The 115,343-nt window shown below is 69.3% G+C and carries 73 protein-coding genes (2 of these 73 running past the window's edge); 42 read left to right on the top strand and 31 right to left on the bottom strand.

Features of this window, described 5'->3' with window-relative positions; all coding sequences use genetic code 11:
• From WAE60_RS00655 to WAE60_RS00635, 5 genes are all read right to left on the bottom strand, one after another.
• Window positions 1-637, bottom strand: the 5' portion of a protein-coding gene (locus tag WAE60_RS00655; protein ID WP_337684378.1) for an amidohydrolase family protein. 386 nt of this gene lie to the left of the window's left edge; only the first 637 of its 1,023 coding nucleotides appear in the window; it begins with the start codon at window positions 635-637; the stop codon falls past the left edge of the window.
• Between the two features lie 97 nt (window positions 638-734).
• The gene (locus tag WAE60_RS00650) at window positions 735-1,679 is read right to left on the bottom strand and encodes a LysR substrate-binding domain-containing protein (protein WP_337684377.1); all 945 of its coding nucleotides are present in this window, start codon (window positions 1,677-1,679) and stop codon (window positions 735-737) included.
• Window positions 1,679-2,569, bottom strand: a complete 891-nt coding sequence (locus WAE60_RS00645; RefSeq protein ID WP_337684374.1) for a DUF1932 domain-containing protein — start codon at window positions 2,567-2,569, stop codon at window positions 1,679-1,681. Before WAE60_RS00645 ends, WAE60_RS00650 begins: the two co-directional genes overlap by 1 nt.
• The gene (locus WAE60_RS00640; protein ID WP_337684372.1) at window positions 2,566-3,651 is read right to left on the bottom strand and encodes a 4-oxalomesaconate tautomerase; all 1,086 of its coding nucleotides are present in this window, start codon (window positions 3,649-3,651) and stop codon (window positions 2,566-2,568) included. The genes WAE60_RS00645 and WAE60_RS00640 overlap by 4 nt, the downstream gene beginning before the upstream one ends.
• 3 nt (window positions 3,652-3,654) lie before the next feature.
• The gene (locus tag WAE60_RS00635) at window positions 3,655-4,341 is read right to left on the bottom strand and encodes a 4-carboxy-4-hydroxy-2-oxoadipate aldolase/oxaloacetate decarboxylase (RefSeq protein WP_337684370.1); all 687 of its coding nucleotides are present in this window, start codon (window positions 4,339-4,341) and stop codon (window positions 3,655-3,657) included.
• Between the two features lie 293 nt (window positions 4,342-4,634).
• Between WAE60_RS00635 and WAE60_RS00630 the strand changes: the two genes are divergently transcribed.
• Window positions 4,635-6,905: a TonB-dependent receptor gene (locus tag WAE60_RS00630; protein ID WP_337684369.1), complete on the top strand. Its 2,271-nt coding sequence runs from the start codon at window positions 4,635-4,637 to the stop codon at window positions 6,903-6,905.
• A gap of 88 nt (window positions 6,906-6,993) precedes the next feature.
• On the top strand, window positions 6,994-8,250 hold the full coding sequence (locus WAE60_RS00625; protein WP_337684368.1) for a gallate dioxygenase: 1,257 nt from the start codon (window positions 6,994-6,996) through the stop codon (window positions 8,248-8,250).
• Window positions 8,251-8,262: 12 nt separating this feature from the next.
• Here the strand turns inward: WAE60_RS00625 and WAE60_RS00620 are convergent, their stop codons facing one another.
• Window positions 8,263-9,951, bottom strand: coding sequence for a thiamine pyrophosphate-binding protein (locus tag WAE60_RS00620; RefSeq protein WP_337684366.1), 1,689 nt, complete (start codon window positions 9,949-9,951; stop codon window positions 8,263-8,265).
• Between the two features lie 148 nt (window positions 9,952-10,099).
• Here WAE60_RS00620 and WAE60_RS00615 point away from each other — a divergent pair, with 148 nt between their 5' ends.
• The 3 genes from WAE60_RS00615 (at window position 10,100) to WAE60_RS00605 (ending at window position 15,661) form a co-directional block, all read left to right on the top strand.
• Window positions 10,100-11,347 carry an MFS transporter gene (locus WAE60_RS00615; RefSeq protein WP_029915041.1) on the top strand — a complete coding sequence of 416 codons (1,248 nt, stop codon included), beginning with the start codon at window positions 10,100-10,102 and terminating at the stop codon, window positions 11,345-11,347.
• A 125-nt stretch (window positions 11,348-11,472) separates the two neighbouring features.
• Window positions 11,473-13,329: a hypothetical protein gene (locus WAE60_RS00610; protein ID WP_337684365.1), complete on the top strand. Its 1,857-nt coding sequence runs from the start codon at window positions 11,473-11,475 to the stop codon at window positions 13,327-13,329.
• Window positions 13,330-13,540: 211 nt separating this feature from the next.
• The gene (locus tag WAE60_RS00605) at window positions 13,541-15,661 is read left to right on the top strand and encodes a TonB-dependent receptor (protein ID WP_337684364.1); all 2,121 of its coding nucleotides are present in this window, start codon (window positions 13,541-13,543) and stop codon (window positions 15,659-15,661) included.
• A gap of 116 nt (window positions 15,662-15,777) precedes the next feature.
• Here the strand turns inward: WAE60_RS00605 and WAE60_RS00600 are convergent, their stop codons facing one another.
• A complete protein-coding gene (locus WAE60_RS00600) occupies window positions 15,778-16,920 on the bottom strand; it encodes a lactonase family protein (RefSeq protein ID WP_337684363.1) in 1,143 nt (380 codons plus the stop codon).
• An 82-nt stretch (window positions 16,921-17,002) separates the two neighbouring features.
• Window positions 17,003-18,241: a LysR family transcriptional regulator gene (locus tag WAE60_RS00595; RefSeq protein ID WP_337684361.1), complete on the bottom strand. Its 1,239-nt coding sequence runs from the start codon at window positions 18,239-18,241 to the stop codon at window positions 17,003-17,005.
• A 410-nt stretch (window positions 18,242-18,651) separates the two neighbouring features.
• Between WAE60_RS00595 and WAE60_RS00590 the strand changes: the two genes are divergently transcribed.
• The 16 genes from WAE60_RS00590 to WAE60_RS00515 all read left to right on the top strand — a co-directional run bounded on the left by WAE60_RS00590 (window position 18,652) and on the right by WAE60_RS00515 (window position 41,931).
• On the top strand, window positions 18,652-20,217 hold the full coding sequence (locus WAE60_RS00590; RefSeq protein WP_337684360.1) for an aldehyde dehydrogenase (NADP(+)): 1,566 nt from the start codon (window positions 18,652-18,654) through the stop codon (window positions 20,215-20,217).
• A 147-nt stretch (window positions 20,218-20,364) separates the two neighbouring features.
• A complete protein-coding gene (locus WAE60_RS00585; RefSeq protein ID WP_337684358.1) occupies window positions 20,365-21,333 on the top strand; it encodes an ABC transporter substrate-binding protein in 969 nt (322 codons plus the stop codon).
• 17 nt (window positions 21,334-21,350) lie between these two features.
• Window positions 21,351-22,376, top strand: a complete 1,026-nt coding sequence (locus tag WAE60_RS00580; RefSeq protein WP_029915033.1) for an amidohydrolase family protein — start codon at window positions 21,351-21,353, stop codon at window positions 22,374-22,376.
• 246 nt (window positions 22,377-22,622) lie between these two features.
• Window positions 22,623-23,477: an amidohydrolase family protein gene (locus WAE60_RS00575; protein WP_337684356.1), complete on the top strand. Its 855-nt coding sequence runs from the start codon at window positions 22,623-22,625 to the stop codon at window positions 23,475-23,477.
• Window positions 23,478-23,503: 26 nt separating this feature from the next.
• Window positions 23,504-24,805: an MFS transporter gene (locus WAE60_RS00570; protein WP_337684354.1), complete on the top strand. Its 1,302-nt coding sequence runs from the start codon at window positions 23,504-23,506 to the stop codon at window positions 24,803-24,805.
• A 39-nt stretch (window positions 24,806-24,844) separates the two neighbouring features.
• Window positions 24,845-25,882: a hypothetical protein gene (locus tag WAE60_RS00565; protein ID WP_337684352.1), complete on the top strand. Its 1,038-nt coding sequence runs from the start codon at window positions 24,845-24,847 to the stop codon at window positions 25,880-25,882.
• 21 nt (window positions 25,883-25,903) lie between these two features.
• The gene (locus WAE60_RS00560) at window positions 25,904-26,761 is read left to right on the top strand and encodes an aldolase/citrate lyase family protein (protein ID WP_337684351.1); all 858 of its coding nucleotides are present in this window, start codon (window positions 25,904-25,906) and stop codon (window positions 26,759-26,761) included.
• A gap of 214 nt (window positions 26,762-26,975) precedes the next feature.
• Window positions 26,976-28,520, top strand: coding sequence for an acetolactate synthase large subunit (locus WAE60_RS00555; RefSeq protein ID WP_337684349.1), 1,545 nt, complete (start codon window positions 26,976-26,978; stop codon window positions 28,518-28,520).
• A gap of 18 nt (window positions 28,521-28,538) precedes the next feature.
• Window positions 28,539-29,438 (top strand): hypothetical protein, encoded by a 900-nt coding sequence (locus WAE60_RS00550; protein WP_337684348.1) that lies wholly within the window; start codon window positions 28,539-28,541, stop codon window positions 29,436-29,438.
• Between the two features lie 263 nt (window positions 29,439-29,701).
• A complete protein-coding gene (locus WAE60_RS00545; protein WP_337684347.1) occupies window positions 29,702-32,521 on the top strand; it encodes a TonB-dependent receptor in 2,820 nt (939 codons plus the stop codon).
• 695 nt (window positions 32,522-33,216) lie between these two features.
• Window positions 33,217-33,597, top strand: a complete 381-nt coding sequence (locus tag WAE60_RS00540; protein WP_337684346.1) for a response regulator — start codon at window positions 33,217-33,219, stop codon at window positions 33,595-33,597.
• Window positions 33,597-34,676 carry a YaiO family outer membrane beta-barrel protein gene (locus tag WAE60_RS00535; RefSeq protein ID WP_337684345.1) on the top strand — a complete coding sequence of 360 codons (1,080 nt, stop codon included), beginning with the start codon at window positions 33,597-33,599 and terminating at the stop codon, window positions 34,674-34,676. Before WAE60_RS00540 ends, WAE60_RS00535 begins: the two co-directional genes overlap by 1 nt.
• Window positions 34,676-35,722 (top strand): HEAT repeat domain-containing protein, encoded by a 1,047-nt coding sequence (locus WAE60_RS00530; RefSeq protein WP_337684344.1) that lies wholly within the window; start codon window positions 34,676-34,678, stop codon window positions 35,720-35,722. The genes WAE60_RS00535 and WAE60_RS00530 overlap by 1 nt, the downstream gene beginning before the upstream one ends.
• The gene (locus tag WAE60_RS00525) at window positions 35,719-37,149 is read left to right on the top strand and encodes a glycosyltransferase family 2 protein (RefSeq protein WP_337684343.1); all 1,431 of its coding nucleotides are present in this window, start codon (window positions 35,719-35,721) and stop codon (window positions 37,147-37,149) included. Before WAE60_RS00530 ends, WAE60_RS00525 begins: the two co-directional genes overlap by 4 nt.
• Window positions 37,150-37,243: 94 nt before the next feature.
• Window positions 37,244-40,822 (top strand): PAS domain S-box protein, encoded by a 3,579-nt coding sequence (locus WAE60_RS00520; protein ID WP_337684341.1) that lies wholly within the window; start codon window positions 37,244-37,246, stop codon window positions 40,820-40,822.
• A gap of 122 nt (window positions 40,823-40,944) precedes the next feature.
• The gene (locus WAE60_RS00515) at window positions 40,945-41,931 is read left to right on the top strand and encodes a P1 family peptidase (protein ID WP_337684340.1); all 987 of its coding nucleotides are present in this window, start codon (window positions 40,945-40,947) and stop codon (window positions 41,929-41,931) included.
• On the opposite strand, the gene WAE60_RS00510 is transcribed toward WAE60_RS00515, so the two are convergent.
• From WAE60_RS00510 to WAE60_RS00485, 6 genes are read right to left on the bottom strand one after another with little or no spacing between them, the layout of a single operon-like run.
• The gene (locus WAE60_RS00510) at window positions 41,928-43,511 is read right to left on the bottom strand and encodes an ABC transporter ATP-binding protein (protein ID WP_337684339.1); all 1,584 of its coding nucleotides are present in this window, start codon (window positions 43,509-43,511) and stop codon (window positions 41,928-41,930) included. The two genes, WAE60_RS00515 and WAE60_RS00510, sit on opposite strands and share 4 nt — an antisense overlap.
• 1 nt (window position 43,512) lies before the next feature.
• Window positions 43,513-44,337: an ABC transporter permease gene (locus WAE60_RS00505; RefSeq protein ID WP_337684338.1), complete on the bottom strand. Its 825-nt coding sequence runs from the start codon at window positions 44,335-44,337 to the stop codon at window positions 43,513-43,515.
• Window positions 44,334-46,883 carry an ABC transporter substrate-binding protein gene (locus WAE60_RS00500; RefSeq protein ID WP_337684336.1) on the bottom strand — a complete coding sequence of 850 codons (2,550 nt, stop codon included), beginning with the start codon at window positions 46,881-46,883 and terminating at the stop codon, window positions 44,334-44,336. The genes WAE60_RS00505 and WAE60_RS00500 overlap by 4 nt, the downstream gene beginning before the upstream one ends.
• On the bottom strand, window positions 46,880-48,253 hold the full coding sequence (locus tag WAE60_RS00495; RefSeq protein WP_337684334.1) for a tetratricopeptide repeat protein: 1,374 nt from the start codon (window positions 48,251-48,253) through the stop codon (window positions 46,880-46,882). Before WAE60_RS00495 ends, WAE60_RS00500 begins: the two co-directional genes overlap by 4 nt.
• Window positions 48,254-48,284: 31 nt before the next feature.
• Window positions 48,285-49,250 carry an alpha/beta hydrolase gene (locus WAE60_RS00490; protein WP_337684333.1) on the bottom strand — a complete coding sequence of 322 codons (966 nt, stop codon included), beginning with the start codon at window positions 49,248-49,250 and terminating at the stop codon, window positions 48,285-48,287.
• A gap of 55 nt (window positions 49,251-49,305) precedes the next feature.
• Entirely contained in the window at window positions 49,306-51,522 is a 2,217-nt protein-coding gene (locus WAE60_RS00485; RefSeq protein ID WP_337684331.1) for a TonB-dependent receptor, read from the bottom strand.
• Window positions 51,523-51,767: 245 nt separating this feature from the next.
• Between WAE60_RS00485 and WAE60_RS00480 the strand changes: the two genes are divergently transcribed.
• Complete coding sequence (locus WAE60_RS00480) at window positions 51,768-53,093, top strand: aspartate aminotransferase family protein (protein WP_337684329.1); 1,326 nt, start codon at window positions 51,768-51,770, stop codon at window positions 53,091-53,093.
• Here WAE60_RS00480 and WAE60_RS00475 read toward each other — a convergent pair.
• The 11 genes from WAE60_RS00475 to ccoN all read right to left on the bottom strand — a co-directional run bounded on the left by WAE60_RS00475 (window position 53,080) and on the right by ccoN (window position 65,207).
• Window positions 53,080-55,011 carry an ATP-binding protein gene (locus tag WAE60_RS00475; RefSeq protein ID WP_337684327.1) on the bottom strand — a complete coding sequence of 644 codons (1,932 nt, stop codon included), beginning with the start codon at window positions 55,009-55,011 and terminating at the stop codon, window positions 53,080-53,082. The two genes, WAE60_RS00480 and WAE60_RS00475, sit on opposite strands and share 14 nt — an antisense overlap.
• A gap of 161 nt (window positions 55,012-55,172) precedes the next feature.
• Window positions 55,173-56,525: an oxygen-independent coproporphyrinogen III oxidase gene (gene hemN / locus WAE60_RS00470; protein WP_337684325.1), complete on the bottom strand. Its 1,353-nt coding sequence runs from the start codon at window positions 56,523-56,525 to the stop codon at window positions 55,173-55,175.
• 152 nt (window positions 56,526-56,677) lie between these two features.
• Window positions 56,678-57,322 carry an OmpW family outer membrane protein gene (locus WAE60_RS00465; protein WP_337684323.1) on the bottom strand — a complete coding sequence of 215 codons (645 nt, stop codon included), beginning with the start codon at window positions 57,320-57,322 and terminating at the stop codon, window positions 56,678-56,680.
• 113 nt (window positions 57,323-57,435) lie between these two features.
• Window positions 57,436-57,627, bottom strand: coding sequence for a cbb3-type cytochrome oxidase assembly protein CcoS (gene ccoS / locus WAE60_RS00460; protein ID WP_029914996.1), 192 nt, complete (start codon window positions 57,625-57,627; stop codon window positions 57,436-57,438).
• Entirely contained in the window at window positions 57,624-59,798 is a 2,175-nt protein-coding gene (locus WAE60_RS00455; RefSeq protein WP_337684321.1) for a heavy metal translocating P-type ATPase, read from the bottom strand. The genes ccoS and WAE60_RS00455 overlap by 4 nt, the downstream gene beginning before the upstream one ends.
• On the bottom strand, window positions 59,795-60,280 hold the full coding sequence (locus WAE60_RS00450) for a FixH family protein (RefSeq protein ID WP_337684320.1): 486 nt from the start codon (window positions 60,278-60,280) through the stop codon (window positions 59,795-59,797). Before WAE60_RS00450 ends, WAE60_RS00455 begins: the two co-directional genes overlap by 4 nt.
• A complete protein-coding gene (gene ccoG, locus WAE60_RS00445) occupies window positions 60,277-61,770 on the bottom strand; it encodes a cytochrome c oxidase accessory protein CcoG (protein ID WP_337684319.1) in 1,494 nt (497 codons plus the stop codon). Before ccoG ends, WAE60_RS00450 begins: the two co-directional genes overlap by 4 nt.
• Before the next feature lie 5 nt (window positions 61,771-61,775).
• On the bottom strand, window positions 61,776-62,645 hold the full coding sequence (ccoP, locus tag WAE60_RS00440) for a cytochrome-c oxidase, cbb3-type subunit III (protein ID WP_337684317.1): 870 nt from the start codon (window positions 62,643-62,645) through the stop codon (window positions 61,776-61,778).
• Window positions 62,645-62,812 carry a cbb3-type cytochrome c oxidase subunit 3 gene (locus WAE60_RS00435; RefSeq protein ID WP_029914979.1) on the bottom strand — a complete coding sequence of 56 codons (168 nt, stop codon included), beginning with the start codon at window positions 62,810-62,812 and terminating at the stop codon, window positions 62,645-62,647. Before WAE60_RS00435 ends, ccoP begins: the two co-directional genes overlap by 1 nt.
• Window positions 62,809-63,552 carry a cytochrome-c oxidase, cbb3-type subunit II gene (gene ccoO, locus WAE60_RS00430; protein WP_029914977.1) on the bottom strand — a complete coding sequence of 248 codons (744 nt, stop codon included), beginning with the start codon at window positions 63,550-63,552 and terminating at the stop codon, window positions 62,809-62,811. Before ccoO ends, WAE60_RS00435 begins: the two co-directional genes overlap by 4 nt.
• A gap of 8 nt (window positions 63,553-63,560) precedes the next feature.
• Complete coding sequence (ccoN, locus tag WAE60_RS00425) at window positions 63,561-65,207, bottom strand: cytochrome-c oxidase, cbb3-type subunit I (RefSeq protein ID WP_337684315.1); 1,647 nt, start codon at window positions 65,205-65,207, stop codon at window positions 63,561-63,563.
• 122 nt (window positions 65,208-65,329) lie between these two features.
• On the opposite strand from ccoN, the gene WAE60_RS00420 reads away from it, so the two are divergent.
• Window positions 65,330-65,602: a hypothetical protein gene (locus WAE60_RS00420; RefSeq protein WP_337684313.1), complete on the top strand. Its 273-nt coding sequence runs from the start codon at window positions 65,330-65,332 to the stop codon at window positions 65,600-65,602.
• On the opposite strand, the gene WAE60_RS00415 is transcribed toward WAE60_RS00420, so the two are convergent.
• Both WAE60_RS00415 and WAE60_RS00410 read right to left on the bottom strand, forming a co-directional pair.
• A complete protein-coding gene (locus WAE60_RS00415; protein ID WP_337684311.1) occupies window positions 65,599-66,900 on the bottom strand; it encodes a hypothetical protein in 1,302 nt (433 codons plus the stop codon). The genes WAE60_RS00420 and WAE60_RS00415 overlap by 4 nt on opposite strands.
• Before the next feature lie 44 nt (window positions 66,901-66,944).
• Window positions 66,945-68,237 carry an MFS transporter gene (locus WAE60_RS00410; RefSeq protein ID WP_337684310.1) on the bottom strand — a complete coding sequence of 431 codons (1,293 nt, stop codon included), beginning with the start codon at window positions 68,235-68,237 and terminating at the stop codon, window positions 66,945-66,947.
• Window positions 68,238-68,725: 488 nt separating this feature from the next.
• On the opposite strand from WAE60_RS00410, the gene WAE60_RS00405 reads away from it, so the two are divergent.
• Complete coding sequence (locus WAE60_RS00405) at window positions 68,726-71,080, top strand: TonB-dependent receptor (protein WP_029914971.1); 2,355 nt, start codon at window positions 68,726-68,728, stop codon at window positions 71,078-71,080.
• Window positions 71,081-71,193: 113 nt separating this feature from the next.
• On the opposite strand, the gene WAE60_RS00400 is transcribed toward WAE60_RS00405, so the two are convergent.
• A complete protein-coding gene (locus WAE60_RS00400; RefSeq protein WP_337684309.1) occupies window positions 71,194-72,429 on the bottom strand; it encodes a serine hydrolase domain-containing protein in 1,236 nt (411 codons plus the stop codon).
• Between the two features lie 229 nt (window positions 72,430-72,658).
• Between WAE60_RS00400 and WAE60_RS00395 the strand changes: the two genes are divergently transcribed.
• Together WAE60_RS00395 and WAE60_RS00390 are read left to right on the top strand one after the other, a co-directional pair.
• Entirely contained in the window at window positions 72,659-73,279 is a 621-nt protein-coding gene (locus WAE60_RS00395; RefSeq protein WP_337684306.1) for a glutathione S-transferase family protein, read from the top strand.
• Window positions 73,280-73,316: 37 nt separating this feature from the next.
• Window positions 73,317-74,588, top strand: coding sequence for an MFS transporter (locus WAE60_RS00390; RefSeq protein WP_337684305.1), 1,272 nt, complete (start codon window positions 73,317-73,319; stop codon window positions 74,586-74,588).
• 25 nt (window positions 74,589-74,613) lie between these two features.
• Here the strand turns inward: WAE60_RS00390 and WAE60_RS00385 are convergent, their stop codons facing one another.
• The 3 genes from WAE60_RS00385 to WAE60_RS00375 all read right to left on the bottom strand — a co-directional run bounded on the left by WAE60_RS00385 (window position 74,614) and on the right by WAE60_RS00375 (window position 78,124).
• The gene (locus tag WAE60_RS00385; protein WP_337684304.1) at window positions 74,614-76,194 is read right to left on the bottom strand and encodes an AMP-binding protein; all 1,581 of its coding nucleotides are present in this window, start codon (window positions 76,192-76,194) and stop codon (window positions 74,614-74,616) included.
• A 98-nt stretch (window positions 76,195-76,292) separates the two neighbouring features.
• Window positions 76,293-77,342, bottom strand: coding sequence for a serine hydrolase domain-containing protein (locus WAE60_RS00380; protein WP_337684303.1), 1,050 nt, complete (start codon window positions 77,340-77,342; stop codon window positions 76,293-76,295).
• Window positions 77,342-78,124, bottom strand: coding sequence for a GntR family transcriptional regulator (locus WAE60_RS00375; protein ID WP_081916894.1), 783 nt, complete (start codon window positions 78,122-78,124; stop codon window positions 77,342-77,344). The genes WAE60_RS00380 and WAE60_RS00375 overlap by 1 nt, the downstream gene beginning before the upstream one ends.
• A 548-nt stretch (window positions 78,125-78,672) precedes the next feature.
• Between WAE60_RS00375 and WAE60_RS00370 the strand changes: the two genes are divergently transcribed.
• The 16 genes from WAE60_RS00370 to WAE60_RS00295 form a co-directional block, all read left to right on the top strand.
• Complete coding sequence (locus WAE60_RS00370; RefSeq protein WP_029914958.1) at window positions 78,673-79,023, top strand: hypothetical protein; 351 nt, start codon at window positions 78,673-78,675, stop codon at window positions 79,021-79,023.
• Between the two features lie 8 nt (window positions 79,024-79,031).
• Complete coding sequence (locus WAE60_RS00365) at window positions 79,032-79,913, top strand: hypothetical protein (RefSeq protein ID WP_029914957.1); 882 nt, start codon at window positions 79,032-79,034, stop codon at window positions 79,911-79,913.
• On the top strand, window positions 79,864-83,319 hold the full coding sequence (locus WAE60_RS00360; protein WP_337684301.1) for a hypothetical protein: 3,456 nt from the start codon (window positions 79,864-79,866) through the stop codon (window positions 83,317-83,319). Before WAE60_RS00365 ends, WAE60_RS00360 begins: the two co-directional genes overlap by 50 nt.
• Window positions 83,316-84,620 (top strand): hypothetical protein, encoded by a 1,305-nt coding sequence (locus WAE60_RS00355; RefSeq protein ID WP_337684300.1) that lies wholly within the window; start codon window positions 83,316-83,318, stop codon window positions 84,618-84,620. Before WAE60_RS00360 ends, WAE60_RS00355 begins: the two co-directional genes overlap by 4 nt.
• Window positions 84,621-84,629: 9 nt before the next feature.
• Window positions 84,630-95,036 (top strand): LysM peptidoglycan-binding domain-containing protein, encoded by a 10,407-nt coding sequence (locus tag WAE60_RS00350; RefSeq protein ID WP_337684297.1) that lies wholly within the window; start codon window positions 84,630-84,632, stop codon window positions 95,034-95,036.
• A gap of 311 nt (window positions 95,037-95,347) precedes the next feature.
• Window positions 95,348-97,057, top strand: coding sequence for a potassium-transporting ATPase subunit KdpA (kdpA, locus tag WAE60_RS00345; RefSeq protein WP_337684295.1), 1,710 nt, complete (start codon window positions 95,348-95,350; stop codon window positions 97,055-97,057).
• An 11-nt stretch (window positions 97,058-97,068) separates the two neighbouring features.
• Window positions 97,069-99,153, top strand: a complete 2,085-nt coding sequence (kdpB, locus tag WAE60_RS00340) for a potassium-transporting ATPase subunit KdpB (protein WP_337684293.1) — start codon at window positions 97,069-97,071, stop codon at window positions 99,151-99,153.
• Between the two features lie 138 nt (window positions 99,154-99,291).
• A complete protein-coding gene (locus tag WAE60_RS00335; RefSeq protein ID WP_337684292.1) occupies window positions 99,292-99,984 on the top strand; it encodes a TorF family putative porin in 693 nt (230 codons plus the stop codon).
• Between the two features lie 14 nt (window positions 99,985-99,998).
• Window positions 99,999-100,577, top strand: coding sequence for a potassium-transporting ATPase subunit KdpC (gene kdpC, locus WAE60_RS00330; RefSeq protein WP_337684291.1), 579 nt, complete (start codon window positions 99,999-100,001; stop codon window positions 100,575-100,577).
• 24 nt (window positions 100,578-100,601) lie between these two features.
• Window positions 100,602-100,955: a PilZ domain-containing protein gene (locus WAE60_RS00325; RefSeq protein WP_029914948.1), complete on the top strand. Its 354-nt coding sequence runs from the start codon at window positions 100,602-100,604 to the stop codon at window positions 100,953-100,955.
• Window positions 100,956-101,172: 217 nt separating this feature from the next.
• The gene (locus tag WAE60_RS00320) at window positions 101,173-102,498 is read left to right on the top strand and encodes an efflux RND transporter periplasmic adaptor subunit (protein ID WP_337684289.1); all 1,326 of its coding nucleotides are present in this window, start codon (window positions 101,173-101,175) and stop codon (window positions 102,496-102,498) included.
• A 9-nt stretch (window positions 102,499-102,507) separates the two neighbouring features.
• Entirely contained in the window at window positions 102,508-105,645 is a 3,138-nt protein-coding gene (locus WAE60_RS00315) for a multidrug efflux RND transporter permease subunit (RefSeq protein WP_337684287.1), read from the top strand.
• Complete coding sequence (locus WAE60_RS00310) at window positions 105,642-108,851, top strand: efflux RND transporter permease subunit (protein WP_337684286.1); 3,210 nt, start codon at window positions 105,642-105,644, stop codon at window positions 108,849-108,851. The genes WAE60_RS00315 and WAE60_RS00310 overlap by 4 nt, the downstream gene beginning before the upstream one ends.
• Window positions 108,851-110,293: an efflux transporter outer membrane subunit gene (locus WAE60_RS00305; protein ID WP_337684285.1), complete on the top strand. Its 1,443-nt coding sequence runs from the start codon at window positions 108,851-108,853 to the stop codon at window positions 110,291-110,293. Before WAE60_RS00310 ends, WAE60_RS00305 begins: the two co-directional genes overlap by 1 nt.
• A gap of 133 nt (window positions 110,294-110,426) precedes the next feature.
• Window positions 110,427-112,427 carry a hypothetical protein gene (locus tag WAE60_RS00300; RefSeq protein WP_337684283.1) on the top strand — a complete coding sequence of 667 codons (2,001 nt, stop codon included), beginning with the start codon at window positions 110,427-110,429 and terminating at the stop codon, window positions 112,425-112,427.
• A 294-nt stretch (window positions 112,428-112,721) separates the two neighbouring features.
• A protein-coding gene (locus tag WAE60_RS00295; RefSeq protein ID WP_337684281.1) for a TonB-dependent receptor crosses the window boundary here: on the top strand, window positions 112,722-115,343 show its 5' portion. Its footprint extends 465 nt past the window's final position; only the first 2,622 of its 3,087 coding nucleotides appear in the window; the start codon lies at window positions 112,722-112,724; the stop codon falls past the right edge of the window.

The following is a 115,343-nucleotide window of genomic DNA, read 5'->3' as shown; positions in this document are numbered from 1 at the left end:
AGTCGCTGAAGAGGTCGCCTTGCAAGAACTGCATGAAGGCCGTGGTGTCGGCGTTGATGTAATGCGCGCCGGTGGCGTGGAAGGCGTGGTTGCACGAGCCGGAGACGTGGACCATGGCCGGGACGTCCAGCTCGACCATCTTCTCGAAGAACGGATACCAGGACCGGTCGGTCAGCGGCGGGGCGGTCCAGTGGCCGCCCGAGGGGTCGGGATTGAGGTTGCAGCCGACGAAGCCCAGTTCCTCGACGCAACGCTCCAGCTCGCCGATCGAGCGCTCGATCGACGCGCCGGGCGACTGCGGCAGCTGGCAGACCCCGACGAAGGTCTCGGGAAAAAGATCGACCACGCGCTTGATCAGGTCGTTGCAGCGGCGGGTCCAGGCCCGGCTGACGGCCTCGTCGCCCACGTGGTGGGCCATGGTCGAGGCGCGGGGCGAGAAGACCGTCATGTCGGCGCCGCGCTCGCGGATCAGGCGCAGCTGGTTGTTCTCGATGGTCTCGCGGATCTCGTCGTCGGAAATGCGCGGATAGGCCGGATCGATGTCGCCGCCGACCTTGAAGGCCGAGGTCTGCGCCTCGCGCCAGGCGTCGTGGGCGGTCGGCGCCGTCGTGTAGTGGCCGTGGCAGTCGATGATCACCGCTCAAACCTCGAGATGTCGTGCAAGCGCCTTAGCGGCGGTCGTCCTCGGAGATATCAAGCAACGCCCGGCGGCCGTTATAACTTATGCCGGGCGCCTATAACCGGTTCGCGAGGCGGTTCTCGATCTCGCCCACATAGCCGCGCGCGGCGTCGACGAAGGCCTGGGCGTTGCGCAGCAGCTGGGTGTCGCCGCGCCGGATCAGGCCTGCGGGACGGGGGCGCTGGGGGATGTCCAGGGGCAGGAGGCGGACCGCGCCGCGCAGCAGGTCGCCCGCCAGCAGCATGTGCGGCATGACCGCGACATTGTCGGTGGCGTAGAGGATCTCGCGGATCATCGCCGCCGAACTGGAGCGCAGCGGCTGGCGCGGCTCGACGGCCATCTCGGCCAGGAGGCCGTCGATCTCCCGGCCCACGCGCTGGGACACCGTGGGCAGGACGAGCGGGTAGCGGGTCAGGGCCGTGGCGGTGTCGAGCCCTTCGGCGAAGATCGGATGGTCGCTGCGGGCCAGCACCGAGATCGGCTCGGAATAGAACGGCGTGCGGATCAGGCCGTCGTCCTCGGGCATGGGGTAAAGCTGGCCGATGATCAGGTCGATCTCGCGCAGGGTCAGCAGCGAGATCAGCTCCTCGGTCCGGCCTTGGGTGACCCGCACCTCGATGTCGGGACGGGCGATCTTCAGGCGCGCCAGGGCGCCGGGGAGCACGCCGGCGGCCGCCACGGGCAGGGCGCCGACGATCACCGGACCGCCGTCGCCGCCCTCCAGCGCGTCCAGGTCGTCCTCCAGGCGACTGATCTCGGACAGCAGCCGGCGGGCCGAGGCCGCGACCGTCAGGCCGAACGGCGTGGGATCGACGCCGCGCGCGTGGCGGTCGAACAGGCGCGCGCCGACGATCTCCTCGATCTCCTGCAGGCTCTTGGTCAGGGCCGGTTGGGACAGGCCCAGGGCCTTGGCGGCCTGCAGGATGCTCTCGTGCGTGATGATCGCATCGATCACCCGCAGGTGGCGGAACTTCAGGCGCTGTTGGAGATAGCGTCGCACTAGGACTTCCGGCAGCTGGACAAGGCTGTTGTCCGCTCGGCGATGGAGTCGAGCAAGTCCTCCAGGCGACCGAAGGGTTCGCCGGTCAGCCCCAGCGCGCCTTGGCGGGCCTGGACCTCGACGGTTCCGCGGGTCATCGGGGCGTCGAGGCCGGCGGCGGCCAGCATCCCCGCGGCCTCGGCCATCTCTTCGCTGCGGCGCTTGCCGTGCACCAGCGGACGGGTCAGCAGGTAGCGCGCCAGGGCCGGCCAGTCGGGATGGGGCAGGGTGTTGCCCAGCGAAGCCAGCACCTCGGCCTCCACGCCGTAGTGGCGCGCGCTGGCCAGGCTTTCGGTGACGATCGCCTCCAGTCCCTTCACGAAGATGCTGCGGGAGAGCTTGATCGCCGAGGCGCGGCCGATCTCCTCGCCGGCCGGGGAGACCGAGAAGCCGAGCGCGTCCAGCAAGGGCGCGACGGCGGCGGCGTGGGGGCCGCCCAGGAGGATCGGGGTCTGCAGGCGCTTGGGGCCGATCGGCGCCATGACCGCGCCCTCGACATAGCGGGCCTTGCTCCCGGCCAAAGCGTCGGCCTCGGCCTTACGGGTCTGCGGTGAGACCGAATTGAGGTCCAGGAACCAGGCCTGGTCGAGGTGCGGCCTTGCGGCGCGGGCGACGTTCAAGGCCTCGCCGGCCGTCACGGCGCTGATGACGAGGTCGCGCCCCGCGCAGGCCTCGGCGAGACCGGACGCGACCCGCGCCTGGTCTTCGGCGGCGGCGCGGGAGGGCGGGGAGGCGGGATCGGCGAACAGGCGGTCGTGGACGACGATGTCCGAGACGCCGCGGGCGACGAGGTCGGCGTGCAGGATGCGGCCGACCTCGCCGTACCCGATCAAGGCCTGGCGCAGGCTCATCGGTGGCCGTCCCAAACGGACGCCGGCACGAACACCTGGCCGGCCATCAGCAGGCGCGCCGTGCGCAGCAGGGCGGCCGAGACGACCTCGCCGTCGGGCGACAGGCTCAGCAGGGCCGCGAACTCGCCGGTCGGGTGTTCGACACTGACGGCGACCTCGCCCGACAGCGTGGGCAGGACCGCGACCGACGCCGCGACCGAGCCGGGCAGGCAGGCGGCGGTGGCGACGCTGACCGCGCCGAACACGCCGATGGCCTTGTGCACGGTGTGCGGGATGAAGCTGCGGGTCGACAGCGCGCCGCCGGCGAGGGGCGGCGAGACCAGGGCGACCTTCGGCACCGTCGTGCCGGAGACGTCGCCCAGGTTCATGCGGCGACCGGCCTCCAGCCGGATGGCCTCGACCTTGGCGCGGAGAGCGGCATCGGCTTCCAGGATGGCCGGCGCCTCGTCGCCCCGCACGCCCAGGTCGGCGGCGCGGACGATCACCACGGGCATGCCGTTGTCGATGCAGGTGACCGCCACGCCCTCGATCGTGTCCACGACCTCGCCCGTCGGCAGCAGGGCGCCGCAGGAGGAGCCGGCGACGTCGGCGAAGACCAGCGGGATCGGCGCCGCCGAGCCGGGGACGCCGTCGATCCGGCAGTCGCCGTCGTACGCCACCCGGCCGCCCGGGGTCTGGATCCGGGCCGTGGCCAGGCCGTCGGTGTTGCGCATGAAGATGCGCACGTCCGTTCGGGCGGGACCGGGCGTCACCAGGCCGCGCTCGATCGCGAAGGGGCCGACGCCCGCGAGGATGTTGCCGCAGTTCTGGCGATCGGTGACGGCGGCCTCGGCGACCGAGACCTGAAGGAAGAGGTAGTCGACGTCGGCGTCGGGCCGGGCCGAGGGCGAGATCACCGCGACCTTGCTGGTCAGGGAGTCGGCCCCGCCCAGGCCGTCGATCTGGCGCGGGTCGGGCGAGCCCATGGCCGCCAGCAGGACGCGGTCGCGCAGGGCGGGGTCGGCGGGCAGGTCGGCGGCGTTGAAATAGAGGCCCTTGGAGGTGCCGCCGCGCATGACCAGGCAGGGGATGGCGGTCTGCATCCGTCAGGCGTCCCGGCTCTCGACATAGACCAGGCCGGCGACCTTCAGCGGCTCGCGCATCCGGTAGAGGTCCAGGCCCAGGACGCCGGCGGCCAGCTGGGCGCGTTTCTCGACCTCGGCGGCTTCGCGCTTGCGCGAGGCGGCGAGGGCGGTCTCGGCCATCAGCCGCTGGACCACAACCACGCCGTCGTCGTCGGCGACAATCACGTCGCCCGGGCGGACCAGGGCGCCGCCGCAGACGACCGGCACGTTGACGCTGCCCAGCGTGGCCTTGACCGTGCCCTGGGCGGAGACGGCGCTGGACCACACCGGAAAGCCCATCGCCTTCAATGCGGCCACGTCCCGCACCCCGGCGTCGATCACCAGGCCGCGCACGCCGCGCGCGATCAGGGAAGTGGCCAGCAGGTCGCCGAAATAGCCGGCGTCGCTGGCGGAGGTGGGAGCGACCACCAGGACGTCGCCGGGTTGGCACTGCTCGATGGCCACATGCAGCATCCAGTTGTCGCCCGGCGGGGCCGAGACGGTGACGGCGGTTCCGGCGACATGGGCGCCGGGCCAGATCGGGCGGAGCTTCGGCGACATCAGGCCGGTGCGGCCCTGGGCCTCGTGGACCGTGGCCACGCCGAAGGCCGAGAGACCCTCCACGGCTTCGCGCGGCGCGCGCGGGACGTTCGTGACCACCTGGTTCATGCGGCTCCTCCGGCCCGCCGATACGGTCGCGACGGGGCGAGGCCTTGGCTAGCACCCGGCGTCCGAGCGCGGCCTATGCATTTTGGGCGCGAGCTATAACCAAATCGGGCGCGACCGGAGAAACGCCCGGCGACCGCTCCGGCGATCCGGTTATAGGTCGGAGGGTTTTCCTATACCGAGCGCGATAACCCCTTCTGTTAGCTCAAGGATCACGGGTCGAAGAACCCGGAATCCTGGCCGCTTCGACGGCCTGGGCGGTGGTCGAAAGTCCGCCGCCGGTATGGGGGGAAGACATGGCGAAACGTTCGATCCTGTTGGCCGCGACGGCCTTGGCGACGAGCTTCTGGGGCGGAACGGCTTTCGCCCAGCAATCATCGACCCCTGGTCAGGCGCAGGGCGGCTTCCAGGTCGAGGAGGTCGTGGTCACGGCGCGGCGGGTGGCGGAGAACCTCCAGGACACGCCCGTCTCGGTCGCCGCCTTTACCGGCGAGTCGCTCGAACGGCGCCAGATCGACAGCACCGCCGATCTCGACGACGCCACGCCCAGCCTGCAGTTCGCGCCCGTCTCGCCGCTGACCGGCAATTCGGCGGCCGCCCAGATATTCATCCGCGGCGTCGGCCAGACCGACGCGACCGCCGGGGTCGATCCGGGCGTCGGTCTCTACATCGACGACGTCTACATGGGCTCGGCCGTCGGCGGGGTGATGGACTTCCGCGACATCGCCGGGGTCCAGGTCCTGCGCGGCCCGCAAGGGACGCTGTTCGGCCGCAACACCATCGGCGGGGCCATCCTGCTGACCACCGAGGCGCCGGGCTCCAGCTTCGGCGGCAACTTCAAGGCCGGCTTCGGGACCGACAACCTGCGCGAGGGGGTCCTGGCGGTCGACGTGCCGATCACCGACAAGCTGCTCACCCGCTGGACCTACGGGTCGCGCGTCCAGGACGGCTACGTCACCCGCCTCTACGACGGCGAGAAGCTGGGCGACGTGAACACCTTCACCCTGACCGGCAAGGTGAAGTGGCTGCCGACCGACAGCTTCACCGCCGAACTGCGCGCCGACTACACCAAGTCCGATGAGAACGGCGCGCCGCTGGTCTTCGCGGCGATCAACGAGACCTCGGCCTTCCCGCGCTCGGTCAGCTTCGCGGCGGGATGCCCCGGGATGACCTCGGTGGGCACGACCGTCCCGATGGTCAACGACAAGCGCTGCGCCAACGACTTCTACGGGGCCGGCAAGTACGCCAACAACGGCACCAATCCGGTCAACAGCGACCTGGAGAACATCGGCGGCTCGCTGCTGCTGGAATGGCGGCTGACCGAGGCCCTGACCCTGAAGTCGATCAGCGCCTATCGCCGCCTGGAATGGGCCGGCCGGCGCGACGCCGACAACACGCCGTTCCCGATCCTCCACACCGACTATGTCAGCAAGGGCTTCCAGGTCAGCCAGGAGTTCCAGGCGCTGTACGCCTCCAAGAAGCTGAGCGGCGTGGCGGGGCTGTTCTTCTTCCGGCAGTCGGTGGACGACGTCCTGACCGTCACCTTGTCGCCCCCGCCCAGCCCGCAGGGCACCAAGGACAGCAACAACAACGACATCCGCAACAGGAACTGGGCGGCCTTCACCCAGTGGACCTACAACTTCACCGACGCCTTCAGCGTGGCGGCCGGCGTGCGCCACACCGAGGAGACCAAGGGCTCGCGTCCGCTGCAGTTCAACTACTCGAACCCCAGCGTGCTCTACGTCCCCTACAAGCTCTACGAGCGGGAGTTCTCGGCGACGACGGGCTCGTTCCAGGCCCAGTACCGCTGGAGCCCGGCGCTGATGACCTATGCGAGTTGGTCGCAGGGCTTCAAGAGCGGCGGCTTCAACAGCCGTTTCAACGGTGTCGTCCCGGGCGGCCAGCCGCCGTCCTTCGATCCCGAGAAGGCCGAGACCCTCGAGCTGGGCGCCAAGTTCGACAAGGGCGGCAAGCTGCGGATCAACGGCGACATCTTCTCGACCGACTACGAGGACCTGCAGTTCACCTATCGCGTCGGCACCGCGCCGCTGCTGTTCAACGCCGGCAAGGCCTCGATCAAGGGGGCGGAGGTGGAGTTCACCTACATCCCGACCTCGGCGATCGCGATCGAGGGCGGCTTCAGCTATCTCGACGACAGCATCGACGAGGTGTCCTCGATCGTCGGCGCCACCACCTCGGTGACCACCGACAGCCAGCTGCCCTATACGCCCGAATGGCAGGGTAACGTCTCGATCGCCTACACCTATGACATCAACGGCGACCTGAGCCTGATCCCGCGCGCCGAGATCGTCTACACCGCCAGCCAGTTCTTCGACGCGGGCAACACGCCCGAGATCGCCCAGAACGACGCGGTGACCCGCCTGAACCTGGGGGCGGTGCTGCAGAGCGCTTCGGGGGACTGGAAGCTGCAGGCGGCGATCAACAACGTCACCGACGAGATCTATCCGCTGGCCGGCAACTCGTCCCTGGGCACCAGCTCGGGCTACGCCGAGATCGCCTACAACCGCGGGCGCGAGTTCGTCGTGACCTTCAACAAGCGGTTCTAGCGGCCGCCGACGTTATACCCGCCCGGCTTAAGTTATAGGCCGGGCGGATCGGGCTTATGCTAGAGCCACGGCGAGCGGAGGCGAACGCATGGCCAGATTGATCGGCGCGATCGGCGTCTCCCACACGCCGACCATCGGCTACGCGCGGGACCGAAACCTGTCGCAGGATCCCGTCTGGAAGCCGATCTTCGAGGCGTTCGAGCCGCTGAAGGCGTGGCTGGCCGAGCAGCGGCCGGACGCCCTGGTGGTGATCTACAACGACCACGTCACCTCGTTCTCCTTCGATCACTATTCGGCGTTCGCGCTGGGCGTCGGCGAAACCTACGACGTGGCCGACGAGGGCGGCGGTCCGCGCGACCTGCCGCCGGTTCCGGGGCACGCCGCCCTGGCGCGCTGGCTGGCCCGGGCGGTCATGGCCCAGGACTTCGACCTGTCGGTGTTCCAGCACAAGCCGCTGGACCACGGCTGCCTGTCGCCGCTGTCGCTGCTGACGCCGCCGGAACGCGACGCCTGGCCGATCCCGATCGTGCCGTTGCAATGCGGCGTGCTGCAGTTTCCGGCCCCCTCGGCGCGGCGCTGCCTGAACCTCGGCCGGGCGCTGCGCAAGGCGATCGACGCCTGGCCGGAAGAGGCGAGGGTGGTCGTGATCGCCACGGGCGGCCTCTCGCACCAGGTCCACGGCGAGCGCGCGGGGTTCAACAACACCGCCTGGGACGAGGAATTCCTGAATCTCCTCGAACGCGATCCCGAGCGCCTTGCCGAGATGACCCACGCCGACTATGCGCGGCTGGGCGGCTTCGAGAGCGCCGAGGTGATCATGTGGCTGATCATGCGCGGGGCGCTGTCGGGCCATGTCGTCTGCCGGCACCGGACCTACTACCTGCCGTCGATGACCGCGATCGCCACCACGCTGTACGAGGACGAGGGGGCGGCGGCGGACGAGGCCGAGGTCGCCCGGATCCGGGAAGAGGCCACCCGGCAACTGGCGGGCGTCGAGGCGCTGGAGGGCACCTATCCGTTCACCCTGGAGGTCAGCGGCAGGGCCTATCGCATCAACCGCTTCCTGCAGGGCCTGATCGAGCCGGCCGCCCGCGAGCGGTTCCTGGCCGATCCCGGGGCCGCCTTCGAAGCCGCCGGGCTGAGCGATGAGGAGCGCCGGCTGATCGAGACCCGGGACTGGCGCGGCCTGATCCGGTACGGCGCGATCTTCTTCGTGCTGGAGAAGCTGGGGGCGGTGGTGGGCGCGCCCAATCCGCAGATCTACGCGGCCATGAAGGGCATGTCGCTGGAGGCGTTCCAGGCGACGCGCAACGCCAACCTGACCTATTCGGTCGCGCGGAAATAGCCGGGGCGGGGCCTAGCCCATCCAGCGGCTGACCGGGACCGCCGACTCCTCGAGCGGCTGGGAGATCACGTCGATCAGGGTCGGACCGTCGTGGGCGACGGCCTGGCGCACGACGCCGTCCAGCTCGGCCGGATCGGCCACCGTCCAGGCCTTCAGGCCGAAGGCCTCGGCGATGCGCGCGTGGTCCGAGCGGTTGAAATCGACCGAGAAATAGCGCGCGCCGTAGCCGCTCTTCTGGCTGGCCTTGATCCAGCCGTACGAGGCGTTCGAGAACACCACCAGCGTGATCGGCAGCTGCTTGCGGACGATGGTCTCCAGCTCGCCAACCGCGAAGCCGAAGCTGCCGTCGCCCATCACCGCCACCACCTTGGCGTTCGGCGCGCCGTAGCAGGCGCCGACGGCGGCGGGCAGCGAGAAGCCCAGCGCGCCGTGCGCGCGGTTGGTGATGAAACGCCGGCCGGCGGTGTTGAAGTCGTAGTGACCGGAGAAATAGGGACAGGGCGTGCCGGGGTCGGCCACGATCACGGCGTCGCGGGGCAGGGCTGCCTGCAGGGCGGCCAGCACGCGCTCGGGACGGATCGGACGGTCGGTCGAGCCGGCATGGCGCTCGAACCGGGCGCGCTTGGCCTGGCGCATGGCGGCCAGGCGCTCGGCCGCGCCCGTCGCGCGCGGCGCGTCCGCCAGGCGGCGGGCGATCTCCGCGACCAGGGCCGAGAGACAGAGCTTGGCGTCGCCGACCAGGCCGGCCTCGACCCGGTAGTTGGCGCCGACGACCATGGGATCGACGTCGATGTGGACGATCGGGACGTCCCGGCCGGGGACCTCGCCGTGTTCGGTGGTGGTCGAGCCCGCGCGGCAGCCGACGAAGACCACGGTGTCGGCGCCGGCCACGACCTCGCGGGTCTCGTCCGTCCCGCCGTTGGCGCCGACCACGCCGACCGCCAGGGGATGGTCGTCGGGGATCGCGCCGTGGCCGCTGACGGTGGACGCGACCGGGGCGTCCAGGAGTTCGGCCAGGGTCGCGAGCTCGGCGGTGGCTCCCGAGATGATCGCCCCGCCGCCGCAGACGAAGACCGGCCGCCTAGCGGCCAGGATCGTCTCGGCCGCCGCGGCGACGAGGTCCGGCGACGGCCCCGTCCGGAACGCAGGGAAGACGCCGTGCTCGGCCTGGGCCCAGAGGTCGAAATCGAAGGTCTGCTTCTGGAGGTCGTAGGGCAGGCCGATGTGGGTCGCGCCGGGGCGGCCGGTGGTCGCGGCCCGGAACGCCGTCCTGAAGACGTGCGGCACCTGCGAGACGTGGTCGACGACCGTGTTCCACTTGGTCAGAGGGCGGAACAGGGCCTTCTGGTCGAGCTCGGTCAGCGGATAGCGGCCGCGCGCGGTGACGGGGATGTCGGAGGTGATCGAGACCAGGGCGATCGATGACTCGTTGGCCTCGATCACGCCGGGCAGGATGTAGGTGGCGCCGCCCCCGCTGGGGCCTTCGCAGACCCCGACCCGGCCCGACAGGCGCGCATAGGCGTCGGCCATGTAGGCGGCGCTGCGCTCGTCGCGGGTCAGGATGTGGTCGACGCCGTGATCCAGCCGATGCAGCGCGTCGTAGAACGGCAGGCTGGTGTCGCCGCACAGGCCGAAGACGTGCCGGACCCCGTGATGCTGCAGCATCCGCACGGCGGCTTCCGCGCCCGTCATCGTCGTCATCGGCGATCCTCCTGGGTCCGGTTGGTATCGGGCGGCGCGGGTCGGAGGTCATTCAAGACGGGGATCGAGCGATCGAATCCGCGATGCGGTCTCTACGCGCGCGGCCAACAGCGCTAAGGGTGCGCGCGTGTCGCGTCAGGAGCAGGCCATGGATCGGGGAAAGCAGCCGTTCGCGTTCCGGAACTTCCGCTATTTCTGGACCGCCCGGCTGGCCTCGACCCTGGCCCAGAACACCCTGGTCATCGTCGTCGGCTGGCAGGTCTACGACCTGGCCCGCGCCACCATGGACACCCGCGCGGCGGCCCTGCAACTGGGCCTGGTGGGGCTGGCCCAGTTCGCGCCGCTGTTCGCCCTTACCCTGGTGACCGGCTGGGCCGCCGATCGCTTCGACCGTCGCCTGATCATCTGCCTGACCACCGGCCTGCAACTGGCCTGCGCCGGGGTCCTGGGCGTGCTGACCTGGACCGGCGCGGCCTCGATCCCGGCCCTGCTGGCGGTGGCCGTGTTCCTGGGCGTGGCGCGGGCCTTCTCGATGCCCGCGCTCAGCGCCCTGGGGCCGAACATCGTGCCGCCCGAGGTGCTGCCCCACGCGATCGCCAACAACGCCATAGCCGGGCGGGTGGGCTCGATCGTGGGGCCGGCCATGGGCGGCTATCTCTACGCCTGGACGCCGTCCGCGCCCTACGCCGCCAGCGTCGGCCTCTTCGTCCTGTCGCTGGCCTGCATGCTGCTGGTGCGGCCCGACGCGCGGACTCCGATCGTCCCGCGCCATCCCTGGCGACTGATCGTCGAGGGGCTGCGCTACGTCGTGGCCAACAAGCTGGTGCTGGGCGCGATCTCGCTGGACCTGTTCGCCGTCCTGTTGGGCGGGGCGACGGCCATGCTGCCGATCTATGCGCGCGACATCCTGCATGTCGGACCCGCCGGCCTGGGCCACCTGCGCGCCGCCCCGGCCGTCGGGGCGATGGCCACAGCCGTGCTGTTCTCGTGGCGGCCGCTCAAGCACCACGTGGGCGTGAAGATGCTGCTGGCCGTGGCGGTGTTCGGCCTGGCCACCGTGGTCTTCGGCCTGTCGCGCTGGATGCCGCTGTCCCTGACCTGCCTGGCCGTACTGGGCGGAGCCGACATGCTGTCGGTCTATGTGCGCCAGTCGCTGATGCAGCTGTCGACCCCGGACGCCATGCGCGGACGCGTGGGGGCGGTCTCGTCCCTGTTCATCTCGGCCTCCAACGAGCTGGGCGAGGCGGAGTCGGGGTTCCTGGCCGCCGCGATCGGGCCCGTGTCGGCGGTGGTGCTGGGCGGGGTCGGGGCGGTCGTCGTCACTGGCGTCTGGGCCTGGCGGTTCCCGGCCCTGCGCCAGGCGCGGACCTTCGAATCCACCCGCGAAGTGGCCTGAGGCTGCGGCGAAATGGATCGGCCCGGACGCAGTTTTGATCGACGCTTCCCTGGGCCGGAAGGCTTAGCCTAGAGCCGACAGAAAGTCCGCCGGCGAAACGGCGGTGCGTACCCCCAGGAGGACCCATGGATCGTCGTCACTTCCTCGCCGCTCTGCCCGCCGCGTTCCTGGCCGGCCAGGCGGCCGCCGCGACGGCGACGGTCCAGAAGAAGGGCGTGATGCTGATGAACCGCATCGGCCCGTCCTCGTCCGAACTCTACATCGCCAACGCCGATGGCACGGGCGAGCGCAAGCTGCTGACCGGCTCGGTGTTCGACTACCACGCCAGCTTCAGCCCCGACGGCAAGTCGATCGTCTTCACCTCGGAACGCAACGGCGACGGCCAGTCCGACCTGTTCCGCGTCGGGGTCGACGGGACGGACATCCAGCCGCTGATCGTCGGCTCGGCGGTGGACGACACCGGCGAGCTGTCGCCGGACGGGACGCGCCTGGCCTTCGTCTCGACCCGCGAAGGCTATCGCACCAACATCTGGATCAAGGACCTGAAGTCCGGCCGCCTGACCAACCTGACCGGCGCCGCCGACGTCCAGGGCGATCCCAGCCTGCCCGACGGCTTCTTCCGCCCGGCCTGGTCTCCGGACGGCAAGCAGATCGCCTTCTCGTCGGACCGCAACACCGACTGGCGGGGCCACCACGACGGCAAGGGCTGGGAGCACACCCAGGAGCTGTCGATCTATGTGATCGGCGTCGACGGCAAGGGTTTCCGCCGCGTGGCGTCCAAGTCGGGCTTCTGCCTGGGCTCGCCCAAGTGGTCGCCGGACGGCAAGCGCCTAGCCTTCTACGAGATGACCACCGAGGACACCTGGGGCGCGCGCCGGCCCGAGCTGCTGGGCAAGATCGCCTCGCAGATCGTCACGGTCGACCTGGCCACCGGCGAGCGCGTCGAGCGCACCTCGGGCCCGGGCCTGAAGATCTTCCCGCAGTTCCTGAGCGATGAGGTCATCGCCTATCACCGCAAGGGCGGGGAGGGCGAGGGGCTCTACTACACCTCGGGCCAGGCGCCCGTGGTCCGGGTGCTGCGCTCGCCGGTCTGGTCTCCGGACGGCAAGACCGTGATCTACGAGAAGGTCGGCTTCAAGGCCCGGCCGCAGGAGAAGCGGCTCTACAGCTGGGACCCGGCCTGGGAGTACCGTCACACCGACGTCTTCCCCGTGGCGGCCAAGGACGGGACCCTGGCGATCACCGAGAAGCAGCAGGGCAATTCGTCGATCGTGCTGATGGACCGCGACGGCTCGAACCGCCGGGTGGCCTACGAGGTCGACGGCAAGGGGCTGGATCCGGAGCTGGTCAAGAAGGGCCTGGCCGGGGCCTTCCAGCCGACCTGGTCGCCCGACAGCCAGTGGCTGGCCTTCGGCGTGGGCGTCTGGTTCCAGGAGCGGGCGCACGGCAAGGCGACCCTGATGCGGTCGCGCCGCGACGGCACGGGCCTGGAGGCCCTGACCGACGGCTCGGTGCATTCGGGCTTCCCCAGCTATTCGGCAGACGGCAAGGAGATCGTGTTCCGCGTCTGGGGCGAGAGCAACATGGGCCTGCGGGTCATCAATCTCGACACCCGCGAGGTGCGGACCCTGACCACGGGCCTGGACAACCTGCCGTTCTGGTCGCCGGACGGAAAACGGATCGTCTTCACGCGCAAGGTCGACGCGGTGAACTTCGACGTCTTCACGATCCGGCCCGACGGCTCGGACCTGCAGCGCCTGACGACGAACCGCGGCAACGACGGACACGCCGTCTGGACCGCCGACGGGCGCATCCTGTGGAGCACGGGCATGTACGGTTTCCGCGAGGAGGCGGCGCTCTACGACAACACCTTCCAGCCCTATGGCCAGATCATGGTCATGAACGCCGACGGCACGGGCAAGCGCCTGCTGACCGACAGCCTCTGGGAGGACTCCATGCCGCTCTACCTGCCGGCCAAATAGGCGGCCGCGGGGACGGCCGTTCGATAAAGCTATCGGCTGCTGCGGGGTTTGGATCGCGCCCCGGCGGTCATCCGCTGCTCTACTTCACTTCGGAATTCAAAGGTCGGCGCCCGGGCGGCTCGGCGACGGAAACGCGCTGTCCGCCCCGGTGAAAACAACAACGGCGACCGCCCGGCATGGATCGGACGGCGACCGATAAAGGGAGAAACGAATGAAGGGACATCTTCGTCCTGGGCGCGCCGCGCTGCTGCTGGCGACCACGGCCCTGGGACTGGTCGGCGCCGCGGGGGCGGCCCTGGCCCAGGAGACGCCGAAGGACGCCGTGGCGCTGGAGGAGGTGGTCGTCACCGCCCAGAAGCGCAGCGAAAACGTCCAGGGCATTCCGGTGGCGGTGACCGCGGTCAGCGCCGAGAGCCTGGAAAAGCAGGGCGCGCCGAACCTGCAGGCGCTGCAGGGCTCGGCCCCGAACGTCGAGATCAATTCCAGCAACGCCGCCACGGGCGTGGCCATCCGGGGCATCTTCAGCACCAATGACGGGCCGCAGGGCGACCCGGCCGTGGCCTTCCATATCGACGGCGTCTACATCGGGCGCCCGCAGTCGACCGGCGGCCTGATCTACGACATCCAGCAGGTCGAGGTGCTGCGCGGTCCGCAGGGCACGCTCTACGGCCGCAACGCCACGGCGGGCGCGGTCAATGTGATCTCCAACAAGCCGACCTTCGATTTCGACGGCGCGGTGGGGGCGGAATACGGCTCCTACAACCAGCGCGGCGTCTCGGGCATGGTCAACCTGCCGCTGGGCGACAAGCTGGCCGCGCGCCTGGCGATGCGGACGCTCAAGCGCGACGGCTACGCCACCGACGGCAAGACCGACGACCAGAACTCGCGGGCCTTCCGCGGTCAGCTGCTGGCCAAGCCGACCGACGACCTGTCGATCCTGCTGGGCGCCGACTACGACCTGCGCAAGGGCGTCGGCCCGGCGGCCTACAAGCTGGCGGTGGCGGGCGTCGATCCGCGCTCGACCAACCTGGCCAACCCGGGCGCGCACATCGACAACAAGAACGTCGGCGTCCACGCCGAGGTCACCTGGAACATCGGCGACATCACCCTGACGGTGCTGCCCGCCTATCACGAGCTGACGCTGGACAACCTCTACGCCAGCGACCGTCGCATCCAGCTGAACCAGGAAGCCAAGCAGCATTCGCTGGAAGTTCGCCTGGCGTCCAATCCAGACCAGACCGTCACCTGGATCGTGGGCGCCTACTACTGGGACGAGCTGCAGAGCTCCTACCAGACCCTGCTGGCCCCGCCGACCTCGGTGCGGTTCGGCTATCCCGACATCGACGCCTATTCGCGCGCCCTGTTCGGCCAAGCCACCTGGCACGTCACCGACAAGCTGCGGCTGACCGGCGGCCTGCGCTACACGGCCGACCAGAAGAAGCAGAGCGGCACGACCGAGGTGCGCAATCCGGCCGGCGCCCTGCTGTCGCGGATCACCAACTTCGCCAACAGCGAATGGGAAGCCACCAACTGGAAGGCCTCGATCGAGTACCAGCTGGCCGAGCGGTCGCTGATCTATTTCACGGCGGCGACGGGTTACAAGGCCGGCGGCAACTACGACGGCCTGCCGCCCAACGCCTATGATCCGGAGAAGGTGTTCTCGCTTGAGGCTGGATCGAAGAACCGCTTGTTCGACAACGCCTTGCAGCTGAATCTGACGGGCTTCCACTATAAGTACGACGACTACCAGGCCAGCCAGCTGGGCTGCCTGAACCTGCCCGCCAACCTGCCGCCGTGCACCGCCTCGGGCCGGATCACCTACAACGCCGACAAGGCCACGGTGTACGGACTGGAGCTGGAGTCGGTGTGGGCGATCACCTCGGCCGACCGGCTGGGCGTGGTCGGGGCCCTGACCCATTCGGAGTTCAACGACTTCGTCCTGCCGGTCACGCCCTATTCCTCGGGCGGCGACTTCTCGGGCAATCCGCTGCCCAAGTCTCCGAGGCGGACCCTGACGGTCGACTATTCGCACCGCTTCGACCTGTCGAACGGCGCGACGATCACCGCCGCGGCCCGGGCCCGGTTCGTCAGCAAGCAGTACCTGCTGTTCGACATCCGCAGCCCCGTCATCCGTCAGGACGGCTACACCACCGAGGACGTCAACCTCACCTACGACAGTCCCAATGGCATGTGGTCGGTCACGGCCTACGGCAACAATCTGAGCGACGAGCTGGTCAAGGCCTACGCCTTCGCCACCTCCACGCCCAACACCTACTACGGCACCTATCTGCCGCCGCGCACCTTCGGGGTGCGGGTCGGCGTGAACTTCTAGGCCTCCCGCCTGGATCTCTGGGCCGGAAGCGTGTCCCCGCGCTTCCGGCCGCTCTTCCGAGACTCCTCGACTCTCAGGGCGAAGCCGGGCGGGCTTCGCCCTTTCTTTTTTCGCCCTCAGTGTTGGGCCGCCAGGTAGGCGATGCTGGTCGCCTTGGCGACCGCCAGCGACTGGTCGGTGAGCGCCAGCTTGCCGGTCCTGGGGTCGCGCTTCAGCACGGTCACGGTCCCCGAGACCTGGTGAGCGACCAGCAGCCAGCGGCCGCTGGGGTCGATGGCGAAGCTCCAGGGGGACTGGCCGCCGCTGGCCAGGCGCTGGATCTCCGTCAGCCGGCCCGAGCGCCCGTCGACCGCATAGGTCACGATCACGTCCTCGCCGCGCGCCGAGGCGTAGACGAAGCGGCCGTCCGCACTGACGACGATCTCGCCGCCTCTGGCCACGGCGGCCTTGCCGGCGCCGGCGACGGACAGGGTCTGGACCAGGGCCAGCCGCCCGGCGTTCCAGCCGTAGACGCGGATTTCGGGGATCAGCTCGCTCAGCACGAAGACGAAGCGGCCGTCGGGATGGAAGACCAGGTGGCGCGGGCCGCTGCCTGGGGGCAGGGCCTCGGTCGCCGGCTCGGCGGGCGTCAGGGCGCGGGTCGTCTTGTCGAAACGGTAGACGAACACCTTGTCGGCCCCGAGATCGGCGACCAGGACGAAGCGTCGGGTCGGGTCCAGGACCACGCCGTGGGCGTGCGGACCCTTCTGGCGCGGATTGGGCCCCGAGCCTTGGTCCGCGACGACCGAGGCGACCGGCGCCAGGGTGTCGTCGCTCAGGATCGGCAAGGCCGCCACCTGGCCGGTGCCGAAGTTGGCGGCCAGGACGGTCGCCGTCGGCAGGTCCAGCGCCAGGTGGGTGGGGCCTCCGCCGCCCGAGGCCGCGATCCCGGCCAGGATCAGCTTTCCCGTGGCCCGATCGGCGCGGAAGGTCCGCACCTCGCCCTGGCTCTTGCCGTCGTTGCCGATCTCGCTGACGGCGTAGAGAAGCGGCTTGACCGGATGGGCCGCCAGCCAGGTGGGGCGCACGGTCTCGGCCGCGAGGCCCAGGGGCGTCAGCCGTCCGGTGCGCGGGTCCAGCCGTGCGGCGACGACGCCCTGGCCGGCCTCGGCGCCCTGGGTTCCGACATAGACCAACGTTCCCCTCGGCGACTTGGCCAGGGCGGGGGCGGCGAGCATCGACAGGGCGGCGGCGGTGACCGCGCGGCGGGTGATGGGCATGGGCGTATCCTCCGCCTCGGTGCTTAGGCCGCGCGCGTCCCGACGGGCGCCAGGAAGCGCGGGCGGAGCGATAGGAACCGCGTCAGCCGGCCTTGCGCAGCGGGGCCGGGGCGGTGGCGTCGGCGGTATGGCGGCGCAGGAGATCGATGAAGCCCTGGTGCAGCCGGGTCGGCAGCCAGCCCGCGCGTTGGGTCAGGCCGATGGCGGGGGCCGGTTCGATCGACGCGAACCGAAGCGGCGCCAGTTCGCTTTCCTGCATCAGCTCGTACGAGGTCATCAGCGTCAGGCGATCGCTGCGCAACAGCAGGTGGCGGATCACCGGCACGGCGCAGGTGGCGATCGAGGCGTGGGGACCCGGACCGCCCTCGAACAGGCGCTCGAAGCAGGCGCGGCGATGAGCGCCGGGGGTGCCGACCACCCAGTCGTAGTCCAGCAGGTCGGCGAGGGTGACCTCGTTCCTGCGGGCCAGTTTGTGGCCCCGGCGGGCGACGACGGCGTAGGGCGTGCGGGCCAGGGCCTCGCTGACCAGGTCCTGGTCGCCGGTCTCCTGGACCAGGCCGATCACGAAATCGACCTCGCCGTCGCGCAGGCGCTTGTGCATCTCCGAGGCGCTGCCGTTGACGATTCGCACGTCGACCTTGGGATGGGTCTGGACATATTCGTCCAGCACCGAGGCCAGCAGGACGCTGCCGCCGAACGGCATGGCGCCGATCGAGATCTGGCTGGCGACCGAGCCGCGGGCGGCCTCGATCTCCTGGACGCCCCACTCGATCTCCTGGGTGGCCAGCTTGATCCGGCGGCCGAACTCGACGCCGGCGGGGGTGACCATCACGCCGTTGGCGGTGCGGTAGTAGATCGATTTCTTGAGGTTGCCCTCCAGGTCGCGGGCGGCGCGCTGCAGCGAGGCCTGCGACAGCTCCAGGGCCTGGGCGGCCTGGGCGAACGAGCCGCTGTCGACGATGGCGATCAGGCTGCGGGCCTGCGAACGGGAGATGCGCTTGGCGATCACCGGCGCGGTCTCGGCGCCGCCGGGCACGCCCAGCACGATCAGGGCCTGCTCGAACTGCTGGAACAGGCGCGTCACCCGGCGATGGAAGATCTCGCCCAGCTCGTTGAGATAGCTGCCGCTGGCCCGCCGCTCCAACAGGACGGCGCCGATCTGCAGCTCCAGCTTGGCCAGGGCCTGGGTCACCGCCGGCTGGGAGAGGTTGCACTCCTCCGACGCCCTGCGGACGCTGTTGAGACGGCCCACGCTCTCGAACAGCTTCAGTTGCCGAAAGCTCAGCGACGCGGCCCTGTGTTCAGGATCCTGTTCGATCATTTTTAGTCCTCCCGATAGCCCATCGGTAACAGGAATTTATCGCTCTGGGAATTGGCGATTTTAGACGTTCCAATCGTCATTCGTGGTCGGAGGCTTCGGCCGGCGCGCACGGCTGAGATGGCTATGGGGTTGCAGAACTCCGGGATATTGCGCTGAAATAGATCGATAAAATGACCATTCATTCGTGCGTGCCGATACTTGTGGCGGCTGGGCGGCGAAGGCGGGAAGGCAGTGCGAACGGCGTGGATGGGTGATGAGGATTGGGCTTATATGGTCATAAGAAATCCGCCGCGAGACGGTGGTTGAATTATATCGCACGACGAAAAACTTATAACGCGCCGCCGCAAATCTATCGCCTCGTTTCCCGGTTCCGGCCCCATCCCGGCCGAACGGATGACAGGGAGGCGCGCATGGACCTGCGAGGCATGATGCTGATCGGCGGCGAGGCCGTGGCGGGTGGCGGCGAGACGTTCCGGGCGTTCGACCCCGGCCGCGGCGAGAGGTTGGAGCCGGCCTTCGCCAGCGCCGGTCGCGACGATGTCGAGCGAGCCTGCGCCCTGGCCGAGGCGGCCTTCGACGCCTACCGCGCCACGCCGCACGCGCAGCGCGCGGCGTTCCTGGAGGGCGTCGCGGTCAATCTGGCGGAGCAGGGGAGCGCGATCGTCGAACGGGCGATGGCCGAGACCGGTCTGCCGCGTCCGCGCCTGGAGGGCGAACTCGGCCGCGCCACCGGGCAACTGCGGCTGTTCGCGGCCGTCCTGCGCGACGGCGGCTTCCTCGACGTCCGGATCGATCACGCCCTGCCCGGGCGAGCCCCGCCGCGGGCGGACCTGCGCCTGACGCACTTGCCGCTGGGGCCCGTGGCGGTGTTCGGGGCCAGCAACTTCCCGCTCGCCTTTTCCGTCGCCGGCGGCGACACGGCGTCGGCGCTGGCGGCGGGTTGTCCGGTGGTCGTCAAGGCGCACCCCGCCCATCCTGGAACGTCGGAACTGGCCGGACGGGCGGTGGCTAAGGCCGTGGCCGAGGCGAGCCTGCCGCCGGGCGTGTTTTCGCTGCTGTTCGACAGCGGCCATGCGGTGGGCTCGGCGCTGGTTTCGGACCCTCGAATCCAGGCGGTGGGGTTCACCGGTTCGCGCGCCGGAGGCCTGGCCCTGATGGCCCTAGCCCAGGCCCGGCCGCGACCGATCCCGGTCTATGCCGAGATGAGCAGCATCAATCCGGTGATCCTGCTGCCGGGCGCCCTGGCCGCGCGCGGCGAGGCGATCGCCCGGAGCTTCGTCACGGCGCTGACCTTGGGCGCGGGCCAGTTCTGCACCAATCCGGGGCTGCTGCTGGCGATCGAAGGTCCGGCGCTGGACGCCTTCGTCGCCGAAGCGGCCCGGTGCGTCGCCCAGGCCGATCCGGCGACCATGCTGACGCCGGGCATCCGACAGGCCTTCGAGCGCGGGGTCGCGGCGCTGGAGCGTCACCCCCGCGTCGAGGTGGTGGCGCGCGGCCGGCCGGGCGGCGAAGGCACCGGCGGGGCCGTTCTGCTGGCCACGACGGCCGAGGCGCTCCTCGCCGACTCGTCCCTGTCGCACGAGGTGTTCGGGGCGTCGTCCCTGCTGGTGCGCTGTCCCGATATCGCGGCGCTGGAGCGCGTGCTGGAGGCGCTGGAGGGGCAGTTGGCCGTCGCCGTCCATGCCGCCGAGGCCGACCTCGCCGAGGCCGCGCGGCTGATGCCGCGGCTGGAGCGGCTGGCCGGACGAATTCTGTTCGACGGTTTCGGCACGGGCGTCGAGGTCTGCGACGCGATGGTGCACGGCGGACCCTTTCCGGCCACCTCGGACGGGCGCTCGACCTCGGTCGGGTCGCTGGCGATCGCCCGCTTCCTGCGGCCGGTCTGCTACCAGGACGTTCCCGCCGCGCTGCTGCCGCCCGCCTTGCGCGACTACAACCCGGTGGACGTCCCCCGCCGGCTCGACGGCCGCCGATAGGAAATGGCGCGCGCCCGGAAGGTTTCGCGGCGAGGCGGTTGCGGCGGGCCCCTTGTCCGAGCCTTTTCAAGCCGAACGGGGCTTTCGAGACTGATGCGATGACCGCCAGCCATTCCCCCGCTATCTGACTGTACCAAGGAGAGGAAATTGGCCGGAAAAGTCCCCCTCAAGATCGCGGTGGCCGAACATCCGCATACGTCGGCCATCCGCAGCGGCGCGATCCCGATCGAGGGCGTCGATGCGGAGATCATCACGGTCAAGCCGCAGATCGGCGCCTTCCGGCGCATGGTCCGCGACGTGGAGTTCGACGTCTGCGAGATCGCGCCCACGACCTACATCATCGCCCGGGCCTATGGCGCGCCCTTCGTGGCCTTGCCGATCTTCGTGGTCCGCCGCTTCCACCACTCGGGCATGCTGATCCGCCCCGACGCCGGCATCGTCACGGCCAAGGACCTGGAAGGCAAGAAGGTGGGCGTGCGCGCCTATTCGGTGACGACGGGCGTCTGGCTGCGCCAGGCCCTGATGGACGACTGCGGCCTGGACCCCTCGAAGGTGACCTGGGTGGTCGACGACGAGGAGCACGTCCAGCAGCTGAAGCTGCCCGGCAACGTGATCCACGCCACGCGGCCGCTGGCCGACATGATGGCCGACGGCGAGCTGGCCGCCGGCGTCGAGGGCGCGGCGGGCATCGGTCGCACGGGCGCCCCGACGGGCGGCTGGCAGGAGGTCGAGGCCAACTATCCGGACCTGCTGCCCAACGCCGCCGAGCTGGAAGCCGACTATTTCCGCCGCACCGGCGTCTATCCGATGCACGGCACGATCGTCGTGAAGGATTCGGTGCTGGCCGAGCACCCCTGGGTGGCCAAGTCGCTCTATGACGCCTTCAAGCGCGCCAAGGACGAATGGCTGGAGCGCGTGCGCGCTAACGGCCCACAGGACGCCACCGAGAAGAAGTACGTCAAGCTGATGGACATCGTCGGTCCCGACCCGCTGCCCTACGGCGTCGAGGCCAACCGCCCGACCATCGAGGCGCTGGAACGGACCGCCTTCGCCCAGGGGCTGACCCCAAAACGAATGAGCATCGGCGAGCTGTTCGTCGATCCGGACAAACAGTGAGCGGGGAGCGTAGAGCCATGATCATCGATTGCCACGGCCACTTCACCACCGTTCCCAAGTCGTTCCGCGACTGGCGCCAGCGCCAGGTGGACGCCGCCAACGACCCGGCCAACGCGCCGCCGGTCTCGGAAGCCCATGTCAGCGACGACGAGATCCGCGAGGGCGTCGGCAACGGCCAGCTGAAGCTGCAACAGGAGCGGGGCAGCGACTTGACCCTGTTCTCGCCGATCGCCGGCCTGATGAGCCACCACCTGGGCAACGAGCGCACCAGCCTGCAGTGGGCCGAGGTCTCCAACAACCTGGTCAAGCGGGTGACCGAGCTCTATCCGGACAACTTCGTCCCGGTCTGCCAGCTGCCGCAGTCGCCCGGCGCGCCGCCGGCCAACTCGATCCCCGAACTGCGCCGCTGCGTCGAGGAGCTGGGCTTCGTCGGCTGCAATCTGAACCCGGACCCGACCGGCGGCTACTGGACCGGCAAGCCCCTGACCGACCGCGAGTGGTATCCGCTGTTCGAGGCGCTGTGCGACCTGGACGTTCCGGCCATGGTCCATGTGGCGGCCTCGTGCAATCCGAACTTCCACGGCACCGGCGCGCACTATCTGAACGCCGACACCTCGGTGTTCATGCAGATCTTGCAGAGCGACCTGTTCAAGGACTTCCCGACCCTGCGCCTGGTCATCCCGCACGGCGGCGGGGCGGTGCCCTATCACTGGGGACGCTATCGCGGCATGTCGCTGGAGATGGCCAACCGACCGCTGGAAGGGCTGCTGGACAACATTTTCTTCGACAGTTGCGTCTACCACCATCCGGGCGTGGACCTGCTGACCAAGGTGATCCCGTCCAAGAACGTGCTGTTCGGGTCGGAGATGATCGGCGCCGTGCGGGGCAAGGACCCCGACACCGGGCACTATTTCGACGACACCAAGCGCTATGTGGACGCCTGCGTCAGCCTGACCGACCAGGATCGCTTCAACATCTACGAGGGCAACGCCCGGCGGGTCTATCCGCGCCTGGACGCCCAGCTGAAGGCCAAGGGCCTGTAAGCACTTTCGAGCGAAGTGGACACCGGTTCGCGTGAAGAAAGCGCGTCAAAACAAGGAGATCTAGAGCGGACTTGGGTCCATCGGACACAAGTCCGCTCTAGCGATCGGCATCCGCCGCGAGCCTGAACTTATGGCTCGCGGCGGAACTTCGAATTCCAAAAGGGGCGGGCTCCGACGAGGTTCGGAGCAACGAGGCGGCGGCCAGCAAGGCCCGAGCCCAAGGCCCAGGAAAGAACAGTACAGGTCATGGCGTCGCAAATCATCGACATCCACCCGCACGTGATCTCGGACGACGAGGGCCGCTATCCGCCGGCCCCGCTGTTCGGCAAGCGGTCCGACTGGTCGCAGGAGCGGCCCTGCGTGGTCGAGACCCTGATCGAGGCGATGGACCAGGCGGGCGTCGCCAAGGCCGCCGTCGTCCACTCCTCGACCACCTACGGCTTCGACAACAGCTATGTGGTCGACGCCTGCAACGCCCACGCCGATCGGCTGATCGCCGTGGGCTCGGTGGACGTGCGGGCGCCGGACGCGGTGGCGACGATCAGGGCCTGGACCGACAAGGGCCTGGCGGGCCTGCGCATCTTCACCGGCGGCAGCACCAAGGACTTCGACCCCAGCGAGCTGGAGGACGAGCGCGCCTATCCGGCCTGGGAGCTGCTGGGCGAGCTGGGCCTGACCATGTGCATCCAGACCGGCCCCGTCGGCCTGCCGCAAGTGCGGGCCCTGGCCGAGCGCTTTCCGAACGTGCCGATCATCCTGGATCACCTGGGCCGCCCGGAGGTGACCGACGGTCCGCCCTACGCGGCCGCCCGGAGCCTGTTCGACCTGGCCGACCTGCCGTCGATCCATCTGAAGCTGACACCCCGGATCATGGGCGACAGCGTCAAGGGCGCGGCCACGCCGGAAACCTGGTTCCCGAAGGTGGTCGAGGCCTTCGGCGCCGACCGCCTGGCCTGGGGCTCGAACTTCCCAACCTCGCCGGGGACGCTGGGCGAGATCCTCGGCACGGCCCAGGATCGCCTGTCTTCGCTTTCCGGCCAGGACCGCGAATGGATATTCGGCAAGACCGCGCTCAAGCTCTATCCGATGCTGGGCGCGTAACGATGAAAAAGCCCGGGGAGGCGAACATGGCCAGCTACAGCGAGACCGCCGCCGGCGGCGCGGCGGCGAACGAAAAGACGGTGCAGGCGCTCTGGGTCCGCTGGGCGATCCTGGCTCTGCTGGCGGTGGGCGCCCTGATCGCGTTCGTCGACCGGACCAGCATCTCCTCGGCCCTGGCGGTGCCCCACTTCAAGGCGCACTTCCATCTGTCGAACCTGGGCCGGGGCTGGATCAATTCGGCGTTCTTCTGGTCCTACGCGGCCATGCAGATCCCGATGGGCTGGGTCGTCGACCGCTATGGCGTCAAGACGCCCTATACGATCTGCTTCGTCCTGTGGTGCGCGGCGTCGGCCCTGACGGGCCTGACGACCACCCTGACCGCCCTGATCGTCATGCGCTTGATCGTGGGCGCCGCCGAGGCGGTGGTGGTGCCGGCCAGCTATCGCTGGATCCGCAACAATTTCCACGAAGGCCAGAGCGGCACGGCCGTGGGCTTCTACATGCTGGGCACCAAGTTCGGCCCCGCCATCGGCGCGCCGGTCGCGGCCTGGCTGATCGCGGCCTACGACTGGCGGGCGATGTTCTTCATCACCGGCGGCGTGGGGCTGGTCTGGCTGCTGCCCTGGCTGTTCATGGTCAAGAACGACCTGCCCAAGAAAGCCGACATGGCCGCGGTCAGGGCCAAGGCCTCGGCCGTGCCCATGAAGAACATCCTGGCCAGCCCGCTGGTCTGGGGCACGCTGGTGGTCAACTTCTGCTACAACTACTTCACCTTCTACTGCATGACCTGGATGCCGGCCTATCTGGTCGAACAGCGCGGCCTGTCGCTGGAAAAGATGGGCCTCTATTCCTTCTTCAGCTTCGCCGGGATTGCCATCGTGGCCCTGGTCGCCGGCTGGACGGCCGACAAGCTGATCGCCCGCGGCGGCGACGCGGTGGTGGTGCGCAAGGCTTTCGTGGTGGCCGGCTTCCTGGTGGCCTCGACCGTGATCCTGGGGGCGCGGGCCACCAACGTGGGCGAAGCCCTGTTCTGGAACGTGGCCTCGCTGTCGGGCCTGGGCCTGGCCACGGCCAACAACCTGGCGCTCTGCCGCCTGACCCTGATCCCCAAGCCCGCCGTCGGCGTGGTCACCGGCGTGCAGCAGGTGGCGGTCAGCCTGGCCGGCATGGTCGCGCCGATCCTGTCGGGCTGGCTGCTGGACGTCAGCGGCGGCTACCAGCTGCCGATGTACGTGATCTTCGCCTTCCTGCTGCTGGGCGCGGTGACGACCCTGTTCGTCCTGCGTCGCGAGTGGGCGCCCAAGGTGCCCGACGGCGTCGTCATCTAGGCCCCCAAGTCCAGGCCAAGTTTCCAAGGAGTACGGCCGATGGCCAAGATCGTGTTCGGCATGGCGGTGCCCCACAGCGGCATGCTGGGGCAGGCGCCCGAGGACTGGCTGAAGAACGGCGAGCGGGACCGCAAGAACCCCGAGCTCTGGTTCCAGAACCGCACCTGGACCTATCCGGAGCTGGAGGCCCATCGCGGCGGCGCCTTCGAGCCCTTCCTGACGCTGGAGGAGCGCACCGAGCGCGCCGGCCGCTGCCGCGCCGCGCTGGACGAGATGGCTGAAGCCTACAAGCGGGCCAAGGTCGATGTCGCCATCGTGCTGGGCAAGGACCAGAAGGAGATCTGGCCCGACCAGTCGCCGTCGATCACGATCTATACCGGCGAAGACGTCCACAACGGCCCGCCCCAGCGCAGCGTCTACGCCCCCGACCGCCACGTGGTGCACAAGGCCTATCCCGAGCTGGCGACCTACCTGATCAAGACCTTCCAGAAGGAGGGGTTCGACCTCAACGACCTTCAGGCCTGGCCCGAGAACGTCTGGATGGCCGAGCGCCAGGGGATGCGGCCGGACTATCCGGTGGTCCCGCACGCCTACAGCTTCGTCTACCACCAGATCATGGGCGACCGGCCGCCGCCGCACGTGCCGGTGCTGTTCAACCTGTTCTATCCGCCGACCCAGCCGTCGATGAGCCGCTGCATCCAGTTCGGCCGCGTGCTGCGCGACGCGATCGAGGCCTGGCCCGACGACGTCCGCGTGGCGGTGATCGCCTCGGGCGGGCTGTCGCACTTCGTCAACGACGAGGAGTTCGACCGCGACGTCATGGGGAAGCTGGCGGCCTACGACTACGACGGCCTGGCCGCCATCCCCGACGGTTACTACCAGTCGGGCACCTCCGAGGTGAAGATCTACAGCATCGTCATGATGGCCCTGCAGCACACCGGGGCGAAGATGACGCTGGTCGACTACGTGCCGTGCTGGCGCACCGCCGCGGGCACCGGAGAGGGCATGGGCTTCATGTACTGGAACCCTGACGAGCCTCCCCAAGACAACAGCCTGGACGCCATCGGCGCGGCCTGACCCCGAGAGAACGAGATCAGCATGAGCGACACCCGCCTGAACGGCGTCATCCGCGCCTGGGAGGCCGGCAAGCCGGTCTTCACCTGCTTCGCCAAGGCCGACAAGCAATCGGCCATCGACCTGTCGGACGCGCCCTATGACGGGCTGGTGTTCGAGATGGAGCACAATCCCTGGGACATGGCCGCCCTGGGCGATGCGCTGCAGTATCTGCTGAACCGCAAGCAGATCCACTCGGCCGCCAGCCTGGCGCCCCAGGTGACCCCGATCGTCCGCATCCCGGCCAACGGCGTGGAGATGAACCAGGCCTACGCCAAGCAGGCCCTGGACCGGGGCGTCTACGGCGTGATCTGGCCGCACATCAACGACGTGGCCCAGGCCTACAACGCCGTCTCGGCCTGCCGCTACGGTCGTCCGAAGAACGCGCCGCTGTACGAGCCGCGCGGGGTGCGCGGCGACGGGCCGGCGACCGCCGCCCGCTACTGGGGTCTGTCGCAGGCGGAGTACTACGCCAAGGCCGACGTCTGGCCGCTGGCCCCGCAGGGCGAGCTGCTGGTCGGGCTGATGATCGAGAGCGTCAAGGGCGTCGAGAACCTCGACGAGATCCTCAAGGAAGTGCCCGGGATCGGCTTCGTGCTGATCGGGGAGGGCGACCTCAGCCAGGAGATGGGCCTTCCGCGGCAGTACGACCATCCGGACGTCCGCGACGCCATGAAGAAGGTCGCCGACACCTGCGTGCGCCGCGGCGTGCCAGTCGGCAATCCGCACACCAACGCCGGCAACCTCGAGCGCCTGCTGTCGGAAGGCTACCGCTGGCTGATGGCCGCCCCGCAGCGCTCGTACGGCGTGGTCGGCAAGGGCAAGGAGCTGGCGGGGTACTGATTTGGACCGGGGACATGCCCTTGCGGCGTGTCCCCTTCAGCAGCACGGCGCTAGTCGGCGGGGACACGCCACAAGGGCATGTCCCCGGCGCTGAACACCCGGAAATCTATCGCTTTCCGGCCCGTTTGGATTGGGTCGCCGCCCCCTGGAAATGATCTCTCTTCCTTCGAAACGGACGCGCCGCGAAGCGCTTCCGCCGAGTGGAGGAGTAGAGATGAACGGCGCCGAAAGCCTTGTGAACACGCTGGCCGACCAGGGCGTCGAGGTCTGCTTCGCCAATCCCGGCACGTCGGAAATGCACTTCCTGGCGGCGCTGGAAAATCCGCGCATGAAGAGCGTGCTGTGCCTGTTCGAGGGCGTGGCCACCGGGGCGGCCGACGGCTGGTATCGCATGCGCGACACGCCGGCCTCGACCCTGCTGCACCTGGGCCCGGGCCTGGCCAACGGCCTGGCCAACATCCACAACGCCAAGCGCGCCGGCTCCGGGATGGTCAACATCATCGGCGAGCACGCCACCGCGCACCTGAAGTACGACGCGCCCCTGACCTCCGACATCGAAGGCCTGGCCCGGCCGCTCAGCCACTGGGTGCGCCGCGCCGACAGTTCGGCCTCGATCGCCCAGGACACCGCTGCGGCCGTCGCCAAGGCCAACGAGCATCCCGGCCAGATCGCCACCCTGATCCTGCCGGGCGACACCTCGTGGGGCGACGCGGGCCAGCCGCCCAGGACCGTTCGCGCCGCGATCCAGCGCAAGGCGCCCGACCAGGCCCGCGTCGACCATGTCGCCCAGGTCCTGCGCGCCGGCGAACCGACCCTGATCATCTTCGGCGGCAAGGCGATGCGGGGCAGGGCGCTGGACCTGGCCGGCCGCGTCGCCGCCAAGACCGGCGCGCGCCTGGCGACCCAGTTCTTCAGCGCCCGTATCGAGCGCGGCGCCGGCCGCGTGCCGCTGGAGCGCATCCCCTACGCCGTGCCGCAAGCCGTGGCCTTCCTGAAGGGCTTCAAGAACATCGTCACGGTCGAGACCGGCGAGCCGATCGCCTTCTTCAGCTATCCGGACAAGCCCAGCCTGCTGAAGTCGCCCGAGGCCGTGGTCCACAGCCTCGTGACCACCGGCGAGGACAGCGTCCGGGGGCTGGAGATGCTGCTGGACGCCCTGGGTGGCCCGGCCGTGGCGCCGCGTGTCCAGGCCCGCGTCGACAACGGCGTCCCGACCGGCAAGCTGGAGCCGATCAGCATCGCCCACGCCCTGGCCAGCGCCATGCCCGAGCACTGCATCCTGGTCGACGAGTCGCTGACCACGGGCCGCGAGTCGATGGGGCTGACCGCCGGCGCCCTGCCGCACGACACCATCCAGAACATGGGCGGCTCGATCGGCTACGGCACGCCCGTGGCCACCGGGGCGGCCCTGGCGTGCCCCGACCGCCGGGTGTTCTGCATGGTGGGCGACGGTAGCGCCATGTACACGATCCAGTCGCTCTGGACCCAGGCGCGCGAAGGCCTGAACGTCACCACGATCATCTTCGCCAACCACAGCTACCAGATCCTCAAGACCGAATTCGCCAACATGGGCTTCGGCGCGCCGGGCCCGCAGGCCCTGGCGATGATCGACATCGACAAGCCGCGCATCGACTGGGTGGCGATGGGGACCAGCATGGGCGTCCCCTCGCACCGCGTCACCACGGCCGAGGACTTCCACAAGAGCATGGTCAACTCGGTCCGCGAGGCGGGTCCGGTGCTGATCGAGGTCGCGCTCTAGCGCGAGGGGATGGGAACCATGACCGACACCACGACCGACGTCCTGACGCTGAAGACGAACCTGGCCGACTATCCGGTGACCAAGGCCATGAAGGACGGCCGGGTGACCTCCGATATCGTCAAGCTGGACTACTGCGGCCCCGAACAGGCCCACAACGGCTTCAAGGACATGGTCCGCCGCAACCAGTACGACGCGGGCGAGCTGGCCATCGTCACCTACCTGCAGGCCAAGTGCTACGGGAAGCCCTACGTCATGCTGCCGGCCCCGATCTCGGGCCGTTTCCAGCACCACTGCGCCGGTTTCAATAGCGAATTGGGCCATCTGGACCCCCGGGACATCGAGGGCAGACAGGTCGGGGTGCGCACCTACGCCCAGACCACGGGCCTGTGGATCCGGGGCGTGCTGCAGCACGAGTACGGCGTCGACCTGGACAAGGTCACCTGGATGACGGTGGGCGACGGCCACCTGGAGGAATATTCCGATCCGCCCAACTGCGTGCGCCTGCCCAAGGGCTCGGACATCGGCCAGATGATGCTGGACGGCCAGCTGGCGGCCACCCTGCAGGGCGTCGACCTGCCCAAGGACCCGCGCGTGCAGTACCTGGTCCCCGATCCGTTCGAGGCCGCCAAGGCCTGGTACGCCCGCGAACAGGTGGTGCCGATCAACCATGTCTTCGTCGTCCACGAGGACCTCTCGAAGACCCGCCCCGACGTGGTGCGCGAGATCTACCGGATGATCGTCGAGAGCCGCGCCCTGACCGAGGGCGGCCCTCCGGCCGTCTATCCGCCGTTCGGCCTGGAGGCCAACCGCAAGGGCCTGCAGCTGGCGATCGACTGGTCGTTCGAGCAGAAGATCATCCCGCGCAAGCTGTCGATCGACGAGCTGTTCGACGACGTGACCGCGACCCTGGGCGCCTGAGCCGGCGCCGTCGTTGCGCCGGGGTCACCCCGGCGCGCTCTTCTGTCGTTGCAAGGTTTCCTGCGTGCTCCGCAGGTTGAGTTCGCGCGCCTGTTGAATAAGAACGGCGATATCGCAAAACTAATGGACGTATAATCGAATTCTATAGGCGCTGGATTATCGAGTAAGATCATCCTTCCCGTGTTGCGGCGTCGGAACAGGCTGCAAGGAAAGAACGGGACGGACGCGGAGCAACCGCGCCGGACCCGCCCATGGGAGGGATCATGAAGAAGCTCAGCCAGACGGCCGGTCTGCTCGCGGGCGGCAGCCTGCTCGCGCTCGCCGGCGCCGCCTTCGCCCAGGAGGCCGCTCCCGATGCGGCGGCCACGGTCGAGGAGATCGTCGTCACCGGCTCGCGGGTCATCAAGAACGGCGACGCCAGCCCGTCGCCGGTCACTGTGGTCCAGTCCGCCGACGCCCTGCGCGTCCAGCCCGGGACCCTGGCCGACGCGCTCCAGATCCTGCCGGTGTTCGCCGGCTCGCGCGGCTCAGGCGTCAATCCGACCTCGACCGGCAGCGTCGGGGCCGGCAACGCCTCGGCCAACCAGCTGAACCTGCGCAACATCGGCCCCAACCGGACCCTGGTGCTGCTGGACGGCCAGCGCGTGCCGCCGACCCTGCTGAACGGCGTCGTCGACGTCGACGTGATCCCGCAGATGCTGGTCCAGCGCGTCGATACGGTCACCGGCGGCGTCTCGGCCGTCTACGGCTCGGACGCCATGAGCGGCGTGGTCAACTACGTGATCGACAAGAAGTTCGAGGGCCTGCGGGCCTTGGCCCAGACCGGCGTCTCCAGCGAGGGCGACGGCAAGAAGGTCGATGTCGGCTTCGCGGCCGGGACCAAGTTCGCCGAGGGCCGCGGCCACTTAGAGGGCAGCTACGAATATCGCGACGAGAAGGGCATCCCGTATCGCTCGGATCGCGACTGGATGAACCTGTGGGGCGTGGCCGGCGCCGGCACGACCGCCAATCCGTACACGCTGTACAGCAACGTCCACCAGTCCGGTTACACGTTCGGCGGCCTGATCGGCAGCGGTCCGCTGGCCGGCCAGACGTTCGCGACCAACGGCGTCCTGCGTCCGTTCGTGCACGGAACGGCCACCGGCTCGTCGGCCCTCGAGATCGGCGGCGACGGCGCCTATTACGACTCTTCGCTGCTGGCCTCGCTGAAGGGGCAGCAGGTCTTCGGCCGCGTCGACTACGACCTCTCCGACAGCGTGCACGCCTATGTGCAGGTCGGCGGCAACAAGAAGACCAACAGCAACTTCTCGGACTACCTGACCCTCAACAAGGTCACGATGAACTCGCAGAACGCCTTCCTGGCCCCGGCCTACCGGACGGCGATGGCGGGCGTGACCACCTTCACGCTCAGCGAGCTGGTGGCCGACGCCGGGCGGCTGGAGGCCGACTCCAAGTCCGACCAGTGGATTTACACCGCGGGCCTGGACGGCGGGATCGGCGACTACAAGTGGGGCCTGGACTTCACCCACGGCAAGACCGAGCTGAAGACGACCCTGCAGAACAACGTCAACAACCAGCGCCTAGCCGCGGCCCTGGACGCGGTCACCGACGGGTCCGGCAACATCGTCTGCAACGCCAGCCTGACCAATTCGGCCTACGCCAACTGCAAGCCGCTGAACGTCTTCGGCCCCACCGCCGCCAACGCCGACGCGATCGCCTATGTGATGCAGCCCACCCACTACACGGCCGACACGACGATGGACGCCGTGTCGGGCCAGATCGCCGGCTCGCCGGTCAAGACCTGGGCCGGCGACGTCAACATCGCCCTGTCGGCCGAGATGCGGAAGCTGAGCTTCGAGTCCAAGAGCGACGCCCTGCCCAGCGACACGGTCAACTGCACAGGGCTGCGCTACAACTGCACCGTCGGCGGCGCCCTGTGGACCCAGACCTACGCCAGCAGCCCCAAGGTCAGCCAGACCGTCAAGGAAGCGGCGCTGGAAGTCGACGTCCCGCTGCTGAAGGACGCCTCCTGGGCCCAGGCGCTGAACATCAACGGCGCGGCGCGCTACACTGACTACGACACCAGCGGCAACTACTGGACCTGGAAGGTCGGCTTCGACTGGCGGGTCAACGACGCCCTGCGCTTCCGGGGCACCAAGTCGCGCGACATCCGCGCGCCCACGCTCTACGAGCTGTTCGCGCCGGTGAACTCGGTGCCGGTCAATCCGGTGGACCTGCTGACGGGGCTCAGCCCCCGGGTGCCGTCGACCGACCTGTCGAACCCCGACCTGACCGCTGAAATCGGCAAGACGACCACGGCGGGCCTAGTCTGGAACCCGGCTCCAGGCCTCAGCGTCGCGCTGGACGGCTACCATATCACCGTCACCGACGCGATCGCCCAGATCGCCGGCTCGACGGCGGCCTACCAGCAGGCCTGCTACGCCAGCGGCGGCTCCTCGCCGTTCTGCGCCCTGCAGACCCGGCCGAACGGCTACACCGACACCTCGGCGTCCAACGCGGTCACCCGGTGGTACACCAAGTACTACAACATCGCCGAGATCGAGACCTGGGGCGCGGACCTGGAGGTCAACTACGCCGCCACCCTGTTCGACCGCCCGGCCAACCTCCGCTTCCTGGGCGCCTGGCAGCCGCACGTCTACTATCGCCAGCCGGGCGTGACGACGACCGACCAGGGCGGGGTGGCCTTCGGGCCGCTGGGCATGGCCGCGGGACCGTCGCTGCGCATCACCGCCCTGGCCCGCTTCCAGCCGGCGCCGAACGTGACGCTGGACCTTATGGAGCGCTGGCGCGACTCGATGAAGCTGGGCGGCGACCCGACCCAGGTGTGGGCCGACAACCACATCGGCGCCTTCGCCACCACCAGCGTCACCCTGACCTACGAGGTCGAGACGAAGATCGGCAAGACGGACCTGTTCCTGAACCTCCAGAACCTGTTCGACGCGGATCCGCCAGGCGGCGCCTATTCGGGCAACGGCACCCGGGCGGGAATGCGGGACGGCTATGCGATCGGCGACGACGTGCTGGGGCGGTACTTCACCGTCGGCGCGCGCCTGAAGCTGTAAGACGGCGCGCCAGGCGCGACCGAGGGGAGGGCGGGTTCGCTTGGCGCGAGCCCGCCCTTTCCCGTTCCTGGAAGCTCAATAGGGCGGGTTGTCGAACCAGAAGGCCGCCGGCTCGATCGCGGCGTCGAGGCGCCCGGCCGGTGAAGCCGGGCGAGCCGGGCGGGCGCGGCGATCGGACGAGGCCGATGGCCCGGACAGCGCCAAGGCAAGGCGCGGACGCGCTCGGAAAAGGCGGAGGGACTCCGCCGGCTGCCTGTCCATTTCGCACCCTTTTGTGTGTTTTTTGGAGATAGGGGCGGCCGTTCGGGCGGCGCGCCTAGCTCAAACAGCCAAAATCGATGGCTCCGGACGGAAAACTTATCGCCGCGCCTGGTGGGCGTGAGGACCGGCGTGCGGTGCGATGCTCCATCAATTTTCGTGGCGCGCGAGCTTGATGACGTTCGTCTTCGAGGGAACGGCGAGCCGGGGGAGCCGGTTGTTCCCTTGAGATGTGCCGCAGGGACCGAGGCGGACGGTTCGGCGACGCCGTGCGTGCAAGGCTCCAGGCCTGGAAGCTTGAGTGTTGATCGGATCGATTTTGGAGTGTGATCCTCGGCGTCGAAGATCACATTCATCATGTTTGTTCGCGCGGTGTGTTATCGGTTGGGCGAAGTCGATTCTGATATAGTGAAGATTGTTCCGCGAGGAGATGTCCGATGCCAAACGGACTTATTCTAGTCGCCGACGACGACCCACTGCTTCGCAGTATTCTGGAACACAAGCTCACCCGGGCCGGCTATCGGGTGATCCTGGCCGAGGATGGCGGGGCTGCGCTGGAGCAGGCCCGCGCGCTCAGACCGGCGGTCCTGGTCCTGGACGCCATGATGCCCGTGCTCGACGGCTTCGAGGTGCTGCGCCGCCTCAAGGACGACGATCAGACCCGCGACCTGACGGTGTTCATGCTGACGGCGCTCAAGCGCCAGGACGACGTGGTCAGCGCCCTGCAGCTCGGGGCGGCGGACTATCTGGCCAAGCCGTTCAACCCCGACGAACTGGTCGCGCGCCTGGCGCGGCTGTCGCCGAGCGAGGTCGCTTGATGGTCTGGATTCTGGTCGCGGCCCAGGCGGTGGACCCGACCTACGCCGCGGCGGTGGAAGCCCGCACGGCGGGGCGCACCGAGGAGGCGATCGCGGCGTTCGAGGCGCTGGCCCGCCAGCGGCCGGCCGACGCCGACGTGCAGCTGAACCTCGGCCTGGCCTATATCGCGGGCCATCGGTACGACGCCGCCGACCGGGCGCTGGAGGCCGCCTTGCGGTTGGCGCCGGACTATCGCGACGCCCGCCTGGCCTATGCGCGTTCGGCCCTGTTCGCGGGCGATCCGGCCACGGCGCGCAAGCGGCTGGCGCCGCTGTCGGCGACCTCGGCCGGCGATCCCGAGGTCCAGGCCCTGGCGCGCCAGATCGACGGCGCTCCGGCGGCCGCCGCGGCGCCGGTGACCTGGCGGTTGGACCTGGCCCACGCCCGCAGCGAGCTTTCGAACGGCCTGGGCCACTGGTCGTCGACGATCGTCGCCCTGAGTGCGCGACACGGTCGCGACACCGGGGTGCTGTCGGTGGACCGCACGGAGCGCTTCGGACGCGAGGACGTCTTCATCGAAGCCCTGGGCGCGCGGGCCTTCGGCCCCAACCGGGACGCCTGGATCGCCGTGGGCGGGACGCCCGACGCCGACTACCGGCCCGAATTCAGCGTACGCGGCGGCGGTTCGGCGCGGATCGACGCAAAAGGGGCGTGGACCACCCGGCTGGGCGCGGACGCCAGCTGGGCCCGCTACCAGGTCGGCGACGTGCGCGGTCTGCAGCCTTACGCCGTCCTGGCCTGGAAGGAGCGGGTCAGCCTGACGGCGCGCGCCTTCCTCACGGTGGACGAACTGGACGATTTCCGTAGCGGCTATGCGGTGCGCGGCGATTGGAGCCCGCGCGGCGATCTGCGGCTTTACGCCGGCTGGGCCGACGCGCCCGAGAGCTCGTCCGGACGCACGGTGACGGTCCGGGCCGCCTCGGCTGGCGCGGCGGTCGACTTCAGTCGCGCGCTGAGCCTCCAGCTGGGCTTCACCCACGAGATGCGCGACGCCTACGATCGAGACGAGGTGGCGATCGCGTTGACGACGCGGTTCTGATGTCCCCGCTGGCGATCATCTGGATCACGGCCCTGGTCCTGATCGCGCTGGCTCTCGGCTGGATGAGCGGGCTGATCGTCTTGCGCCTGATCAACGAGCGCAGGGCCGGGCGCCTGGCCGCCGACCGCCGGGCCGTGGTCGAAGGGCTGTCGGCCCTGTTGCGCGACGTTCCCGACGCGATCGACGCATTGCGCCCCTACGCCCACCGGGCGCGGCTGATGGCGGACGTGCTGGTCGAGTTCCAGGGGCTGATCCGGGGCGCGGATCAGGAGCGCGTCCTCAGCCAGCTGCGCGAGATCGGCCTGGTCGACGTGCTGGTCGCGCGGCTGGAGCGAGGGTCGCGGGCCGGGCGCCTGACGGTGCTCGAAGCCCTGTCGGCGCTTGGCGGGGAGACCGCGCGGCAAGCCATGCGGCGCGCCATAGGGTCGCCGCGCCCGGAAATCCGCATGGCCGCCGTCAAGGCCCTGGCCGACAACGGCAATCCGCCCAGCATCGGCCGACTGCTCGACTACGCGGTCGGCGGCGAACTGGAGCCGTCCCGCCTCTACGCCGAGCTGCTGCGCCAGGTCGCCGCCGCCGATCCGGCGGCCGCCATGAAGGCCCTCGAGCGCGCCGACCATTCGCCCCAGCTGCGCGCGCTGACGCTGGACGCCCTGGGGTTCTCCGGCGACTACCAGGTGGTTCCGCTGCTGATCGTCTTCGCGGGCCACGCCCATTTCGAGGTGCGCACCGCGGCGGTGCGGGCCTTGGGGCGGTTGCAGCATCCGGCGGGCGAGGGGGCCATCGGCCGCGCCATGGAGGACGAGAGCTGGACCGTCCGTTCGGCGGCGGCCGAGGCGGCCGGGGCGGCGGGCTTCTCACGCCTGGCGGCCGGGCTGGACCGTCTGCTGGGCGACGCCGAATGGTGGGTCCGGTTCCGGGCCGGCGAGGCGCTGTTCGCCCTGGGCGTGGAGGGGCGGGCGGTGTTGCGACTGGCGGCCGGAAGCGAACGCCCGCTGGCCCACCGCGCGGCCGAACTGGCCCTGGCCGAGGGGGACGCGACATGAACGGGCTGCTGCACGAGGCGGCCCACTGGCTGGTCGGCGTCGCCGAGGTCATCGCCGTGGCGGTCATCGTCACAGGCCTGCTGCAGAACCTGCTTTACCTCTGGCAGTTACTGTTGGCCGCCCGAGCCCTGGCCCAGGATCCGTCGATCGGCGCGCCGGCCGTGCTCTGGCGTCGCTTCGCGGACGCCGCCCCGCCGATCACCCTGATGGCGCCCGCCTATAACGAAGCCCTGACCATCGTTGAGAGCATCCGGTCGCTGCTGGCCCTGCAGTATCCGAATTTCGAGGTCATCGTCGTCAACGACGGCTCCAAGGACGAGACCCTGAAGGTGCTGGTCGAGGCCTTCGAACTGACCCCGACCCACCGCCACTACCCCTTGGCCGCGCCCTGCGCGGCGATCCGCGGGCTCTACGCCGGGGCCAAGCAGCCCCGGCTGCTGGTCATCGACAAGGAGAACGGCGGCAAGGCCGACGCGCTCAACGCGGCCCTGAACCTGTCGCGCGCGCCGATCGTCTGCTCGATGGACGCCGACTCCCTGCTCGAGCCCGACGCCCTGCTGCGGGCGGTCCGTCCGTTCGTCGACGATCCCGAGCGCACGATCGCGGTGGGGGGCACCATCCGCATCGCCAACGGCTGCAAGATCGCGTTCGGGCGCGTGGTCGAGGTCGGCGCGCCGCGCAACGTCCTGGCGCTGCTGCAGACGGTGGAATACCTGCGCGCGTTCCTGATGGCCCGGCTGGCCTGGAGCCGCATCTCCGCCCTGACGATCATCTCCGGCGCGTTCGGCCTCTTTCGCCGGCAGGCGGTGCTGGACGTCGGCGGCTACAGCCACGGCACGGTCGGCGAGGACATGGAGCTGGTCGTCAAGCTGCACAAGCACTACCGCCGGCTGGGCAAGCCGTACCGGATCGGCTTCACCCCGGAGCCCGTGTGCTGGACCGAGGCCCCGGAAAGCTGGTCGGTGCTGGCCCGCCAGCGGGCGCGCTGGCATCGGGGCGCGCTGGAGACCTTCTTCCGGCATCGCGACATGATCCTGAACCCGGGCTACGGCCGGATCGGCTTGGTCGGGTTCGGGCACATCCTGCTGATCGACGTCCTGGGGCCGATCATCGAGATCTTCGGCTACGTCCTGATCCCGGCCTTCTGGCTGCTGGGCCTGCTGTCCGCCGACTACCTCTGGGCCATGCTGGCGGTGACCTTCGGATTCGGCATCGTGATCAGCGTCGGCGCCCTGGCCCTGGAGGAGGCCGAGCTCCGCCGGTTCCCCGACGCCAAGAGCCTGTTGATCCTGATGGGCGCGGCCGTCCTGGAGAACTTCGGCTACCGGCAGATCAACAACTTCTGGCGCGTCCGCGGCGCCTGGCAGTTCGTCACGGGCGCCCAGGGATGGGGAACCATGACGCGGAGGGGGTTCAAGACCTCATGACCGCGCCGGGCCAGGGGCAGCATCCGATCGCGCCCGCGGGGCGTTGGATGTTCGCGCCCGTCGGTCCGGCCCGGATCGAAACAGGACTGGCCTGATGCCGGAACTCGAACGCCTCGCCGCGCTGCACGCCCTCCGTATCCTCGACACGGCGCCGGAGCCGGCCTTCGACCAGATCACCGCCCTGGCCGCGCGCCTGTTCGCGACGCCGATCGCCCTGGTGACGCTGATCGACGACCGGCGCCAGTGGTTCAAGTCGAAGGTCGGGCTCGACGTTTGCGAAACGACGCGCGAGGAGGCCTTCTGCAGCCACGCCCTGGCCCTTCCGCCCCGAGGCGTCATGGTGGTCGAGAACGCGCTCGACGATCCGCGCTTCGTCGACAACCCGTTCGTGACGGGCGAGGCGCACATCCGCTTCTACGCCGGCGCGCTGCTGACCGACCGCGACGGCTACAACCTCGGCACCCTTTGCGTGATCGACACCGAGCCGCGCGAACGCCCCACGCCCGAGGCGCTGGAGGAGCTCAAGGCGCTGGCCGGGATGGTGGTCGAGCGCCTGGAGCACATCCGCGACGTGCGGTCCCTGGCCGAGCAGAAGCGAATGCTGACGCTCACCGAGGCGATCTCGGGCGTCGGCCAGTGGCGGTACGACATCCGGACCAACAGGGTGGAATGGTCGGACGAGGTCTTCCGCATCCATGGGGTCGAGCCCGGGACGTTCGACCCGAACGCCGGTGATCGGCTGCAGTTCTACCATCCCGACGACCGCGCGACGGTCTCCAGCACCGTCGCCGTGGTCCTGGCGACCAGAGGCGGGTTCGAACATGAGCTGCGGATCGTGCGCCCCGACGGCGCCGTTCGCCAGGTGCTGGTCCGGGCCACCACCGAGTTGGACGATGCGGGCCAGGTGGTGGCGCTGTTCGGGGTGATCCAGGACGTCACCGATCGCCGCGAGGCTCTGGAAAGCGTCCGCCGGAGCCAGAGCCGATACAAGCTGCTGGCCGACAACATGGCCGACGTGGTCACCCGCATCGCGCTGGACGGCAGCAGCAGCTACATCTCGCCGGCCATCAAGGCGCTGCTGGACTACACGCCCCGCGAAATGGCGGGGCGGTCCGCCGACAGCTTCGTCTACGAACCGGACAGGCCGATCATTCTGGACGCCTTCGCCCAGATGGCCGCCGGCCGCGAGGAGATCGCCGTCCAGCACCGCGCGGCCCATCGCGACGGCCATCCAGTGTGGGTCGAGACGCGCTTCCGGCTGATCCGGGACGAGGCCGGCCAGCCCGCCGAGATGGTGGCCGTCATCCGCGACATCTCCGAGCAGAAGTCGCTGGAAGCCCATCTGCAGGCCAGCGAGGCGCGGGCCAGGCGCGTCATCGCCGACGCCCGCCAGGCCATCGTCACCATCGACGAGCACGACCGGGTCACCGACTGGAACCGACTGGCCGAGACGATCTTCGGCTGGACCACGGCGGAGGCGCTGGGCGCGACCCTGACCGACCTGATCATCCCGCCCGACCATCGCGCCGCCCATGAGGCGGGCATGCACCGGTTCCTCAAGACCCACAAGGGCGCGGTCCTGGATCGGCGCATCGAGATGCCGGCGCGCCGGAAGTCGGGCGAGATCTTCCCCGTGGAGCTGTCGATCAACGCCATCGACGGTCCCGACGGCTGGCAGTTCACCGCGATGATGCAAGACATCACCGAGCGCAAGGCGCAGATGGAGCTGTTCGAGAACGCCTTCCATCACGCTTCCATCGGCATGGCCCTGGTCACGCCCGACGGCCGCTTCAGCAAGGTCAACGACGCGTTCTGCGGGATCGTCGACTATCCCGAGGCCGAGGTCCTGGAGCTGAGGTTCCAGGACATCACCCATCCGGACGACCTGGATCTGGACCTCCATCACCGGGACCGGCTGCTGGCGGGGGAGATCGTCAGCTACACGATGGACAAGCGTTACATCCGCGGCGACGGCACGCCGGTCTGGGTGAATCTGTCGGTGTCCCTGGTGCGCGAACCGGACGGCCAGCCGCTGCACTTCATCGCCCAGGCCCAGGACCTGACCGCGCGGGTGGAGGCCCAGGAGGCGCTGGAGCAGCAGGCCCAGGTGCTGGCCGCCATGGCGACCCAGCTCGCCGACGCCCGCGACGCCGCCGAGGCCGCCAACAACGCCAAGGCCGAATTCCTGGCCAATATGAGCCACGAGCTGCGCACGCCCCTCAACGGGGTGATCGGCTTTTCGCGCCTGCTGGCCCAGAGCCCCGACCTGTCGGCCGAGGATCGTCGCCGGGTCCTGCTGGTGCGGGGCGCCGGCGAGGCGCTGAACGGTCTGATCAACGACGTGCTGGACTTCTCCAAGCTGGAGGCCCGGGCGGTGGAGCTGGAGGCCAGGCCTTTCTCCGTCGGCGACATGGTCTCCGAGGCGCTGTCGATGGTCGAGCCCCAGGCGGCGGACAGGCGAGTTCGACTAGGGATGACGGGCGACCACGGCGACGTGGTGATCGGCGACAAGTACCGGCTGCGCCAGGTCCTGCTGAACCTGCTGTCCAACGCCGTGAAGTTCACCGAGGACGGCACGGTCACCGTGGACCTCGAGGTGATTGAGCTGGGCGAGGCGACGGTCGGGCTGAAGGTCCGGGTCATCGACCAGGGCGTGGGCATCCCGGCCGACAAGATCGGGATGCTGTTCAAGCGCTTCTCCCAGGCGGACGGGGCCATCACCCGCACGTTCGGGGGGACGGGGCTGGGCCTGGCCATATCGCGCGAACTGATCGAGCTGATGGGCGGCGACATCGGGGTCGAGAGCACGCCGGGCGAAGGCTCGACCTTCTGGTTCGAGGTGGTGCTGCAGCGCGGCATCCTGCCCGTCGGCCACGAGAAGGCGGCGGGCGGGCGCGCCATGTTCCCCGGCAAGCGCGTGCTGGTCTGCGACGACGTCGCCCTCAATCGCGAGCTTTGCCAGATCATGGTCGAGCAGCACGGCTGCGGAGTGGACCTGGCCAGCGACGGCGCCGAGGCCGTGGCCGCTGTGTTGGCGCAGCCCTACGACCTGGTCCTGATGGACGTCCACATGCCCACGATGGACGGCCTGGCCGCCACGGCCGCCATCCGGGCCGCCGGCTTCGACCGCCTGCCGATCCTGGCGCTGTCGGCCAGCGGCACGCCGCAGCAGGTCGAGGCCTGCCTGGCGGCCGGGATGAACGGCCATCTGCTCAAGCCCTTGGCCCCGGCCGACCTGGAACGCGCGCTGGTCACGGCGTTCACGGCCTCGGCGCCGGCGTCCGGCCGGGCCGAACCCGTCGCCAGGTCCGGCGAGGATGACGCCGGAGCGGTCGACGCCGACCGGGAAGCGCAACTGGCTTTCGAGGAGTCGATGGGCCCCGAGGCGACCTTGAAGTTCGTGACCATGCTGCAGGGCCAGTTGGAAGGGCGCTTCACGGCCTCGTCCCGTGAAGCGCTGATCGCCGAGGCCCACAAGACCGCCGGCTCGGCCGGCCTGCTGGGCCTGCATCGCCTGGGGAACGCGGCCAGTCGCCTGGAAGCGTGCGGCGTCGACGGGGACGATTTTGAGGCCGCCCTGGCCGGGCTCAGGCACACCGCGGCCGAAGCGCGCGACGACCTCTCGACCTGGGCCGCCCGGCTCGAGCGCGGCCTTGCCGAGGCCGAAGCCTAGGGCCGGCGGTCAGGCCAGAAATCCTCGTAGCGGATTTAGGTCCCAGGCCTTCGCCCGATGGCTGTAAGGGTTGTAAGACAAGCCCTGCGCGGCCGATCCGCGACGCCTTGAAGGACTCCGCCTTGCTTCGACCTGGTCCGCTCAACCTGCTCACCGACGTGCCGGGACTTCTGGTCGGCAACGCGACGGACGAGATCGCCCGCAGCGGCGTCACGGTCGTCCGCTTTCCCGGCGGCTGGACGGCGGGCGTGGACGTGCGCGGCGGCGGGCCCGGAACGCGCGAGACCGAGGCCCTGTCCAGCGAGAACGGCTACGCCCGGCTCCACGCGGCGGTTTTCAGCGGCGGTTCGGTGTTCGGCCTGGGCGCGGCCGACGGCGTGACGGCGGCGCTGTCGACCGCCGGGGAGGGGTTCGCCGTGCATCCCGCCGCGCCGCGCGCGCCGATCGTCGCCGGCGCGGTGCTCTACGACCTGTCCAACGACGGCGACAAGGATTGGGGCCTGGAGCCGCCGTACCGGCGCCTGGGGCTGGAAGCGTTCGCCGCGGCGGGTCAGGATTTCGCTCTGGGATCGGTGGGCGCCGGTCGCGGCGCCCGCGCGGGTCTGGTGAAGGGCGGGCTCGGCTCGGCCTCGTTGGACCTGGGCGACGGGCTGGTGGTCGGGGCCCTGGCGGTCGTCAATCCGGTCGGCTCGGTGTACATGCCCGACGGCGAGACCTTCTGGGCCTGGCCGTTCGAGATCGGCGGCGAATACGGCGGGCGCACGCCCAGCGGCCCGGCCGGGGCGGTGGAGCCGATGCCGGCGGACTCCCGGCTGGCGGGCAAGGGCGCGGCGCTCGGCGCCAACACCACCCTGGCCCTGGTGGCCGTCAACGCCGCGCTCGACGCGGGCGAGTGCAAGCGACTGGCGATGATGGCCCAGGACGGGCTCTCGCGCGCCATCCGCCCGGCCCACACCCCGTTCGACGGCGACGTCGTGTTCGCCGCCGCGTCGGGGGCGATAGACCTGGGCGACGAAGGCCGCCAGCATCGGATCGCGCGCCTCGGCTCGGCGGCCGGCGACTGCCTGGCCCGCGCCATCGCGCGCGGGGTCTACGCCGCGCGGGCCTAGCGCCGGGCGGCGAGGGCCCGGTCGAGGTCCGGCGTCGCGGCGATCAGTTGCGCCGTATAGGGATGTTTCGGATCGGCGAAGACCTCGGCGGTCGGACCGCTCTCGACGATCTCGCCCTTCTTCATCACCAGCATCCGGTCGGTCAGACCGCGCACCACGCCCATGTCGTGGGTCACGAACAGATAGGCCACGCCGAGCTCGTCGGAGAGGCGGGCCAGGAGGTCCAGCACCTCGGCGCGGACGGTGACGTCCAGGGCCGAGACGGCCTCGTCCAGGGCGATGACGTCCGGCTCGGCGATCAGGGCGCGGGCGATGGCGATGCGCTGGCGCTGGCCGCCGCTGAACTGGTGCGGATAGCGGTCGGCGGCCTCCGCGGGCAGGCCGACCTTGTCCAGGACGGCTTCGACCCGTCGACGGCGCTCGGTGGGCGCGATCCTCGCCTCCAGCAGGTGCAGCGGCTCGGCGACCAGCCGTTCGACCGTCCAGCGCGGGTCGAGGCTGCCGTTCGGGTCCTGGAAGACCAGCTGGATCGCCCGACGGCTCCGACGCGGCGCGTTCGGCGTGAACGGCGCGCCCGCCAGCCGAACCTCGCCGCCCTGGACGGGGTCCAGCGCCATCAACGCCCGTAGCAGGGTCGACTTGCCGCTGCCGGACTCGCCGACCAGGCCGACGATCTCGCCCGGACGGATGGTCAGGGAGACGCCTGACAGCACGCGCACGGGCGGGGCGGCCTTCAGGAAGCCGCGCCGCCCGGGATAGTCGCGAACGACCCCCCGCGCTTCCAGCACAGGGGCGGCGTCTGCATCGGGTCTGCGCGTGCGCACCGGCGCACGCGCCGCGTCGGCGGCCAGAGCGCGGGTATAGGGATGGGCCAGGGCCGCGAAGAGGGCTCCGGTCTCGCCCCGTTCGACGATCTCGCCGTCCTTCATCACCGCCACGTGGTCGGCGGCTTCGGCGACGAGGGCCAGGTCGTGGCTGATCAGGATCAGCGCCGCGCCGTCCTCGCGGACCAGGCGGAGCAGCAGGTCCAGGATCTGGGCCTGGGTGGTGACGTCCAGCGCCGTGGTCGGCTCGTCGGCGATCAGCAGGCGCGGGGACAGGACGACGGCGATGGCGATGGCCACGCGCTGGCGTTGGCCGCCCGACAGCTCGTGGGGATAGCGCGTCAGGGGGATGTCGGCTAGGCCCACGCGGTCCAGCGCCTTGCGGGCGGCGGCCTTGGCCTCGGCGCGCGAGGCCTTGCGGTGCACCCGCACGACCTCGGCGACCTGGGCGCCGATGGTCATGACCGGGTTCAGCGCGGTCATGGGTTCCTGGAACACCATCCCTATGCGGTCGCCGCGCAGTCGGGCCAGCTCGGCGTCGGTCAGGCCGAGCAGGTCGCGGCCCTCGAAGCGGATGGTCCCTTCGATCCGGGCGCCGCGCGGCGGCAGGCCCAGGATCGAGAGCGCCGTCATCGACTTGCCCGAGCCGGACTCGCCGACCACGCCCAGGACCTGGCCGGCGTCCAGGGTCAGACTCAGCCCCTTGAGGATCGGTTTGTCGGCGAGGGTGAGCGCGAGGTCCCGGATCTCCAGCATCTCAGCGCTCCTCGTCCAGGCGCGGATCGAAGCGGTCGCGCAGGCCGTCGCCCAGCAGGTTCAGGCCCAGCACGGTGACGACGATGGCCAGGCCGGGGAAGATCGCCTGCAGGGGCGCGATCGAGACCAGGGTCTGGGCGTCGGCCAGCATCTTGCCCCAGCTGGCGGCGGGCGGCTGGGCGCCGAGGCCGACATAGGACAGGCCCGCCTCGGCGATGACGCCCAGCGAGAATTGCAGGGTCGCCTGGACGATCAGCACACTGGCGAGGCCGGGCAGGATGTGTTCGAGCGAGATGTGGGCGGCGCCCTTGCCGGCCATGCGGGCCGCCAGGACGTAGTCGCGGGTCCACAGGGACAGGGCGGCGCCGCGGGTCAGGCGGGCGAAGACCGGCACGTTGAAGATCCCGATGGCGACCACGGCGTTGATCGCGCCCGGGCCCAGGACGGCGGTGAGCAGGATGGCCAGGATCAGGGCCGGGAAGGCGAAGACGACGTCCGAGGCGCGCATGACCAGCTCGTCGACCAGACCGCGCCGGGCGGCCGCCAGCAGGCCCAGCGGGACGCCCAGGCCGGCGCCCAGCAGGACCGCCACCAGCGAGACGGCCAAGGCGTTGCCCGCCCCCATCAGGATCATCGAGGCCACGTCGCGGCCGAAGTGGTCGCGGCCCAGCCAGTGGGCGGCGGTGGGTCCCTCCAGCCGGTGGCCGATGTCGAAGGCCGCGACGTCGTAAGGCGTCCAGACCAGGGAGAGCAGGGCGGCGGCGACGAAGATCGCGCTGATCGCGCCGCCGGCGACGAGGGCGGGGGAGAGACGGGCGCGGCTCATCGACCCCGGCTCCCGCGCAGGCGCGGATCGACGACCACATAGGCCAGGTCGATCAGGAAGTTGGTCGCCACCACGGCGAAGACCAGCAGCATGACCACGCCCTGCACCACGATCAGGTCGCGCTGCGTGATGGCCTGCAGGACGAAACGTCCCAGCCCGGGCAGGAAGAAGACGTTCTCGATGATCACCCCGCCGGCCAGCAGGAACGGGAACTGCAGGCCCAGGATGGTGAGAAGCGGGATCAGGGCGTTGGGCAGGCCGTGCCGCCACAGGGCCTGGCCGGCCGTCAGCCCCTTGGCGCGGGCGGTGCGCATCCAGTCCTCGGCCAGGGTGTCGATCAGGGCCGAGCGGGTGACGCGGGCGATGATCGCCGCCTGGGGCGCGGCCAGGGCCAGGGAGGGCAGGGCCAGGGCCTTCAGGGCCGGGACGAGGCCGGCCTCCCATCCCGGGAAGCCGCCGGCAGAGACCCAGCGCAGGCTGATGGAGAAGACCATGACCAGCAGCACGGCGAACCAGAAGTTCGGGATGGCGACGCCCACCTGGGTCAGGCCCATCACGATCGTGTCGGCCGCCTTGCCCCGCCGCGCGGCGGCCAGGGCGCCGATCGGCGCGCCGATGACCACGGACAGGACCATGGCCAGCAAAGCCAGGGGCAGGGAGACGCCGATCCGCTCGGCGACCAGGGCCGCGACCGATGTCTGGTAGGTGTAGCTGACGCCGAGATCGCCGTGCAGCATGCCCAGCAGCCAGGCCAGGTAGCGTTGCGTCGCCGGGCCTTCGAGACCCATCTGCTGGCGCAGGCTGGCTGCCGCCTCGGGGCTGGCGTTCAAGCCCAGCATGTAGGCGGCCGGGTCGCCGGGGATGACCTGGATGACGCCGAAGATCACGATGCTGGCGGCCAGCAGGGTCAGGACCATCACCGCCGCGCGGCCGGCCAGCCAGGTCGCGCCGAAGCGGGCGGCGATCGCCAGCAGCCCCAGCAGGGCGGCGAGCGCCAGGACGCCGCCGAGGATCGCGCCGGCCGGCCCGGCCTTGGCGACGGGGCCGTCCGCGACGCCCTGGCCGCCGAACGAGGCGGTGCGCAGGTCGATCGCCTGGGTCGGCGAATTGACCCAGAAGTCCTTCAGCCGAGCGTCGAAGGCGCCCAGGCGGGGGAACTGGAACAGGAAGCCGTTGACCGCGTCGTCGGCGATCCGGCGCTGGATCTGGCCGAGGATCACGGTCCGCTGACCCTCGTCGGTCGCGCCCTTCAGCGTCTCCATCAGGCTGTGGAAGGCGTCGCTGTGGTAGCCGAAATAATAGTCGGCCTTGTCGTAGATGCCGTAGTCCATCGGCTCGGTGTGGGCGACGATGCTCAGGTCGAAGGCGTGGCGGCCGTACACCTGGTCCAGCCACTGGGCCCATTCCAGGTTCTCGATCTTCACCCGTATGCCCGCCTGGGCCAGTTGGGCGGCCGCGATCTCGCCGCTGCGCCGAGCGTAGTTGGGCGGTGGCAGTTTCAGGGTCAGCGACAGGCCGTTCGGATAGCCGGCTTCCGCCAGTAGCGCCTTGGCCTTGGCGACGTCGTGCGGATAGAGGCCCGTCAGGTCGACATAGGCCGCGTTCTGCGGCGGGAAGTGGCTGCCGATCGGCACGCCGTAGCCGTACATCGCCCCGTCGATGATCGTCCGCCGATCCAGGGCGTGCTGGATGGCGCGGCGCACCCGGACGTCCGCGAGCGGGCCGGTGCGGTTGTTGATCGCCAGGATCACCTCGCCCTCGCTGGAGGCGGTGATCACCTTCAGGGACGGATCGGCGCGGAGCTGGGCCAGGCTCTCCGGCGCCGGATAGTCGGTGAAGGCGTCGACCTCGTGGGTCTTGATCGCCGCGAAGGCCGCGGCGGGATCGGCGATGAACCGGAACCTCACCTGGCGCAGGCGGGCCGGCTGGCCCCAATAGCCGTCGTTGCGCGTCAGGGTCACCGCGTCGCCGCGCCGCCAGTTGGCGAAGCGGAACGGGCCGGTGCCGACGGGCGCGGTGGCCAGGCCGGCGGCCGAGCGGGGCGAGACCATCACGCTGTCGCCCCAGGCCAGCACGTAGAGCAGGTCGCTGTCGCGCTGGGCCAGGTGCAGGCGCACCGTGCGGGGATCGACCACCTCGACCCGGCGGATCACGCTCAGCGCCTGCTTCTGGACGTTGGTCGAGGCCGGTGCGATCGCGCGCTCCAGGCTGAACTTGACGGTTCCCGCGTCGAAGGCCGCTCCGTCCTGGAAGCGCACGCCGTCGCGCAGGTGGAAGGTGTAGGTCAGGCCGTCGGGCGAAACCTCCCACCAGGTGGCCAGCAGCGGCTTGACCGCGCCCTGGGCGTCGAGCCGGACCAGGCCCTCGAAGATGTTGCCGTAGACCACCTCGTCGGTCGGGGCGGCCGCGCCCGAGGTCGGGTCGAGGTTGGGCGGTTCCAGCTGCAGGGCGATCGTCAGGCTGTCCTTGGGCGCGGCCTGGACCGCCGGCGCCAGGGCCATGGCGAGGGCGGCGGCCAGGCCGCCGAGGAGGGCGCGCAGCCTCACGCGATGGCCGCCAGGCGACGCTCGACGCGGGCGCGGGCCTTGGCGGCCTCGCCGGGAAGGCCAAGGCGGTCGTAGACGGCGGCCAGGGCGCGGTTGAGCGGGACGCCGTCGGGATCGAAGCCCCGGCGCAGCTCGAGGGTCTGCTGGGCCTCGGACAGCCGATCGGCGCGGAGCAGGGCCGCGAGGATCAGTTGTTCGAAGAGGTCGCGCTGGGCGTGGCTGCCCCCGATCTCGGCCAGCCGGGGCAGGGCGGCGCGCAGGCCGCGCAGCGCCGCCGCGTCGTCGCCGCGCGCGTGGGCGACCAGCCCCTCGGCGGCCGGCAAGGCCACCTCGCGCCAGGTCTCTCGGACATGGTCGGGCGCGTCCAGCGCCGCGCGGCGCACGGCGGCCAGCAGGGCGTCGGCTTCCGGACGTCCGGCGCGGGCCAGGCCGTAGAGGTACTGCAAGGTCAGGAACGGCTGGACCACGTCGTCGGCGCGGACGACCAGGTAATCGGCCAAGTCGTTCCAGCGCCCGCCGAGGTCCAGGCCGGCCAGCTCCATCCGCGCCAGCAGCGAGACGGCGCCGACCTGGTCCTGGGAATAGTCCTTGGCCTGGGCCCAGCAGTGGTCGTCATAGGCGGCCAGCGCCGCCTCGAACCGTCCCTGGCTCAGATAGAACAGCGCCAGATGCCACCACAGGTGCGTGTCCATGAACGAGTTGAGTCCCGTCCAGGTGTCGCGGACGCCTTCCAGGAACGCCGCGCCCTCGTCGATGCGGCCCTGGGTCAGCATCACATGGGCCAGGGCGTGCTGGGCCCAGGGCTCCTTGCGCTTCAGCGTCAGCGCCCGGCGGGCGGCGGCCTCGGCCTCGTCCAGCAGGTGGCATTGCTCGTAGGCGAAGGCCAGCATGGCGTGCAGCTGGGGGACGTCGTCGGCGGCCGGCAGGGCCTGGCTCGCCGATCGGAGCATGGCGGGGAAGTCGCCGCGATTGAAGTCGTGGTACTGGCGCAGCTTCAGGATCAGCAGGTCGCGGGGCCAGGCCTCCAGGATGGCGTCGGCGATCGCGAGCGCGCCGGGGATGTCGTCGGCGGACCAGGCCGCGACGAAATCCACGACCCGGCGCTCGCGCGGATGGGCCGCGCCTGCCGCCTCGCGGGCCCGGGCCAGATAGGGCGCCGCGCGTTCCGCCGCCTCCGGCGCTTCGAGAAGCAGCCAGAGGGCGGCGGCGTAGGCGTTGAGCAGGGCGCTCGACGGCTCGGCCTCGGCCGCGGCGAGGATGTCCGCCGCCCGCGTCTCGTAACTCAGGAAGCCATCGACGAAATCGTCGATGGCCGCCAGGGCCGTGTCGGAGGTCGGGCTGACCGGATTGCCGAGATAGTCGGTACGCATGGGGTTACTCTAGAGGTCCCGGGGCTGGACGCTAGCGGATGCCGGCGTCCGCCAGGAAGGCGGCGACGTCGTCGGCCGTACGTTGCGGGATCTCGACCTGGGGCAGGTGGCCGACCTTCGGATAGACGATCAGCTTGGCGCCCGGGATCGCCTCGGCGAACTTGTGCGCGCCGGCCACCTCGATCAGCGGGTCGATCTCGCCCCACAGCACCAGGGTCGGGGCCTTGATCGTCGAGAGAGCCTCCTTGGTGGCCTGGCCGTGCTTGCCGGGCTGGATCGACATCAGGATCGCGCGATGGCCCGGGGCGCGCTGCAGTTCGGCCCAGCGGTCGATGAAGGCGTCGGTGATCACGGCGGGATCGCCGACCTCGCCGCGCAGGCCCGAGCGGATCAGCGGCTTGTTGTCGATCGAGCGCAGGAAGGCGCGGCCCCACGAATATTTCAGCAGCTTGAAGGCCAGCGGCGGCTTCTTCAGCGTGGTCGCCGGCCAGCCGGCGGCGTCGGCGAGGATCAGGGCGTCCACGCGGTTCGGATAGCGCACGGCTGTCTGCCAGGCCACGCCGCCACCCATCGAATTGCCGGCGATGGCGAACCTGGGCAGGGCCAGCTTGGCGGCCAGGGCGTCGATCAGGTCGGCGTAGCCGTCGCCGCTGGCGACATAGCCGGCCGGGGCGCGGGTCAGGCCGTGGCCCGGCAGGTCGACGGTGATGATCCGGTAGCGGTCGCCCAGGCGCGCGACCCAGCCTTCCCACGAGAAGTGCGAGTCGCCGAAGCCGTGGACCAGCACCAGCACCGGCCCGTCGGCCTTGCCCTCGTCCTTGTAGTGCAGGCGCACGCCGCCCGGCAGGTCGGCGTAGTGCGAGGCCGCCGTGGCGTATTTCGCCTCGAGTTCTTCATAGGGGATATCGGGGCCGCGCAGCAGCAACCAGCCGACAAAGCCGGCGACCACCACCAGCGCGACCAGGCCGCCCAGCACCGACAACACGATCTTGATCATCGAACTCTCCAGAACGCTCGGCCTCCCCGCCGCGAGGGCGGGAAGGCCTTGGACGCTAGTACTTCAGGCTGGCGCGCACGCCCCAGGTCGCCGGCTCGCCGGGGGCGGCGATGTCGATGTAGGGCAGGAAGAAGTTGCGGGTCAGGTCGTACTTCTCGTTGAAGACGTTGCGGCCGAACAGGGTGAGCGCCCAGGGACCGGTCGACGGCGTCAGGGTGATGCTGGCGTTGGCCAGCCAGTAGGAGTCGACGTTGTAGCGCGAGCCCAGCAGCAGCGGCTTGGTCTCGTCGTGGAAGGCGTAGTTGCCCTCGGCCTCCAGCTGATAGTCGCCCAGCGACCAGCCGTAGGAGACGTCGCCGCCATAGCTGAGCGGCGGGAAGCCCACCTTGGCGCCGGTACGGTCGACATAGACGGCGTGGCCGGCCGCCGTGCTGGCGGCGATGTCCAGGTCGTTGGTGTACTTGTCGAACTTGCCGGTCTTGTAGCCCAGCGACTGGCCGATCCGCAGGCCGGGAGCCGGCCGCCAGGTCAGCTCCAGTTCACCGCCGTAGATGTGCGACTTCTGGGCGTTGACGATGGCGCCGATCGGGCCGTTGTTGATGTCGTAGATCGCCGACTGAACCTGCTGGTCCTTGTAGTCGTAGTAGAACACCGAGCCGTTCAGCTGGACGGTGTTGTCGGCGAAGCTGGACTTGAAGCCGGTCTCGTAGGCCCACAGGGTCTCGGGCCGGAAGCCGTCGACCGCCGAGGCGTCGCCCACGTTGTACGAGGTGAAGCCGCCCGACTTGGTGCCCTTGCTGGCGCTGGCGTACAGCAGGACGCCGTCGACCGGCCGGTACTCCAGGCCCAGCTTGCCGGTCAGGGTCTTGTTGTGCAGCGACTTGTCGGCCGTGGGGCTGAAGTTGGTCGGCGGCGCGCCGGGGGCGAAGACACCGGCGGTGACGAAGTCGTCCTGATTGCGCTTCTCATCCTCGCCGCGCAGGCCGCCGATCAGCTTAAGCTTGTCGTTGAGCGCGTATTCGACCTGGCCGAACAGCGAACCCGAGCGGACCTTCTGGTTGTAGCTGGTGCGGGTGTCGAACAGCAGCGACTGGTAGAAGTCCGAATAGAAGGCCTCGTCCAGGGTCTCGCGCGAATAGTAGGCGCCGACCAGCCACTGCAGCGGCCCTTCGGCCTTCGACGAGGCGCGGACCTCCTGCGAGAAGACCTTGGCGTCGGTGTCGAAATAGGTCCCGGCATAGGCGTAGGCCGAGGCGTCCCAGTCGTTGTATTCCTTGCGGTGCAGGCGCTCGTACGAGGTGATCGAGACCACGTCGACCGCGTCGTTGCCGCCGTGGGCGCGCAGGCTGACGCCGCTGCTGTCGGTGTCGTGGAACGGCTTGGCGTTGGTGGCGATGCCGGTCAGGTCCGCGAAGGCGGATGAACCGCCCCAGCCGGTGGCCTTGCGGTCGGTGTCGGCCGGGATCGTCGGCAGGGCCGAATTGTAGCTGAGCGGATTGAACAGGTAGAGGCCGGTGGGCTCGGACTTGTCGCGGCCGTAGTGGGCGCTCAGCAGGAAGTCGAGCTTGTCGCTGGGCTGCCAGGCCAGTTGGCCGCGCACGCTGGTGCTGTCCTTGTCGCCCAGCTTCTCGCCGGTGGTGCGGTTCTTCTGCCAGGCGCCGCCCTGGTCGGTGACGAAGGCCAGACGGCCCTGCAGGGCGTCGCCGATCGGTCCCGAGACGTAACCCTCGGCCTTGAAGTGGTCGTGGCTGTCGTATTCGGCGGTGATCCCGGCCGCCTGGGTGGTGGTCGGCCGGTTGGTGATGAAGTTGATCGCGCCGCCGGTGGTGTTGCGGCCGTAGAGCGTGCCCTGCGGGCCGCGCAGCACCTCGACCCGGGCGATGTCGAACAGCAGCCCTTGGGTCTGGGCCTGGATCGGATAGGCCACTTCGTCGACGCTGACCCCGACGGTCGAGGAGTTGTTCGAGGCGTAGTCGTCGAAGCCGACGCCGCGCAGGCGGAAGCTGGGTTGGCCGCTGCCGAACTGCGGCGTGATCTCCAGGCTGGGCGTGGCGTACTGCAACTGATTGACCGTGGCGACGCTGCGCGCGACCAGCTGCTCGCCCGAGATCACCGACAGGGCCACGCCCACGTCCTGGGCCGACTGTTCCCGGCGCTGGGCGGTGACGATCACCTGCTCCAGTTCGGTGTTGGTCGCCTGGGCGAAGGCCGCACTGGCTAGGGAGGCGGTCAGGGCGCCGGCGGCGGTCCCGATGAGTAGACGCTTGATCACTGGATAATCCCCGCTTGCGGCGCACGCTCTTGAGGCGAAAACGCCGGTTTTTCGTTCGCCCGAGAATTCCTACTGAATGAATGGGGATTCAAACCGAGATTTCCTCCCGATAAGCCAAGCTTCTCTAATCGGCGTTCAGCTGAGCGGAAAAATTCTGATTGGGCACGCAGATTTATCAGGAAAGCGGGGGGATTGCGCGACGAGGCGGTGGCGTGGATTTCTCTACTCATTGAGTAGGATTTTGCATGCCCGACACCAATCTGAACCTCGACCACTACTGGATGCCGTTCACGGCCAACCGCCAGTTCAAGGCCGCGCCGCGTCTGCTGGCGGGCGCCGAGGGCATGTACTACGCCAGCGCGGACGGCCGCCGGATCCTCGACGGCACGGCGGGCCTCTGGTGCGTCAACGCCGGCCACGGGCGCCGCGAGATCGCCGAGGCGGTGTCGCGCCAGCTGCTGGACCTGGACTATGCGCCGTCCTTCCAGATGGGCCACCCGGTCGCCTTCCAGTTCGCCGAGGCCCTGGCCGCGATCGCGCCGGGCGGTCCGGAGGCCGGTCTGGACCGGATCTTCTTCGCCAACTCGGGTTCCGAGGCCGTCGACAGCGCCCTGAAGATCGCCGTGGCCTATCAGCGGGCGATCGGGCAGGGGACGCGCACCCGGTTCATCGGCCGCGAGCGCGGCTATCACGGCGTCGGGTTCGGCGGCATCTCGGTCGGCGGATTGGTCAACAATCGGCGCGTCTTCCCGCTGCTGAACGGCGCCGATCATCTGCGCCACACGCACGACCTGGGCCGCAACGCCTTCTCGCGGGGCCTGCCCGAGCACGGCGCCGAGCTGGCCGACGATCTCGAGCGCCTGGTCGCGCTGCATGGCGCGGAGACGATCGCGGCGGTCATCGTCGAACCCGTGGCGGGGTCCGCCGGCGTCCTGCCGCCGCCGAAGGGCTATCTGGAGCGCCTGCGCGCGATCTGCGACCGCCACGGGATCCTGCTGATCTTCGACGAGGTGATCACCGGCTTCGGGCGGCTGGGCGCGCCGTTCGCCACGGACTATTTCGGCGTGGTCCCGGACCTCGTGACCGTGGCCAAGGGCATCACCAACGGCGCCTTGCCGATGGGCGCGGTGTTCGCCAGCCGCAAGATCCACGACGCCCTGATGACCGGCCCCGAGCCGCAGATCGAGCTCTTCCACGGCTATACCTATTCCGGCCATCCCGTGGCCTGCGCGGCGGGCCTGGCGACGCTGGGTCTCTATCGGGACGAGGGCTTGCTGACCCGCGTGGCGGGGCTCGAAGCCACCTGGAGCCAGGCGCTGCACGCCCTGGCCGACGCGCCCCATGTCATCGACGTCCGCGCCATCGGCCTGATGGGCGGCGTCGAGCTGGCGCCCAGGGACGGCCAGCCGGGCGCGCGCGGCTACGACGTGCTGGTCGCCTGTTTCGAAGCGGGCCTCCTGGTCCGCGTGACCGGCGACATCGTCGCGCTCTCGCCGCCCCTGATCGCCGACGTCGGCCATATCGCCGAACTGACGGCGACCTTGCGCGACGTCCTGATCAAGGTGTCGTGAGTTCGACGGCCTCACGCAGCTGGCCGACGATCGGCAGCAGCAGGGTGAAGGCGGTTCCGTCCGGTCCCGATACCAGCTCGACCCGGCCGCCGATCGCCGCCGCGCGACGGGCCTGGTTGCCCAGGCCGCGGCCTTCGGCGGCGGCCGAGACATCGAACCCATGTCCGTTGTCGACCACGCTGACCTGCACGAAGCCGTCGCGCGCCTCGGTGGCCAGCCGGATCTCGCCGGCGCCGGCGTGCTTGATCACGTTGGTGAAGGCCTCCTGCAGGATGCGCAGGATGTGCAGCGAATGGCGCTGGTCGAGCCAGGCCAGCGGCGGCACGTCCTGGACCTCCCACCGTAGCTTGACGCCCGTGGCTTCGAGCCGCGGCTGGAGGCGGAAACGCAGCGTGCCGAGCAGCAGGAGCAGGTCGGTCTCGACCGGCTCCATCGAGTCGATGGTCAGCTTCAGGTCGTCGATGCAGCTCTTCAGGAGCTGGGCGATCTCGTGCTCGTCGATCCTGCCGTGCTCGACCACCCGCAGGGCGCTGACCAGGGACGAGCCGAGCCCGTCGTGCATGTCCTGCATCAGCCGCTGGCGTTCCCGGTGCAGCACCTCGCGCCGCTCGACCTCGCGCAGCTTCTGGTGGCTTTCGGTCAGTTCGGCCTCGCGCGCGGCCAGCCGTTCGGCCAGCACCGCGTTGGCGCGCTCCACCTCGCTCATCGCCCGTATGTAGCGGTTCAGCATGATCAGGCAGAAGGCGACGATCAGTCCGATCTCGGCATAGATGTTGAGGAACAGGCCCTCGATGTTGACCAGGTTGTTCTGGAGCAGAAGGTCGTAGGCGCCGGCCAGGACGCTCAGCAGCCCCCAGGCGGCCAGGACCACGCCTTCCCGCGAACGCGCCCGCCAGCTTCGGTGGAAGCCGAGGCCGAAGGTGGTGATCGCCAGGACCCCCATGACCAGATAGACGATCGGCGACACGATCGTGGCGTCGAACGTGCCGGCGAAGAGCGGCAGGGTCAGCAGGTTGACCGCCAGGCTGGTGGTCGCGATCAGGGCGGTGAGCCAGGGCTGGCGATGATGATGCAGCCTGACCAGGAACAGCTGGGCGATCAGGATCATCCAGCTCAGCGCATTGACCGTCAGCCAGCCGAACCAGGCGTCCGGGATCGGCAACCGGTCCGTTCCCATGAAGGTGTGCATCACCCGCAGCAGCGCCACGATGCTCATCACCGCGAAGAGCAGCAGCAACGTCTCCCGCCGTCGCCCGAGCCAGACCAGGAAGGCGAAGATGCCGGTCCCGAGGAATATCGCCGAACTGAGATAGGGCAGCTCGATCTGGAAGAAGTCGCGCACGTAGTAGGCCGCGCCCAGCTGGCGGTAGTCGCCCAGCCATAGGGTCGACAGCGCCCCGCCCAGGCCCCGGACGTGGCGGATGCGGATCAGGATGTCCTTGGGCGGCGTGGTCTCGGCCGCGTCCTCCAGCGGAATCCACAGCGGCCGGTTCGAGCCGTTCCACTGCAGATTGGCGTGCGACTGGTAGAACAACGCGCCGTCGACATAGATCGCGATCTCGCCGTCGGTCTTCCAGCGCGGGATGTAGAGATAGGCGTCGGGCGGCGCCGCTTGCCCCGGTCCGAGCTGGAAATGGTACCAGGTGGTGCGCGTGGGCAGGGCGTCCGCCTCGCCGGGCTGGGTCCGGACCTCGGGGCGGGGCGCGTGGGGCAGGGCGACGGTCCGCCATTGGCCGGGGATGTCGCGCCAGTCCACGCGACGCGGAGGCGGCGCATAGCCCTGGCTGTCCTGGGCCAGCACCTGGGCCTGGACGAGATGGATTCCATGAGGCCGGCTGACGAGATAGACGCAGACCAGGACCAGCACGAGCGCCGCGGCGTAGAGCAGCGGGACGCGCAGGCTTCGATGGAATTCCATGGCGACGGGCCCCGTGGATCGCTTCGATCTTCGGGCGCGCGGGCTCCTGGTGGACCCGCCGGACGAAGATCGTGACCGTGTTGCGGGAAGCCTGCCTCAGTTCGGCGATTTCGTCATAGCCGAAAGCCTTGTCGATCGGTTCCGACGTTCTCGCGTCGGGTTCAGACCGCTTTCGCGTGGCGAGCCGGGGCGACCGGGAGGCGGGCGTCGAAAGCCGCCGCCACGACCCGCATGAGCCGCCGGGCCCCTTCGGGAATGGTCACCCGCCCGCCGTCGCGGACGCAGAATCCCGCGATCTGCAGGGCGTCGAGCGCGCCGAGGCCGCCGGCGAGGTGGTCCGGGGGGAAGCCGTGCTCCCGGCATGTCGCCTCGACATCGACCGTCAGGCCGCACATCAGGCGCTCGATGACGGCGGCGCGCAGGCGGTCCTCGTCGCTCAGCGCCAGGGCGCGGGCGAGCGGCGGTTCGCCCTTGGCGATCCGGGCGGCCCACTGGTCGGTCGGCGCCAGGTTCTGGACGAAGCCCTCGCGGAACTGGCCGATGGACGAGGGACCGATCGGCACGAGCACGGGGGCGGGGTCGTCGGTATAGCCCTGGAAGTTCCGCCGCAGGCGTCCCGTCATGGCCGCCTTGCTCAGGGGATCGTCGGGAAGGGCGTAGTGGTCCAGACCGATACGGACATAGCCTGCCCCGACCAGGGCGGCGTCGGCGGCCTCGGCCTGGGCCCAGCGTTCGTCGAGATCGGCGAGGTCGGCTTCGCGGATCATGACCTGGTGTTTCTTCATCCACGGGACGTGCGCGTAGCCGAAGACCGCCACGCGGTCGGGGCGCATCTCGGCGGCGCGGCGCGCGGAGTCGTGGACGTTCTCCACCGTCTGTCCGGGCAGGCCGTACATCAGGTCGAAGTTCATGCCGCGCACCCCCGCCTGGCGCAGGCCCTGGACGGCGTGGGCGACCTGCTCGATCGGCTGGACGCGGTTGACCAGGGCCTGGACCCGGGGATCGAAGGTCTGGACCCCCAGGCTCACGCGCGTGACGCCGGCGTCGCCGACGGCCTCGATGAAGGCGTCAGACAGCAGGCCTGGGTCCAGCTCGGCGGCGATCTCGGCGTCGGGCCTCAGGCCGAAGACGCGCTTGAGGCGCTCGACCAGGCGCTGGAAGTCGGCCGGGTTCAGGGCGTTGGGGCTGCCGCCGCCGAAATGCAGATGGGTCAGGCCGTCGTGCTCGCCCAGGCGTCGGGCGACCAGATCGATCTCGTGCCCGAGCAGGTCGGCATAGGCGGCGACGCGTTCGTAGCCGTGGGTGATCGTGGTGTGGCAGCCGCAGTACCAGCAAAGCCGACGGCAGAACGGCACATGGACATAGATCGACAGGCGGTCGTCCGGCCGGGTCGCGCCGAACCAGCCTTGGCCGACGGCCGCCTGGTCCGCCTGGAAGGCGAGGGCCGTCGGATAGCTGGTGTAGCGCGGCAAGTTACGTTGGGCGTGCGCACGCTGTTCGGCGGAGAGGAGCATCGATCGAGGCTTTCGAAGGGTACGGTCGCTTCATGGCTCCCGATCGCCCGGCCGGCCTTGATGTTCGTCAAAAAGCCGGCGCGCCGCCGCCGGCGGGCGTCGGATGGGGGCCCCGCCCCAGCGCCGAGGCTGGGGCGAGGCGTCCGGCCGGTCTAGAACAGGTGGGACAGGCCCACCGAGGTCACGAGCGGGTCGAGATCGACCTTCGCCTTCAGCGCGCCGTCGTTAATCTTGGCGTCGGTGTCGAAGAAGACCTTCTTCACGTCGGCGTTCACCAGCCACTGGTTCCTGAGCTTGATGTTCACGCCCGCCTGGAGGGCGTAGCCGATGCCGTCGTCGAGCCCGACCTTGAAGCCGTTCTTGTCGCTGTTCTTGTAGAACAGCATGTAGTTGAGGCCCGCCCCGACATAGGGGCTGACCCGGGCGGCCGGCAGCGGGTGGTACTGCAGCGTCACGACCGGCGGCAGCACCCAGGCTTCGTGGACGACCACGTCGGTCCCGGGACCGCGCGCCCGGATTTCGTGATGGGTCGTCCCCAGGATCGCCTCGACCGCGACCTTGTCGGTAAGGAAATAGGTGAAACCCAGCGTCGGCTTCACGTCGTCGCCGACGTGCGCCTTCAGGCCGGTGGCGGCGCCTGAGGCGGTCAGGATCGCGGCGTCCTTGTCCGGCGCGACCTGCGTCGCGCGGACGTGGACGATCAGGTCCCCCTTGGCGTTCGTGGTGAAGTCCTGGGCGTTCGCGGCGCCGGCGCAAAACACGCCCAAGGCGACGAGCGAAATAATGGAGGTCTTCATATCGTATCCCCTGGATCGCGACGTCAGTGTTTCCGTCGCGTCTTCACTCTAGGGGGTGCGGTATGGAGGACTTTGACCTCGATCAGTTTCGAAAAACTTTGGTCGCCCGGCGATTACTTAAGTGCGGCGTCCGTTTTGCCGGCCGGATCGGGCGGCGGGCGGTCTTCGAGATGGTCGTAGAGGATGCGCTCGGCGTCGCCCTTGGGGTCGTCGTATTGCCCTGACCGCATCGTCCAGAAGAAGGCCAGCAGACCCAGCGCCCCCAGGCCGATCGACGCCGGAGCCAGGAACAGCAGGATGTTCATCGCGGGCGTCGTCCCAGGCGCGGACGGGCGGCGTTGAGCAGCACGACGATGGACGAGCCGGACATGGCCAGGGCCGCGACGAAGGGATTGATCAGCCCCGCCATGGCCGCCGGGGCGGCGATGAGGTTGTAGAGCGCGGAGAAGCCGAAATTCTCCAGGGCGCGACGTCGCGCCTCGCGTGCGGTCTCGATCGCCTCGACCACGGCCCGCAGGTCCTCGCCGGTGAACACGAGGTCGGCCGCGTTCTGGGCGGCGTCGACCGCCGCGCCGGGCGCCATCGAGGCGTGGGCCTTGGCCAGGGCGGCGGCGTCGTTGAGCCCGTCGCCGACCATCAGCACCTTGCGTCCCTGGACGGCCAGCGCCTCGATCGTCGCGACCTTGTCGAAGGGCGTCAGGGCGGCCCGCCACGCGGTCACGCCCACCGCCTCGGCGACCTCGGCGACAGGCGAGGGCAGATCGCCCGACAGGATCTCGACCGACAGACCCAGCCGCCGGAGCGCGGCGACGGTGCCGGCGGCGTCCGGGCGAAGGCTGTCGGCGAAGACGAAGCGGATTTTCACGTCGCCTTCGAAGCCGAACCAGAGTTCGGTCTCGCGCGCATCGGCGCCGTCCACCCCGACGAAGGCGGCGCGGCCCAGGCGGGCGCGTCGGCCGTCGATCAGGCCTTCCACCCCCTGGCCCGGGGTCTCGACGCACGCCTCGGCGACCAGGCCCAGCCCCGCCTCGGCGGCCAGGGCGCGGGCCAGAGGGTGTCGCGAGGCGCGGGCCAGGGGCGCGGCCAGCCTCACCAGATGGGCCGGCGCGCCGATCAGGGCGGGACGCCCCTGGGTCAGGACGCCGGTCTTGTCGAACACCACGTGGTCGACCTCGGCCAGGCGCTCCAGCGCCGCGCCGGACTTCACCAGGACGCCGCCCCGGAACAGGCGACTGCTGGCGGCGACCTGGACGGCGGGCACCGCCAGGCCCAGCGCGCAGGGACAGGTGACGATCAGCACGGCGGCGGCCCGCAGCAGCGCCTCGCGCGGCCCCAGTCCCAGCGCCCAACCGCCGACGAAGGTCAGGGCCGCGGCCGTGTGGACCAGGGGCACGTAGAGCGCCGCCGCCTTGTCGGCCAGCCGTACATAGGCCGAGCGGGTCTGGGCTCCGGCCTCCATCAGCCGCGCGATGGCGGCCAGGGTCGAGTCCTCGCTGCGGGCGGTGGCGGTCATGACCAGCCGCCCGGTGAGGTTCAACGCTCCGGCGTTCAGCCGGACGCCAGGACCCACGGCCGCCAGGGCGGTCTCGCCGGTGATCAGGGCGTTGTCGATTTCCGAGCAGCCTGTCTCGACGTCGCCATCGACCGGGATGCGGTCTCCCGGCGCCACGACCAGGCGATCGCCGACCTTGACCTCGGCGACGGGAACGCCCCGCTCGACGCCGTCGACCAGCCGGATCGCGACCGGCGTCTGCAACGCCAGCAGGTCGCGGGCGGCCGACCGGGCGCCGGCTCGGAGCCGATGGTCCAGGTAGCGGCCGATCAGCAACAGGAACAGCAAGGTCACCGCCGCGTCGAAATAGGCGTGCCTGCCCCCAAGGATGGTCTCGGAGAAGCTCACGATCAGGGTCAGGATCACGCCGATCGAGATCGGTACGTCCATGTTGGCCCGGCCACGCTTCAACGAGGCCCAGGCCGAGCGGAAGAACGGCCGTCCAGCGAACAGGGCGCACGGCGTCGCGACGATGGCGGCCAGCCAGTACATCACGGTCAGGGTCGAGGCGTTCAGTTCCTGCCCGAACAGCCCGGCCCAGGCCGGCACCGTGAACATCATGACGTTGCCGGCGCCGAACCCCGCCACGCCCAGGGCCAGGGCCAGTTCGCGGCCCTCGCGGTCCTGGGCGGCGGCGGCCTCGCCGGGGTCGAACAGGCAGGCGCGGTAGCCCAGGCCCTCCACCGTCTCCAGCACCCGCTGCGGGGCGGTGTCCTGGCCGGCCAGTTCGACGGCCAGCTTGCCGGTCGTCAGGTTCAGGCGCGCGGCCTCGACGCCGGGCAGGTCGCTCACAGCCTTCTCGATCTTGCTGATGCACCCCGCGCAGCGCGCGCCGCTGACCAGCAGGTCCAGCTGGCCTCGCCCCGCGTCGTCGCGGCGGACGAAGGCCTCCAGGTCGCGATGCAGGGCAAGCCCGGCGCTCATCGCGACACCAGGCGGGCTTCGAGTTCGAAGACGTCCTTGGGCGTGCGGGCGACGGCGCGCAGGTCCCAGGCCCCGTCCAGCCGCGCGGGAGCCTGGTAGCGACCCCCGCCCATCGGCGTGAAGGCCAGGACCTGCCGACCGGTCTCGGTCGCCGGCCGTTCCAGGGTTCCGGTGAGCGACAGGTGGCCGAGGGGGCGACCGGCGGCGTCGCGAACGCCCACGATCACGGCTTGCCCGTCCCGGGTCTCCACGGCGGCGGTCCAGCCCAGCGCGTCCTCGCGCTGGCGCTGCGCCAGGGTGCGGTTGAAGGCCAGCCCGGCCTCGTAAGGGTTCGACGCGACCTGGCCGGAGAAGGTCCGGTAAGCCAGCGCCATGAACACGGCGTCGACGGCGATCACCAGGGCGAAGAACAGGACGACCCCGACCAGCACGTGCCGGCCGGTGATCTGCCCCTTTGGTGCGGGCGGGGAGGCGGCGGTCATTGCGGGTTCGCGGCTCCTGAAAGGAAGACGGTCGCGGCATCGGCATGGACGTCGCCCGAGCGGACCGTGAAGCGGCCCGGCACGCTGGGCGGACGCTCGGCGTCGGGCGGGGCGGTGACGAAGACACGCAGCGACACGACCTGGTCGGCGGGGGCGGTCACCGAAATGCCCGCGCTCTTCAGGGCGGGATGGCTGAGGCGTGCCCCGGGGACGCCGTCGAACGTCACGTCGAAGCGGCGGTCGGCGAAGGTGCGGTTGGTGATCTTCAGGGTGTAGCCGTCGCGGACCGCGCCGTCGTGCATCCGGACATAGATCGGGTTGCGGTCGCGGATCACGTGGAGGTCGGCCTTGGGCCGGGCGATCAGGGACCACAGGGTCAGGCCGCTGACCACCGTCAGCGCCAGGGCGTAGTAGACCGTCCGGGAACGGATCGGCTTGTAGGTCGCCTTGCCGCCGCCCGCCCGGGCGGCCACGGCGGCGTCGGTGTCGTAGGCGATCAGGCCCGTCGGCCGGTTCAGCTTGCCCAGGATGTCGTCGCAGGCGTCGACGCACAGGCCGCAATTGATGCATTCCAACTGGCTGCCGTCGCGGATGTCGATGCCCATGGGGCAGACGACGACGCACTGGTGGCAGTCGATGCAGTCGCCCCGGCCGTCCCAGCTTTGGCCCTTCTTGTGGCTGCCGCGTGGCTCGCCGCGGTCGCGCAGATAGGTGACCTGCAGCGAGTGCTGATCCAGCATCGCGCCCTGGATCCGGGGCCAGGGGCACATGTAGATGCAGACCTGCTCGCGCATCCAGCCGGCGAAGATGTAGGTCGTCGCGGTCAGCAGAGCGCAGGAGGCGTAGGCGGTCATCGGCGCCTGGCCGATCCAGAAGGTGCGGATCAGCGTCGGCGCGTCGTGGAAATAGAAGATCCAGGCGCCGCCGGTCCCGAAGGCGATGCCCAGCCAGGCGACGTGCTTGCAGACCTTGCGCCAGGCCTTGTCGAACGACCACGGCGCGGCGTCCAGGCGCATGCGGGCGTTGCGGTCGCCCTCGAACAGGCGCTCGACGACGATGTACAGGTCGGTCCAGACGGTCTGCGGGCAGGCGTAGCCGCACCACAGGCGGCCGAACAGCGCCGTGGTCAGGAACAGCGCCAGCGCCGCGGCGATCAGCAGCCCCGTGAAGATGTAGACTTCCTGCGGCCACAGCTGGATGTCGAAGAAGTAGAAGCGGCGACCGGTGAAGTCGACCAGGGCGGCCTGCTGCGGAAAGCCGTCGGGCCGCCCCCACCGGATCCAGGGCGTGACATAATAGATCGTGAGGGTGGCGATCAGCACCGCCCACTTCACCGCCCGCCACCGGCCGTGGGCCAGCTTGGGATAGATCGGCTCGCGCGGCTTGTAGAGGCCGCCGCGCGCGTCGCCCTTGCGCTTGGCCCGTTCGGCGGCCGAGACCGCCGGACGGTTGTCGCTCTGGGACCGGGCCTTGTCGATGACCGTGGCCATAGGCCCTACTGACCGCCCGCGTTTGCGTGGATGTAGACCGAGAGCGCCTTGATGGTTTCCGGGCTGAGACGGCCGTTCCAGGTGGGCATGACGCCGCCGTTGCCGGCGAAGATCTGGCCGCGGATGGCCGTCCGGGAGTCGCCGTAGAGGGACTCCCCGTCCGTCAGGTTGGGCGCGCCGAAGGCGGGATCGCCCTTGCCCTCGGCCCCGTGGCACGCGGCGCACTGGTCCTGGAAGAGCGGGGCCGCGCGGGCCACGGCGCTCGCGTCGGCCGGCCGGCCGGACAGGTGCACGACATACTCGGTCAGGTCGTCGATCTGGGCGGGCTGCAGCATCTCGTCGCGACCGAAGGCGGGCATCTGCGACGCTCGGGCCCCGGGCGCGCCGGTGCGGACGCCGTGGGTGATCGTGTACTGGATGTCCTCCAGCTTGCCGCCCCACAGCCAGACGTCGTCGCGCAGGTTGGGATAGCCCTTGCCGCCCGTGCCGCCGATGCCGTGGCAGGTGGCGCAGTTGTCGCCGAAGACGGACTGGCCCACCTGCTGGGCGTAAGCCTGCAGCTTGGGATCCTTCTCGATCTGCTCGAGGCTGGCCGTGCGCAGCAGGGGCGCACCGGCGCCGCGCTGGACCTCGAGCGCGCTCAGTTCGCGGCCCACCTCGACCCGGTCGGACTTGTGCAGCAGGCCCTTGGTGTAGCCGGTCAGGCCCGGCCAGGCGGGCATCAGCAGCCAGCACACGACCGAGAAGGCGATCGTTCCCCACCACACCCACAGCCACCAGCGGGGCAGGGGCGTGTCGAGTTCGTGGATGCCGTCCCATTCGTGACCGGTGGTTTCGGTCCCGGTGACCTCGTCGGTTTTGCGTTCGGACGCCATCAGGGCAGCTCCTCGTCGTCCAGCGGCATGCGCGCGGCGTGGTGGAATTCGGCCTTCTTCGAGGGTCGCAGGGCGTAGAAGACGCCGGCGAGGAAGATCAGGCCGAAATAGATCAGCCCTCCCTGCTGGGCGAACCGCGCCACGGTTTCGTAGGAGAGGCCGCTCATCGCATGTTTTCCGGCGACTGGGCCTTGTAGGACTTGAAGTCCACGGTCGTGCCCAGCATCTGCAGGTAGGCGACCAGGGCGTCCATTTCGGTGATCTTGTCGGGGTCGCCGTCGAAGTCGCGGTTGGCCGCCTTGCCGCCGTACCGGTCGCGCATGGCGACGGCGTCGGTGGAGAACGGATCGGCCTGGGCCTCGAGGTCCTTTTTGGCGTTGGCGATCTGATCGGCCGTGTAGGGCACGCCCTCGGCGCGGAGCGTCTTCATCCGGTCGGCGACGTCGCGGTAGTCCAGCTCCTTCTCGGCCAGGAACTTGTAGGGCGGCATCACCGACTCCGGCACGACGGAGCGAGGGTCGATCAGGTGGTCGCGGTGCCAGCTGTCGGAGTACTTGCCGCCCACCCGGGCCAGGTCGGGGCCGGTGCGCTTGGATCCCCACTGGAACGGGTGGTCGTACATGCTCTCGGCCGCCAGGCTGTAGTGGCCGTAGCGTTCGACCTCGTCGCGCAGCGGGCGGATCATCTGCGAATGGCAGACGTAGCAGCCTTCGCGCACGTAGATGTCGCGGCCGTTCAGCTCCAGCGGGGTGTAGGGCCGCACGCCGCCGACCTTCTCGATCGTGCCCTGCAGCCAGAACAGCGGGGCGATCTCGACCAGGCCGCCGATCGACACGACGATCAGGATGCCGATGACGAGCAGCAGCGAGTTCCGCTCGACCTTGGTGTGGTGTTTCCAGACGGACATCGGGGACCTCAGGCGATCGCGGGGGCGGGCGCGGCGATGGCGTCGGCCGGCGCAATGGAGGGCGAAGCGATCGTCTTCCAGATGTTGACGATCATGATCAGGGCGCCGGTCAGGTACATGAGGCCGCCGACCGTGCGGATGACGTTCTCGATGTGCTTGGCCGAGACCGTCTCGATGAAGCTGTAGGCGAGGAAGCCTTGCGGGGTGTATTCCCGCCACATCAGGCCTTCCATGATGCCCGACACCCACATCGCGGCGATGTAGAGCAGGATCCCGGTGGTCGCGATCCAGAAGTGCCACTCGATCAGCTTGTTCGAGTACATGGCCGGCTTCTTCCAGAGCCACGGCACCATGCAGTAGACCGCGCCGAAGCTGATGAAGCCCACCCAGCCCAGGGCGCCGGAGTGCACGTGGCCGATCGTCCAGTCGGTGTAGTGGCTCAACGCGTTGACCGCGCGGATCGACATCACCGGACCTTCGAAGGTGGCCATGCCGTAGAAGGCGATCGAGACCACCATCATCCGCACGACGGGGTCGGTGCGCAGCTTGTCCCAGGCCCCCGACAGGGTCATCAGGCCGTTGATCATGCCGCCCCAGGACGGCATCCACAGCATGATCGAGAAGGTCATGCCCAGGGTCTGGGCCCACTGCGGCAAGGCCGTGTAGTGCAGGTGGTGCGGGCCGGCCCAGATGTAGATGAAGATCAGCGACCAGAAGTGCACGATCGACAGGCGGTAGCTGTAGACCGGCCGCTCCACGCGCTTGGGCACGTAGTAGTACATCATGGCCAGGAAGCCGGCGGTGAGGAAGAAGCCGACGGCGTTGTGGCCGTACCACCACTGGACCAGGGCGTCCTGGACGCCAGAGAAGACGCCGTAGGACTTGTGGTTCAGCAGGCCCACCGGCAGGCCGGCGTTGTTGACCAGGTGCAGCAGGGCGATGGTGACGATGAAGGCCAGGTAAAACCAGTTGGCCACGTAGATATGGGGTTCCTTGCGCTTCCAAATCGTGCCGAGGAAGACCAGCAGATAGGTCACCCAGACGACCGTCAGCCACAGGTCGGTGTACCATTCGGGTTCGGCGTATTCGCGGCTCTGGGTCGCCCCCATCAGGTAGCCGGTCGCGGCCAGCACGATGAACAGCTGGTAGCCCCAGAACACGAACCACGGCGCGATGCCGCCCGCCAGCCGCGCCTTGCAGGTGCGCTGGACCACCCAGAACGAGGTGGCGATCAGGGCGTTGCCGCCGAACGCGAAGACGACCGCCGAGGTGTGCAGCGGACGCAGCCGGCCGAAGTTCAGCCACCCGGCCTCGGGGAAATAGAAGATCCGGGGCCAGGATAGCTGGGCGGCGATGATCACCCCGACCAGCAGGCCGGCGGCGGACCAGAACATGGTGGCGATCACCCCGGCCTTGATGACGTTGTCGGAATAGCGGTCGGGCTCGTCGCGCAGGGTCCCGCCCGACAGCCCGGCGGTCAGGAAGAACGCGGCGATGACCCCGGCCAAGGCGAAGGTCTCGGCCTGCAGGCGGAAGATCGGGTCCTGGCTGAGCCCCGCGCAGAAGAACGCCACGAGCGCGCCGACGGCCGAGAAGAGCAGCAATCCGCCCGAGCCCGCGGGCGGACTTGCGGTAGGTGTTGATGGGGCGGACATGCGGACTCCGTGCGCCGAATCTTGTCCCATCTTCGATGTCACGGTCGTGGTTGGGCGGCTTTGACACATGTCAAAGGCGAGCCCGGCATTTTCCCTATCCTGGCGATGTTCAGGAGCGGCCCATGTCGACACCCTTCCAGGCCCGCGCCCGCATCGGCGCGCTTCTCGCGGCCGCGGTCGCGATCGTCAGCTGGGCGGTCGCGCTCGGCGAAGCGGCGCAACGGCTGGCGGCGGGGCCGCTCTGCAGCGTCCGGCAGGACGCGTGGACGCCGCTGGGCCATTGCCCGGCGTGCTTCGTCGCCGTCGCGGCGACGCTGTTGTCGTTGACGCTCTGGATCCGGCTGCGTGCGGCGGACCGGCCGAAGCCGGCCCGCTTGGAGGTCGGACGCCGCTAACCGGCGACCGCCTTGAGCAGCTTGCGGAAGCCCTGGGCCGCGGCGATGGTCGCGGGGGCGTCGAGGCAGCGCTCGTCGTCTTCCGCCGTGTGGTGGAAGCGGTGGATGCCGAAGACGCCCGCCGCCGGCGCGTAGCCGGCCTTGATGACCTCCTCCAGTTCCCCGGCCGCCAGGACCGCGCTGGAAACGGGGGCCTCGAAGCCGATCTGTCCCGCGAAGATCGTCTTGGCCAACGGCATGAGCTGCGGCGTGATCGACAGGAACCGCTGGCTGTCGACATTGGGCAGGGGCTCCCAACGTCCGGGGATCTCGTGCCAGTCGCGGGCGGCGACATTGGCCCCCAGGTGCAGCCAGAAGCGGGTCGCGGCGGGCGGCGGCGCGATCTGCTTCATCGCTTCGGACGCGCCAAGATACTCGTATTCGTGGCCGGTGTTGCAGACGAAGGCCAGGTCGTGGTCGGGCATGGCCTTGGCGGCCCAGCGGGCCAGGTCCAGCCAGACGGCCACGCCGGGACCGCGTTCGCCCGCGCAGCCGAACCAGCCCGATCGCGGGGTGGACACCGCCAGCCAGCGTCCCTTGCCGCGATCGATCCGGCCGACGAAGTTGAAGGCGGGCCGCGTCCCGCCCTTGCCGTCGACCGTCAGCTTGGCTTCCTGGCGCTGGTAGGCGGCCGCCAGGAACGGACCCGCGCGCTCGGGCGCCAGCAGGGCCACCGGACCGGGGAACATCGGCTTGCGGCCGTCGGCGTTCAGGGCGATCACCTTGCCCGTGGGACCGTTGGTGATCGCCACCACGGCCTTGGCGCCGGCCGCGAAGGCGGCCTCGACCGGCTTGCGCGCGGGACCGGCGATCATGGTCGACCAGCGCGCGCTGGGCAGGTCCACGAGGGCGATCGCGCCGTCCAGCGAGCCCGCGAACCGGCCGGCCGGGTCGACCCGCACCAGCGGTCCCGAAACGCCGGCGGGACCGGTCGGGACGACGATCGGCTGGGGATAGACCGGGACCTTGGTCTCGCCGCAGACGAGCTCGGCCTGGGTCGCTTCGAAGAACGGGGCCTGGAAGGACTGCTTCTCGATCACGTAGCCGGCCTTGGCGAGCTCCGCCGCCAGCCATTCGCCGCAGGCGTTGTCGCCCGCGCCGCCGGCGCGCTTCTCGCCGAAGCCGACGTACTTCAGCAGGTCCGCCTCGATGGCGGTCTTGGGGGCGTTCGCCGACGACGGCGTGGCGGCGGCGACGGCGCCGCCCAGCGAGGCCAGCGCGCCCGCGCCCAGGAGAGTCCGCCTGCTGGTGTCGATCATGCCGATGTCCTTCGTGGTCTGACGCGAGAATGGAGAGGTTCAGCTCAGTCGGCCAGCCGGGACCGCATGCGGCGGCCCAGCAGGATGACGCTGACGAACGAGACGGCGCACATGGCCGCCAGGTAGATCGAGATCGGCGTCCGCGACTGGTAGTGGGCGAACAGGGCCGTGGCGATGATCGGTGCGAAGCCGCCGCCGACGACCGCGCCGATCTGGTAGCCGAGCGACGCGCCCGAATAGCGCACGGACTTGGGGAACAGCTCGGCGAACAACGCCGCCTGCGGGCCGTACATCAGGGCGATGAAGGTCAGTTGCACGGCGATGGCCAGGACGACGGCCAGGGGCTTGCCGGTCTCGATCAGCGGGAACACCGCGAACGCCCAGACGCCTGACAGCAGCGCGCCCAGCAGGAAGACGCCGCGTCGCCCCCAGCGGTCCGAGGCCGCGCCGCAGGCCAGGAGGACCGGGATCATCACCAGGCTGCCCGCCATGACGGCGAACAGCAACAGATCGCGGTCGAGGCCGAGCGTCGTCGCGCCGTAGGCGACCGAATAGGTGATGGCAATGTAGAAGCAGGCGTTGTTGGCGACGAACGCGCCGCCGGCCAGCAGGATTTCGCGCCAGTGGCCCAGGGCGACCTCGGCCAGGGGCGAGCGGCGCGGGGCGGTCCGGGGCGTCGTCCCGGCGGCGTGCTCGGTCGCCGGCTCGGAAACGCCGAAATGGACGACCAGGCTGATGACGATCAGCAGGATGCTCAGCAGGAAGCCGATCCGCCAGGTCCAGGCGATGAAGGCTCCCTCGGGGCTGACGGCGCTGACGCCCAGGAACACCAGGTTGGCCAGCACCACGCCCATCGGCACGCCCACCTGGACGAAGCTGCCGTAGAAGCCGCTGCGGCCGGGTGGGGCGCTTTCGATCGCCAGCAGGGCCGCGCCGCCCCATTGTCCGCCGACCGCCAGACCCTGGATGAAGCGCAACGCCACCAGCAGCAGCGGCGCCCAGACGCCGAGACGGGCATAGCCGGGCAGGAGGCCGATCAGGGTCGTCGACAGCCCCATGACGAACATCGCCAGGACCAGCGCGCGCTTGCGCCCATGGACGTCGCCGTAGTGACCGAAGAGCATGCCGCCCAGGGGGCGCGCGATAAAACCGACCGCGAAGGTGCTGAACGAGGCGATCTGCGCCACGAAGGGCGGAAGGTCGGCCGGGAAGAACAGGCGGGGGAAGATCAGGGCCGCGGCCGTGCCGTAGATGAAGAAGTCGTACCACTCGACCGCGGCGCCCGCCGACGCCATGACGGCGACCTTCAGGCCCGGTCGTCCACCGGAAACACCCATGGCTGACATTCACTCCCCCGCGTTCTGGATGACGCTTCGAGGGGAAGAGACCACCCGCCCGCGGCGGGTGTCAATCGATTGTACGACAAAAATATAGTGATTGTATCTATGATTGGGCGATCGGGCTCGCGCCAAGCCGCCCCGGCAAGCTGGTCAGGTCCCTGGCGGCGCGTGGTCGGAGGCGGCGACGCGATCAGCTTGCGCGCCTGAACGGGCGTGATTCCGGCCCGCCCGCCTGGCGGCCTTTGGCCGAGAACCCTTGTCGAGCCGTGCCAAGCCAAGGGAATCCATGGATCTCCGCGCTTCGGCCCTGTCCGGCCTCGGGTTTCGCGCGCGGCCGACTGGGCGTGGGACGGCTCATAACGCATATGACGTAACGCAATTGGACAAAGATTGTCGTACAATGTTGACAGCGGGGCGAGCCCAGAGGATTGTCCAGCTCAGCCGACAGGAAAAACGTCGGCATCAAATCGGGGAAGGAAATAAGCATGGTCCGTTGGCTTGCGTGCTCGTCCGCTGTCGCCCTCATCGCGGCGATGGCCCCAGGGGCGGCGACCGCTCAAACCGCCCCGGCGGCCAATGAGGCCAGCAAGACCGAGAGCGCCGTGACCACCTTCGGCGACGTCGTCGTCACCGCCCGCCGTCGCGAGGAGGCCGTGCGCGACGTTCCCTCGACGATCACCGCCCTGGGGATCGACCAGCTCGAGGCCAAGAGCCCGATCGAAGGCGTCGGCGACCTGCTCCAGCTGGTGCCAGGCGTGCGCTTCAACAGCCTGCAGAGCGAGAACCTGGCGGAAGTGTCGGTCCGCGGGTCGGGCACCCAGCGCGCCACCAGCGCCGACTCGGGCGTGGGCCTGTTCGTCAACGGCGCCTATGTCGGCAGCAGCACCCTGGGCGGCCGCAACTTCAAGCGGATCGACTATTTCGACATCTCGCGCATCGAGGTGCTGGAGGGCCCGCAGGGCGCGCTCTACGGCCGCAACTCCGAATTCGGCACCGTCAACGTCGTCCTGGCCCAGCCGCTGTTCAAGGACACCGGCCGCGTGTCGGCCACCTATACCGACGACCTCAAGCAGGTGCGCCTGGAAGGCGTCGTCAACCAGAAGATCAGCGACACCACGGCCGTCCGTCTGAGCGCTCAGGTCACGGGGCAGGGCGGCGGAATCTACAACAATCCCAACCAGAACAAGTACTACGACCACACCGACGGCTACATCGTCCGCGCCCAGATCCGCCACAGCGACGGGCCGCTGGACGTGAACCTGATGTTCGACGCGCAGGACATGAACCTGCCGACCTTCGCCAACCAGTGGGTGATCCCCGCCGGCAAGGTCGCCTACCTGCCGCAGGGCTACACCGGTCCGCGCTACGACATCGGTTCGGACGTCAAGAACGGCCTGCGCCAAGTCGAGCGGCGCACGATGCTGATCGCCAACTACCAGCTGGGCTGGGCGACCCTGACCTCGACCTCGATGGTCTCGTTCTCCCGGTCGATGCAGGACTTCGCCGCCGCGGTCGATCTGGCCACCGAGGCCAGCTTCCAGGCCAGGGGCTGGGCCGGTCTCTATCCGCTGGGCGGCACCTCGACCAACGCCAAGGACCAGACGCTCTATCAGGACGTCCACCTGACGGGCGACCTGCACGACGGCGCCCTGCAATGGCTGACGGGCGTCGAGTTCCTGGCGCAGGACGACACCTATGTCCGCGACGTCGTCACCACGCCCTGCACGGTGACCGCCACCTCCGGCATCTGCGGCGGCACGCCGACCCAGCCGATCTGCTACAAGCTGATCCCGACGGCGCTGAACTGCCCGGCGGTCATCACGGCGGCCTATGGCGGCCACCGCGTCGTCCCGTCGGAATACCGCTCGGCGGCGATCTACGGCTCACTGAAGTACGACGTCGGTCCGTGGTCGCTGAGCGGCGAGTTGCGGTACTCCAAGGACAAGAAGACCGCGACCCAGGCAGACTATCGCCTCTACACGACCACGCCCGTCGGCACGCCCTCGACCTACAAGTTCGACCAGAGCTCGCCCAGCTACGCGGCCACGGTCAGCTACCGGTTCAATCCCTCGACCCTGGCCTACGCCAAGACCGGCACGGGCTATCGGGCGGGCGGCGTGAACAACGGCGCGATCGTCGCCGTGGCCCCGAACCCGCTGCAGCCGACCTACGACAACGAGAACACCACCAGCTACGAAGTCGGGGTGAAGTCGACGATCGCCCGCGCCGTGTTCCTGCGCCTTTCGGCCTACACGTCGCGGACCTCCGACGCGATCGCCAGCGTCTCGGACGGCTGCACCGTGGCCAATGCCTGCCTGCAGGCCGGCCAGAACTTCAACCTGAACGCCGGCACCGCCGAGGTGAAGGGTATCGAAGCGGCGCTGGACGCGGCCTTCAAGGTCGGCCCAGGGCGCCTGACGGTCGGCCTCAACGCCGCCAACCAGAGCGCCAAGTACATCAAGGTGAAGACCGCCCCGGGCGCGCCGATCCTGAACAGCTCGGTGGCCCAGACCCCCGACTGGACGATGTCGGCGAACCTCAACTACCGCGCGCCGATCGTCGCCGGCGTCACGGGCTTCGCCAACGTGGCCTACAACGGCTCGCGCGGCGGCGGCCAGGACACCGTGACCGCGTCCACGCCGTTCATCCCGCTCGAGGACATCGACAACGTGGACCTGCGCTTCGGCGCCGAGTACCGCCGCACGGAAGTGGCGGTGTTCGTGAAGAACCTGACCGACCAGGTGGTCCCGATCCTGAAGCTGCAGCAGGTCGATATCCCGCTGGCCAACCGCTACAGCCGCCCGCGCACCTTCGGCGTGAGCGCGACCTACCGCTGGTAATTCCCCGACCGGGTCGCCGTCGCCGGGCTCCGGCGCGGCGGCGGTGATCCGGACCTTTGTCTGCTTACCTCATGAACTGCGCCCGCCCGGCCTTGGCCGAGCGGGCGTTCCTTTTAGGTCAGGGCCGAATAGATCAGCGTCTTCAGCTCGCGGCGGATCGGATACAGCATCGACGGGCTGAGCTGGGTCATGAAGACCATGTGGATCTTCTCGACCGGGTCGACGAAGAAGGCGGTCGTGAACATGCCGCCCCAGTAATATTCGCCGGCCGAGCCCGGGATCATCGCCTTGGCCACGTCCTGGGTGACCGCGAAGCCCAGGCCGAAGCCGACGCCGGCGTTCGTGGTCTCGCTGAACAGCGACTTGGACATGCTCGCCAGGTCCGACTTGCCGGGCAGGTGGTTCATCGTCATCAGCTCGATGGTCTTGCGTCCCAGGATGCGGACGCCGTCGAGCTCCCCGCCGTTCGCGAGCATCAGACAGAAGCGGTGATAGTCGAGGGCGGTCGAGGCCAGGCCGCCGCCGCCCGAGACCAGCTTGGGCTGGCGCAGCCAGACGCTTTCCGCGCCGCGGTCGTACATCACGCGCCCGACGCCCGGGCCGGCCCAGACATAGCAGTCGGTCAGCCGGTCGGCCTTGCTCTCCGGCACGACGAAGGCGGTGTCGTGCATCTTCAGCGGCGCGAAGATCTTCTCGGCCAGGAAGCGGTCCAGCGGCATGCCCGACACCCGCTGGACCACGGCGCCCAGCACATCGGTCGAGACCGAATAGTTCCAGGCCTGGCCGGGCGAGAACTCCAGCGGCGTCCTGGCCAGGTCGGCGATGAATCCGTCCAGGTCGTGCTCGCCATGCCAGTTCTCGACCGGGCCGGCGTTCGATTTCGTCGCCCGATAGGCCGCGTCGACATTGCTACGGTTCTGGAAACCGTAGGTCAGGCCCGAGGTGTGGCGCAGCAGGTCCAGCATGCGCATCGGCTCGGCGGGCGCCTTGGTCAGGAACGGTACGCCGGCCCCGCCGCCGTTATAGACGCCGACGTCCTTGAACTCGGGCAGGATGTCGGCGACCGGCGTGTCGACCGCCACCTTGCCTTCCTCGACCAGCATCATGAAGGCCACCGAGGTGATCGGCTTGGTCATGCTGGCGATGCGGAAGATCGAGCCTTCGTCGATCGCCTTGGCCGATCCCTCGCGCGCCGCGCCCTGGCTGCTGAAGTGGGCGATCTCGCCGTCGCGGCTGATCAGGATCTGGGCGTGGGGCAGCTTGCCCGAGTCCAGATACCGGTCCTTCAGGAACGCATCGATGCGGCCGAGCCTGGCGGCGTCGAAGCCGTGTTTCCTGCGTGAAGTCATCCGTAACGCTCTCCCATTCCTACGTTTCTTGCCCGGCTCTTCAGGGGGAAGGGGCGCGGGTTTGGTGTTGCTAATTTTGTATCACCACAGCCGAAAGATTGTCGTACAAAAATTTTGACAACGAGCTCCGGCCAGCCGATGAAAAGAAGCTTGGTCGCACAAGAAGAAGCGCCGCGCGAGCCGTCGTCGCGACGCCGGGCCAAGCCTTCGGGACGGGAACAGGCCGGGCATGATCGAACTCTATCATTGCGTCGACACGCGTTCTTTCCGCGCCCTTTGGGCCCTGGAAGAGATGGGGCTCGACTACCGCCTGCACGTGCTGCCGTTTCCGCCGCGGGTGCTGGCGCCCGACTATCTGGCGACGAACCCGCTGGGCACCGTGCCGCTGCTGATCGACGGCGACGTTCGGATGACCGAGTCCGCCGCGATCCCGCAATATCTGGCCACCCGCCATGGTCCCACGCCCCTGGCCGTCGGCGTCGACGAGCCGGACTACGGGCTGTGGCTGGACTGGCTGCATCGCAGCGAGGCGACGCTGACGTTCCCGCAGACGATCGTGCTGCGCTACAGCCGGCTGGAACCGGAGGAGCGCCGGCTGAAACAGGCGGCCGACGACTACGCCCAGTGGTTCCTGTCGCGTCTGCGCCATCTGACCCGCGCCCTGGCCGATCGCGAATGGCTGTGCGCCGGACGCTTCACCATGGCCGACCTGTGCGTCGGCTTCGCCCTGATGTCCGCCCGCGACCTGGGCCTGGACCACAAGTTCAGCCCTGAGATCTCGGCCTACTGGGACCGCCTTTCGGCACGGCCCGCCATCATCGCCGCAAAGGCCGCGCAGGGCCGCGCCTAGCCCTTCCTGACGCCTTTTCCGATCGCGAGGAGCCACCATGACCGACGAGACGCGCGCGCCGACCTCGAGCCCCGCCTATGCCCGCCTGGTGCTGGCGATGCTGCTGGTCGTCTACACCTTCAACTGGCTGGATCGGCAGATCCTCGGCATCCTGGCGCCGGTGATCAAGGCGGACCTGGGCCTGAGCAACACCCAGCTGGGCGCGCTGGGCGGCATCGCCTTCGCCGCGCTCTATTCGACCCTGGCGATCCCGCTGGCGCTGGTCGCCGACCGCACCAGCCGCAGCTGGGTGATTACCGGGGCGCTGGTGGTCTGGAGCGGGTTCACCGCGCTGTGCGGCTTCGCCGGCGGCTTCTGGCAGCTGTTCCTGTTCCGCCTGGGCGTCGGAGTGGGCGAGGCGGGCGGCGTCGCGCCCAGCTACGCCCTGATCTCGCAGTACTTCCCGCCCGAGCGGCGAGCCCGAGCGATGAGCATCTATTCGATGGGCATTCCGGTCGGCCTGGCCATGGGCGTGCTGTTCGGCGCGGCGATCGCCAAGGCGGTCGACTGGCGCGCGGCCTTCGTCGTCATCGGCCTGGCCGGCGTCGTGATCGCGCCGATCTTCCGGCTGGTGGTCAAGGAACCGCCGCGCGTGGCGGCACCCGGCGGCCAGGCGCCGGTCATTGCGGTGTTCGCTACCCTGGCCCGCAAGCCCAGCTTCTGGCTGCTGGCCTTCGCGGCGGCGGCCAGCAGCACGGCGGGCTACGGTCTGGCCTTCTGGGTGCCCTCGATCCTGATCCAGGCCTACGGCTTCGACCTGACCGCCACCTCCTGGTTCTACGGCTCGCTGCTGCTGGCGGGCGGGACCACCGGGGTCTATCTCGGCGGCGTGCTGGCCGACCGGCTGGGCCGTGCCGACCGCGGCGCCTACGCCCGGGTCTCGTCGTTCGCCTGGCTGGTCACCGCGCCGCTGTTCGTGGCGGGCCTGATGTCGCCGTCGCCGGTGATGGCGTGGCTGTTCCTGCTGATCCCCAACGCGTTGAACATCCTGTTCGTCGGACCGCTGACCACGGCGGCCCAGCACCTGGTGCCGCCGTCCATGCGCGCGACGGCGGCGGCGTGCTTCCTGTTCATCAACAACCTGATCGGCATCGGCGCCGGCTCGTGGCTGCTGGGCGGGATCAGCGACGTCATGAAGCCGCGCTTCGGCGACGAGGCGCTGCGCTACTCGGCGGTGGCGCTGGTCAGTCTCTACCTGGTCGCCGCCCTCCTGGCCCTGTTCGCGGTGAGGCCGCTGCGCAAGGACTGGGTGGAGGAGGGAGGACTCTGAACTCCCTCTCTCTTAGAGAGAGCGGCTATTGCCCGTACGTCGCCCGCAGCGTCAGCTTGTCGATCTTGCCCGTCGCGGCCAGCGGCATGGCGGGGAGGCGCACGACGGCGTCGGGGATCCACCACGAGGCGATCTTGCCGCGCAGGGCGCCGAGCAGGGCCTGGTCGGCGATCTCCGCGCCCTCGCGCAGCTCGACCAGCAGCAGCGGCCGCTCGCTCCACTTGGCGTCGGCCTTGCCGATCACCGCCGCCAGCGACACCTCGGGCAGAGCGCAGACCAGGGCCTCGATCTCGGACGGGTTGATCCATTCGCCGCCCGACTTGATCAGGTCCTTGGCGCGGCCGGTGATCATCAGATTGCCCTTGTGGTCGATCCTGGCGAGGTCGCCCGTGTCGAACCAGCCGTCGGCGTTGGTCGCCGGCTGCTCCTGGCCGAAATAGCGCTCGATGACGGCGGCGCCGCGCACGTGCAGGCGGCCTTCCTGGTCGCGCTGGTCGGCCAGGGGCGCGCCGGTCTCGTCGGCCAGCATCAGGTCCACACCCAGGGCCGGCCGTCCGGACACCGAGGCCCGGCCGTCGATGTCGCCCAGGGTGCTGAACACCCCGACGGGCGACAGCTCGGTCATGCCCCAGCTGTTCTGGACGGTGACGCCCAGCTGGCGCTCCAGCCGCTCCATCAGGGCCGGCGGCGTCTGGGCGCCGCCCAGGATGATCCGCTTCAGCGAGGGCAGGGCGGCGCCGGTGGCGTCCAGATGCTCGCACAGGCCCAGGAACACCGTCGGCACGCCCACGGCCACTGTCACGCCCTCGGCGGCGATCAGGCGGGCCAGGCTGGCGCCGTCGGTGTGGCGGCCCGGCAGGACCAGCTTGCTGCCCGCCGCGGGGGCCGCGAACGGCAGGCCCCAGGCGTTGGCGTGGAACAGCGGCACCACCGGCAGGATCACGTCGTCGACCCGCGCGGCCAGCACGTCGGCCGCCAGCATCTTCAGCGTGTGCAGGAAGCTGGAGCGGTGGGTGTAGGTCACGCCCTTGGGCGCGCCGGTCGAGCCGGAGGTGAAGCACAGGCCAGAAGGCGAGGTCTCGTCGAACCGACCCCAGGGCACGTCGCCCTCGGCGGCGGCGAGCAGGTCGTCCAGGGTCTCGACGACGGCGCGCGGGGGGCTGGCTCCAGCCGCGCCGTCGATGACCAGGATGCGCTCGACGCCGGCGGCGTGGTCGGCGACCTCCAGAGCCAGCTTGGCGAGATCGGCGCTGACGATGACGATCCGGGCGCCCGACTGGTCCAGCATCCAGGCCAGTTGGACGGCGGTCAGGCGCGGGTTGAGCGTGTGACAGACCGCGCCCATGCCCATGATGCCGAACCAGGCCTCCATGTGCGCCTGGGTGTTCCAGGCCAGGGTGGCCACCCGCTGGCCGGCCGTAACGCCGAACCCCGCCAGGACGGCCGAGACCTGCTTGGCGCGATCGCGCAGCCCCGCATAGGTGACGCGAGCGCTGTCCTGGCCTTCGCGGGCGGTGACGACCTCGGTGTCGCAGTGCCACTTGGCGGCGTGGTCGAGGATCGCGTCGAGCGTGAGGGAGAAGGTCTGAATGCTGCCGTCGATCACTGGGTCGTCATCCTGCAAGGCATAGGGACAGGGATGGGCCGCTCCGCCTTCGGAGGGCCTCCCGGTTCAGAACGGGGTGGAGCGCTGGGCGCGGAGGGCTAGCCGATGACCTTCATCAGCCTGAGCCACAGCTGCTGGTCGAAGTCGGCGTCGTTGGCGCCCGCGCCGGTGCGGACGACCACCAGCTTGCGGCTGGGCACGACATAGAGGCGGCGGTCGAAGGCCCCGAGCGCGCCCACCAGGTCGGCCGGCGCCGCCGGGATCAGTTGCCCCTCACGGCGTCCGGCCTGGGCGCGCAGGGTGTAGTCGGCGCCGTTCAGCCACCACAGGCGGCCATAGGCCGGGTTGGCGGCCGAGCGCGTGAACAGGGCGTCGAGCTGGGCCTTGGAGACCACGCGCTTGCCGTCCTCTGCGACCCCGCCATGCAGCACCATCAGGCCGAAGCGCGCGACGTCGTGCGGGGTCGTCACCAGGCCGGTGGCGTTGCCGACCGAGGCCAGTGCCGCCGGACGCTGGCGCCAGGCGGTGTCCTTCATGCCCGTCGGCGCGGTCAGCCAGTCGCGGGTGATCGTCTCCAGCGGCTGGCCGGCAGCGGCCGCGACGATGCGCTTGGTCATCGCGTAGACCGGGGTGTTGTAGAAGAAGACCGAGCCGGGCGGGGCCACATAGCCGAACTGCTCGTTCAGGCCCGAGCTCATCGTCATCACGTCGATGACCCGGATGCCGGCCTCCTGCTCGGGCGAGGCCTTGGACCAGCCCGAGCCGAGGTACTTGGAGACCGGGGCCTGGATGTCGAGCAGCCCCTTGTCGATGGCGATGGCCGCCAGGATCGCCACGAAGCTCTTCTGCTGCGAGGCGACGTCCTCGAGCAGCCTCCCGTCCGGCGCGGGGCCGTAGACGAAGTTGGCGAACATCCGGTCGTCCTGCGGGGCGGGCCAGGCCTGGTCGATCAGCGTCTTGCCGTCCTCGATGACGATGAAGCCCGTGCTGCCGTGGTCGTGCAGGTAGTCGAGCAGGGCCTGCAGGTCCGGCGACGGGGCCGTCGCGTGGATCGCGGGGGCGGCGCCGGGGGCCGCGCAGGCGACAGGACCGGCGGCGAGGGCGCAGACGGCGGTCGCCGCGATCAGGCGGAGCAGCGCGTGTCGCATCAGCCGGGTTTCCGTTTGGCGGGCGCGCGCCGCTTGGGCGCGGACGACGGCTCGGCGGACGGCGCCTCGGAGATCAGGCGCGGCCCCCGGGCCAGCATGATGCGGGCGACCTCGCCCTGCATGAAGTAGAGGATGTCGCGCGCCGATTGGCTGGCCCGGTCGGCGTCGCGGTCGACCAGCGCGGCGCGGACCCTACGCCAATGCTCGTAGGGGCCCGGTCCGTTGGCGTTGATCGCCAGGGCCAGGTAGGAGAAGTGGAAGCGCGTCTTGCGGCGCACGGCCTCGATCATGCGCTGGCCGTCTGCGCTGGCGCAGCTGGTCATGTCGCCGAAGATCGATTCGCTGACCTCCATGATCTGCTCGGCCGGGGCCTTGGCCTCGGCGTCGGCCAGGAGGCGGTCGATCTTGGTCAGCATGCCGCGGATCAAGGTGTCCGAAGCCCGCAGGCAGGCGAAGCGCGCTGCCATGCCGTAGAGCGCGGCGCGGACCTCGTAGAGGTCGAAGACCTCCTCGACGGTCGTCGCGGAGACGCGCGCGCCCCGGTTCTCCTCGATCTCGATCAGGCCGTCGTCGGCCAGGGTCCGCAGGGCGCGGCGCACGATCGAGCGTCCCACGCCGAATTCGCTGCAGAGCTTGACCTCGCGAAGCCACTCGCCCGGGGCGAGCTCGCTCTTCTGGATGCGGACCCGCAGGGTCTGGGCCAGGTCGTCGGCGGTTGGGGCCGAGCTCGCGGCCGCGTCCTTCACCTTGGACTTGCCCGATGGTTTCGCTGTGGCTGCCAAAGACGTTTCCTCACACGGACTCGTTGCGCTTCACCGAGAGCCTGCCAGTTCCGTACGCCCTCATTCCTATTTCGCGCGGAACAGGGCGGCAAGCGTTTTGTCGTGTTGAATGTGAAGATTGTTGTACAATATCGGAATCTGGTCTGGCGATCGGAAGGCTCGGAATAACAGTCCTGTCCGGGCCAATTCTCGCGGGTTCCGGCCCCGGGGCTCGGGCGTCGAGGGCTGTCGTGAGGCTTTCGGGTGCGGCCTGGAGCATGGCGTCCGCACCGTTCCGCGCGTCGCGATTCCAGCGGGGTCCAAGCGGAGCCGTGGCTGGACGGCGCGACCTTGGCGCGCGGGCGACGACGAGGGGGAAGCAGGTGCGCCTGGGCGCGAACGGGAATTGCCTAGCTTGTTTATAACTATCTGTATCTATGGGGAATTTATTCGACAAGATTCCTAAAGGTTGTGACGGTTTTGCAATAATCGAATAAGTAGCGCTTGTCCATTGACTCAACAATTAAGCCGCGATTTAGTGCGCGCACCCAACCAGAAGGTGTGAACCAATGCCGACCTATAATTGGAACCTGAACGCCACCGTCCAAATCCAGACCGTGGTGTCTTCCCAGGGCAGTTCGACGAACAACGTCGCCACCGTGAACATCATTTCCGCCGGCCAGACCCTGTGGACCACGACGCTGATCCAGACGTCCAACGTCGGCGTCGTCGGGGGCGACCTGATCATCGGCACGGGCTCCGCGGCCACGGTGATCTATGCCGGCAGCAACTTCACCCTGACCGTGCCGACCGCCCTGACGGGCGGCAGCAACGCCGCCGCCATCACCTTCGGCGCGCCCAACGAGCCGAAGCACGACTACAACGGCCTTGTCGCCAGCTGGACCCTGACCTCGACCTGACGGCTTGAATGCTTCGCCTCAGCGTTCTGGCGCTGGTCTTTGTGTTCTATTCGGGGGCGCTGGCCCGGGCTCAAGATTGGTCCGGCCAGCGCGACATCTCCGGATTGACCATCGACTACGCCGTCAGCGGCGCTGTCGCGCAGGTTGGCGTCAGGCTGACCCTGAACGGCCAATTCGTCGATGACGCCGTCCTCACCTACGCCGCCCCGACCCACAACTTCTCGGTGACGGCCAATGGGATGAGCGCAAGCGGAGCCATCAGCCTAGCGGTCGTTCAGGATCCCAGCCCCTCGAGCCTGGTCGGAGACTTCGCCGTGGTGGACGCCACCGGCAAGAGTGTTCCCTTCAAGGGCGACGTCGTGTCCTGGGTCGCCCCCGACAATTTGGAGTTGTTCAGCGTCAACTACAATCTCACGGGAAACCTCAGCGCCAGGACGGTTGTACTGAACGGCGCGCGAGAAGGAGCCCGGGTCGATTACCTGACGGGCGAGACCCTGCTCTACAGCAGCCTTCTGTTGCCGTCGTCGAATGTATCCGTGACGCCTTTCGACCTGGTGATCGGCGATCTGAAACTGAACAAGGGCGCGCAGCTGACCCTGACGCCGCCCTCGAACCTATCGAACGGCATGGTCGTCCTGGACTGCACTTTCTCGTCCGTGACGATCCCGCCGACAAGATTCACCGGTGCGATCGCCTTCTGGCCGCTTCAGGGGGTGCTCCCGATGCAGCAGGACGGCGCCGTCGTCGGAGATCCAAAAGATGTCGGTTCAATTCGAGCAAGTCTTCGGGTCCGACCTCTATCAAGTCGCTGGCGGCGGCTCGACCGGTTGGTGCGGGTACATGTTCCCGCCCGCTGGCGGCAACCCGAACAAACCGATCTCGCTGGATGACGCGCTGAACGCCTACGGCGGGTCGTTCGTCTTCGCGCCGCTCGCGCCCGGCTTTACCGACACCGACACCGCCAACACCTTCGTCGGGACGGTCCAAGCCTGGCTGGCGAACGGCAATACCTTCTTTGGCCGGTACTTCGTGTGGATGCCGCGGGCGGGGACCCAGCCGGTGTTCGGCACGCCGACCTATTCGTCGACCGGTTCCAGCAGCTTCGCCTTCGCGTTCTCGCAGCAGGCGGGGGGATGGACGGTGCAGAGCCCGTTCAACGCCCTGGTCGGCCTTAACATGTGGCTGTCGATCGCGCAGGGCGTCTTCATCTCGGCCCCGGGCGACGCCCTGCAGTTCTACGGCCCGCAGGATCCCGGCATCAGCTACCGGTCGCCCCAGGCGCTGCAGCTGACCGTTCCCTCCGACTACGCCTTCATCCCCCTGACGGGGAACATGTCCGGCTGCTTCGTGCTGGAGGGCGGCATGACCGTCTCCAGCCAGCTCGGCGGCTTCCTGATCGGCATGCAGTACGCCTATGGCCAGGCCTCGGGCGGCGACGTGGTGCAGCAGTTCGAGCTCCTGGACGTGACCAATACGCCCAGTCTCGGCTACGTGGCGGCGTTCGACCCGCTCGACCCGCTGTGCACGGGGCCGGCCTCGAACCCCGCGATGGGGATCTATCGCACGATCGTCGCCGCGGCCCCGGGGACCTCGGCCCTGGCCAGCCTGTTCCGGACGGTCAACAACGACCCCGTGACGCTGACGCCGCGCAGCGCCGCCGCCCTCCCGACCGGCCCGACGCCCCAGGACGGGGGATTCATCTTCCAGCCCGTCGGCCCGCTGCAGATCGGGGCCAACCTCCTGCCGGTCCAGGCGAACGTCTACATGACCGTGGCGGGCGACTACCTGACCGGCGCGGCGGGGGCGAGCGGGGCCGTGGTCCTCATCCCCGGCCTGGCCGGCACCGAGAACTTCGCCCTGGGCCCGGTCGGCGCGGCGTCGGTGGACGCGCTGCGGTTCGTCGGGATTTCCCCGGCCTACACGCCGCAGTTCCCCCTGCCGCCGTCGGACATCGCCAACCCGACCACCGGCAAGGCCCAGCCGACGCTGCCGGTCACCGATCCCCCGACCTACATCACCAGCTGGGCGCAGGTGGTCCCCGGGCAGGGGGACGCGCCGACCTACAGCGCCCAGCCCCAGGGCAACGCCCTCTATGGCCCGGGCGGGGCGTTCAGCGGGAACAGCAAGACGGTCGCCGGGGCCCTGCGGCCGACCACGCCCATCGGCGCCGTCGATTTCCCGATCGTCGCCTGGGCCGGCGCCTCGGGCGCCATCCCCGTCGCCGGCTGGAGCGAGTACGAGAGCAAGGTCCTCAGCGCCACGCGCCGGAACGCCCTGCAGAGCCTGGCGCGGGGTCAGGTCCATGCCGCCAAGGCGCTTCGCACCACCCAGCTGGCGGCTCTGGGCGCGGCCGCCGACACGCCCATCGTCCCGAACGGCACGACGCCGCAGGGGCTGCTGGCCCAGCTGGACCAGAGCGGCGGCCACGCCAACTACGAGGCGGTGATCCTGGCCCAGTCCAACGACCTGGGCGAACCCACCTCGCAGATGTCGTTCCGGGACGTCGACGCGGTGCTGCAGGGCCTGTTCCAGACCAACCAGCTGTTCGCGGTCATCACCAACCCCACGCACCTGGGCCAGTTCGCCAACGTCGTCGACATCGCCGGCTGGAAGATGGAGGCCAATGTCGGCGCCAAGTCCGGCTCGTCCAACGTCAGCAACGTCATGATCATGAAGTTCTGCGAGGGCACGCTGAGCGACCTGGTCGACAAGCCCAGCGCGTGGACCGACCCGGACGACTTCTCCAACCCCGACCCCAATATCGGCGTCGCCGTGCTGTCCCAGGCCCTGAGGCAGTATATCGACATCGCGCTGAAGGCCGCCCAGGGCGGCAACACGCTCTACGCCAACTTCGCCAACATCGTCACCAGCTCCGAATGGCGGGGCATCCTGGTGCTGGGCGCCGACATCAATCCGACCGACCTGCCGCCGCAGCTGGCGGGCCTGGCGGCCGGGATCAACTTCACCAACTTCCGCGCCCACCATTTCGGCGTCTCGGTCAGCCCGGTCAGCTATGACGGAACCACCCTGAAGATCCCGGGCGCCAGCAGCCTGTTCGGCCTGGTGGACTATCAACTGCCCGCCTTCGCCCAGAGCGTGGCCGGCGGGGCGCCGCCCACCTTGCCCCTGGCCCTGCCGTCGTCGGGCGCCTACAACTTCACGGTGCTGCAGCTGCAGAGCCTGTTCGAGAACAGCGCCCTGGTCGACTTCCGCAGTCACGTCCAGGTCACGACCAACGTGCTGTTCGGCTCGAAGGTCACCGCCTCGTTCTTCAACGCCACGCGCCAGGCGGCCAACAGCGTGGTCCTGACCGGCTACTACCAGAGCGAGGGCGGGCAGGGGACCTACCTGTTCGAGAGCGACCTGCCGACCGTGATGGTCACCGACAGCAACGTGCTGCGCTCGGTCCTGGTCTCGAAGGTCGTGTTCAACACCCTGACCAACAACGACAACGGCACGCCGCCCAGCATCCTGAGCCGTATCCTGATCTCGGGCAGCTTCAATTTCGCCGTCCTGATGAGCCAGCAGGGCACGGCGTTCGACCTGATGTCCTACGGCATGGCGGCCGACGCCCCGGCGGCCACCGCCACCGGCGGCCTGATGTTCTCGAACCTGCACATCGACATGTCCTCGCCCGTGGCGAGCCCCAACGTGACCACCTACACGATCGTCGAGGACAACCTGGCCTTCGACCTGGCCAACAGCGTGCTGCGCGCGGGCAGCCTAGTGTCGGGCCTGACGTTGCAGCCCCAGGCGTTCCTGGTGTCGGCGGCCGGCACGACGCCCGCCGCGCGGGGCTTCCTGCCCGTGGTGCTGGACGAAGGCGCGCCGCCCCAGACGGCGGTGACCCAGGCCTGGTACGGCGTCTCGTGCCTGATCAACATGGGCGGTCCCGGAGCGCTGGCGTCGGCGGCGGGCTTCAACTCGACCCTGCTGATGGCCTGGAGCCCGCAGACCCCGCAGAGCGCGACCAGCTATGCCGCCTTCGCCGGGCTGCAATTGCCCGGCGCCGCGCCCGGCGCTAGCGCCTTCAGCCTGCAGGGCGTCGTCAACCTGAAGGTCGACACCATCTCGCTGTCGCTGGCCCCGGTGGCCGGCGGCGGGGCCGACGCCTTCACCCTGAGGCTCAGCGACATCTCGCTCAGCTTCCTGGGCATCGCCAAGCTGCCATCGGGATCGAGCATCGACCTGTTCGTGTTCGGCTCACCGGACGGGAAGGGCGCCTTGGGCTGGTACGGCGCCCTGATCGAGGACCAGGGCAAGTCGACCGCGCTCGTCGAGGGAGTTTCGGCATGACCCGGGTCCTGTACTGGAACATCGAGAACTTCGCGATCAACAAGATCCAGAACCCCAGCGCCAAGAAGCGCCAGAGGGGCGGGGCGATCAAGGTCGACCTCTCCTCGGCCCAACGCCTCACCTACATCTCCCGGCACGTGACGGAGACGGACCCGGACATCTTCGTCGTCGTCGAAATCGAGACGCCCTACAACAACAACCGCGGCGTCCTGTGCGGCGGCGGCGGCGCGACCGGCGTTCTGGCGCTGCTGGGCAGCCTGCGGGTCCTGGACGCGAACTGGTGCCTGGTCCCGCCCCTGATCACGGGCAACAAGGAGGCCGTCGCGGTCTTCTTCCGCGCCGACCGCGTCACCTTCACGGGGCCGGACCAGTGGAACGGCGGGATCGGTCCGACCGTGCCGAACCTGGCGGTGCCGATGGCCCAGGCCTATCCCGCGCCCTGGAACAACTGCCTGCCTGTCGCGAACTACAGCGCCGCCCGGGTGGAGTTCCCCGGTCTGGTCGGCATGCCGCCGGCCAACGTCAATTTCGGCGTCGACGTGCGCCATCCCTATCAGACCACCTTCCTCGACGCGGGCGGGCGGACCATCAACATCTTCGCGGTGCACGCGCCGGCCAATTTCGCGGGGGCGACCGCCTTCCTGCAGACCATGACGACCATGGCGGCGATCAATTCCGCCGGCGCGGCGAACGAGCTGCGGCTGGTGCTGGGCGATTTCAATCTGGCGCTGCTGCGCGTGGCCGACAGCACCTACACCAACTGCTACGCCCCGTTCACCGGCCTGGCCAATCCATACACGGTGGCGCTGGAGCCGGCCGGGGCGCCGCCGAACCCGCTGCTCGGCTACAGCGGCTACTTCGCCACGCACATGCGGCCGAGGGGCAACGCCCGTTGCTGGAGCAAGACCGCGTCGGTCGCCTACTATCCCAGCTATTTCTACACCGGCGACAGTCGCGGCTCGGCCAACGAGTCGATCGACAACGTGCTGTACCTGGCTGGAGCCGGCGGCCTGCCCGCGGCGCCGGAACTGACGATCGTCAACGGCGTCGTCGGCTCGCCCTACGACAACGCCGGGGCGGATCCGGGCGGCGTCCCGCAGGGAACCGAGCCGTTCGTCCGAGACGTGAACTGGTACTGGGCGGGACTGAACCCGCAGTGGATGGCGCCGAACGGGCCGGCGCCCGATGTCGCCCCCCAGTTCAACGTGGCGAAGGGCGTCCGCGGCTGGTTCCTCGGCTGGGACGTCTACGGAAAGATCCGCAGCACCAGCGACCATCTTCCTTTGTTCTTCAACGGATAGGGGGCGGCTTTGTCACTCCAGACGCTACAGTCCGCCTTCGCCTCCGCCACCTGGCCGGTGGTGCTGAACGCCGCCTATCTGACCGACAACGGGGTGACGCCGCCGGCGGGCTTCGACGCCTTGCTCAAGCAGGCCTTCGTCCTGGGCGACGCCGCCGGGCTGTCGGTGGGGCAGGGGCAGGTGGGCGCCGTCGCGGGCGACAGCTTCGCCATCACCACCGCCAGCCTGACCAACGGCCTGTTCGGGGCCACCGCGGGCCAGACCTCGGTCACCCTGACCTTCACCCTGCCGGCGACCGGCGGCGACCTGCTGGTGCAGATCCGCACCGACCTGTCCAACTGGACCTTCGCCACCGGCTTCCCGTTCATGGTGGGCGGGGTCTTCAGCGGCCTGAACTTCAGCCAGAGCAGCTTCCTGTTCTCCACCGCGACGGGCGCGGCCAGCTGGCCGGCGGCCGGCGGCGCCACGGTGCCCCTGACGCCCGGCATGACCTTCGCCGGCGCCCTGGTGCTGGACATCTACGCCCAGACCGTCCTGCAGATCGCCAACCTGACGGGCGCGGCGGTGCCCAACCCCTTGGTGATGTCCGGACCGTTCGACGCCTCGACCGTGACCGACGACACGCCGTTCCCCGTGATGAACCTGACGGCCCCCCTGTCGGCGGCCACCTTCACCTTCCTGTTCCTGGAGGCCAGCGGTCCCTTCTTCGGCTACGTGATCGACCCGGCTCCGCCAGCCGAGGAGCCGGTGAACGAGGACGATCCGCCGCCCGAGCAGCCCATCAGCTACAGCTTCGGCGGGGTGGTCACGACCACCACTTCGCCGCCGCTGGCGCTGGGCTTCACGGTGCTGATGCAGAGCGCGACCAACAACTACGCGATCGCCTTGTCGCCGCCGGAAGGCTCCACGCCGCTGACGCCGGCGAACATCGCCGCCATCGCCGGGGTCAACACCAACTACATCGCCTACGTCCCGGCGCCGCTGCAGAGCTTCTTCACCGAGGTCGCCTTCAAGGGCCTGCAGGTCTCGACGGTGCTGCCGAAGGGCCAGACCATTCCGACCATCACCTCGACGGCGGTGTCGATCGGAACCCTCGACGGGTTCAGCTACCAGCTGATCGACGACCCGTCGGGCAATTTCGATCTCACCATCACCTCGCTCGACCTGCACTGGACCGTGCTGAACCCGACCGGGGTGTCACGCCAGCTCCTGCTGTTCGAGACCACCTTCACCTTCATGCCCAACGTCTTCACCGACGACCAGGGCAATCCCGGCGGCCTGTTCGCGCTGTCGATCGACCAGGACTTCGTCATCCTGGCGGAGTTCCAGGGCCAGGTCTCGCTGGCCAACCTGCTGCCGGCCGTCACCGGCGGCCTGGTGCACATGCCGGACGGGATTTCCGTGATCTTCAGCGACGTGCAGCTGATGATCGATCCGCCCAACACCAGCTACGCCTTCTCGTTCGGGGTGGACGTCACCGTCGACATCATCACCTGGAACGGCCAGCCGCTGATCCGGCTGGACGGCATGCGCATGGCGCTGTCGGCCCAGACGCCCCAGCCCACCCAGCCGCCGCCCGTCAAGCCGGCGGCCACCACCTATTCGGCCTCGATGTCGGGGCTGATGGCGATCGGGCCGATCGCGCTGAACATGCTGATCGCCTACGAAGGGGCGGGGCCCTCGCCGCAGTGGCGGCTGCAGAGCGCCCTGGCCGCGCCGCTGGACCTGGGCTCGCTGCTGCGCGAGCTGTTCGCGGTCACCGACCTGGACCGCTTCCTGCCGGACTTCCTGCCCAAGACCCTGATCGTCGACAGCTTCGCCGTCGGGGCGATCATCCCCACCGCCACGGGCGCGGCCTCGAAGTACAACATCTCCGGGGCCCTGACCTGGGAGACGACCGTCCTGCCGGGCCTGCCGATCGCCTGCACGGCCAATCTGGCCCTGGCCTATGACGGCTCCAGGCCCGCTGGGGCCGAGTTCTCCGGCTCGGTGCTGGGCACGATCTCGGTGGCGGCGGTCCAGGGGCTGACCGTCTCGATCGCCTACGCCTTCAACCAGCCCGGCAGCGCCGGGGGCTCGACCCTGGCCGTGCAGTGGGAAGGCGTCACCGGCACCTACGACAGCACCGCCGAGACCATCACCGTCACCCTGAACGGCTGGAGCCTGGGCTCGCTGATCACCTCGCTGGTGCAGCTGACCGGCCGCTCGTACTTCTCGCTGTCGGGTCCGTGGGCGGTGCTGAACTCGATCTCGCTGGACGGGCTGTTCCTGACCTTCCACCTGGCCGCCGACGCGCCGACCACGGTCAGCGCCGGCTACAAGTTGTCGTCGCCGATCAATCTGGGCTTCATGGTGATCGACGGCTTCAACTTCGCCCGCGACCCCAAGACCGGCAAGATCCTGTTCTCGATCTCCGGCGCCCTGCCGCCGTCGCTGGCGTCGGATCCCGCCTGGCAGCCGCTGGTGAGCAAGGACCCGACCAAGGGTCAGGACGTCACCAAGATGCCGGAGGTGCCCGGCCGCGGGAACGCGCTGTTCGATCTGCGCCTGCTGGCCCTGGGCCAGCACGTGTCGATCAACGCCGGCGACATGAGCAGCACCCAGGCGGTCATCAAGTCGCTGGAGAACGTCCCGTCCACCGGCACGGGCGGCGCCAATCCCGTCGATCCCACCAGCACCCAGCCCCTGCAGCCGCGCTACAACGCCGACAGCAACTGGCTGATCGCCACCGACATCGGCCTGTTCCGGGTCGGTGACGACAAGAGCAATCTCTATTCGATCGAGGTCATGGTCGTGTTCAACGACCCGGACCTCTATGGCCTGAGGCTGGGCTTCAACGGCGACAAGATCCCGGTCCTCAAGGACCTGGCCATCGACATCATGTACAAGAAGGTGACGCCGACCATCGGCGTCTACCAGCTCGACCTGGTGCTGCCGGGCTCGATCCGGCAACTGAACTTCGGGGCCCTGAACGTCACCCTGCCGACCATCGGCATCGCCATCTACACCAACGGCGACTTCACGTTCGACCTGGGCTTCCCCTACAACATGGACTTCTCCGGATCGTTCACGATCCAGGCCATCGTCGGCCCGTTCCCGGTGATGGGGTCGGGCGGCTTCTATTTCTCCAAGCTCAGCAACGCCACCTCGACCAAGATTCCCAAGACCGACAAGGGCACCTTCGATCCGGTGATCGAGTTCGGCATCGGCCTGCAGATGGGCCTGGGCTATTCGATCGACAAAGGCATCCTGTCGGCGGGCTTCTCGGTCACCTTCTTCGGCATCATCCAGGGCGTGTTCGCGCCCTGGCACCCGTATGACGGTTCGAACGCCGTGACAGTGGCGGGCGGCACGGCCCTGGTCGGCGCCAGTAAGGAGGTCCAGGCCGACAACTACTTCTGGCTCCGGGGCCAGTTCGGGATCCAGGGCAAGCTCTACGGCACGATCAACTTCGCGATCATCTCGGCCAGCGTGAACGTGTCGATCGTCCTGGCGCTGCAGATCACCTACGAGTCGTATCGCGCCATCCCGATGTCGGTGTCGGCGTCGGTGTCGGTGTCGGTCTCGGTGAAGATCGATCTGGGCCTGTTCTCCTTCTCCATCAGCTTCTCCTTCGCGACGACGATCTCGGAGGACATGACGATCGGTTCCAACAGCACCGCGCCGTGGGACCCGCAGACCCAGTCGCTGATGTTCGCGGCGTTCGACGAGGCCCCGGCGCCGCTCCGCGCGCTGGAGCGTCCGGCCCGGGTGGCGCTGCAGTTCGGCGGGTCGCCGCGCGTGGCCAGCCTTTCGGCCTCCGCCGTCGCCGACACGGCCGTCGCCGACGATGTGCTGCCCACCCTGACCATCGTCCTGACGCCGCAGTTCACCGTGCTGGCGCCGGACATGAGCCAGCTGAGTCTGGCCAACCAACAGGGCGCCTTCGTCACCCTGTTTTCGATGGACGCGCCGACCGCGACCGGGGACGGCAACAAGACCGGCTCCTCGTTCGCCGCCCTGTGCGACGCCCTGCTGCCCTGGGTAATCGAGTCCCACCCGGTCACGCCGAACGGCCCGGCCCTGGCCGAGACCCCGGTCAGCGTCGCGACGCTGAAGGAGATCCTGGCGGTCCTGGCCGATCCCGACCAGCAGCCAGCCCTGGCGGCGACCGACATCCTGACGTTCCTGAAGTCCAACTTCACCGTCAACCTGGTCACCACGCCCAGCCAGCCGCAGCAGGATGCGCTGAAGGCCGGGGCGGTGATCTTCCCGGTCATGCCGGGCCTGAGCCTGGCCGTGCCGTCGCCGACCGCGCCCAGCAGCACGGTGACCATCGACTTCGAGGCCTGGACCGCGATCACCCCGGCCTATCGCACGGCGGTGATCGCCGAGTTCAACAAGCTGGCGGCGACGCTGAACAACGAGGTCAACGCGCCGGCGCCCAAGGCGTTGTCGGTGGACCAGGCGCCGGAATCCCTGGCCCAGGTGCTGTTCGAAGACGCCTTCGCCATGATCTCGCGGCAACTGCTGCAGGCGGCGATCGACTGCTACGCCTCGTTCCCCTACGTGCTGCGGCCGGGGGATTCCCTCAATGCGATCATGGCCTTCGTCCAGACGGGCGAGCTCAATCCGCGCTTCACCTTCGAGGACCTGGTCAACGGCAACCAGCAGAACCCGCTGACCGTCGGCGGGACGCTGTACTTCGACGGAGTCACGTCCAGCGTCCAGACGCGGATCGACGACACGACCAAGGCGACGATCATCGAGTCCCTGTCGGCCATCGCCGCGCGCTTCAGCGGAACGCAGTACACGACCACCCCGGCGGCCCTGATCGTCAGCAACCAGAACGCCGTCAACCTGCTGCAGGCCGGCGTGACGATCACGATCGGCGCGGCGTCCGTCACGACGGCGCTCGGCGACAGCTTCTATAGCCTGGCGCAGGCGCTGAAGGTCTCGATCGACGTTCTGGCGGCCCAATCCAGCCTCTACGACCTGAACACCCTGCTGCTGGCCGGGGCGCCGCTGATCATCCCGACCGTGGTCTACACCACCGTCGCCGGCGATACCCTGGGCGCGCTGCTGGGCCGTTTCGGCGTGGGCACGACGGCGTTCGTGGCGCGGTCGGAGAACCTGGCCCTGGCCAACATCTTCGACCTCAAGCAGGAGCCCCTGGTCCATCTGTCCAACCTGGACCTGCTGACCGGCGACCAGCTGAGCCAGGGCGTGGCGGCGGGCGAGACGGTGGGCCAGACCGCCGGCATGGTCTCGCGCTTCATGCTCCAGGGCCTGCGCCTGCCCAACAACAGCGGCCTGACGCTGTCGCCGAAGTTCCTCTATCCGAACAACCAAGACCAGTACGGCCTCTACCAGCTGACCGGCCAGCAGTTCCCGGTCACCAGCTACGGCTTGTCCTACAAGGTCACCCTGACCCGGGACGCGACCGCCCTGGGTTGGGTGCAGATCAACGGTTCGACCGCCCCCGACGCCAGCGGCGACACCGACCTGACCCAGGCGGCGGCCAATCTGAACGTCGTGCTGACCTGGGCCAAGCAGTACGGCTACAACCCCAGCGCCCCGACGGTGACCCCCGACCTGACGCTGGCGCCGGAACCCGCGCTGGCGCTCACCCCCCAGCAGTTCGCCGCCGCCAGCTATGCGCCGTGGAACACCTCGGGGATGGACGAGATCGCCAAGCTCACGACGCCGCCCGGAACGTCGCAGACGGGCGGGTCGGGGCAGGCCCAACCCTATCTGTGGCGACTGGCGCCCGCGTTGCTCAGCCGGATCGAGACCCAGCAGGCCGCCCTGACCGAAGAAATGCCGCTGTCGGAAGCCGTGCAGCACCTGCCGGTGTTCGCGCCGGCCACCCTGACGACCGATCCCGCGACCCAGATGCCGGTCGTCACGGCCGTCGACGACTACGTCTTCGCCACCCGGATCGACTTCCAGATCCGCAAGCTGGAACAGGCGGCGGGCGCCCAGACCCCGACGGCGGACTCCAACACCGTGCTGCCGCCCGGCGAGGGCAACACGCCGCCGGTCACCCAGATGGCGCCCAACACCTATCAGCTGATCGGTCCCACCCCCAGCGACGCGGTGCTGCTCGAGCGCATCCTGATCGAGATGAACACCCTGGGGCCGGACATCGTGAACGGCGTGCTGGTGGCCTATGCCGACCAGGGCTCCAACGTCCCGGGCCTGGTCGGCCACGCGGCCTCCGACGTCTACAGCTTCATCACCCGCTCCAACCTCTCCACCAAGGCCAATCCGCCGCCGCCGCGCCTGTTCGGGGCGCTGGCGGTCGAGGACGACGCGCCGGTGCTGATCAACGACCTGCTGAACCAGCCGTCCGACGCCGTCCGCCTGCTGTGGGAAATCTCGACGGTCCAGTCGGGCGGCTTCAGCTTCTACTGGGACGAGCTGGTCAAGGGCGCGGCCCTGCCGCCGGGGCTCTTCGACTCCGCCGGCTACGCCACCCTGACCTTGATGGTCACCTATGTCCGTTCCGGCGACACGCCGGTGGGCGAGCGGCTCAGCAACGTGTGCAACTCGATCCTGACCAGCGCCAGCATCGACCCGACGCGGTCGACCCTGGTCCTGGTCTCGGAGTCCGCTCCCAACACCGCGGCGTTCGACGCCGAGGACACCCTCGCGACGTTCTCCCTGCGCTATGGCATGACCGCCGGCGAGGTGGCGCGCGACAATCCCCAGGCCGGGCTGAACAAGGGCGCCCAGATCGTCCTGAACGGCATGTTCCACGAAGTGACGCCGGCCGACGTGGCCAGCGGCGATGTGTGGGCGACCGTCGCCAACTACTACTCCAAGAACGCCCTCCAGCCGATCACCGCCGCCCAGCTGCAGGGCTACAATCCGAACGTCACCGCCGCGCTCTACGCGGTGCTGATGATCCCGCAGGTGACCTATGTGGCGGTCGCGGGCGACACCTTCTCGGGCGTGGCCGGCTATTTCGGCCTGAGCCTGGAGCAGGTGGGGGCGGCGGCCCAGGCCCAGACCGGCCTGCTGGTCGGCACGCCGACGCTGAACGTCGATCCGCAGAGCTTCTCGTCCAACCCGTCGATCGGGGTGGGCAATGTCGGCGTGACCCTGACCCGGGCCAATCTCGACCCGCCGGGCGCCAGCACCGACCCGACCTACGGCCAGCAGTACATGTTCTCGCTGTACTCGCTGCTGGACGCCGGCTTCCTGGGCAACCAGTTCTTCAGCCTGAGCCAGCCCGGCCTGCCCTTCGGCCCGACCGGAGACGGCTCGTCCTCGACGCCCAATCCGAAGAGCGCCCTGATGCGGGCCAACGCGCCGGCCCTGGCCCGGGCCGACATCCGCAACCCGGTGTCGCGGCGCGCCATGCTGCAAAGTCAGGCGGCGTCGGCGACGATCGCCTACCAGCAGGCGCTGACCGTCTACAGCAACAGCAACATCAACCCCGCGCCCGCCAATCCGGCGCCGAACCTGCCGCCGGCCGCTTCGAACCCCTACCGGGGCGTCGGCGGCGTCGCCCAGCTCAGCCTCCGCTGGCTGGACCTGTTCGGCAACCAGACGGTCACGCCGTTCAACACGCCGCCCGCCGGCTACGACGGACCGCTCAACAACCCGCCGATGCCGATCGCCTACACCGACACCCTGATCGCGCTCAGCCAGTGGCCGAACGTCAGCGCGTCCTACCTCTACACGGGGACCGCGGGCGCGCCCCAGCTGCAGATCACCCTGGCCCTGAACACCGACGCCTACCAGCCGGCCAACGGCGTCCCGGCCCCCGCGGCCGCCAACGACGCCAAGGTGTTCGCCTCGGTCTACTACCAGCTCAACCAGAACTATGACGGCCAGAACGTGTCCGGCGTCAGCGGACCCGCGGTCACCTTTTCGCTGCTCAACAGCCTGACGGGCGGCGTCCAGGCCATGGACCCGGCGCTGGCGGCCCAGTTCGTCGCCTTCGCCAACCAGTGCGCCCAGACGACGGCGGCGGCGGCGGGCGGCACGGCCCCCACCGGCCCGGTCGGCGTGACCCTGACCGTCCCGATCGACCTGACCCAGGTGGTGGCCGACAATGTGCTGCGCCTGCGCCTGTTCCTGCTGCAGAGCCGCAACCCGCGCCTGGTCGATCCGCGGCTTCTGGACCTGGACGGCGGCGTGACCGTGCAGACCGAGATCCTGCCGTACTCGACCACGGCCCAGGACTCGCAGGACGCCCTGTTGCCGTTCGCCCAGCAGATGGAGACGGCGTTCGTCACCAGCGCCTGGCAGTACCGGGTCGGGGCCGGCCCGGCCGATCCCGACGAGCCCTTGGCCAACCAGCTCTACACGGTGTGGGTGACGCGCTTCGCCAAGGCGGGCTCGAATGACGGCCTGACCTTCACCCTGGGCGACGAGCCGCTGTTCTACGCGCCCAAGCCGGTGGCCAAGTCGCAGACCTCGGGCATGGTCACCCTGCCGGCCTATGTCACGGGCAAGGGCCTGAGCCCGGGGCAGGGGGCGGCGACCACCTTCACCGGCGTGGACCTCAACGTCTGGAGCGCCCAGGCCCTGACGGCGATCGACACCTTCCTGTCGCCGACCTACGCCGCCCCGGCCTTCATCGTGGCGGCCCTCGCCGGCAAGGATCCGGACCAGGCGGGCGATCTGTTCGAGATCCTGGCCCAGAAGGCCGCCCTGGCCGAGACCATTTCCGGCACCATCGAGCCGGTGCTGGTCGGCCCCGCGAACGACACCTTGAAAGCGGCCGCCAAGGAAGAGCTGAAGCAGTCCCTGCTGCAGCAACTGGGCAACGCCGCCCTGGTCACCTCGGTGGCCGTGGTGCCGGTCACCGGCGCGACCACCAACGAGGCCCAGGCGCCCGGCACGGCCAGTCCGCCGGCCTTCTACGGCGCGCCGGTCAACACCGCGCCGCCGCTGGACCTGCCCAACTACGCGCTGTCAGCGGCCAGCATCGCCCTGAACGCCAAGGGAGCCGCCAGCACCGACTCGGCGCTGGCCTTCCTGTTCACCTGCTCGGACCCGACGCTGGAGGCGTCGATCCCGCTGACCCTGAGCTATCAGCTGACCCACCTGCAGAACGACATCACCGCGGTGGCGGGGATCGACGGCTACAAGCAGAGCAGCTGGATCGCCTTCACCACCGGCCCATTCGGCTTCCCGATCGGTTCGGGCGCGCAACAATTCCCGGTGCCGCTGCGGGCCCTGCCGCCGCCGCCGACGGCCCAGGGCCAGACCGGTTCGGGCTCGGCGATCGCCAACCCGACGCCGGCCCAGCTTTCGCTGTGGGACTACACCTTCACCTACACGGCGCGACGGGCGGCGCAGGACTCGCTGCTGGCGACCGTGTCGTTCAACGCGCCGGTGAATCCCCCGAAGAACGACCAGGATCCGCAGACCGGGCTGTTCGTCGCCCTGGCCAACCTGATCGGCTGCGCCCCGGCGATCTTCGCCGACTTCGACGCCTACCTGACCCAGGTGGCGCCGGACACCAAGCTGGACAGCACCACCTACGTCAACGCCGCCGCGGCGCTGACCGCCTGGAACACCCTGGTCACCGGCTTCGCCACGGCCTACGCCGAATGGGCCAAGCCGGCCCCGCCACCGCCGTTCTTCGCGGCGCCCCCCGTCGGCCCGCCGCCGGTGAACCTGCAGTTCCGCGTCGAGGTGGCCCTGGCCGACGACGCGTCGCCGGCGACGATCGTCGTCACCAACGTCGGCGGGGCCGATGCGCCCGTGCCGGTGATCCTGGTCCTGCCCGACACGTTCACGGCCACGCCGGTGACGCCGCCCGCGGGCGCGATGGCGGCCTATCAGTACGCCAACAAGACCACCGGCGATCCGCTGACCACGCGGGAGGCCAAGGACGCCCAGTCCCAGACGATCGCCTTCCCGGAACTCAGCGCCGTGCTGTTCCAGTCGGCGGACACCTCGATCCAGATCCAGCGCAACGTCGATCTGGAGAACGGCGCCACGACCAACGACGCCTTCGTGTTCACGACGATCCCGGTGGCCTTCGCCACCCCGATCACGCCGCTGATCCGTCACGACGCCTACAGCCTGGTCACGCTGGACCCGCCGGTGACGCCGCCGGCCGCGATCTCCGCCTATCTGAACGAGTTCTTCGGCCAGTTGCTGGGGGCGGACGGCGCGACCTATCTCACCACCCAGATCGGGGCCGACGCCGCCTATCCGCTGACCACCGATCCGGCCAGTCCGGTGATCGACCTGCCGATCGGGCTGATGCCGCCCACGGCGCCGACCTCGGCGGCCCTGACCGAACTGTCCGGGGTGGTCGACGGCTGGCTGCAGGCCAATCGCGCGCCGCTGGCGGGCATCGGGGCGACGCTGAGCTTCGAGGTGATCCTCTACAGCACCCTGCCGAACGCGACGATGCCGCTGGTCAAGATCACCAGCGTCCACGTCCCGATGGACGACGTGTCCTAGGCCCCGGCGAGCCGCTGAGCTCGACCGGGGCCTTTACGGCGCCCTTATGCGTCGCGCCGCCTGCCGCATGGAGCCCTTACGCCGCTCCGTGGTCTGGTCCCGCCGAGTTTAGCGGGAGGCCTTTCATGGCTGATCTGATGTTTCTGGCGCTGGGGGCGGGGCTGTTCGTGGCCTTCGCCGCCTTCGCCGTGGGTTTGAGGCGCGTCTGACCATGCTGGTGAACGTGCTTTGGGGCGCCGGGGCGATCGTCGTCGCGGTCTACATGGTCGCGGCGATGCTGCGGCCCGACAAGTTCTGACGGAACGCATTCCATGAATTGGCAAGGCTGGGCGGAAATCGCCCTGACGCTGGGGCTGGCGGTCGCGATCGGCTGGCCGCTGGGCGTCTACATGTCGCGCGTCTGGAACGGCGAACGCACCTGGCTCGACCCGGTGCTTCGGCCGTTCGAGGCGTTTTTCTACACCGCCTGCGGGATCGACCCGAAGAAGGGCCAGACCTGGTATGGCTACGCCGGGGCCCTGCTGGCCTTCAACCTGGTCGGCTTCCTGGTCACCTACGCCGTCCTGCGCCTGCAGGGCGTGCTGCCGATGAACCCGCAGGGCTTCGGGGCGGTCTCCGAGCACCTGTCGTTCAACACCGCCATCAGCTTCGTGACCAACACCAACTGGCAGAGCTATGCGGGCGAGACGACCATGTCGACGTTCAGCCAGATGGTCGTGCTGACCGTCCAGAACTTCGTCTCGGCCGCCACCGGCGCGACCGTGGCCGCGGCCCTGGCGCGGGCCTTCATCGCCAATCGGGAAGGGGGCGTCGGCAACTTCTGGGCCGACCTGATCCGCACCACGCTCTACGTGCTGCTGCCGCTGTCGTTCGTCCTGGCCGTCGTGCTAGTCGCCCTGGGCCTGCCCCAGACCCTGGCCGCGAGCCTCACCGCCCATACCCTGGAGGGCGCCGACCAGAAGATCTCGCTCTACGCCGTCGCCTCGCAGGAAGCGATCAAGATGCTGGGCATCAACGGCGGCGGCATCTTCAACGCCAACTCGGCCCACCCGTTCGAGAACCCGACGCCCCTGACCAACCTGATCACCGCCGTGTCGATCAACGTGCTGGGCTGGGCCGCCTTCTTCGCCTTCGGCCGTTCGGTCCTGGCCAGGAAGGACGTGCGCGCCCTGGTGATCGCGGCTTCCGTGCTGCTGTTCGCCGCCGCGGCCGGCATCTACGTCGCCGAGGCTCAGCCGGCTCCGGCCCAGGTCGCCGCCGGCGTCGACACCCGCGTCAACATGGAGGGCAAGGAGACCCGCTTCGGCGCGCCGGCCACGGCCGCCTGGGCCGCCATGACCACCGGCGCCTCGAACGGCTCGGTCAACGGCATGCATTCCAGCCTGATGCCCCTGGGCGGTGGCATCGCCATGTTCCTGATGCACCTGGGCGAGATCCTGCCCGGCGGCATCGGCTCGGGGATCGCCGTGATGGTGGTGATGGCCGTGCTGGCGGTGTTCGTCGCCGGGCTGATGGTGGGCCGCACCCCCGAATACCTCGGCAAGAAGATCGAGGCGCGCGAGGTCAAGCTGTCGATCCTGGCCGTGCTGGCCATCCCCGTCTGCGTCCTGGGCTTCTCGGCCATCGCGGCCGTGCTGCCCGAGGCGCTCAAGGGCCTGATGCACAGCGGCCCGCACGGGATGTCGGAAATCCTCTACGCCTACACCTCCGGCACGGCCAACAACGGCTCGGCCTTCGCCGGCCTGACCGCCAACGCGCCGTGGTGGGACACCACCCTGGCCGTGGCCATGGCCATGGGCCGGTTCCTGCCGATCGTGGCCGTGCTGGCCATCGCCGGCTCGCTGGCGGCCAAGCCCAAGCTGGCCCCGTCGGCCGGCACGCTGCCCACCCACGGCGGCCTGTTCGTGGGCCTGCTGATCGGGGTGATCCTGATCCTGGGCGGCCTGCAATTCTTCCCCGCATTGGCGCTGGGGCCGATCGTCGAGCACTTCCAGGTGCTCGCCGCGGTCGCCGGCCGTTGAGAGACCTCATCATGACGACCTACGAAACCCACGCCGGGGAGGGCCGGCGCAAGCCCGGCCTCCTGGCCGGCGGCCTGTCCGGCGCCATCCTGGCCCGGGCGACCAAGGACGCCTTCGTCAAGCTGGATCCGCGCAAGCTGACCGGCAACCCGGTGATCTTCGCCACCTGGATCGTGGCCCTGCTGTCGACGGCGTCGGCCGTCGCGGCGGTGGCCGGCCACCAGTCCGCCGGCTTCGCCGTCCAGGTCTCGGCCTGGCTGTGGGCCACCGTGCTGTTCGCCAACCTGGCCGAGAGCGTCGCCGAAGGGCGGGGCAAGGCGGCCGCCGACAGCCTGCGCGCCACCCGCGTCACCACCAGCGCCAAGCTGATCATCGACGAGAAGACCGGCACGATCATCCCGACCCCAGCCCACAAGCTGGTCCCCGGCGAGGTGATCCTGGTCGAGGCCGGCGACGTGGTGCCGACCGACGGCGAGATCATCGAGGGCATGGCCAGCGTCAACGAGGCGGCCATCACCGGCGAGAGCGCTCCGGTCATCCGCGAAAGCGGCGGCGACCGCTCGGCCGTCACCGGCGGCACCACCGTGGTGTCCGACTGGATCAAGGTGCGGGTCACCGCGTCGGCCGGCTCGACCTTCCTGGATCGGATGATCGCCATGGTCGAGGGCGCGGACCGTCGCAAGACGCCCAACGAGATCGCCCTGGCCGTGCTGCTGGCGGGCCTGACCCTGATCTTCCTGATCGCGGTCGTCACCCTGCTGGGCCTGGGCAAGTTCTCGGGCGTGGCGCTGGACCCGCTGGTGCTGGGCGCGCTGTTCATCACCCTGATCCCCACGACGATCGGCGGGCTGTTGTCGGCCGTCGGCATCGCCGGCATGGACCGGTTGATGAAGCACAACGTCCTGGCCACCTCGGGCCGGGCGGTCGAAGCGGCGGGCGACGTCGATACCCTGCTTCTGGACAAGACCGGCACCATCACCTTCGGCAACCGCATGGCCACCGAGGTGATCCCCGCGCCGGGCGTTCTTCCGGAGACCGCCCTGCGCGCCGCCGTCAGCGCCTCGCTGGCCGACGAGACGCCGGAAGGCCGCTCGATCGTCGAGTTGGGCCGCAACCAGGGGATCGTCATCGACGTCCCCGAGGGCGCGACCGCGATCGCCTTCAGCGCCAGCACCCGCCAGTCGGGCCTGGACGCCACAGATGGCAAGGGGGATACCATGTCCTGGCGCAAGGGGGCGGTGGACGCGGTCTATCGCAGCCTGGCCCTGGATCCCAAGCTGATCCCGGCGGACCTCACCGCCGCCGTCGACCGCATCGCCCGCTCGGGCGGCACGCCCCTGGCGGTCAGCGAGAACGGAGCCCTGGTCGGCGTCATCCACCTGAAGGACGTGGTCAAGCCGGGCGTCAAGGCGCGCTTCGCCGACCTGCGCCGCATGGGCCTGCGCACGGTGATGATCACCGGCGACAACCCGGTGACCGCCGCCGCCATCGCCTCGGAGGCCGGCGTCGACGACTTCCTGGCCGAGGCCACCCCCGAGGACAAGCTGCGGCTGATCCGCGAGGAGCAGGGCAGGGGACGCCTGGTGGCCATGTGCGGCGACGGGGCCAACGACGCTCCCGCGCTTGCGCAGGCGGATGTCGGCGTGGCCATGCAGACCGGCGCCCAGGCGGCCCGCGAGGCCGGCAACATGGTGGATCTCGACAGCGACCCGACCAAGGTCATCGAGATCGTCGAGGTGGGCAAGCAGATGCTGATCACCCGCGGCGCCCTGACGACCTTCTCGATCGCCAACGACGTGGCCAAGTATTTCGCCATCATCCCGGCGATGTTCGTGGTGGCCCTGCCGGCCCTGGGCGCTCTGAACATCATGCGCCTGCACAGCCCGCAGAGCGCGATCCTGTCGGCGGTGATCTTCAACGCCGTGATCATCGTGGCCCTGATCCCGCTGGCCCTGAAGGGCGTGAAGTATCGCGCCATCGGCGCCGGCAAGCTGCTGTCGCGCAACCTGACCGTCTACGGCCTGGGCGGCCTGGTCGCCCCGTTCGTCGGCATCAAGCTGATCGACATGATCATCTCCGCCCTGGGCCTGGCCTGATGTCCGGTCCGATCCTCCGCGACCTGCTGTTCGGGGCCGGCGCGATCGGGCTGGTCTTCGTGGCGGCCCTGATCGGCCAATCCTTCTGACGACAACCTTCGAAATCCACCCAGTTTCTTTTCTGAAAGAACGACTTAAATGACCAAGTTCGCTTTCCGCCTCCTCGCCGCCGCCGCCGGCGTCCTGGCCCTCTCGGCCGGGATGGCCCAGGCCCAGGACGCCCCGAAGCTGAGCTACAATGTCGGCGTCGCCTCGGACTATGTCTTCCGGGGCGTCAGCCAGACCGACGAGAACCCCCAGGTGTTCGGCGGCGTCGACCTGACCGCCGGCAAGGTCTACGCCGGCACCTGGGCCTCGAACGTCGACTTCGGCGACGACACCGACGCCGAGATCGACCTCTACGCCGGCTTCAAGCCGACCCTGGGTCCCGCGACCCTGGATCTCGGCGTGATCTACTACGGCTATGTCGGCGCACCGTCGGGCGCCGGCTACGCCAACACCGAGTTCAAGGTCGCCGGCTCGGTCCCGGCCGGCAAGGGTTCGCTGGGCGCGGCGGTGTTCTACAGCCCCGACAGCTTCGGCGCCGCCGACGAGGCGACCTACTACGAGGTCAATGGCAGCTACCCCGTGACCGGGAAGTGGAGCGTCTCCGGCGCCCTGGGCCGCCAGACCTACAAGGGCTCGGGCGACTACACGACCTGGAACCTGGGCGCGGCCTACGCCATCAACGACAAGCTGGCCCTGGACCTGCGCTACGTCGACACCGACCAACACGACTTCGGCAAGCTGTACGACAGCCGCGCCGTCGCCACCCTCAAAGCCAGCTTCTAGAGAGGAAGACAGCCATGCTTTCGCATCTTCGTCCGGCCCTGGTCTCGATGGGCCTGTTCACGGCCCTGCTGGGCCTGGCCTATCCGCTGGCCGTCACCGGCGTCGCCCAGGCCGCGTTCCCGGCCCAGGCCAACGGCAGCCTGGTCAAGGACGCCAAGGGGACGGTCGTCGGCTCGACCCTGATCGCCCAGGGCTTCGCCAAGCCCGAGTACCTGCATCCGCGTCCGTCGGCGGCCGGCAATGGCTACGACGCCTCGGCGTCCAGCGGCTCCAACATGGGTCCGCTGAACGACAAGCTGATCGAGCGCGAGAAGACCGACGCGGCGACCCTGCGCGCCGAGAACCCCGGCGTCGCGATCCCCGCCGACGCGGTGACCACCTCGGGCTCGGGTCTGGATCCGGAAATCTCGCCGGCCTACGCCCGCTTCCAGGCGCCGCGCATCGCCAAGGCCCGGGGGATGACGGTCGGGGCCGTCGACGCGGCGATCGACCGCCACCTTGAGGGGCGCCTGCTGGGCTTCATCGGCCAGCCGCGCGTCAACGTCCTGCTGGTCAATCGCGACCTGGACGGCGCGGCGGGCGCCATCCGTTAACCCTGCTTGGCTAGGGTCGCCGCCATGCGATCCGAAACCGAATCCAGACCAGGTGTCGAACAGCGGGCCCATCCCCGCACGCCGACCAAGCGCAAGGCCTATGTGGTCGACGGCCGCAAGGCCTGGAAGGTCTCGCTGATCGACATCGCCGAAGGCGGCGCCCGGATCGCGATCGCCGATCTGGACCTGCCCGCCGAGGGCGCGTTCCTCGTGGACTCCATCGCCAAGCGGATCCACCTGACCCGCGTGGTCTGGCGTTCGCAGAAGGAAGCCGGCCTGCAGTTCATCGAGAGCGACACGCTGGACGGGCCGGCCGGCGGCAAGGACGGCGCCGTGTCGATCGCCACGCGCTTCGCCTGGCGACTGAACGCGGCCTGACCCTTCAGGACTACGCCTCTCGCTAATCCAGTTAGGCGAAGTTGCGGCGCGGCAAGTTTCGCGTCTGAAATGTTCAGGCAAACGTGACCGGGCAAGTAAGCCTAGGCGTGATCTCCTTCGCGGCCGTCCGAGCATCCGTTTCGCCATTGTGGCGTTTGATGGTGCGGACGCCGCGGCGGCGATCCGCCGTCCCTTGCCACGCGCGCCTGAGATCTCGATGACCGAACCCCGTCCGCCGATCCGTCATGTCAGCCGCAAGGCGCAAATCATCGGCGGTGCGATCGCCCTGGCGGTTCTGGTCGGAATTGTGTGGCTGGCCTGGACCCTGATGCACGCGCCGAAGGGCGAGGGCGGCGGAGCGGGCGGTCCCGGAGGCCCGGGCGGCGGGTTCGGCGGCGGACGGCGCGGCGGTCCGGCCAGCACCGTGGCCGTGGCCACCGCGACCCAGGCCGACCTTCCGGTGATCATCGAGGCCCTGGGCACGGTGAAGCCCGCCGCGACGGTCACCGTCCGGCCTCAGGTCTCGGGCGTGATCACCCAGGTGATGTTCAAGGAAGGCCAGATGGTCCGCGCCGGCCAGCCGCTGGTGCAGATCGATCCGCGCCAGTTCCAGATGGACCTGATGCAGGCGCAGGGGAACCTGACCCGCGACGAGGCCCAGCTGGCCAGCGCCCAGGTCACCCTGACCCGCTACCAGACCCTGCTGGCCCAGGACTCCATCGCCCGCCAGGATGTCGACACCCAGGCCGCGACCGTCAAGCAGCTGCAGGGCACGGTGATGGCCGATCGGGCCGCTGTCGGCACGGCGCGGCTGAACGTCGGCTACGCCCGCATCGTCGCCCCGGTCAGCGGCCGGGTCGGCCTGCGGGTCGTGGACGCGGGCAACTACATCGGGGCGGGCGACGCCGGCGGTGTGGCGGTGATCACGACCGTCTCGCCGATCGACGTCGAGTTCACCGTCCCGCAGGACGACGTGCCGCGCATCGCGGCCCGGGCCAACGGCGCCGGCGTGCTGCCGGTGATCGCCCTGGACCGCACCCGCACCACCACGCTGGACAAGGGGACTTTCTCGACCCTGGACAACCTGGTCGACACGGGCACCGGTACGGTCAAGGCCAAGGCCCGCTTCCCCAATGCCGGCGGGGCGCTGTTCCCCAGCCAGTTCGTCAATGTCCGGCTGGAGCTGAACACCATCCAGGGCGCGGTCGTCGTGCCCGCCACGGCCCTGCGCCAGAGCAGCGACGGCGCCTTCGTCTGGGTGCTGGGCGAAGGGCAGGTCGTCCACAAGCGCAAGGTCACGTCCGGGCCGTCGACCACCACCCAGGTGTCGATTGTCAGTGGACTGAAGGTCGGCGAGAAGGTCATCACCGAGGGCGGCGACCGCCTGCGCGAAGGCGGCAAGGTGCAGCTGCCCGGCCAGGCCGCCGGCCGCATGGGCCAAGGCAAGGGCAAGGGAAAAGGCCAGTGGGCCGGCAAGCCGGGCGAGGGCGGTCAGGGGCAAGGCGGCGAACATCGCCGTCGCCGTCAGCAACAGGCCGAATAGGCCGCGCCGATGAACCCCTCGCGTCCTTTCATCCAGCGGCCGGTCGCCACGGCGCTGTTCATGGCGGCCATCGTCCTGGCCGGCCTGGTCGGCTTCCGGCTGCTGCCGCTGTCGGCCCTGCCGCAGGTCGACTATCCCACCATCCAAATCCAGACGCTCTATCCCGGCGCCAGCCCCGAGGTGATGAGCCAGACGGTCACCGCGCCGCTGGAGCGCCAGCTGGGCGAGATGGCCGGCCTGGCGCGGATGAGCTCGACCAGCACGGCCGGTGCCTCGATCATCACCCTGCAGTTCAACCTGGGTGAAAGCCTGGACGTCGCCGAGCAGGAGGTGCAGGCGGCGATCAACGGGGCCAACAGCCTGCTGCCGGCCGACCTGCCGGCCCCGCCGGTCTACGCCAAGGTCAATCCGGCCGACGCCCCGGTGCTGACCCTGGCGGTGACCTCCGACACCCTGCCGCTGACCGAGGTGCAGAACCTGGTCAACACCCGCCTGGCCCAGAAGATCAGCCAGGTCTCGGGCGTGGGCCTGGTCACGCTCAGCGGCGGTCAGCGGCCCGCCATCCGGATCCAGGCCGACACCCAGGCCATGGCCAGCTACGGCATCACCTTGGCCAATGTGCAGAGCGCGATCAGCAACGCCAACGCCAACAGCGCCAAGGGCAGCTTCGACGGCCCGACCCGCGCCTACACGATCAACGCCAACGACCAGCTGCTGACCGTCGACGACTATTCGAACCTGATCGTCAGCTACAAGGACCAGGCCCCGATCCGCTTGCGCGACATCGCCCAGGTCGTGCAGAGCGCCGAGAACACCCGGCTGGGCGCCTGGGCGAACGAGACGCCGGCGATCATCGTCAACGTCCAGCGCCAGCCGGGCGCCAACGTCATCAAGACCGTCGACGCCATCAAGGCCAAGCTGCCGGAACTGGAGGAGGGGCTGCCCGCCACCCTCGAGGTCAAGGTGCTGGCCGACCGCACCACCGGCATCCGCGGCTCGGTCCACCATGTGGAGATGGAGCTGCTGCTGGCCGTGGTCATGGTCGTGGTGGTGATCTTCTTCTTCCTGCACAGCCTGCGCGCCACCCTGATCGCCGGCCTGGCCGTGCCGATCTCGCTGATCGGCTCGTGCGGGGTGATGTACCTGCTGGGCTTCTCGCTGAACAATCTGAGCCTGATGGCGCTGACCATCGCGACGGGCTTCGTGGTCGACGACGCCATCGTCATGATCGAGAACATCTCCAGGCACCTGGAGAAGGGCGTCAAGCCGATGGCGGCGGCCCTGCAGGGCGCCAAGGAGATCGGCTTCACGATCATCTCGCTGACCGTGTCGCTGATCGCGGTACTGATCCCGCTGCTGTTCATGGGCGACGTGGTGGGGCGGCTGTTCCGAGAGTTCGCCATCACCCTGGCGATCACCATCCTGATCTCGGCCGTGGTTTCCCTGACCCTGACGCCGATGCTGTCGGCCCGCTGGCTGAAGCCGGCCGGCGAGGAGCACCAGGGCCGGATCGCCCGCAAGTCCCAGGCCGTGTTCGAGCGGGTCGAGGGCAAGTACGAGAAGGGCCTGGCCTGGGTGCTGGAACACCAGACGGCCACCCTGATCGTCGGCGTCGGGACCCTGGTCCTGACCGCCTTGCTCTACCTGGTCATCCCCAAGGGCCTGTTCCCGACCCAGGACACCGGCCAGCTTCAGGCCCGCACCGAGGTCGAGCAGTCGGTGTCGTACGACCGCATGGCGGGGCTGCAGCAGGACGCCGCCAAGGCCATCCTCGACGATCCGGCGGTGGAGAGCCTTAGCTCGTTCATCGGCGTCGACGGCGCCAACAACAGCATGCTCCACACCGGCCAGATGCTGATCAACCTGAAGGCCGACCGCCACGGCTCGCAGGAGAAGATCATGCAGCGGCTGCGGGACCGCGTCGCCGCCGTGCCGGGCGTGCACCTCTATCTGCAGCCCACCCAGGACCTGACGATCGACGCCGAGACCGGCCCGACCCTCTACCGCCTGTCGCTGGAGGGCGCCGACACCGCCACGGTCAAGCAATGGGCCGGCAAGCTGGCCGAGCGTCTGGCCAAGGTGAAGTCGGTGCGCAACGTCTACAGCGACGCCAGCGCCACCGGGGCGGCGGCCTATGTCGACATCGACCGCGACACCGCCGCCCGTCTTTCGATCACGGCCTCGGACATCGACGACGCCCTCTACAGCGCCTTCGGCCAGAGGATCGTCTCGACCATCTTCACCGAGACCAACCAGTACCGGGTGATCCTGGAGGCCAAGCCGGGCCTGCTGACCGCGCCGGAGTCGCTGGGCCTGCTGAACCTGAAGACCGGCGGCGGCTCGCCCACGCCGCTGTCGGCGATCTCGACGATCAAGGAGCAGACCGCCCCGCTGCAGGTGACCCACGTCGCCCAGTTCCCGGCCACCACGATCGGCTTCGACACCGCGCCCGGCGTCTCGCTGGGCAAGGCGGTCGACGACATCCGCGCGGCCATGAAGGACATCGGCATGCCGGTGTCGGTGACGCACACCTTCCTCGGCGCGGCCGGCGCGTACGAAAACTCGCTGAGCAACCAGCTGTGGCTGATCCTGGCGGCCGTGGTCTGCGTCTACATCGTGCTGGGCGTACTCTACGAGAGCTACATCCACCCGCTGACCATCCTGTCGACCCTGCCGTCGGCCGGCGTCGGCGCGCTGCTGGCGCTGTGGATCACCGGCAACGACCTGGGCGTGATCGGCATCATCGGCATCATCCTCCTGATCGGCATCGTCAAGAAGAACGCGATCATGATGATCGACTTCGCGATCGACGCCCAGCGCAACGAGGGCAAGAGCCCGCGCGACGCCATCTTCCAGGCGGCCGTGCTGCGCTTCCGCCCGATCCTGATGACCACCCTGGCGGCCCTGTTCGCGGCGGTCCCCCTGATGCTGAGCTTCGGCGAGGGCGGCGAACTGCGCCGGCCGCTGGGCATCGCCATCTTCGGCGGCCTGCTGGTCAGCCAGCTGCTGACGATGTTCACCACCCCGGTGATCTACCTGGCCTTCGACCGCTTCGCCCCGGCCGACAAGGGCGTCCACCGCGAACATGACGACCACGTCGCGCCCGACCGGGCCGATCCCGACCCTATCCCGGGGGCGCCGTCGTGAACCTGTCGGCGCCCTTCATCAAGCGGCCGGTGGCCACGGTCCTGCTGACCATCGGCCTGGCCATGGCGGGGATCGCCGCCTTTTTCGTGCTGCCGGTCTCGCCCCTGCCGCAGGTGGACTATCCGACCATCTCGGTCTCGGCCAATCTGTCGGGCGCCAGTCCCGAGACCATGGCCTCCAGCGTCGCCACGCCCCTGGAGCGGCGGCTGGGCGTGATCCCCGGCGTCACCGAGATGACCTCGCAGAGCAACACCGGCTCGGCCCGGGTGACCCTGCAGTTCGACCTCAACCGCGATATCGACGGCGCCGCCCGCGAGGTGCAGGCCGCCATCAACGCCGCCCGCTCGGACCTGCCGGCCACGCTGCGCAGCAACCCCAGCTACCGCAAGCAGAACCCTTCGGACGCCCCGGTGATCATCCTGGCCCTGACCAGCGACACCAAGACCCCGGGCCAGATCTACGACGCGGTTTCCAACATCGTGGCCCAACGCTTGTCACAGGTGACCGGCGTCGGAGACGTCGAGATCGGCGGCGGCTCGCTGCCGGCGGTGCGGGTGTCGGTCAATCCGTTCCTGCTGAACCAGTACGGCATCGCCCTGGAGGACGTGCGCGCCGCCGTGCAGTCGGCCAACGCCAACCGCCCCAAGGGCCAGGTCGAGGGGGCGGGGCGGCGCTTCCAGGTCTATACCAGCCCCGGCGGGCGCAAGGCGGCCGACTACGCCCCCCTGGTCGTGGCCTGGCGCGGCGACGCGCCGGTGCGCCTGCAGGACGTGGCCGAGGTCACCGACAGCGTCGCCGACACCCGGACCCTGGGCTTGTTCAACGGCAAGCCGGCGATCATCATCCTGGTCACCCGCCAGCCGGGCGCCAACATCATCCAGACCGTCGACAGCGTACGGGCCGTCCTGCCCGAGCTGCGGGCCCAACTGCCCAGCGACATCAACGTCCAGGTCGCCTCGGACAGCACCAATTCGATCCGCGCCTCGCTGCACGAGATCGAGGTGACCGTTCTGATCTCGGTCGTGCTGGTGGTGCTGGTGGTCAGCGCCTTCCTGCGCAGCGCCCGCGCCACCTTCATCCCCGCGGCGGCGACCGTCGTGTCGCTGCTGGGCACGTTCGGGGTGATGTACCTGCTGGGCTTCTCGCTGAACAACCTCAGCCTGATGGCCATCACCGTGGCCACCGGCTTCGTGGTCGACGACGCCATCGTGGTGCTGGAGAACACCCAGCGGCACATCGAGAAGGGCATGGACCGCTTCAAGGCCGCCCTGCTGGGCGCGCGCGAGGTGGGCTTCACGGTGCTGTCGATCAGCATCTCGCTGGTGGCCGTCTTCATCCCGCTGCTGTTCATGGGCGGCCAGGTGGGGCGGCTGTTCCGCGAGTTCGCCGTCACCCTGTCGACGGCGGTGATGATCTCGCTGGTCATCTCGCTGACCACCACGCCGATGATGTGCGCCTACCTGCTGCGGCCGCCCAAGGAAGGCAGGCAGGAGGGGCGGATCGCCCGCTTCTTCGAGGCCGGCTTCGACCGCGTCCATCGCGCCTACGAATACAGCCTGGACTGGGCCCTGGCCGCCAAGCCGCTGGTGGTGCTGATCCTGGTGGTGGTGATCGGCCTGACCGGCTGGCTCTACGTCGCCATGCCCAAGGGCTTCTTCCCCCAGCAGGACAGCGGGCAGATCCAGGCGGGCCTGCGCGCCGACCAGAGCGTCTCGTTCCACGTCATGCAGGACAAGCTGCGCCAGGTGGTGAACATCATCCGCAAGGATCCGGCGGTCGATACCGTGGTGGGCTTCACCGGCGGGAACCGCGCGGGCGGCGGCTTCCTGTTCGTCAATCTCAAGCCCTTGGGCAGCGGGGCGGACGACCGCAAGGACAAGGGCTCGGTGGTGATCAACCGCCTGCGGCCGCAGCTGCAGAAGGTCACCGGCATCAGCGTCTTCCTCAACCCCGTCCAGGACGTGCGGATGGGCGGGCGCTCCAGCAACTCGACCTACCAGTACACCCTGACCAGCGACTCCAGCGACGCGCTGAAGCAATGGGCCCCCAAGCTGGCCGAGGCGATGAAGGCCCGGTCCGACGTCATGACCGACGTCGACAGCGACCAGTCCGAGAACGGCGTCGAGACCTTCGTGACGATCGACCGCGACAGCGCTTCGCGGATGGGCGTCACGCCCCGGGCGGTCGACAACGCGCTCTACAACGCCTTCGGCCAGCGCCAGGTCGCCACGATCTACGAGGACATCAACCAGTACGCCGTGATCCTGGAGTGGGACCGTCGGTTCTCGAAGGGACCCGAGGCGCTGAACGATGTCTATGTACCGACCCGCGCCAGCGGCGCGACAGCGACCACTTCGACAAGCGGGGCGGCGGTCAATCCGGCCCTGCGCGACGCCTCGACCGGTTCGGCCCTGAACACGGCGGTGACGCCGATGACGCCGCTCTCGGCGATCTCCAGCGTCGCCCAGGCCGCCACCCCGACCTCTATCAACCACCAGAACGGCGAGCTGGCCACGACGGTGTCGTTCAACCTGGCCGACGGGGTCTCGCTCAGCGACGCCCAGGCCGCCATCAAGCAGGCCGAGGCCGACATCGCCCTGCCGACCAACGTGCGCGGCAGCTTCCAGGGCAGCGCCCGCAGCGCCCAGGACCAGAACAAGCAGCAGCCGTTCCTGGTCGCCGCCGCCATCGTGGCGATCTACATCGTGCTGGGCATCCTCTACGAGAGCTACGTCCACCCGCTGACGGTGCTGTCGACCCTGCCGGCGGCGGGGGTGGGGGCGATGCTGGCCCTGCTGGTCTTCAAGATGGAGTTCTCGGTGATCGCCCTGATCGGGGTGTTCCTGCTGCTGGGCATCGTCAAGAAGAACGCCATCCTGATCATCGACTTCGCCCTGGAGGCCCAGCGCTCGCGCGGGCTCTCGGCCATCGAGGCCGTGCGCGAGGCCAGCCTCCTGCGCTTCCGGCCGATCCTGATGACCACCCTGGCCGCCGCCCTGGGCGCCTTGCCCCTGGCCATCGGATTCGGGGAGGGGGCCGAGCTGCGCCGTCCGCTGGGGATCACCATCATCGGCGGCCTGATCGCCAGCCAGCTGCTGACCCTGATCACCACCCCGGTCGTCTACGTCTATCTCGACCGCCTGCGGGGCAAGAAGCGCGACGAGCGCTATCTCGCCCACATGCCCTCCGCGCCGGAGCCAGTCTGATGCCTGCTTTCAAGCCCCCCATCTTCAAGACTGGAGTCCTTGCCGGCGCTTCGCTGATCCTGCTGTCGGCCTGCACGGTCGGGCCCGCCTATCAGCGGCCGGACGTCACCGCCTCGGCCACGGCCCTGCCGGCGACCTACAAGGCCCTGGACGGCTGGAAGGTCGCCACGCCCGGCGATCTGCTCGACCGCGGCGACTGGTGGACCCTGCTGGGGGATCCGGCGCTGGACGCCCTGGTGGCCAAGGTCAACGTCTCCAACCAGACCATCGCCGCCGCCGAGGCCAACTACCGGCAGGCGCGGGCCCTGACGCGCGAGCAGCGGGCCAGCCTGTTCCCGGTGGTCGACCTGTCGGGCTCGGTCACCAAGGCCGGCGGCTCGGCCTCGGTCAATTCAGCCGGCGGTTCGGGCAACGCCGCGCGTTACCAGGCCAGCCTCGGCGCCAGCTGGGAGCCGGACCTCTGGGGCCGCATCCGCCAGGGGATCAACGGCGCCAAGGCCGGCGAGCAGGCCAGCGCGGCCGACCTGGCCGGCGCCAAGCTGTCCATGCAGGGCGAGCTGGCGGTGAACTATCTGGGCCTGCGCCAGACCGACGTCGAGCTGGCCCTGGTGACCCGGACCGTCGAGGGCTACCAGCGCAGCCTGCAGATCACCCAGAACCGCTACGCCGCCGCCATCGCGCCCAAGTCGGACGTGCTGCAGGCCACCAGCCAGCTGGCCGGAGCCCAGGCCGAGCTGGAGAGCCTGCGCCAGACCCGAGCGGCCTACGAGAACGCCATCGCCACCCTGATCGGCGAGCCGGCCAGCGGCTTCCGCCTGGCCGCCGACCCCAACTGGAGCGCCCGCGTGCCCGAGATACCGGCCGGGGTGCCCTCGACCCTGCTGGAGCGCCGTCCGGACATCGCGGCCGCCGAGCGCCGGGTGGCCGCCGCCAACGCCGACATCGGGGTGGCCCGCGCCGCCTTTTTCCCGACCATCGGTCTCAGCGCCGCCGGCAACACCAGCGGCACCGATTTCGGCGATCTGTTCTCGGCCTCGGCCAACACCTGGTCGCTGGGCCTGACCGCCGCCCAGACCCTGTTCGACGCCGGCGCGCGCAAGGCGCGGGTGGAGCAGGCGAGGGCGTCCTACGACGCCTCGGTGGCCGACTACCGCCAGACCGCCTTGGCCGCTTTCGAGGACGTGGAGAACCAACTGACCGCGGCCCAGGCGCTGGAACGCCGCCAGGCCCTGCTGAAGACCAGCTCGGACGCCGCCGACCAGACCGAGCAGATGCTGCTGAACCAGTACAAGGCCGGGCAGGTGGCCTACACGGATGTCGTCGCGGCCCAAGCCTCGGCGCTGTCCGCCCGGCGGGCCCTGGTGACCGCCACCGTGGCGCGCCAGACCACGGCCGTGGCGCTGATCCAGGCCCTGGGCGGCGGCTGGCAGGCGCCGACCTGACGGTCGGGTCCGCGACCTTCGGCGCCGGCGCCGATCACCTTGAGGTATAGCCCCGCTCGCGAATCGGCGTTCTCCTAGCGGTTCAACGGGCGCGCCGAACGCGAAGTCCCGCTGGTCGGACCGGGGGGTGTCGATGTCACTGCTGAACGGGACGGCGCCGCCTGCGCCTGGCGATGGCGTCGACGGCGACTTTTGGATCGATACGACCGCCTGGTTCATCTACGGCCCGAAGGCGGCGGGCGCCTGGCCCGCCGGCGTGGCCATGATCGGGCACACCCCGACGAACGCCGAGCTCGAGGCCCTGATCACGCCGATCGTCGACAGCGCGGTGACGGCCGCGGTCAACGCGCTCTATCTCCAACTGACGGTCGAGATGCCTGATCTCTCCCTTTCCGGGGATGCGATCTCGCCGACCGCGCCGGCGGGGACCGTGGTGGGGACCCTCGTCGGGAAGACACCCGGATCGCTCTTGTCGATCAGTCCCAACGACGGCCGGTTCATCCTTACCGGCGACGACTACAACGGTTGGAAAGTTGTGCGGGGATCCGCGCCCGTCGTCGCGGGCGATCTCGATCTTCTGGTGACCCAGACCTATCTGGCGGGCCGGAACAGCCCGAAGGTCGACGCCCTGCGGATCTTCATCACCGATCCGCTGCCGGTCCTGACGACGGCGGGTTACGCCTTCGCCGCGTCCCGCTTCGTCTTTCCGGTGACATCGACAGGCGGCGCCGGGGCCGGCAATCGGTTCCAGTTGTCGAACACCTATTTCGCGACGCCCGCCTGGACCGCGACGGGCTGGCGCTTCGCCTTCGCCAACTTCTACCTGGCGGGCGCGGTCGGCCCCGAACGCCCCGCCAACACCGCCATGACCATCGAGTTCGCCACGGTCACCGACGACCCCGTCGGCACGAACGCCTGGCCCGTGACCTTCAACGGCGGCTCGACCAGCGTCGTGATCCCCGCCGGACAGGTCGTGCTGTCCGACGAGGTGGTCGGGTTCGCGCCGGCGGCCAACAGCCATGCCTATATCCGCGTCCAGAAGTCGGTGCCGGTCGGCGGCTATCAGCTGGTTTCGATCTATCCGTCCACGGTCGGATCGGACCTCGGCGAAGGGAACGAAGGCACTTCCGCCGTCCAGACCGGCAAACGGCTCGGCGGCGCGATCGCCGTCACCAATCCCGGCTCGACGCAATCCTATTCACCTTGCTTCGCCGTCGCGAAGGGATGGGATGGAACCTCGCCGGTCTTCCTGATCAACGGCACCAGCCGCCAGGTCCCGACCAGCGACCTCGTGTACCGGCAGGCCCAGCGCAGCGTGACCAGCGCGATCATGCGCGGGCTGGACGATACGACGGGCGGACGGATGGCGTTCGGCAACTTCTCGCAGAGTGGGGCCTACGCCCTCAACACCGCGTCCGAGGCGACGGGCGCGTTCGCGGCGCGGATGGCCGCGCTCAGGGCGATCGGCAACGCGCCGTTCAATCGCATCGCGACCGACATCGGGCCCAACGACATCAACCAGGGCCTGCTGTCGCTTCCCGCGATCAAGAAGGCGACGACGAACTGGTGGCGCTTCTGGCGGGCGCACTGCCCGTCGACGCCGGTGTTCCATTTCTTCGGCGAGCCTTGGACGACCTCGGCGCCTGGGACCTACTGGACCACGGTGGCGGACCAGACGCCCCTGCCGAGCGCCGCCTATCCCGATGGCGTGCAGCCTCTGTGGTTCAACTGGCTGCTGACATCCGCCGATCGGCCCGCCTGGGTCACGGCGATCGACATGAGGACGACCTACGAGGACGGGGCCAGTCCCGGCAAGTGGAAGGCGCCCGGCGTGACGGGAGCCTTGCTGGCCAACGTGTCGGCGGGCGCGCTCTACTGCTCCGTCGACATGAGCGCCGTCGCGGAGCTCGGCGAAAGCCTGGTCGTCGACAACGAGCGCATCTACGTCTCCTCGACGACGGGACCGGCTTCGAACCAGACCCTCGGCATGCACTCGAAGTTCACGGCGGCCCATCCCGCGACCACGCTCGTGCGAACCGCCTATACGACCGACGGCGTCCACCCCGCCGCGCCGTTGATGATCGCCGGCGGCGGCTACATCGCCGGCTTGAAGGTGAGCGGCGTCATCCACTGAGCTGGCTAGACCAGTATCGGGTCGCCGGCTGACTGATGGCGAGCTCTGTCATCGAACGGCAACGAGCGCTGGCGCCGTTTGCGATCTGATTCGCCAATTCCGGGGTCGGCTGCGCCCCGGTGAAATCCAATTTTGGGTTGTTTTCCGGTTCTGGTCTTGCCTCTCAGGGCTTTGGCCTGACCAGAAAGTTCTGCCACTTTGAAAAGTGGCATTACCAATCATTGACACATTTCTCGATTGGTCGGATAAGTCGCCGCATAAGGGCGCCCACTCAGACGCGCCAGGGGAGGGATCATGACCACCGTTCGAAACACTCTTGTCCTGCGGACCGCGCTGCTGGCTTCGTGCGCCGCTCTGGCGCTGGGCTCGGTCGCTCAGGCGCAACAGGCCGCGCCCGCCCAGGCCGAACAGGCCCCGGCCGATGACAGCGTCGTCGACACTGTCGTGGTAACCGGTTTCCGCGCCGCCTACGCCAACGCCATCGCCACCAAGCGCGACACCCTGCAGATCTCGGACGGCATCTCGTCGGACGGCCTGGGCCGCTTCCCGGACCTCAACGTCGGCGAGGCGATCCAGCGCGTCCCCGGCATCCAGATCAATCGCGAGGCCGACAGCCGCAACGCCACGATCAGCCTGCGCGGCCTGCCGGGCACCTTCGCCCGCACCACCCTGAACGGCGGCGCCTTCGCCGACCCGATCCTGAACGGCTCGACCCCGCTGGGCGCGTTCAACTCCGACATCTTCACGTCGATCAACGTGATCAAGTCGCCGATGGCCACCGACCTGGCCGGCGGCCTGTCGGGCAACATCGACCTGCGCATCGCGCCCGCCCTGCAGCGCAAGGACGGCGGCTTCGCCAAGGTCTCGTACGAGTACAACGACCTGGGCAACCTGGGCAGCCCGCTGGCCTCGATGGGCTACAACGCCCACCTCAGCGACGATTTCGCGATCTTCGGCGTCGTGGGCTGGAAGGACGAGAAGTTCCGCCGCGACTCGATCACGGTGAACTCCTGGGCCAACAAGCTGGGCGCGATCCAGGTGGGCAACCAGGCCGCCGCCGGCTCGAACCCGGTCTATGACGCCCTGGTCACCGCCAATCCGGGCGGGGTCTACTATCCCAGCCAGACCCGCCAGCTGGTGAAGTACAACCGCGGCACCACGCTATCGGCCGCGACCGGCTTCGAATGGCAGGTCAACGAGAATTGGAAGCTGGGCGCCAACGCGTTCATCACCAAGCGCAACCTCAAGGATGCGACGAACAACATCCTCTATATCGATGCGGGCCCGGGCAACGGCACCAACACCGGCTTGGTCGCGGCCTCGGCGGTGGCCCACATCACCCAGATCGGCACGCCCTACATCGTCCAGACCCCCAACGGTCCGCGCGCCTACATCAACAGCTTCTCGGCCGAGAACATCAACACCTTCGACTCGGTCCGCTCCGAGCCGGCCAAGAACCAGACCTGGGCCATCAACCCGACCCTGGAGTTCAAGAACGACGACTGGCGCGCCACGGCCAATCTGACGATCTCGCGCGCCCAGGCCCAGGCCAACCAGATCGAGCTGGACATCGTCCAGAACCCCTACCGCAACCTGGGTTCGGCCGGGCTGAACGGCATCACCACCTCGGTCAATCTGGGCGGGACCGACTTGGCCAACTACATGGCGACCCTGGTCACGCCGCACGCCACCCACCTGCCCAACGGCGGCTTCCCGATCGCGGCGGCCCCGGCCTCGGCCACCCAGGCCAGCGCCCCGATGCCCGGCCAGGCGGCGAACATCACCGGCGACAAGTTCGGCATCACGGGCACTAACGGCAACGCCGACAACAAGCTGGACTCGTTCCAACTGGACCTGGAGCGCTCGTTCTCCGACAACCCGTTCCTGACCAGCATCCTGTTCGGCGGCCGGGCGGAGCGTAACGAGTTCGTCTCGAGCGGCTCGCGCAACACCTCCCTGGGCGCCCAGACCCAGAACATCACGCCGGACATGGCGTCCCAGCTGGGCTACGCCAAGGACTTCTTCGGCGGCAAGGCCGGCGGCCCGACCTCCAACTGGATGGGCCTGGACGTCCAGCGCGTGCTGGCGGCGATCACGCCGATCAACCCGAACGCCTTGCCCGCCCAGTTCACGCTCGGCGCCCCGGGCGTCTTCCTGACCCCGTACGGCTTTGTCAACAACTACTGGGACGGCAACTACTGGAACAACAACTTCAGCAACGCCAACGACGTGTACTCGCTGTACGCCACGGCGAAGTTCAAGACCGACGTGCTGAGCGTTCCGGTGCGCGGCGCGCTCGGCGTCCGCTACGAATACACCGAGAATGAGATCAATGCGCTGAACTGCAACAACTGCGGCGCGAACATCTCGGGTGCGGGCGGGCCGGTCAACCACTCGCTGAGCACCAAGACCACCAAGAACGACTACGACTACTGGCTGCCGTCGCTGATCCTGGCCGCCGATCTGCGCGAAGACCTGATCCTGCGCTTCGCGGCCTATTCCACCTATGTCCGTCCGCAGCCGCGCGACACCGTACCGACCACCTATGTCCAGGTGCCGGTCACCCTGACCACGCCGATCGACCCGGTCTACACGGTCACCATCGGCGCCACGGACCTGAAGCCCTACACCTCGGACTCCTTCGACCTGTCGCTGGAATGGTACAACCGTCCGGGCGGCCTGATCTCGGTGGCCGCCTATCGCAAGCGGATCGACGGCTATATCGGCCCGATCACCGATCCGGCGATCCTCTGCCCGGCGAACGGCAAGATCCCGGGCATCGATGTCGATATGGGCACGCTGACGATCGACAATTCGAGCGGTACGCCGGTCTGCAGGAGCTCCAACCAGTTCCCCGGCGCCGGCGGGGGGCTGAAGAACGCCCAGGTCAACATCAGCGGCAAGACCAACCAGAGC

It is taken from the genome of Caulobacter sp. CCG-8 (assembly GCF_037402475.1).
GTDB lineage: Bacteria > Pseudomonadota > Alphaproteobacteria > Caulobacterales > Caulobacteraceae > Caulobacter.
The sequence above is the reverse complement of the archived record's forward strand: the minus strand, read 5'-3'. Positions and strand labels throughout refer to the sequence as shown.

Excerpts from the sequence above, each read along its gene's own strand:
- WAE60_RS00645 (WP_337684374.1), bottom strand. The coding sequence starts at position 2,569 with ATGAGCCTGCGCCAGGCCTTGATCGGGTACGGCGAGGTCGGCCGCATC.
- WAE60_RS00640 (WP_337684372.1), bottom strand. The coding sequence starts at position 3,651 with ATGCAGACCGCCATCCCCTGCCTGGTCATGCGCGGCGGCACCTCCAAG.
- WAE60_RS00635 (WP_337684370.1), bottom strand. The coding sequence starts at position 4,341 with ATGAACCAGGTGGTCACGAACGTCCCGCGCGCGCCGCGCGAAGCCGTG.
- WAE60_RS00630 (WP_337684369.1), top strand. The coding sequence starts at position 4,635 with ATGGCGAAACGTTCGATCCTGTTGGCCGCGACGGCCTTGGCGACGAGC.
- WAE60_RS00625 (WP_337684368.1), top strand. The coding sequence starts at position 6,994 with ATGGCCAGATTGATCGGCGCGATCGGCGTCTCCCACACGCCGACCATC.
- WAE60_RS00620 (WP_337684366.1), bottom strand. The coding sequence starts at position 9,951 with ATGACGACGATGACGGGCGCGGAAGCCGCCGTGCGGATGCTGCAGCAT.
- WAE60_RS00615 (WP_029915041.1), top strand. The coding sequence starts at position 10,100 with ATGGATCGGGGAAAGCAGCCGTTCGCGTTCCGGAACTTCCGCTATTTC.
- WAE60_RS00610 (WP_337684365.1), top strand. The coding sequence starts at position 11,473 with ATGGATCGTCGTCACTTCCTCGCCGCTCTGCCCGCCGCGTTCCTGGCC.
- WAE60_RS00605 (WP_337684364.1), top strand. The coding sequence starts at position 13,541 with ATGAAGGGACATCTTCGTCCTGGGCGCGCCGCGCTGCTGCTGGCGACC.
- WAE60_RS00600 (WP_337684363.1), bottom strand. The coding sequence starts at position 16,920 with ATGCCCATCACCCGCCGCGCGGTCACCGCCGCCGCCCTGTCGATGCTC.
- WAE60_RS00595 (WP_337684361.1), bottom strand. The coding sequence starts at position 18,241 with ATGATCGAACAGGATCCTGAACACAGGGCCGCGTCGCTGAGCTTTCGG.
- WAE60_RS00590 (WP_337684360.1), top strand. The coding sequence starts at position 18,652 with ATGGACCTGCGAGGCATGATGCTGATCGGCGGCGAGGCCGTGGCGGGT.
- WAE60_RS00580 (WP_029915033.1), top strand. The coding sequence starts at position 21,351 with ATGATCATCGATTGCCACGGCCACTTCACCACCGTTCCCAAGTCGTTC.
- WAE60_RS00575 (WP_337684356.1), top strand. The coding sequence starts at position 22,623 with ATGGCGTCGCAAATCATCGACATCCACCCGCACGTGATCTCGGACGAC.
- WAE60_RS00570 (WP_337684354.1), top strand. The coding sequence starts at position 23,504 with ATGGCCAGCTACAGCGAGACCGCCGCCGGCGGCGCGGCGGCGAACGAA.
- WAE60_RS00565 (WP_337684352.1), top strand. The coding sequence starts at position 24,845 with ATGGCCAAGATCGTGTTCGGCATGGCGGTGCCCCACAGCGGCATGCTG.
- WAE60_RS00560 (WP_337684351.1), top strand. The coding sequence starts at position 25,904 with ATGAGCGACACCCGCCTGAACGGCGTCATCCGCGCCTGGGAGGCCGGC.
- WAE60_RS00555 (WP_337684349.1), top strand. The coding sequence starts at position 26,976 with ATGAACGGCGCCGAAAGCCTTGTGAACACGCTGGCCGACCAGGGCGTC.
- WAE60_RS00550 (WP_337684348.1), top strand. The coding sequence starts at position 28,539 with ATGACCGACACCACGACCGACGTCCTGACGCTGAAGACGAACCTGGCC.
- WAE60_RS00545 (WP_337684347.1), top strand. The coding sequence starts at position 29,702 with ATGAAGAAGCTCAGCCAGACGGCCGGTCTGCTCGCGGGCGGCAGCCTG.
- WAE60_RS00540 (WP_337684346.1), top strand. The coding sequence starts at position 33,217 with ATGCCAAACGGACTTATTCTAGTCGCCGACGACGACCCACTGCTTCGC.
- WAE60_RS00535 (WP_337684345.1), top strand. The coding sequence starts at position 33,597 with ATGGTCTGGATTCTGGTCGCGGCCCAGGCGGTGGACCCGACCTACGCC.
- WAE60_RS00530 (WP_337684344.1), top strand. The coding sequence starts at position 34,676 with ATGTCCCCGCTGGCGATCATCTGGATCACGGCCCTGGTCCTGATCGCG.
- WAE60_RS00525 (WP_337684343.1), top strand. The coding sequence starts at position 35,719 with ATGAACGGGCTGCTGCACGAGGCGGCCCACTGGCTGGTCGGCGTCGCC.
- WAE60_RS00520 (WP_337684341.1), top strand. The coding sequence starts at position 37,244 with ATGCCGGAACTCGAACGCCTCGCCGCGCTGCACGCCCTCCGTATCCTC.
- WAE60_RS00510 (WP_337684339.1), bottom strand. The coding sequence starts at position 43,511 with ATGCTGGAGATCCGGGACCTCGCGCTCACCCTCGCCGACAAACCGATC.
- WAE60_RS00505 (WP_337684338.1), bottom strand. The coding sequence starts at position 44,337 with ATGAGCCGCGCCCGTCTCTCCCCCGCCCTCGTCGCCGGCGGCGCGATC.
- WAE60_RS00495 (WP_337684334.1), bottom strand. The coding sequence starts at position 48,253 with ATGCGTACCGACTATCTCGGCAATCCGGTCAGCCCGACCTCCGACACG.
- WAE60_RS00490 (WP_337684333.1), bottom strand. The coding sequence starts at position 49,250 with ATGATCAAGATCGTGTTGTCGGTGCTGGGCGGCCTGGTCGCGCTGGTG.
- WAE60_RS00480 (WP_337684329.1), top strand. The coding sequence starts at position 51,768 with ATGCCCGACACCAATCTGAACCTCGACCACTACTGGATGCCGTTCACG.
- WAE60_RS00475 (WP_337684327.1), bottom strand. The coding sequence starts at position 55,011 with ATGGAATTCCATCGAAGCCTGCGCGTCCCGCTGCTCTACGCCGCGGCG.
- hemN (WP_337684325.1), bottom strand. The coding sequence starts at position 56,525 with ATGCTCCTCTCCGCCGAACAGCGTGCGCACGCCCAACGTAACTTGCCG.
- WAE60_RS00465 (WP_337684323.1), bottom strand. The coding sequence starts at position 57,322 with ATGAAGACCTCCATTATTTCGCTCGTCGCCTTGGGCGTGTTTTGCGCC.
- ccoS (WP_029914996.1), bottom strand. The coding sequence starts at position 57,627 with ATGAACATCCTGCTGTTCCTGGCTCCGGCGTCGATCGGCCTGGGGGCG.
- WAE60_RS00455 (WP_337684321.1), bottom strand. The coding sequence starts at position 59,798 with ATGAGCGCCGGGCTTGCCCTGCATCGCGACCTGGAGGCCTTCGTCCGC.
- WAE60_RS00450 (WP_337684320.1), bottom strand. The coding sequence starts at position 60,280 with ATGACCGCCGCCTCCCCGCCCGCACCAAAGGGGCAGATCACCGGCCGG.
- ccoG (WP_337684319.1), bottom strand. The coding sequence starts at position 61,770 with ATGGCCACGGTCATCGACAAGGCCCGGTCCCAGAGCGACAACCGTCCG.
- ccoP (WP_337684317.1), bottom strand. The coding sequence starts at position 62,645 with ATGGCGTCCGAACGCAAAACCGACGAGGTCACCGGGACCGAAACCACC.
- WAE60_RS00435 (WP_029914979.1), bottom strand. The coding sequence starts at position 62,812 with ATGAGCGGCCTCTCCTACGAAACCGTGGCGCGGTTCGCCCAGCAGGGA.
- ccoO (WP_029914977.1), bottom strand. The coding sequence starts at position 63,552 with ATGTCCGTCTGGAAACACCACACCAAGGTCGAGCGGAACTCGCTGCTG.
- ccoN (WP_337684315.1), bottom strand. The coding sequence starts at position 65,207 with ATGTCCGCCCCATCAACACCTACCGCAAGTCCGCCCGCGGGCTCGGGC.
- WAE60_RS00420 (WP_337684313.1), top strand. The coding sequence starts at position 65,330 with ATGTCGACACCCTTCCAGGCCCGCGCCCGCATCGGCGCGCTTCTCGCG.
- WAE60_RS00415 (WP_337684311.1), bottom strand. The coding sequence starts at position 66,900 with ATGATCGACACCAGCAGGCGGACTCTCCTGGGCGCGGGCGCGCTGGCC.
- WAE60_RS00410 (WP_337684310.1), bottom strand. The coding sequence starts at position 68,237 with ATGGGTGTTTCCGGTGGACGACCGGGCCTGAAGGTCGCCGTCATGGCG.
- WAE60_RS00405 (WP_029914971.1), top strand. The coding sequence starts at position 68,726 with ATGGTCCGTTGGCTTGCGTGCTCGTCCGCTGTCGCCCTCATCGCGGCG.
- WAE60_RS00400 (WP_337684309.1), bottom strand. The coding sequence starts at position 72,429 with ATGACTTCACGCAGGAAACACGGCTTCGACGCCGCCAGGCTCGGCCGC.
- WAE60_RS00395 (WP_337684306.1), top strand. The coding sequence starts at position 72,659 with ATGATCGAACTCTATCATTGCGTCGACACGCGTTCTTTCCGCGCCCTT.
- WAE60_RS00390 (WP_337684305.1), top strand. The coding sequence starts at position 73,317 with ATGACCGACGAGACGCGCGCGCCGACCTCGAGCCCCGCCTATGCCCGC.
- WAE60_RS00380 (WP_337684303.1), bottom strand. The coding sequence starts at position 77,342 with ATGCGACACGCGCTGCTCCGCCTGATCGCGGCGACCGCCGTCTGCGCC.
- WAE60_RS00370 (WP_029914958.1), top strand. The coding sequence starts at position 78,673 with ATGCCGACCTATAATTGGAACCTGAACGCCACCGTCCAAATCCAGACC.
- WAE60_RS00365 (WP_029914957.1), top strand. The coding sequence starts at position 79,032 with ATGCTTCGCCTCAGCGTTCTGGCGCTGGTCTTTGTGTTCTATTCGGGG.
- WAE60_RS00360 (WP_337684301.1), top strand. The coding sequence starts at position 79,864 with ATGTTCCCGCCCGCTGGCGGCAACCCGAACAAACCGATCTCGCTGGAT.
- WAE60_RS00355 (WP_337684300.1), top strand. The coding sequence starts at position 83,316 with ATGACCCGGGTCCTGTACTGGAACATCGAGAACTTCGCGATCAACAAG.
- kdpA (WP_337684295.1), top strand. The coding sequence starts at position 95,348 with ATGAATTGGCAAGGCTGGGCGGAAATCGCCCTGACGCTGGGGCTGGCG.
- kdpB (WP_337684293.1), top strand. The coding sequence starts at position 97,069 with ATGACGACCTACGAAACCCACGCCGGGGAGGGCCGGCGCAAGCCCGGC.
- WAE60_RS00335 (WP_337684292.1), top strand. The coding sequence starts at position 99,292 with ATGACCAAGTTCGCTTTCCGCCTCCTCGCCGCCGCCGCCGGCGTCCTG.
- kdpC (WP_337684291.1), top strand. The coding sequence starts at position 99,999 with ATGCTTTCGCATCTTCGTCCGGCCCTGGTCTCGATGGGCCTGTTCACG.
- WAE60_RS00325 (WP_029914948.1), top strand. The coding sequence starts at position 100,602 with ATGCGATCCGAAACCGAATCCAGACCAGGTGTCGAACAGCGGGCCCAT.
- WAE60_RS00320 (WP_337684289.1), top strand. The coding sequence starts at position 101,173 with ATGACCGAACCCCGTCCGCCGATCCGTCATGTCAGCCGCAAGGCGCAA.
- WAE60_RS00315 (WP_337684287.1), top strand. The coding sequence starts at position 102,508 with ATGAACCCCTCGCGTCCTTTCATCCAGCGGCCGGTCGCCACGGCGCTG.
- WAE60_RS00305 (WP_337684285.1), top strand. The coding sequence starts at position 108,851 with ATGCCTGCTTTCAAGCCCCCCATCTTCAAGACTGGAGTCCTTGCCGGC.
- WAE60_RS00300 (WP_337684283.1), top strand. The coding sequence starts at position 110,427 with ATGTCACTGCTGAACGGGACGGCGCCGCCTGCGCCTGGCGATGGCGTC.